The sequence below is a fragment of the Actinacidiphila sp. bgisy145 genome (assembly GCF_057708125.1).
The window spans coordinates 114,734-200,636 of sequence record NZ_JBYIRL010000012.1; the positions used below are offsets into that span (position 1 = coordinate 114,734).

Genomic DNA, 85,903 nt, shown 5'->3' on the forward strand with positions numbered 1-85,903 from the left:
GCGTGAAGGACTCCGGCGTGCCGAAGCGGTCGGCGATCACCGAGTGGTCGATGACGAGCTCGGCGGGGGCGAGCGGGTTGATCTTCGCCGGGTCGCCGCCCAGCTCCTTGACCGCCTCGCGCATGGTCGCCAGGTCCACCACGCACGGCACGCCGGTGAAGTCCTGCATGATCACACGGGCCGGGGTGAACTGGATCTCCTGGCTGGGCTGGGCCTGCGAGTCCCAGCCGCCGACCGCCCGGATGTGGTCGGCGGTGATGTTCGCGCCGTCCTCGGTACGCAGCAGGTTCTCCAGCAGGACCTTCAGGCTGTACGGCAGCCGGGCCGAACCCTCGACCTTGTCCAGCCGGAAGATCTCATACGATTCGTCGCCCACCTGCAGGGTGCTGCGGGCGTCGAAGCTGTTCGCCGACACGACAGTCTCCTTCATGCATGTTCTCGCGCGTACCACCGCATTGCTGGCGTCCTGACGGCACGCCTCGGCAGATATCTCGATGTCGAGATAACTCTAGTACACCTGCCGCAATCGGGTACCCCCGGCCCGCCGGGTGATGCGCCGGCACCCGGGGAACCAGGACCGGACGGGCGCCGTCTGTGCGGGTGGACGCCCCCGGCCGCCGGGCGGCGGCCCAGGTCCGCGCGGGTGAGTGTCCACCGCCTGGCCGCGCCCCGGATGGCAGGCGGCCCCTGCGGCGTTACGGTGAAGACGGCGACCCGCCCACGGACGGCCCAACCGATGCGACGCTATCTCACATATGAGATAAGGTCGTTGATATGACCGACGACTACCTGGCACGCATCGGCCGGCTCATCCGAGACGCCCGGCAACATCGCGGCTGGACACAGGCGCAACTCGCGGAGGCGCTCGGCACCAGCCAGAGCGCCGTCAACCGGATCGAACGTGGCAACCAGAACATCAGCCTTGAGATGATCGCCAGAATCGGCGAAGCGCTGGACAGCGAGATCGTGGCACTGGGCTACGCCGGGCCGATGCACCTGAGAGTGGTCGGGGGGCGGCGGCTGTCCGGCGCCATAGACGTCAAGACGAGCAAGAACGCGTGCGTCGCGCTGCTGTGCGCCACACTGCTGAACGCGGGCCGCACCACGCTGCGCCGGGTGGCGCGGATCGAGGAGGTCTACCGCATCCTGGAGGTGCTGGGCAGCATCGGGGTGCGCACCCGCTGGATCAACGACGGCAACGACCTGGAGGTCGTACCGCCGGCCGAGCTGGACCTGGCCTCGATGGACACCGACGCCGCCCGCCGCACCCGCAGCGTCATCATGTTCCTCGGCCCGCTGCTGCACCGCACCGACCGCTTCCGCATCCCGTACGCGGGCGGCTGCGACCTGGGCACCCGCACCGTGCAGCCGCACATGAACGCGCTGCGCCACTTCGGCCTGGACATCACCGCCACCGACGGCTTCTACCACGCGGAGGTGGAGCGCGGCATCGCCCCGAAGCGGGCGATCGTGCTGACCGAGCGCGGCGACACCGTGACCGAGAACGCGCTGCTGGCCGCCGCCCGTTACGACGGCGCGACCGTCATCCGCAACGCCAGCTCCAACTACATGGTCCAGGACCTGTGCTTCTTCCTGGAGGAACTCGGTGTGAAGGTGGAGGGCATCGGCACCACCACCCTCACCGTGCACGGCGTCGCCGAGATCGACCGCGACGTGGACTACGCCCCCTCGGAGGACCCGGTCGAGGCGATGAGCCTGCTGGCCGCCGCGGTGGTGACCGAGTCCGAACTGACCATCCGCCGGGTGCCGATCGAGTTCATGGAGATCGAGCTCGCCGTCCTGGACGAGATGGGGCTCGACCACGAACTCACCCCCGAGTACCGCGCGGACAACGGCCGCACCCGGCTGGTGGACCTCACCGTCCGCCCGTCGAAGCTGAGTTCGCCGATCGACAAGATCCACCCGATGCCCTTCCCCGGGCTCAACATCGACAACGTGCCCTTCTTCGCGGCCATCGCGGCGACCGCCCAGGGCTCCACGCTCATCCACGACTGGGTCTACGACAACCGCGCGATCTACCTCACCGAGCTGACCCGGCTGGGCGCCCAGGTCAAACTGCTCGACCCGCACCGGGTGCTGGTCGAGGGCCCGACCCGGTGGCGCGCCGCGGAGATGATGTGCCCGCCCGCGCTGCGCCCCGCGGTGGTGGTGCTGCTGGCGATGATGGCCGCCGAGGGCACGTCGGTGCTGCGCAACGTCTATGTCATCAACCGGGGTTACGAGGACCTGGCGGAACGACTCAACACGATCGGCGCGCAGATCGAGATCTTCCGCGACATCTGATCCCCTTCGCCGAGGGCCCCGCCGCACCCTGCCCGCCCCCTCCTCCTACGGCCGGCCGGCGAGAAGGCGGTCGAGGAAGGAGTGGCGGGCCTGGCGGGCCGCGACGCTGATCCGGGCGTCGGGGACGATCACCTCGAAGACGTGGAAGCCTCCCGACCACACGTGCAGTTCGGCTTCACCGCCGGCCCGCCAGATGCGGTAGGCGTAGTCGACGGCTTCGTCGCGGAGGGACTCGGCGGAGCCCACCTCGATGTGGGCGGGAGGCAGCCCCGACAGGTCGGTGGCGCGCGCGGGAGCGGCGTAGGCCGGCACGTCCGGGCCACCCCGGGCGGAGCCGAGCAGGGCGCTCCAGCCGAATCCGTTCCAGCCGCGGTCCCAGAAGTCGTGGCCGTCCATCTGCCGCATCGAGGCGCTCTCGCCGCGGTCGTCGAGCATCGGGCACATCAGCAGCTGCCCCAGCGGCCGGGGGCCGCCCTTGTCGCGTACGGTCAGCGCGAGCGCGGCGGTGAGGCCGCCGCCGGCGCTCGCGCCGACGATGACGATCCGTGCCGGGTCGAGGCCGAGTTCGACCGCGTGAGCGGCGGTCCACAACAGCCCCGCGTAGACGTCGTCGATCGGAGCGGGGTGCGGATGCTCGGGGGCGAGGCGGTAACCGACCGAGACGAGCACGGCGCCGAACTGCTCGGCCATGTCGAGCATCGGGTCGAGGCCGAGGCGGTGGTCGCCGCTGAACATTCCGCCGCCGTGCGTGTAGTAGATCACCGGCCGCGGTCCGGCCGCGCCGGCGGGCTCGCAGATGAGCAGCGCGACCTCGGGGTTGCCGGCCGGCCCCGGGACCGAGCGCTCGCCGACGGCGAACCGGCCGCCGCGCCGCAACTCGTCGAGGTCCGGGACCTCGGCGGCGTCCTCCGCGCGGACGTCCGCGAGGCGGTCGAGGCTCATCACCCCCATCTCGTCCCTGAGGGCGGTGGAGAGGGTGCGCAGTTCGCTGTCGAACGGTACGGGCATGGTCATCCTCGCTGTGCATCGCCCGAGGGCGCGGTGGCCGGAAGGAGCGGTGGGCGCGGGCCCCGAGGGGCAGAGGGCCACCGTACGGGGTGGGCCGTCGTCAGGTCCGGATGGGTGGTGTCCACCGGGCCGGTGTCCGCTCCGTCCAGGCGGGCCTCGTGTCGGGCAGCGGGTCTGCGGCGGTGGGGTTGACCGCTTCGCCCAGTCCCTCGATCGCGGTGACAAGCCGCCGGCCGGGTTCGAGGGTGGCGCCGGCCGCGGTCGTCCTTCCCGGTGTGCCGGTCAGGACGACGTCGCCGGGTTCGAGGGTGAGGAAGGTGCTGCAGTAGGAGAGGAGTTCGGCGGGGGTGAACAGCAGGTCACCGGTGTATCCGCGCTGCCACTCGACGCCGTCGACGGTGAAGGTGACACCGAGGTCGCGGGCGTCGTCGACCTCGTCGGGGGTGGCCAGCAGCGGCCCGAGGGGCGTAGAGCGGTCGAAGACCTTGCCCTGGAGCGCCTCGGTCGTGCGGTGCTGCCAGTCGCGCATCGACATGTCGTTGGCGACGGCGTAGCCGGCGATGCCGTCTGCCGCCTCCCGCACGTCGGCGCGGGAGAGCCGGCGTCCGACGACCACCGCCAGTTCGGCCTCGCCGTCGACCTGGTCGCTGACGCGGGGCAGGGTGACGGTTTCCCGCGGGCCGGTCAGGGTGGAGGCGAACTTGGCGAAGAACGTCGGGTACTCGGGCATCGGACGTCCCAGTTCCTCGATGTGGGCGCGGTAGTTGAGCCCGATGCACAGGATGTGCGCCGGAGCGGGCGAGACGCAGTCGTAGGGGGCGGTCCGGGCGTCCGTCTCGCCGATGTCCCGCAGGCGGTCTCGGCGCAGGTAGGCGTCGACGGCGTCGGTGGCGTCGACCAGCACGGCGCGGTCGCCCTCGATCCGGGCGGCGGTGCGGGTGTCGCCGGTGCGGATGGTCGCGAAGCGCATGGCGCTCCTTCTTCGGGAGTCGGGAAGGGTGCTCAGAGCGGGAAGGGTGCTCAGAGCTGGAGGGCTGTGCCGGGGGCGGGACGCCGGACGGCGATGCCGGTCAGTCCGTTCTCACCCAGCAGGTTGGCGACGGAGTGCTGCCCGAGGTCGCTGAGCATCAGTTCGTGGATCTGGACGATCTGCTCGGGCTTGACCGCGCGGACGTAGTCGGCGGCCTCGCCGAGCTTGGTCCACGGTCCGCTGGTCGGGAGCAGCAGGGTCCCCACGGGGGCGTCGGGCACGAAGTCCCCGAGGAGCGCGCCACGCTCTCAGCCGCGCTCCCCCTGCTGGCCCGGCTGACGCAACGCCTGCGGAACCGGTAGCGGGACGCCACCGGCCCCATCGCGCCCACGGGCCGGCTACATCGAGCAGCCGGAGCTCTTGGCGGCCCCCGCGCCGGGGCCGAGGGACAGGTGCAGCACCAGGCCCCGCGTGCCTGCCGACGCGGAGGTGAGCACCGCGCCGGCTGCAAGCCGGTCCAGCTTGACCGTGCGCGGCTTCAGCTTGTCCGCCAGGCCGGCGGCCATCGGCGCGCTGCCCAACTGGCCCACCGGAATGTCGCGGCCCAGGACCCCCACGCTCGTCGGGGTGATGGTGAGACTGTTCGCGGCGGTGGTGAGCGAGGTCTCCACCGTGACGGGGAGACCCAGTTGGCCCGCGCTCCCGGTGAGGGTGAGCGCGGAGCCGTCCGAACCGACCGTCATTCCGCCCAGTCCCGCGCTCCCGGCGCCGCTTCCGGAGGCGAGGCGCTTCTGCAACTCGCTGTAGGGCACGGTGACGGCGGCGCTTCCCCCGCCCGTGCCGCCTTGCCTGGTGACGTCCTTCAGAACCGCCCGCACGTCCACCGAGGCGCCCTGGCGCTTGACGCCGTCGGCATCCACCCGGACGGTCCCGAGATCGCCGGTCAGCGCGTGGAAGCCGGCGAAGGAGCCCTCCAGGTCGGCGCTCACCGAACCCGTGGGCTTCAGCTTGCAGGTCGCGGCTTTGACGACGCGCTGCTCGGCGACGTGTTCGACGACGAGGTCGGTCGCACCGGCGGCGCCGGCGATCACAGCGGCGGAGACGGCGGAGACGAGGGCGATCCCACGATTGTTCACAGTGATGGAGTTCCGATCCGGGGTCGGGTGCCGGTGGCGTGCCCAACCACCTTCAGCCAGAATGTCACTTGTGTCAATTGTCAGATGTGACATTTTCTGGCTAGGGTGCGGAGCGTACGAGAGACCCTTCCTGGAGGTGCCGTGTCATCCACCGAGTCGGAAACCCCGACATCCGAGGTGACGTCGACCGCGACGAAACCGCCCGCTCCCCTGCCACTGCTGGGACGGCTCGGGGCGTTCTGTGCCCGGCACCCCGTGTGGGTCGTTGCTTCGTGGCTCGTCGTGCTGCTGGCCGGCCTGGCCGGGCGAAACGTGGTCGGGGCCGTGTACAGCGACCAGGTGAGCCTTCCCGGCACCCAGTCGGCCCGCGGGGCCGATCTGCTCAAGGCGTCCGACCCGACGGCCGGCGATCCCAGCGGCCGGGTCGTCTTCCATGTCGGCTCCGGCACCGTCTCCGGCCATGGCAGCGGCATGGCGGACTCCGTCAGCCGCCTGGCGAAGATGCCCCATGTCACCGCCGCCTCGTCACCCGTGACCAGCAGTGACGGACGCACGGCATACACCACGGTCTCCTTCGACCAGCAGATCAAGGACCTCGGGCACGGCTACAAGGGCACGCTCGACGAAGCCACCGCGCCCGCCGAGGCCGACGGCGTCCAGGTCGCCTACGGCGGCGACCTCGACAGCATCGTGCGCACCCCGCAGAAGGACGCCGTCAGCGAAGGGGCGGGGGTCGCCGCGGCCCTGGTCGTGCTCCTGCTCGCCTTCGGAAGCGTCGCCGCCGCTGTGATGCCGCTGGTCACGGCACTGGTCAGTGTGGGCGTCGGGATGGGCGTGGTCGGCATTGTCGCCGGCAGCGTCACCTTCGCCACGTCCGCACCCACCTTGGCCATCATGATGGGCCTGGGTGTCGGAATCGACTACGCGCTCTTCCTGACCACACGCTTCCGCCAGGACCTCATGGACGGACACGACCCGGAACAGGCCGCGGGACGAACAGCCGCGACCAGCGGACACGCCGTCCTGGTCGCCGCCGTCACCGTCGCGATCGCCCTGCTCAGCCTGTACGCCTGCGGGCTCAGCCTGATCGGCAAGCTCGGCCTGGCGGCCACCGTCGCGGTCCTCGTCACCGCGACCGCGGCGCTCACTCTCGTGCCGGCCGCCCTCGGTCTCGTCGGCCGCCGCATCGACCGGCTCCACGTGCGCCGCCCCACCGCGGAGACCGGCGGCGACCACGACGGCTGGCACCGCTACGCCGCCCTCGTCTCCCGCCACCCCTGGCGTTTCCTGACCGCCGGTGTGGTCCTGCTCGCCGTCTGCGCCGTCCCACTGTTCTCCATGCGCCTCGGTCACGTGGACGACGGCGCCGACCCGGCCGGCAGCACCACCCGCGACGCCTACCACTGGATCGCCGACGCCCCAGGACCCGGCTTCGGCCCTGGCGCCAACGGGCCCATGGTCGTCGTGGTCGACGTCCAGCACGCGAGCGGGTCCAGCGCCGAGGTCGCAACGGACGTCTCCGACGCGTTGCGGAAGACCAGTGGCGTGGCCCACGTCACCCCGCTGCGGCCGAGCCGGGACAGCCGCGTGCTCGTCGGCACGCTCACACCGTCCAGCGGGCCGCAGGACGCCCTGACCAGCGGCCTCTACACCGAACTCACCGGCCGCACCCTGCCCATGGCGGTCAGGGGCACCGGCGCCAAGGCGTACCTGACCGGCAGCACCGCCGGCCAGCTCGACTTCCGCGACCTGGTCACCGCGCGGCTGCCGATCATCATCGGCATCGTCCTGGCCGCCGCCTTCCTGCTGCTCATGACCGTCTTCCGCAGCCTGCTCATCCCCCTCAAGGCCGTCCTGCTCAACCTCCTGACCACCGGCGCGTCCTACGGCGTCCTGGTCGCGGCCTTCCAGTGGGGATGGGGCGACAAGATCCTCGGGCTCACCGAACCAGTGCCCATCGAGTCCTACGTGCCGATGATGATGTTCGCCATCGTCTTCGGGCTCTCCATGGACTACGAGATCTTCCTGCTCTCCCGCGTCGCGGAAACGTGGCAGGAAAGCAAGGACAACGCCCGGGCCGTCGCGGTCGGCCTCTCGCTCACCGGGCGGGTCATCTCCAGCGCGGCTCTCATCATGACCGTGGTGTTCCTCTCCTTCACCGCCTCGCCCACCGTCGTGATCAAGATGCTCGCCCTCGGACTGGCCGTCAGCGTCATCCTCGACGCCACAGTGGTCCGGCTCGTCCTGGTCCCGTCAGCGATGCTCCTGGTGGGCAAGGCCAACTGGTGGCTGCCCCGCCGCCTGGACCGGGTCCTGCCCCACCTGCACGCCTGAAGCCCGCGCCGCGGCCCTGCGCCCGCGCTCCCTCCGCATGGAAGAATTCCGGCCATGGCCGAACCCTCACGCCGAGGCCGCAAGCGCGCGGCGACCCAGGAGGCGCTGCACAGGGCCGCGATGCGGCTCTTCGCGGAGCGAGGCTTCGCGGAGACCACGGTCGTGGACATCACCGAGGCCGTCGACGTCTCCGCACGCACGTTCTTCCGCTACTTCGCCAGCAAGGAGGACGTGTTGTCGCACGAGCTGCGGCAGCTGGGTCCCGCTCTGGCCGCAGAAGTCGTCGACCGGCCGGCGGACGAGGCTCCGCTCGAGGCCGTGCTGAACGCCTTGCTGTCGTTCGGAGCCGGTGGACGCGATGTGCTGGTCAGCCTCACGGCCCTGCTCCCCCACTCGACCGTGGACACCGGAGGGCCGGTGCCACCCACCCTTCCCTCGGCACGCGTACTGGCGGTGTTCGCGGAGTGGGAGGCCGACCTGGTCAAGGCGCTGCTCCAGCGGAACGGCGTCGACGACCCCGACGACCGCCAACTGCTGCGCGCCGAAGTCACCGCGCGAGCGGCACTCGCCGGAATGCGCACGGCCTTCAGCCGCTTCCGCGATGTCACAGCGCGGGGAGAGGCTGCCGAAGGAACGTTCAAGGACCTCGTCACCGAGGCGTTCGCCATCCTGCGTGACGGATGCGGCTTCCCGCCGGCCTGACCTTCGCACGGCGCCCGGCCGGCCCTGAAGGTGACCAGGAGGTCCTCCGCGCCCGCGCTCGGGCTCACCCGCGGACCGGACCGCTCCCCCAGTCCGGCCGCTACCGGTCGGACGGACCCAGCCAGAGGTGGGCGTTTTCGTAGAGCCGGGCGACCTCGTCGGGGCGGTCGTCGCCGAAGAGGTCGTCGCCGATCGTGTAGCCCCGGTGCCCCAGCACATAGGCGAGGAAACGGTAGGGGACCCGGTAGTGCCGGAGAACCTCCATGTCGACGCTGAGGCCGGTTCCGGGGATCGCCGGCGTGAGGGTGTCCCTCTCGTAGACCGGGTCGAGAGACCTGATCCTCCACCGCCCCTCGGCCCGCGCCGCGCGGTACAGGAGCCGGGCGTGGGAAACGAGGACCGCCTCGACGCCGTCCACCTCCGCGGTCACCTCGATCGCGGCGGGCAGTTCCACCAGGGCCCGCTCACCTCGTACGTCGACGACCGGCGGACCGAGCCGGTGGATCGCCCGGTCCCCCCGCCCCGCCATGTGCCGAGACTGCTCCACGAACTCGGCACCGCTGCCACGGAACCAGCTGAGCCGCACCACCGAGTCGGTCGCGTAGCCCTCCTGCATCGTGTCCCACCACCCGCGGTCTCGGGCCTGCCGTTCGTGCAGGACGAGCTGGGCGACAGCCGTGACGTCGTGTGGCATCGGGAACTCCTCCGTTGTCGGTCGACTGCCCCGGCGCTGCGGCTCCTCGCCGGCAGCGCCCGGCCCCGGCATCTGGTCGATGCGCGTGCGTGCCCTTGTAGCCGGGGACAACGTACAGGCCGTGCGCGCACGCGCCTCGGTTCGCGCTCGTGCCCGAACGGCGGGTCCGCCCCCCGCCGACCCGGTCGTGCCCCGGCCCGTCTGGCGGTAGGCGCCTGATCCGGGTGGTCGCACGTGCCGTACCCGCTGGATGGCACGTCGATCCGCACGGTGGAGGAGGGGGCCGCGCGCGCGACTTGCCCGGGCGGGGTTACAGACGGCCCCCGGTGGCGCGGGTGAGAGGACCCATGCCGCGGGCGGCCGCGTGCCGGCCGGCCGCGTAGCAGGCCCCCGCCACCGCTGCCGAGACGCCGGCGCCCGCCACGACGGCACCGCGTGCGCGGATCAGCCGCCATGTGGTCCGCGCGGTCGCCACGGTGCCGCGGGAGACGGTGCCCACCGTGCGCCGGCCGGTCTCGAGGGGCTGAGCGGCCAGCCGGCCGGCCCGTTCCGCCACGGCGGACAGCCCTCCGGACGTCGCCGTGTCGGCCGTGGCCCGCACCGCACCGGCCGCGCTGCCGGCGGCCTTCGAGACGGACTTGGCGGTCCCGGTTGCCTGGTCGGCCTGGCCGGTCCTGGTGCCGCCGTCGGTGCCGGATGCGGCGCCCGCGTCCTGCCGCTGCCGGGCGGGGCGGCGTTCGGAGGGTGCCTTGCCGCGGGAGGACGCCGCCGTCTTCGAGGCCGTCCGCCGGGACTTCGGTGCCGCGGTCTTCCTGCTGTCGGTCGCTTTCGGCGACTTCGCCTGCCTGTTCGTGTCAGTCATGGAGGTCGTCTCACCGCTCGGCCGGGACCGAAACACCGCACGGGCCCGCCGGGCCCCGCCCGCGGCCTCACTCCAGGCGCTCCCGCTCCTCCTCGCTCCACTCCTCGGTGTCCCGCGGGGTCACGTACGGCTCGCGGTCGGGCGGGAGACCGCCGGCGACGGCCCGGGCACGCGCCAGTTCCGCGTCGAACTCCAGGCCCAGGAGGACGGCGAGGTTGGTGATCCACAGCCACACCAGGAAGACGATGACGCCTCCGAGGGCGCCGTACGTCTTGTTGTAGGAGCCGAAGTTGGAGACGTAGGCGGCGAACCCGCCGGCGGCGGCCATCCACAGCAGCAGGGCGAGTACCCCGCCGGAGGTGATCCACAGGACGCCGCTGCGCTTGGCGTTGGGCGCCGCCCAGTACAGCACGGCGATCGTCAGGACCGCCAGCAGCGCGAGGACGGGCCACTTGGCGTAGGACCACACCGTCAGCGCCGAGTCGCCGATGCCGAAGGCGGCGCCGGTCTGGCGGGCGAGGGCACCGGAGAACACCACGGTGACGGCGCTGGCGTAGGCGAGGACCATGAGCAGCACCGTGAGCCCGAGGCGCAGCGGTAGGACCTTCCACAGCGGGCGGCCCTCGGGCACGTCGTAGACCGCGTTGGCCGCGCGGATGAAGGCGCCCATGTAGCCCGAGGCGGTCCACAGCGCGGCCAGGAGGCCCACGACGGCGAGCGCGGAGCCGGTACCCGCGCTGTCCTGGAGCTGCTGGACGGCCTGGGTGAGGAGTTCACGGGTCGAGCCGGGCGCCAGGCGGGTCAGGTCGGCCAGCACCTTCTCGGTCGCCGACCTGCCGGAGACCCCCAGCACCGAGACCATGACGAGCAGCGCGGGAAACAGCGACAGCACGCTGTAGTACGTCAAGGCGGCGGCACGGTCCTGGAGTTCGTCGGCCTGGAACTCCTTGAAGGTCCGTTTCAGCACGACCCACCACGAGGCCCTCGGCAACTCCGTCGGCTGGTCCGGTGCCTGGTGCCCGACCGCCGGCCCCGGGCCGGCGTCCGCAGGTCTTTGGTCCTTCTGTTCTCTTCGGATGTTTCCTCCCATGTCTCCTCCGTTGCCACGCGACGGAGCCCCGGGGCCGAACGCCCGGCCGGGCGCCCGCGCACGCCGCGTCCATGCCATCTGTCCTGGATTCCCCTGGGGAAACGCGGAGCCGGCCGGCCATGGAGCGGCCGGGACAGGCAGCGGCAATCGGCATCTTTCGCGCGTACGTTCCCCCGGGCAGGGGCAGGCGACCCGCAACCGCGGAACAACCGCGGCCGACCGCTCAACCCCTAGGCGACTGGACCGGAGCATGACGACGAAGGACGGCAGGAACCGTGCGGACGGCGAGGACGACAGCGACAGCGGGAACGGCAGCAACGCCGGCAACGCCGGCGGCGCGGACGAACGGCCTGCGATGGCCGAGGTCATGCGTGCGGTGACGAGCGAGCTGTCCGAGCTGCTCCAGAGCGAGCCCGCCGGCGTCTCCGCGCTCAAGGGCACGGACCAGGGATGGACCGCGCAGGTGGAGGTCGTGGAGATCCCGCGGATTCCCGACACCACCAGCGTGATGGCCTCCTACCGCGTCGATCTCGACCGCAAGGGCCGCATCGTCGGCTACGAGCGCACCGGACGGTACGCCCGAGGCCGGGTTGAGCGCTGACCACCGGGTCCCCGGGAGGGCTCAGCGGCGCACCACGGCCCGGCCTCCGCCCCGCGACCCGCACTCGGCGGCCTGTGCGAACAGGCCGGAACGGAAAGGATGATCCAGCGTGACTGTTGCCACGCAGAGCAGCGCCACCGTCTCCGGTGGCGCCAACTCCGGCACCCTCTACGACGTCCTGGAACTGATCCTGGACCGCGGCCTCGTCATCGACGCCTTCGTCCGGGTGTCCCTGGTGGGCATCGAGATCCTCAAGATCGACGCACGGGTGGTCGTCGCCAGCGTCGACACGTACCTGCGCTTCGCCGAAGCGTGCAACCGCCTCGACCTCGAGTCGGGCCGCAAGGCGCCCTCCCAGCTCACCGATCTGGTCGGGGAGGCGACCGAGTCCGGCGCCAAGGGCAAGTCCAAGGGCGCGCTCGCCGGGGCGGTCGAGGCCATCGGCGAGGGGCTGCGCGGCGGAGACTCCGGGTCCGACGCGGACTCCGAGGACGACAAGAGCACGCGCAAGTCCGCGTCCGGCAGCAGCCGTCGTCCCGCGGCCCGCCGCAGCAGGGAGGACTGACCGGTGGCCACGTACATCTACGCGATCGTCGGCGCCGAGCACCCGCTGCGCCTGGACGGCACCGCCGGGGTCGGCGAACCCGCGCAGGAGATACGGGTGCTGCGCGCCGACCGGCTGGCGGCCGTCGCCAGTGACGTGCCCGAGGGCCTGCGGGCCAAGCGGCGCGACATGCTGGCCCACCAGCGGGTGCTCGACCGCCTGCTCCAGGACGGCGCCGTCCTGCCGATGCGCTTCGGCCTGGTCGCCCCGGACGACGAGCAGGCCGTCGCCGCGATCGCCGCGGACACCGACCGGTACACCGAGCGGCTGGCCGAACTCGACGGCTGCCGGGAGTACAACCTGAAGGTCACCAGGGACGAGGACGACCTGCTGCGGCAGATCGTCGCCGAGGTGCCCGAGGCGCGCCGGCTCAACGAGCTCACGCGCGCCGAACCCGGCGACCCCGGGCGGAAGGTGGCCCTCGGCGAACTCCTCGCCGTCGAGACCCGCAACCGGCAGGAGCACGACGCGGTGGGCATCATCGCGGGGCTGGAGCCCCGCGCGGCCGGCCGCAGCGACGCGAAGCCGACCGCCGCGTGCTTTCTCAACACGTCCTTCCTGGTGAGCGAGGACCGGGCCGAGGAGTTCGTCCGCGCGGTGGAGGACGAGGCCGACCGGCGGGGCACCGGCTACGCGTTCACGTTGAACGGCCCGCTGCCGCCCTACAGCTTCGTCTGACCATCCGTCAACTCTTGCTGACCACACGTCAGTTGCGTCCGACCAAGCCGTCCGATCCCCGCCGGCCCGGCCCGAGCGGCCGGTTCTGGCACCGTGCGAAGGAGTTCCGCCATGGGGCTGATCACCGGTCTGCTCACGTTTCCGCTCGCGCCGCTGCGCGGGAGCAGGTGGGTCCTCGACCAGGTGATCGCCCAGGCGGAGCGCGAGACCTATGACCCCGCGCCCGTACGCGCGGAGCTGGCCGCACTGGAGAGGGCGCTGCTGGAAGGCCGGATCGACGAGGCGGAGTTCGACGCGCGGGAGGACGAACTGCTCGACCGGCTGGAGTGGCTGGAGGCCCGGCGGCGGGAGCTGCCCGACCCCGGCTGATCGCGCGGGTCCCGCTGATCGCACAGATCACACAGATCGCAAGGAACCGAGGTACGCAGACGATGATGACGAACGCGAAGATCGGCACGGCCCTGGTGGGGGGATACCTCCTGGGGCGCACCAAGAAGGCCAGACTGGCCATCGGCCTGGGCACGTTCCTGGTCGGCCGGAAGTTCCGGCTGGACCCGGACGCGCTCCGGCAGACGCTGATGAAGTCGCCGGTGCTCGGCGAACTCGGCGGCCAGGCGCGTGAGCAGGTCGTCCAGGCCACCGCCACGGCCGCGAAGGACGCCCTGGCCAAGCGGGTCACCGGCCTCGCCGACTCCTTGCACGAGCGCACCGCCGGTCTGCGGAGCGGCGCGAGCGGGGAGGACGACGCCGAGGACCGCGACGAGGACGAGGAGGAGCCGCGGGAGGACGGCGGTTCGGCCCGCCGTACCGTCCGCCGTACGGGGTCCGCGGCCGGCAAGGCCGGTAAGAAGGGCGCCGCTCCGGCCCGCAAGGCGGCAACTCGGGGCAAGCCGGCGGCCCGGGCCGCGGGCAAGGCGCCGGGGACCGCCCGCAGGACGGCCGCCAAGGCGAAATCCGCCAAGTCCTCAGGATCTTCGGGGTCTTCGGGATCTTCGGGGTCCGCCGGGGCAGCCCGCCGGGGCAGCCGGGAAGGGGGCGACGATGCCTGAGTCCGCGACGCGTACGCTGCGCGAGTCCGTCACCGGCAACCCCGAGGTCGAACGGCTGCGCACGGAGGTGCGGGACTACCTTCAGGCCCGTGCGGTCAAGGCGGTGGAGGGTCTGGGCGCCAGACTCGGTGAAGGCATCGGCCGGCTCGGCGAGGGCGGCGGCGGCCTGGCCGGCCCGCTGGCCAAGGGCGGCAAGGCCATCAGCGAGGGCAAGTCCCCCGCCCAGGCGCTGACCGCCGCTGGCACCGCCCACCTGAAGGACACCGTGAAGGAGAAGGTCAAGGGCCTGTTCAGCGGGTCGGGGAAGGGCCGGGGCGGCGGCGGGAAGTCCAAGAGCGTCACCATCGTGGAGGACATCGACGTCGGGGTGCCGGTCCGCCAGGCGTACGACCAGTGGACGCGGTTCCAGGAGTTCAGCACGTTCGCCAAGGGCGTGGTCAGCGTCGAGAAGGCCGACGACACCACCACCAACTGGAAGGTGAAGGTCGCGAAGTCCACCCGGAGCTGGCGGGCGAACGTCACCGAGCAGATCCCGGACGAGCGGATCGCGTGGACCACGGAAGGCGCCAAGGGCACCGTCAAGGGTGTGGTGACCTTCCACCCGATCACCGAGGACCTGACCCGGGTGCTGCTGGTCCTGGAGTACTTCCCCAAGGGGTTTGTCGAGAAGACGGGCAACATATGGCGGGCCCAGGGCCGTCGGGCCCGCCTGGACCTCAAGCTCTACCGCAAGTTCGTCATGATGCGCGGTGAGGACGCCGACGGCTGGCGCGGGGAGATCCACGACGGCAAGGTGACCGTCGGCCACGAGCAGGCGGTCGAGGACGAGGACGGCGGGCAGGACGCCCGGGACCGCGACGACGAGCGTGACCCGGACGCGGACGAAGCCGAGTTCACCGACGGCGCCGACGACGAGCTTCCCGACGACGAACTGCCGGAGCAGGACCTCGCCGACGACGAGATCGGGGAGGACGCGGACCTGCCCGAGGACGAGGACGACGCCGAGGACGCGGACCTGCCCGAGGAGGAGGACGCGGACCTGCCCGAGGACGACGCCGAGGATTACGGGCCGGACGACGCCGAGGACGCCGAGGACGCCGAACCGGAGGAACTGGAGGAACCGGAGGAAGAGCCGGCGCGGCGACCGCGCCGCCGTCCCGCCACGGCCCGCCGCTGACGGGTCCCGACCGAGACAGGGTTGAGGCATATGTCCGATTCATTGGCCGGCCGTCTGGGGTCGCCCGCCACGGCCTCCCCGTACGGCCAGAGCCCCTCGACCGCGAACCTGGCCGACATCCTGGAGAGGGTGCTGGACAAGGGCGTGGTCATCGCGGGGGACATCCAGATCAATCTGCTCGACATCGAACTGCTGACCATCAAGCTCCGGCTGCTCGTCGCCTCGGTCGACAAGGCGAAGGAGATGGGCATCGACTGGTGGGAGCACGACCCGTCGCTCTCCTCCGGGGCAGGCCGAAGGGACGCGGGCGCCGAGGCGGACCGGGGCGTTTCCCCGTCCTCCCGGGCTTCCCACCACGACCCGCTCGCCGCGGAGAACGACCGCCTGCGCGCGGAGATCGCCCGCCTGAGGGAGACCTCCGCCAGCGCCGCCGACGGCGCCCCGCGGCCGGCCGACCGTGAGGAGGGTGAGCGGTGAACGGACAGCGGACCGACGTCTCCTACGTCTACGCGGTCGGCCGGGACACCCCCGCGCTCGGCGAAGCCGTCGGACGGATCGGCACCGCCGGGGTGGCGGGCGCCCCCGTCCACGTCGTGCGGGAGGCGGGTCTCGGGGCGCTGGTCGCCGATGTCCCGGCGGACCGGTACGGCGAGGAGGGCTTCCGCGCCCAACTGGAGGACCTGGCAGCCCTGGAGGACACCGCCCGGGCCCACCATGACGTGGTGGCCGCGGCGTTCGCCACCGCGGTCGTCCTGCCGATGCGCCTGGCCACGGTCCACCGCGACGACGAGAGCGTGGCGCGCATGCTGGCGGAGCGAGCCGCCTGGTTCGAGGACCGGTTGGCCCGGGTGGACGGCACGCTGGAGTGGGGTGTCAAGGTCTTCACGGATGCCGGGCGGGCCCGGCGCTCGGCCTCGGCAGAGGCCGCCGCTCCCCCGGCCCCCGCGGCGGCCGAGAGCCCCGGGCGGGCCTACCTGCGCCGCCGCCGGGCGCAGCGCGACGACCGGGACACCGCGCACCGGTGCGCCCAGGCGCTGACCGAGAGGGTGCTGGGGACGGCGGGCGAGTTCGCGGTGGCCGGCGTCAGCCACCGTCCGCACCAGGGGCACTTCGCTCCCGACTCCGGGGAGAACGTGGCGAACCTGGCCTTCCTCGTCCCCTCCGCCCGGGGGGACGCCTTCTGCGCCGCGGTCCGCCGCCTCGACGCCATGGCGCGTGAGGGTGAGGCGCCGGGCGCGCGGGTGGAGGTCACCGGGCCGTGGGCGCCGTACTCGTTCGCGGCGGCCGAACCCGCCGGTCCCGGGCCGAAGGACGCGCATGGCCGGTGACGCGGCGGGCTCCGCCCGCGCCGGAGCGCCGCCCGCCCCGGCCGCGGACCGGCAGGTCGCGCTGATCGACCTGCTGGACCGCCTGCTGACCGGTGGCGCGGTGGTCACCGGCGACCTGGTCCTGTCGATCGCCGACGTGGACCTTGTGCACATCAACCTGCGCGCGGTGATCCGTTCCCTCGGACCGGACGCGCCGCCGCCCTGGACGCCGACCGTGCGGTGACGGCGGTCCGGGGCGGGACCCCGACGGGAGGAGGAACGATGAGCGAAGACACCCGGTGGAACGAGGTGGCGCAGGCGGCGGCGAGAGCCTTCGACCTCGCGCCCGCCAGGCCCGGGGATGCCGCCGTGTCCGACGTGGGCGACCGGCTCGCCACGCGGCTCGCGACGGACCCCGACACGGTGGAACGCGACCTGGTCAAGCTGGTGCTGACCATCGTGGAGTTGCTCCGGCAGCTGATGGAACGCACCGCCCTGCACCGGGTCGACCAGGGCGGCCTCAGCGAGGACCAGGAGGAGCGGATCGGCCTGACGCTGATGGTTCTCCAGGACCGCATGGCGGAGCTCTGCGAGCGCTACGGGCTGTCCATGAGCGATCTGAACCTCGACCTGGGTCCGCTGGGGTCCCTGCTGCCCCGCGAGGAACCGTGAGGTTCGGCGGCGGCGGCGATGGCCCGGTGAGCCGTCGTACGGCGGCGGTTGCGTGACGGCGGTGTGACGTTCGTCCGACTGCGGGCAGACAGTCCCGTGCGGAAGCGATCAGTCCGGTAGAGAACCAGGACCCCACGAATCAACTCCCTGGTACCGCGCGGACAACGGCCGCACTCGGCCGGTGGCCCCTCACCGTTCGCCCGTCGAAGCTGAGCCCGCCCATCGAAGTACCGGGGACTCCGCTGGAATCAGGCTCGGGCCGGATCATCGGACAGTGAGGACCAGCTTGCCGGAGACCCCGCCAGTGTCACCGAGCTCATGGGCTTTCGCAGCCCGCTCCAGAGGGAAGGCCGCTTCGATGACGGGACGGAGTGAGCCAGCCTCCACCAGCTCCGCCACCGCGAGCATGCCCGCCTGGTCCGACTCGACCAACATCAGTTGGTGACGTACGCCCAACTCAGCGGCAGTCTCCGTCAGTGCGCGGGTATTCGAGAGCACGAGGGAAACAACTACGCCCCCTTTGCGAAGCGTCCGTAGGGAACGGGCCGCGTAGTCGCCGCCAATGAGGTCGATCACCACGTCGACCCCACTGACCGCGGCCTCGAAGTCCTCGGTGCGATAGTCCACGAGTTCGTCGGCACCGAGCGCTCGCAGTGCGTCGTGCTTGGCCGCGCTGGCGGTGCCGATCACGTGGGCACCCAACGATTTGGCAATCTGCACCGCGATATGGCCGACTCCGCCGGCAGCCGCGTGGATCAGGACTCGTTGACCAGGCTGGATGTCGGCCGTGTCGACCAGCGCCTGGCGGGCGGTCAGAGCGGCGAGGGGGATCGCAGCGGCCCGGGTGTGGTCCAGCCCGGCGGGCTTCCGCACCAGAGCACGGGCGGGAGCAACGACGTACTCGGCGAAAGCACCGTGGCCGTGGGGGTAGGGCAGCATGCCGAAGACCTCCTCACCGACCCTGTGCAAGGACACCCCGACGCCGACGGACTCGACGACACCAGACACATCCCAGCCGAGGACCAAAGGAAGCCGTCCGAGGAAGCCGGGAGATTTCCGGTGCTTCCAGTCGCTCGAATTCATGCCGGCCGCATGGACCCTCACCAGGACTTCGGACGGCCCCGGGACAGGCCGGTCGATCCGCACCTCCTTCAGCAGCTCGGGGCCGCCCAGTTCGTCCTGGCTCATCGCCCTCATCGTCGCCATCGCCATACGCCCGCCTCTCCGCTCCGTCGCCGGTCCGGCAGTGGCCCGGCGGTCTCCATGTGAAGGGCTCACGACGCCCTCCTATGGTCATTCCCGGCAGTTCCACACCACCGGTTAGGGCTTCGCCGCCGGCCCTATCGTCAGCGTCTCGTGGCCCAGTTGGCGCATCAGGTCTGCCATGTCGAACCACGCCGAGCGTTCGATCACCTTCTCTTCACGGAACCGGTCGATTCCTATGGCGGCAAAGGTGGCTGCGCGGCCGCTGGGCGGCAGTCCGCGGAACGGGCCGAGCTGGGTACCCTCGCATACGACTCGGGTCACCACGACGTCACCTTCCGAGATCTGTTCCCGCACCATGTCTTTGATGTCCGGAAATGCCGAACGGAAGGCGCGCACCCAGGTCCGGACACCGTCCGGACCATGCAGGTCGAACTGCGGCCAGTGAAAATCCTCGTCGAACACTTCGTCAGCAAGATGCAGCTCGCCGCGCGTGATGATGTTCTCAAAGAGCATCGCGATGCGCTGCTTCCTGGATTCCGCAGATACTCCAGAAGGGACTGCCATGCTGCGACTCCTCTCGGTCGGCGGTGGCACCAGTCATAGAACAATCCGCACCGTGCGACCAAGAGTCTCCAATGCAGAGGACTGCGAGTTGGGCAAGTCCGACAACTAGCCGGCACCCACCAGAGAGGCGTTGCGAACCCCCGGCGCGCCAGGCAGCATTGACTCCAGGCCGCACCCCGGAAAAGGGAGACCACGAATGACCGGTAGTCACTTGAGAAATATTGACCGGTTCATGGACGGATTGCGTTCCTTCGATTCGAGCGAAGCTCTGATATCCGAGAACGGCAGCTTCCTGTACGGGGAACTCCTGGAGGCCGTCCAGGACTGGGAGCGCTATCTGGACTCCCAGGCGGTCGGCCCCGGGACCGTGGTCAGCCTGGAAGGCGGGTACTCTGTCGGCGCCTGCGCCGCCCTGCTCGCCCTGATCAGACGCCGCGCTGTCGTCGTCCCGCTCGGGCACCTTCCGGCAGCCAAGCGCACGGATTTCCTCGACACCGCACAGGTGCAAGTCACGCTCGAAGCACACGCCGACGGCGGACGCCGAACCTCATCGACGGGGCGTACAGGTGATCACGAGTTGTACCGCCGACTACGACTGGACGGCCTTCCAGGACTCGTGCTGTTCAGCTCCGGCACCACCGGGCGCAGCAAGGCGTCCGTGCTGGATTTCGCCAAGGTACTGGGCCGCTATCAGTCGGTGCGGAAACCGCTGCGTATCCTTTCGTTCCTCAGTCTCGACCACATCGGCGGGATCAACACCCTGCTGCACACCCTGAGCCAGGGCGGCACCGTGATCACCGTGTCGGAGCGAACTCCTGACATGATCTTCGCCGCGATCGCCCGACACCGCGTCCAAGTGCTGCCGACCACCCCGACCTTCCTCGGGATGGCTCTTGTCTCCGGCGCGACGACACGCCACGACACATCGTCTCTGGAACTCGTCACATACGGCACCGAGCCAATGCCCGAAAGGACGCTGCAGCGCCTTGGGGAGGAGCTGCCAACAGTCCGGTTCAAGCAGACGTACGGTCTTTCCGAACTGGGCATCCTACCCACCCGGTCTAAGAGCAATGACACCGTCTGGCTCAGAATCGGTGGCGATGGATTCCATTACAAAATCGTCAACGAAACCCTCTGGATACGCTCCGAGATGGCGATGATCGGTTATCTCAACGCGCCAGCGCCGTTCGACGACGAGGGATATTTCGACACGCAGGACATCGTTCAAGTAGAAGGCGACTACATCCGGATACTTGGGCGCCGTTCGGAAATCATCAATGTAGGCGGTGAGAAAGTCTATCCAGCCGAGGTCGAAGGCGTCCTACTGGATCTCGAAAATGTTGCCGACGCCACAGTTTATGGAATTTCCAGCCCAGTCACCGGAATGGCGGTGAAGGCAGTCGTGAGGCTGGTCACGGAAGAGCCTGGCGAAAGCGTGGAACGCAGGCTGCGGAAGGCATGCCGGCAGCGCTTAGAGCCCTTCAAGGTTCCGTCGGTCGTGGAGGTTTCGGAAGATCCTCAGCACAACGAGCGCTTCAAGAAGATGCGCAGGCTGTCGTGAGCCCCGCAGTCGCGCAACCGCGCACGGCGGTCGTCAGCGGCGGTAGCCGCGGCCTCGGCAGGAAGCTGGTGGAGCGGCTCCTGACCGATGGTTGGCGTGTCGCGACTTTCAGCCGTGACGCGAACGAATTCATCGAGAAACAGCGCGAGTCCCACCCCGACACATTCTTATGGCAGTCCACGGACATGCTGGAGCCCGGTGCGACACGCACCTTCGTCGAGACCGTCGACGCCCAGTTCGGCCGGATTGATCTGCTGATCAACAACGCGGGCGTGCTGCACCAGGGGCTCTTCCTGACCATGGCCTCGGCCGAGGTCAGGGAGTTGCTGACGGCCAACCTGCTGGCCCCGGTCGAGCTGACCCAGGCATGCGCGCGGTCGATGACCAGGGCCGGCGAGGGCGTGGTCGTGACCGTGTCGTCCATCAACGCGATCCGCGGCTACCGCGGAGTCGCCGCCTACGCCGCCGCCAAGGCCGGGATGGAGGGGTTGAGCAGGAGCTTGGCCCGGGAGCTCGGTCCGGCAGGTATCCGGGTCTGCACCGTCACTCCGGGTTTTTTCGACTCGGAGATGACCGCCGGTGTCACCGGCCAGAACCGCCAGCGCATCCAACGGCGCACTCCGCTGGGCCGACTCGGCACGACCGAGGAAGTGGTGGAGGCGGTCGTTTTCCTTGCTTCTCCGGCTGCCGCGTTCATCACCGGGCAGTCCCTTGTCATTGACGGAGGCATCTCATGCTGACACGTGAAGAGCTGACAAGCACCGTACGCAGGAGGATCGGCATGATCCTCCTGGACGACCTCGACGAGCTCGACCCGCAGGACAATCTCGACGACGCCTGGGGGAGCGTTTCCTACCGTGGCACCGACAGCCTCATCGACATCGGCCTGAACTCCCTCATGCTGGCGCGGCTGGTCATACAGCTCGCCTCGGAGCTCGGCATCGATCCGTTCTCCGAAGGGACCGCCACGCTGGCGGACTCGCGCACGGTGGACGAGCTGGTCACCGTCTACGAACGCGCGCTGCACAGCCGCGCGGAGCAGGCGGCATGAGTGCGGTCGGCCCCCGTCTCCGCCTGCGTTCGATCGACGAGTACCTCGGCCCGGCGGAGCAGCGCTTCTTCGGCTCGGGGTACCGCCGCGCGTCACATCAGGTCGGTGACGTGCGCGTCTTCCCGGCAACCGAGGCAGACCAGGTCGTCACGGCGCGGATCACCATCGGATATCCCGGCGACTGGTCCAGAAAAAAGGACGAGATCGACGTGCCTCCGCACGTCAGTAGCATCGACGCTCTCGTCCTGGGCGTCCAACTGGCCGAGGCCCATCTGGCATACGGCTACGGCCTCGGCCCGGAGCAGCGACGTACCGCCCAGCTCCGTCGGATCACGCTCATCGCCGGAACGGCCCCGCAAGAGGAACTCACCGACCTGTCGGCGGGCGCCTGGCTCCGTGGCACCGCACCGCTGCCAGAGGCACCGGGCATGTGTGTGTCGGTGTACGAATGCCGTATCGGGGTGATGCGGGCGCGATACGAGATCATCCATGCGGCCCCGGCGGGTACCGCCCGACCGGCGGAGTTCCGATGGCTCGAGGACGCGCTCGGTCCCGCCGAAACACGCTATTACGGCGCCGGGTTCGCCTTAGGTGGCCAGCGATTGGCCGATGTCACGGCAGATACCGAAGGACTTTCCGCGCACGCCTCGGTGCTGATGGAACCAGCGAAGGCGATGCCGGACGGGATCGAGGGCTCGACATCTCCGGCCTTCTCCCCCGTCGACTGCTTCGTCGCCTGCCTGCAGCTCGCGCAAGTGCTGATGTACGAGATGGACAACATCCGGCGGAGCGACAGCAACACCCTCTGGATGCTGCGAACTTCCCTGGACGCCGCCCGTCCGCGAGTCGCCGCTAGTCCCGGATCGCCGCATCAGGTGATGGCAAAGGTGACCGGTTCCCATCTCCTGCCGTTGCACGGCAGGTCCTGGCGGAACACCGAGATATCCGGCGAGTCGGCCGGCATCCGCCTGCGCTGCTCGCTGGCCCATGAACTGCCCGAGAAGACCGCAGCGACCGACGCCGCGGGAACGCCGTAAGGAGCCGAAACCTTGAAACTGGCAGTCTCCGGTACGTACTCGTCCGGTAAGACCCTGACCGTCATGACGCTGGCGCATTACACCGGCATCCCCCGCACCCTCGCCGCGACGATCCGGGAGATCATGCCCGCAGCTGTTCCGGGGAAGACGCTCTCCCAGGTCACCCCGGCCGAGTACCTTCAGCTCGCCATGCGCCGGCACGTCGGTCGCGCGGTCGCAGAAACCGAGTTCGACGAGTTCATCTCCGACGGCTCGTCGCTACAGGAGTGGATCTACGCGGCCACACGCCTCACGTATGGCATGGACCCGTCCTCCACGGACCACCTCGAGCGGATACCGGAGGAGGAGCTGACTCCGGAGATGCGCTTCTTCGAGGCGGTGGTCGCCCAATACGGGCACGCCTTCAAGCAGCATGTGAAAGCGACGTTCGACTGCTATGTCCACCTGGCCAACGAATTGCCGCTGCGCGCAGACGGCCACCGGCCGATGAACTCCGCCTTCCGGGACGACTGCGACGCGAGACTGCTCGGCACGCTCGACGAATTGCAGATTCCGTACCACGTGGTCAGTGGGTCCTTCACCGAACGACTCGACAGGATCGTCGACTTGTTCGACTTTCCCGTGGTGATGCCGCTCGACAAGGCCATCGCTCTCGGCCGGCAGGAGTACGCCGGTATCGACAAGCGGATGGAGACCGACCGCGCGGCGGCCGTCGTCTGACGAACCCTGCTTCGTATCTCATCAGCCCTGGTCGCGGCAAGCAACCGCCCCACGACAACACAAGGAGAACCGATACCGTGTACGCCAACACCGGACTTCAGCATTCCGGCGAGTTCACCCGCGTGGACTCGGCGAAGGACTCGAACTGGTTCATCCGCTTCATGGACCTGGCCAACTCGCTGCCCGAGTACGGTGAGGTGAGGCGTGCCCTCGCCGAGGGACTTGGACCGCTCACCGGCAAGCACGTCCTCGACATCGGGTGCGGCACGGGAGACGACGCCCGGGAACTTGCTGCGCTGGTGGGTCCCGAGGGTCGGGTGACCGGTATCGACCTGAGCGAGGCCATGGTCGACGAGGCACGCAGGCGAAGCATCGGCTCACCGCTGCCGGTCGAGTTCGCAGTCGGGGACGTACGGCGGCTCGGATTCGCGGATGAGTCGTTCGACCGGGTGCGGGTCAAACTCGTCCGGCAGCACTGCCCCGACCTGGACGACGCAGACAGCGAAGCGCTGCGGGTGACCCGTAAGGGGGGACGCATCGCAATCTTCGACTACGACTTCGACACCTTGGCCGTGAATCACCCGGACCGAGCGGCGACTCGCGCCGCGGTCCACGCTTTCTGCGACAACCATCGGCACGGCTGGAACGCCCGCTCCCTGGAGAGCCGGTTCCTTGACCTCGGTGTGGCCGGGGTGTCCCTGAAACCGCACACCGTGCGGATGTCCTTCGCCTTCTTCCAGGCCTCGCTGGGCGAGTTCGTGAATACGGCAGTGGCCCATGGCGGGCTCGACTGGACACGGGAGGAACTGGCTTCCTGGTGGCGGCCCCTGGAAGAGGCCGAGAAGCGCAGCAGGTTCTTCGCTTCGATCAGCGGCTTCTCGCTATCGGGCACCCGCTGAGTCGCCAGCATCCCGTCTCTCGCAGGGAGGCGCTGCCTACGATGCCTCCGCTGCCAGGATCAGCCCACGCAGCGCTGAACTCAGCTGGTCCCGCTGCTCGGACGAGATTCCTTCGAAGAGATCGGCCGTCGCCTTCGCGTGCGCCCGCACACCTTGCTCGGCCAGTTCCCTGCCCTCGCCGGTCAGGGCGACCAGCAGGGAGCGGCGGTCGTTCGGGTCCAGCCGACGGCTGATCAGTCTGCGCTCCTCGAGGCGCCCGAGACGCTTGGTGAGGCCAGGGCCGGAGATGAGCAGCCAGCGGGTCAGCTCCGTCGGCGTCGTCTCACCGGCTGGTCCGCTGCGCAGCAAGGTGGCCAACACGTCGAACTCTCCTCGGTCCATGCCGAGCGGGCCAAGGCACGCAGTGGCCAGGTCCTCCAGGACGCGCGCCATCCGCGTGATGCGCTTGGATACGGCCATCTGCTCCAGCGGCAAGTCATGGGTCCTCCATGACCACTGCCCCAGCATCCTGTCGATGGAGTCCTCTCCGTCCATCGCACCACTGTATCTGACAGAAGAGCCAGGAAATAATTCTCCGGCAAGTACATATCCAGCTAAGTAAAATGCTAGGGTTGCGCATATGACAAGCCCGGACTTAAAGCCACCTGCGTCCGCGACGCCTCAGCCGACGCCGGCGCCTGAGGGCCGCCGCAGCCTCGCGGTCGCCTTCGTCACCCTTCTCGTCATCGGTACCGATCTGTTCGTCGTCTCACCCCTGCTACCGGAGATCGCACACCAGTACCACGTCTCCGCCTCCGTGGCCGGAGTCACGGTCACCACGTTCTCGCTCGCGTACATGATCGGAGCTCCGATCATCGGCTCCCTCGCCGATCGGGTCGGCCGCCGGACCGTCCTCATCGGAGGCTTGACCCTCTTCGGCCTTGCGAACGCCCTGACCGGTCTGTCGCCATGGTTCGGTCTGCTGCTGGCCGCTCGGGTTCTCGCCGGCCTTTCGGCTGCCGCCGTCACGCCATCCGTGCAGACCCTGGTCGGGCTGGCCGCTCCGCCCGAACGCCGCGCGGGATGGCTTGCCGTCGCTGCGTCGGGCTTCCTGATCTCGCTCGCCACCGGCGCACCCACCGGCACCGCCGTCGCTTCACTGCTGAGTTGGCGGGAGACCTTCTTCGGGATCGGCGGGGTCGCGCTCGTCCTCGTCGTGGTCAACCTGTTCTCCTGGCGCAGCGTGGGAGCAGTCGGCGCCCCGGGCTCCACCCCGGCTACCACGGCGACTGCGCGCAGCAGTTCCCTCCGCAAGGCCCGAGCGGTGTCCGTCACCGGACTGTGGGCCTTCTCCGTCTACAGCCTCTATACCTATATCGGCACCGCGCTGACCGACAACGCCCACCTGTCAACCGGCATGGTCGCCGCGGCGCTGATCATCTACGGAGTCGGCGCCGTCGCGGGGAGTTTGAGCGGGGGCCGGCTGGCCGATCGCTACGGCGCGACGAGGGTCGTCGCAGGCAGCCTCGTATCTCTGTCGGTCCTCGAAGTGCTCCTGGTCCTGGCCTTCCACACACCGACTGCGCTGCTGCTGCTCGTCCTCGGGCTGTTCGCCCTCAGCGCCTTCCCCTGCCTTCCGGCATTCCAGTCCCAACTGATGCATGCCTTCGGGCGCGAGATCGGCTCGGTCATGGCATGGAACAGCAGCTTCATGTACCTGGGCACGTCGCTGGGGTCCGCGGCAGGCGGTGTTCTGCTCTCGTCCGCCGGATTCTCCTGGATCGCCCCCGCGGCGGCTGCCGCGGGCCTGCTGGGCGCACTTGTCCACGCGCGTTGGGCTCTGCCCGTCGGCCAGCAGGTATAGCCCGGCCCAACCGTCGAAACCGAAGGAGGCAGCACCATGGCACCCGGCCCCTCCCCGGAAGAGGCAGAGGTGGTTCTGGAGGTGAACGGGACAACACGTCGGTTGTCGGCACCCGCCGGGATGACCCTTCTGGACCTTCTGCGCGACCGCCTCGGACTGACCGGCACCAAGAAGGGCTGCGACCGCGGCGAGTGCGGTGCGTGCACCGTGCACGTCGACGGGCTGCGCATCAACTCCTGCCTCGCTCTGGCCGCGCAGCACCACGGACGGTCCGTCACCACCATCGAGGGGCTGGGCGGCCCGGACGGCGAGCATCCTGTGCAGCAGGCGTTCGTCGCCCACGACGCCCTGCAGTGCGGTTTCTGCACCCCCGGCCAGATCATGTCGGCCACCGCCTGCATCCGTGAGGGCCATGCCGACTCGGAGGACGAGATCCGGGAGTGGATGAGCGGCAACATCTGCCGCTGCGCCGCCTATCCGCAGATCGTGTCAGCGATAGCCGCCGCACGTACCCGGACGGAGTGCACCAGTGCCTGAGCCCGGTTACCTGCGGGTGGCGGACACCTCCACCGCGCTTGCCGCACTGACCCAGTACGGCCGCTCTGCCCGGCTCATCGCCGGCGGCACTGACCTGGTCAACTTGATCAAGGAGGGGATCGAACGTCCGGCTGTCCTCGTCGACATCGGCCGGCTACCGCTGGACACTGTCCAGGCCGACGGCAACGGTCTGCGGATAGGCGCCCTCACCACCATGTCCGCCGCGGCGGGAGATCCGGCTCTGCGCTCCGGGTATCCCGCCGTCGTCGAAGCCTTGGAGTTGTCCGCATCCCCGCAGATCCGCAACGCGGCGACGATCGGCGGAAACCTGCTCCAGCGCACGCGCTGCCCGTACTACCGGGCGGAGACGAAGCTTCCGTGCAACAAGCGGCAGCCGGGCTCAGGCTGCGCGGCACGCTCCGGCTATGACCGGACTCTGGCGGTGATCGGTTGGAGCGATGCCTGCCGGGCCTGCCATCCCTCCGACCTTGCCGTCGCGCTGGTAGCCCTGAACGCGGAACTAACCATCCATTCACCGCGAGGCAGCCGGACCGTACCGCTGGCTGCCTTCTATCGCCTGCCGGGCGAGACCCCTGAGCGGGACTCCGTGCTGGAACCGGACGAGATCGTCATCGCGGTCCGGGTACCGCCTTCTCCCGCCGCTGCGTGCTCGGGCTACCTGAAGGTACGGGAACGCGCGCCCTACGAGTTCGGCCTCGTGTCAGCGGCCGTCGCCGTGGAGGCGGACGGGACGATGATCCGCGACGTCCGGATCTGCCTAGGCGGAGTAGCCGCCCGGCCCTGGCGGTTGTACGAAGTCGAGCGGTACCTGGTGGGCAGGCAACTGACCGAGTCGGTGGTGCGGGAAGCACTGGCGCTGGCCCTGGCCGACGCCCGCCCGCTGAAGAGCAACGGTTTCAAGATCGAGCTGGCCCGGCGCGCGGCATGCCGGGCGCTGCTGGAGCTTAGAGGCAGAGGGGCGGTCAGCAAGTGAGCAGCAGCAAGGTCACCCGCACGGACGCCGTGGCGAAGGTGACCGGCCGGGCAAAGTTCGCAGCCGACCAGACGGTTGATCCGCTGCGGCACGCGTTCCTCGTCACCGCCACCGTGCCGAGCGGAAGGATCTCGGTGCTCGAGACGGGTCCCGCTGAATGCTCACCGGGCGTAGTGGCTGTGCTGACCCACCTCAACGCGCCTCGGTTGTCACCGGCGCAAGGGCTGTATATGCATCGGCTGCTTCCGCTGCAGAACGACCATGTGCACTACGAGGGCCAACCAGTGGCTGTCGTGGTCGCCGAGCACCTCGAGCAGGCTAAGGCGGCAGCGAAGGAGCTGCGCATCGCCTATGACCGCGAGCCCGTCCCTACGGTGCTCGATGACGCTCTCGGCGACGCATGGCGGCCCACTCCCATACCGCGTTGAGGTCCTGCGGACACCTCCGTGGGGGACGTCGACGCCGGCTTACTCGCGGCCGATGTCGTCCTCGAACGCCGTTACCGGACCGCCAACCGGCACCACAACGCCCTGGAGCCAGCTGCGACAACCGCCCACTGGGACGACAAGGCCGGGCTCACCCTCTACGACGCCACACAGGGAGTAGCCAATGTCCGCGCGGTTGTAGCCAGCGCCCTCGGCCTCGCACCGGAACTGGTGCGTGTGCTGTCCCCCTGGACCGGCGGCGGTTTCGGCAGCAAGGGCCACGTCTGGCCCCATCAGATCATCGCCGCCATGGCCGCCCGGGCAGTGGGCGGAGGTGTCCGACTTATCCTGACCCGTGCGCAGAGTTTCACCTCGCACGGCTATCAGCCGGCCACTCTCCAGGCCGTCACCCTGGGGGCGGCGACAGACGGACAGCTGCTGGCGATCCGCCACGCATCGGTCAACCAGACCGCGCGCTACGCCGAGTACCCTGAACTTGCTGCCACTGGCACCCGGACTGCGTATGCGTGTCCAGCGATCGAGACAACCCATCGGGTGGCACCGGTCGCCACTATCGTGCCGACCCCGATGCGGGCCCCGCACGAGGGCCCGGGAATGTTCGCCCTGGAATCCGCGATGGACGAACTCGCAGACGAACTCGATCTGGATCCGGTCGAGTTACGGCTGCGAAACTACGCAGAGACCGATCCGACCACGGGCAGACCCTTCAGCTCCAAGGAACTACGCGCCTGCTACCTGACAGGTGCCCGTATCTTCGGCTGGAAGGAGCGTCCCCCACAGCCGCGTGCCCGGCGCGAGGGCCACGAGTACATCGGCTGGGGCATGGCGACGGCTCTGATGAACCAGTATGCCTTCCCGGCCTCGGCGCGGGTGGGTGTCGACCAGTCCGGGGCGGTGCGGGTGGAAACGGGCAGCCAGGAGATAGGAACAGGCACTTACACCGTACTGGGCCAGATCGCTGCAGAGACCCTCGGATGCCCTCCGCAGCAGGTCACTGTACGCCTAGGCGACAGCCGCCTGCCGGCCTCGGGGATGTCCGCCGGGTCGTCCACCACGCTCAGCGTGGGATCAGCAGTACGCACGGCGGCCGCCGACCTTCTGAACCGCCTGGCCGCGATCAGCGGCAGTACGGCCGATCCCCCCGACCCGTCGTCCGCCAGGTCGCCCGATGCCCGTTGGGAGCAGATGATCCGCTGCCTGGCAGAGAACGGCACGGAGCAGCTTTGGGGAAAGGGCGAGTGGAGCCCCGAAGACAACGGCTCGTCGATGCACACGTTCGGAGCAGTCTTCGCCGAGGTAGCGGTCGACGCCGAGCTCGGGCTTACGCGAGTACGCCGCATGGTCGGTGCGTACAGCGCCGGACGGATCATCAATCCGCTCACCGCCCGTAGCCAGATCATCGGCGGAATGGTGTGGGGTATAGGGCAGGCGCTGCTGGAGCAGTCACACACAGATGCGGAACTCGGTCGGTTCGTGTCGAAGAACCTGGCCGGCTACCTCCTGCCGGTCCAAGCCGACGTGCCCGGCGTGGAGGTGGAGTTCGTGGAGGAGTACGACCCCCTCAGCGGCACCATCGGGGCACGCGGCGTCGGTGAGCTCGGAGCCGTCGGCGTGGCAGCAGCCATTGCCAACGCGGTCCACCACGCGATTGGCATCCGGGTCCGGCAACTACCGATCGCACCGGAGAGGCTCCTGTTTCCGAACGCATGATCACGGTCGCCCTACTGGTGCTGCCAGGGCACGGCCACCATGTCTGGGACACGGCAAGCGGTCGTCGGCCGCCGCTCGGTTCTGGCCTGGTACCCGCGGGCGCCCGCCTCACGGTGCACCGTCCGAGGTTCTGGCCTCTCCAGGACCCAGAACGCGAAGGCTGCCGACACCAGAGCCAGGTGCCGGTGCCAGCCGCCGAAGGAGCGCCCCCCGAAGTCGTGAACGCCGAAGTCGGTTTCCAGCCGCTCAATGTCCCGGCTGTGCCGACGCAGCACCAGCTGCGCCTGACCGAGGATGCGCATGTCCCACGGCTCGATGTTCGTCACCCAGTGGCGCGCAGGGCCGCCACGCTGAATCATCTGCTGCGTCACGATCCTCATCGCCGAGGACGTGGCGCTGCGATCGGCCGACTGGACGACGGTGCTGGTCACCATCCCTGGACTTGCGGCAGTCTGTCCTTCCCCCGGGAGCGCGGACGGGTCAACGCGTATGAGGAACTCGACTTCCCTCTTGGCCAGTTCGCGGATCAACCGTCCCGCTCCGGGCCATCCGGTGCAGTCCGCGACCACCGGGCGCCGGGGCAGCCCACCGATGCGGATCGCCCGGTCCACCAGATCGGCGCCCGCTTCCCATCCGTGCTCCAGACGGTACTCCTCCGGCACGCCAGCACTTTCGCGCAGCCCTCGATCGACCATCCATCGCCCGCGCAGCAGTATCCGCCAGTCAACCGGAACACTCGACTCCTGCGAGGAGAGAAAAGAGTCCGACACTCATCTGGCCGTTGATCGTCCGGCCGAGCCGCCGGACGAACCAACGGCCGGCGCCCACCGACGCCTCACCGCGCTTCCTAATGAACACGCTGTCCAGTACCCACAGTTCCGGAGACATCCTGCTCGAGACCACCGGGGTACAGCGTCGCGCAACGGACTCCCACGACCAAGTGCTCTGGTTGATGAACTGACGGAGCGACTGCGCATCGGAGAGCGAGGCGCGCGGCCCCGCGATGTTGCGGATCGTCTTCTTTCCGGAAGCAGAAAGGATGCCTCGAAGATAGATATGAGCCCAACGCCGCTGATCGGCTCTCGCCAGGTCGAGGAAGATTTCTCTGGAGAAGGACGACAACCTCTCTCCATCGACGAAGAGAACAGATGGACCCGCTGAATTCAGGCTCATTTTTGCGATCCTCTCGGCGCTTCGGAAAATCGTACGGATTCCGGCGCCCTCGTGGAACCTCGGCCAATCCGAGCATTCCGACCATCGCGGCACAAGCTGTCCGGAGCGACGAATTCCGCATATTCCATCATCGCCGAGTCAGTACCGTCTCCCGCCGCCCCCGACTGCACTCGTGAATCAAGCCTCACGCACTTGGCGGGGACATATCAATAGGACTTTGGTCCCATGGCGATAGTGGATGCTATTTCAGCCACCACATGGCGAGAAAACAACAAGCCAGGCATGCACCGAAAAACTACGTTGACGCACGCGCGATCATACTGAAAAAATGTGATCCGCTCATCGCGCCTCCTATGGATCGGATTTCTACTGATACAGACAACGAGGGGCATGAAAGCATGGAGCAGCAGGCGACCGATGGTTCAACATCCCACGTCGACTCCCCGGCACCAAGAATTGGCGCGGCAAACCTCTCTCCCCGGCAAACGGAGGTGCTGCGCCTCGTAGGCGGCGGGCTCAGCAACAGGCACATATCCAGAAAGCTGAACATCTCAGAGAAAACGGTCAAGAACCACCTCACGGCAATATTCCTCAAGACAGGGCTCGGCGACCGCACCCAGGCCGCGATCTACGCCCTCCGCACATGACAAGGAGCGTGAACAGCCGTGCACGACATCGCGGAGGAACTCGCCGCGTGGTACACGAGCGGCCAGGCATTCGCAGTGGCAACGGTGGTCGGAGCGCGCGGCAGTGCCCCGCGAGAACCGGGCGCGGCACTGGCGGTGAACGCCAACGGCGAGGTCATCGGCAGCGTCTCCGGCGGATGCGTGGAAGGCGCGGTGTACGAACTGTGTCTTGAGAGTATCGCCTCAAACCGCCCGATACTGGAGTCCTACGGCTACAGCGACGACGATGCCTTCGCCGTGGGCCTGAGTTGCGGCGGCACCCTCGAGATATTCGTCCACCCAGTACCGCCTCTTGCCGCTTGCGGCCTCATCACGGCCTTGACCTGTATCGCCGGCGGCGTGCCGGTGGCGGTGGCACGCGTCATCCGGGCTCCTGCGGTGCGGTCGGACCTCGTGGGCAGAACAGTCGTTGTCAGTGCCGGGCCGGACAGCGGGACGGGGCCTATGATCCCGTCGGGTCACGACACGCTGGAATCCGCCGTCGCCGCCCAGGCCCTGGCGATGCTTCACGCCGGGCGCACCGGCAGCCTGGTGCTGGCACCCGACGGCGACCCGTGCGAGCCTCATGACGAGGCGGCCGGTATCACGTTGTTCGTCGAGTCATACGCGCCGGCGCCACGCATGCTCGTCTTCGGGGCCATCGACTTCGCCGCGTCAGTAGCCGGAATCGGGGCGTTTCTCGGCTTCCACGTCACGGTGTGCGATGCGCGCCCGGTCTTCGCCACCACCCGGCGTTTCCCCCAGGCACACCAGGTCGTCTCCGACTGGCCGCACCGCTATCTCGACACGGAGTACCGTGCGGGGCGCCTGGACAGCCGCACCGTTGTCTGCGTCCTGACGCACGACGAGAAGTTCGATGTCCCACTGCTGACACGGGCGTTGCGCCTTCCGCTGGGCTACGTGGGGGCGATCGGCTCTCGCCGTACACACCGCCACCGCCTCAGGCGCCTACGGGAAGCGGGCCTGAGTGACAACGAACTCGCGCAGCTGCACTCGCCGATCGGACTCGACCTGGGCGCTCGCGGTCCGGAGGAAACCGCCGTCGCCGTCGCTGCCGAGATCGTGGCCCACCGCCGAGGTGGCGGTTGCCTCCCGCTGAGCGCCACCACCACCCCGATTCACCACGCGCCCCGCGGCACTCCCCTTCGCCTCGGCCTGGACGGCTCTCCGAGCGACGGCGGGAACGGTCACCTCGGACGGTCGCCAGCGATAACGACACGTTCCATCAAACGGTGATGGGGGTAGTAGTCGTTGACCCCGTAGTGAACGGTCGTCCGATTGTCCCAGAAGGCCACCGAGCCTGCCTCCCAGTGGAAGCGCACTTGGTACTCCGGGTAGTACAGCTGGTGCAGCAGACGGCCAAGGAGTTCTTCGCTCTCGCCTTCGGAGAGGCCGACGATATACGAAGTGAAGGCGGCATTCACGTACAAGGACCTGCGGCCCGTCTCCGGGTGCGTCCGCACCACCGGATGTTCGACCGGACGACGTCCGCTCCGTGCGTTGATGCTCTTGAGCAGAACAGCGATGCCGCCGTTCGCCGCGGGGAGTTCGTGCACCGCCCGGAGCTCCTCAATGCGTTTCTTGATGTCCTGCGGAAGTCCGTCGTAGGCAGCCGCCGTGTCAGCCCACAAGGTGTCCCCGCCGAGCGGCGGTAGATCGACGGCACGCAGGACAGCGCCGAGCGGAGGCGCCTCATGGAATGACGCGTCGCTGTGCCAGATGTTTTCGCTTCCAGGGTTGGCCTCGTCGTGTTCCAAGCGCGCCACCTCGTTGATCTCTGCTCTCCGCTGAGGGTGGGATTCCTGAAGTTCCCCCCAGTTCCGGGCGAACGCAGCCTGCTGACGGCCCGTGAGGTTCTGACCGCGGAAGAACAGGACCTTCCAATCGAGGAAGGCCCGTTTCAGTTCATCCAGGGTGTCGACGTCCATCGGTCGGGACAGGTCGACTCCGCGTATCTCTGCCCCGATGAGAGGAGAGAGCGCATTGACTTCGAAGGCTGTGTACTGTTTTCCGGCTCCGCCCGACTCCAGCCTGCGGGGCTCCAACTCCTTGGACACGATATGCAGCCGCCCCATGTCTGCGGCGACCGACCGTGATGCGTTCATGGTAATTCCTCCGGAGAAGGAAGGGGCAGATCAATGGCGTACCGGCCTGCGGACGCCGGCCCGGATGATCAGCTCAGGCGATTACGCTGTTCAGAATGGAGTTCCTGGCAACGTCACGGCTGCGCGCAGACTCGGGTTGAAACTTCTGGTTCAGGTACGCGAAGCCGGTCAACGAACACCTCCGGTTCTCGCCGGCGGTCTGGTCCACCCTCCGAATAGTGTGCAGGGTGTCCGACTGGACCATCACCAGACGGTTGGGGCGCGGAAGGACAGCGACCGGGCTCACCTCGCATGTCCGCAGGATCCTGTTCACCAGGCCCGCGGATTCGCTCGTGGCCGTTTCCCCCCGTTGCGGTCCACTGTCGGCTGCCGACAGGAGCGTGCGCGGTTCACGGTCGAGCAGCATCAGTTCACCACCCCATGAGATGTCCCACTCACGGTGCAGATAGACGATGTACTCTCCACAGCGGCCGCGCCCGGCGTCGTTGTGCCAACCCAGTCGGCTGTTGGCGGGGTACTGCCAGAATGTGAAGGTGAGCCTGTCCCAGTCATGACCAGCTGTGCCGAACACCCCGGTTTCGGCGCGTACGGCCTGGGTGACGCGGGTGAAAACAGCTGGTCGTCCACTCGCGGTCTCGCCGATGGAGGCGGGGAAGTGCATGCCGCGCGTCCGGTGCGCCGGGCCGTCCAGTTCGGCGGAGATCACGCTTCCGGTCTCGCTCAGCGCCGAGCGTTCCATCAGCTCCACTGCCTGGTCGAAGATCTCGGACGGAAGGAAGTCGTCGTACACCACGTAGCGCTCGCCTCGCTCTGTCATTCGCATGGATCGTCCTTCCTCCCGCACGCATCGGTGTCGATGCCGTGCTCCGGTTCGATGCGGAGGGCCGTCTGCGGCCGGATCAACTGGTGTACGTGCTCGCTCCATCCCGCGACGGACCGGTGGGCCCCGTCCAGGAGCGCCGCGTCAGGGAGTTCGATCTCGAAGGCGTCCTCCACCTCGCTTGCCAGGCCCATCCAGTCGACGGAGTTCAGTCCCAGCGCGGCGAAGTCGACCCGGCCCAGCCGCATGTCATCCGACAAGGCGTCAGCCAGGACTCCGCGGACACCGCTGCGCTCCAGGCGGACGGAGACGATCTGGGCCATCGCGTACCTGATGCGCCGCATCTGCTCCCGGTCGGGTGAATTCGCGGTCATCGCCCAGGCCATTCAGCGTCGATAATCTTGATCATGTGGGCCCGGTCGACCTTGCCGCTGACCGTCGTCGGCAACATGTCGCAGTAGACCAGCCGGACGGAGCCCGTACCCGCGGGGAACGCCGAACGGCTCTGCTCCACCTGCGACCGGTTGACTCCCGTACCCTGCACGACGGCGTAGAGATCCTCGGTCTCACTGGCAGAGCGGGCCAGAACAACGGGAAAGACATCCACGACACCGGGTACGTGGCGTATCGCGCGGCACAAGCCATCGAGGTCCACCGTCCTGTCGTTGAGCCTCGCAGAAGAGTGCAGCCGGGCCAGGAACGTCACCACGCCGTCCTGTCCCCTCCTCACCAAGTCGCCGGTGGCCCACTGCGTCACGGGCTTATCGCACGCACCCAGAAACCCCTCGGCAGGAGCGTCGAGGAGCAGGCGCAGCTCGCCTTCCGCTCCTGGTTCCGGTGCCAGGACCGCCACTCCCGGCATGGGCGTGCCGACGGCGTTCTCCGGCAGTCCGGCCGCGCCGATGAAGGTCGGCCCCGTCTCCGAACATCCGTAGTTCCGGGTGAGTCGGACGCCGAACCTGACAGCGAACCGTTCGTCCAGGTCGCGGCTGACACGGCTGGCGCCGACCATCACGATCCGCGGCCCCGCGGACGGAGTTGTCGGCGTGGAGGCGAGCAGGTCAGCCATCGGAGCCGTGAGCGCAACGACACTCGCGGCTTCGACTCGGGCCGCCGCCCGTCGGGCATGTACAAGGCGGCGCGCGTCGAGCCGGGCGCCGGCCATGAGGGCAGCGAACGCCACGCCCCAACCGTAGGAGTGGGTCAACGGTATCGGCACGTACACGGTGTCGTCAGGGCTGAGCAGGAGCCGTGCGCGGTACCCGGCCGCCTCGTTCAGGACACTGGCGCAGCTCCGCCTGGCGATCCGGGGCCGACCGGTGGAACCCGACGTCATATGGAGCACGGCGGTCGAGTCCCCGTCCACAACGGCGTCGGAACCCGCCGGCCGGCACACACGTGCTGTGGGCGACAGTTCGGCTCCGAGCCGGCCGTGCGGCGCATCAGTCAGGCTCGCGCACAGCAACGGGACGGAGTCGGTCAGCCAAGCGGCGAGGACGACCGCGAAGAAGTCCTCCGCACTTTCCTGCGTCAGAGCGATCACAGCACGTTCGCCCGCACAAGCGGAGTTCAGGCGCCGAACGTAGTCGTCAACGCGCGGCTGGAGTTCTGCCAAGCCCACATCATCAAGGCGACCGCCGGCCTCCCTGAGGACCAAGGCCAGTTCGCGACGCGTGGCCGGCGCTCGGTGGGCGGTCATCGAGTAGCCTCCACCACGTCGCGGCTCGCTTCCGTACCGCTGTGGCCTTTCTGCATGCCTCTGCCCGCGATCGAACGCAGGAGCAGTGCACAGGCGGCGAAGAGCCCTGCCATCACGAGCCATGCGGCAGTGTGCCGGGACGAGGCCAGCCAGCCGAACAACGCGGGTGCGACCAGCATGCTCACGTCCAGCCCCATGTTGTAGACGCCCTGGTACTCTCCCACCGACTCGGGCGGCGCAAGTGTGTACACGAGTTCCCAGGACGCGGCTGAGTACAGCACCTCTCCGCCGGCCACCAGGAGACTCAGCAGAACGATCGCCGCTACCTTGGGACCGGTGCCGTGCACGGATCCGGCAACCGCGAACATGGCGAGGCCGCCGCCCAGCAGGATGCCGCCGCGTCGGCCGGCCCGTACTGCGGCCACCGCACCGCTCAGGTTCCTGGAGACCGGAACCTGTAGCAGGAGGACCACACCGATGTTGAGGGCTGAGACCACCGAGACAAGCCACAGCAGGGACGACGCCTGGGCCGAGATCCACAGGGGCAGAGCGACGGAGAACACGGACGAGTAGAGCAGGAGGAAGGCATTGAGTGCTGCCAGTACAAGGAAACGGCCGTCTCGGTACACCGTGCGGCGCCCAGTCTGGCTCGGTGCTCCTGCGATGTCCGCAGTTTCCGCGGCTGTGCTCTGGTCGGCCGGATCATCGGCAATCAGTGTCTGCGGAGATCCGCTGGGTGCGGTGGCGACGAGGAAAGCCGCCGTGCACAGTGTCACGGCCTCGACGACGAAGGACGTACGAAACAGCGCGAACGAGTTGACCGACAGGACCACTCCCCCAAGGCTCAGACCGATGAGCATCGCAGCGTTGCTCACGGTCTTCACCATGGCCCGATAACGAACCCGGCGGTCGGCGGAGATCTCACGCCGCACGAGCGCGCCCATGACAGCGCCGCTGCCCCGACCGCAGATGAAGAGGAGGCAGATCAGACCGAACGCCGTCCAGGCGTTCACCACCGCGAGGAGTCCGGTGGCGGCTGCCATCGTGCAGACCAGACGGGCGTAGGTACGCCGGGCACTGCCGCTGTCGGCAAGACGCCCCGCCAGCGGGCCGGACACCATGCCGCATAAGGCCGCCAGGCTCATCGTCACACCGAAGGCACCCGCGCTCGCATGGAGCTGCCGCACCAGGTAGACCGCCAGTACCGAGGTGGACATCCCCGTACCCAGCGACAGGATCCCGAAGGACAGGATCAGCCGCCGTTCCAGGGGAGGGCGCCGTTCGTTCCGGGACATCATCATGCTCCTTCAGGCAGGAAAGCGGACCCGCGAGTGGCCAGTCCCATGCCGTCTATCACGGTCCGTACGTGATCCAGGCCGACCACGAACCGTTCCTTCCCATAGATGAGGTACCGCCCCGCATTCACGTCGCCGGTAAAATTGCTGGTCATGACGTTCGCTCCAGCGGCAAGGCCGAGAGACTGCCCGCCCGCACCGGTCTTCTCCAGGGCACTGACGGACGGTATGAGAAGGTCCGGGTAGCAGACACGGAGCGTCGCGATGATGTTGAGGGCCAGTTGGAGGTCTCCCGTGGGAGAGAGTACCAACGGGGTGTCCGGCGCCGGGACGAACGGGCTCACGCTGCACATCTGCACGCCCAGCTCGCCGACAAGTTCGATGTCGTCGATCACGCTCTCCAGGCTCTGCCCGGGAAGGCTGGAGATGAGACCGGTTCCCACCTTGAATCCCAGGTCGAGCAGGGTCGTGATTCGTGACAGCCGCGTGTCCAGCTTCTCGTGGCGCAGCCGTTCGAAGAGCCGTGGATCGCTTGTCTCATGTTTGATGATGTAGCTGTTGGCCCCCAACTCCCGCAGTTCCTCATACTGTTCGCGCGAGAAGTTGCCGAGGTTGAGCAGGATCTCCACCTGGCCGTCCCACATGCGCCGGAGAGCCGGAATGACCTCGCGCAAGGTGGGGAACAGGCTCGGCGTCTCCCCGCCCTGCAACATGACGATGTCGATACCCGCGGCCCGGATGTACTCCGCCCGTTCCAGGATCTGCTGCGGGCTCATGAAGAAGCGATCCAGATGGGCAAGGTTGTCCCGCCGCATGGGACAGTAGTCGCAGTTCACTCGGCACACGTTGGTGATCTCGACGACGCCGCGGAGGAGCACCGACCGGTCGAAATGCTCATCTCTGAGCCGGCTCGCCTCGGCGAACAACGCCTCTTGGTCCGTGCCGGTCGATTGGAGCGCCTGTCGGACTTCAGATCGTGTCAGCATCGCTGGTGCTTTCTTCCTCCGGTTCGTCACGGGGACGTGGCGGCGCGCCGGGCACGTCCAGGGTCACAACCGCCTCTGCGGTCAGTGCGGGGTCCCAGTGCCGGCGATGGGTATGGAACACCGTGTCGACGTCGGGCTGGAAGCGGACCGTCGAGGTTTCCCCGTTCACTGCGACCCGGACCAGTTGCCCGGCATCGAGGCGCTCGCTCGTCAGATAGAGCCGGACCTGTCTTGCGCCTTCGGCCCTTACCTCATAGGCGTCATCTCCAGTGCGCTCGGCAACCACCTCGGCTCCCGCCGGGTGGACGCCCGAAAGGGCAACCCAATGAGCCCTGCCGTGTTGGTCGTCCAGGGTCCGGTGGCGCACGTACGCCGGGTCCGGTTTTCTCCTGCGATCCCTCAACCAGGAGGAGAGACGCGCGACCAACGCACCGTCGTCTTCGAAGTGCAGGGAACCGAGCGGATGATCGCCGTCCGGTACCTCGACGTAGGTCAGTTCCTGGTGGCCGGCGTCGCTCAGCTGCGCCACGGAGGTGCGGTCGAACTGCGGTGGTATCCGTTTGTCCCGAGCGCCATGGATGACGAACAACGGTAGGGGCAGCACATTGTGGAGCAGGAAGCGGGTACGCCGGTCGCTGCCGAATGCCTCCCACATCGACAGGGCGCCGTTGATCGGCACCGCTGCCGCCAACCGGGGCCACACCCGCATGGCGAGATTCCAGCATGCCATCCCGCCCATCGAGACGCCGGCCAGCACGATGCGGTCCGGATCTGCGGCGAGGTGTTCCAAAGCCCAGCGCAGGGCAGCCATCGGGAAGTCATCGTCGCGGACACTCCACCTGGGGTGGTGGAAGTGCTTGGCGAAGACACCGCTCACGTCCAGCTTCCCAACGACGCCGTCGAGCAGTTGGGCGTTCGGGCACAGCACCGGCATTCCCAGCCGTTCACTGATTCCGACGAACGACGGCAGCATTCTCGCCCCGGTGTTCGCCGCGCCGTGGAGGACGATCAGTACGGGCGGCCGGGGGCCGGCGGACTCGGGGACATGCACCGCCATGGTGGTGGTCCGCGTACCGAGGCCGAGTTCGACCGTCGAAGTGCCTGCCGCGGGCACCCGGCCCGTGTCGGCCCGGTGAAGGGCCCTCCGGAGGCCGGGGGCGCCAAGGTGCACGCCCTCCTCGTAGGACGGCAGCGGCCCGCACACCGACGCCACCGAGTCCGACCACGCGCTGCTGGAACTCACCGGATCGTTCCGAGCCGCCTGAGCCGGGCGATCTCGGTGTCGACCGCCGGGTCAAGCCGTTCTCTGGTCAGGGCGAACACCACCTTCGCCCGCTGCAGGATGTCGACCGCGCTACCCACCAGCGGCGCCGAGCAGAGCTCTCGCGGCAGCGCGATGGGCTTCACCAGAGGCTCCGCTGTCGGTTTTACAGCATCGAATGTCTCAACTGCCAAGCGGCGCAGGACATCAGCGCAGACGCGCTTGGCCACCGCGCAGGAGTACCGGTCGAGCTTGGTGAGACTGCCGGTGGCCTGGATGTTGCGCGACGGGCACCCACTGTCGCAGATGTCGCGTGCATAGCAGGTCTGGCAGGACTGATGCTGGGACGGCAGGGCCGAGTGCCCGATCTCGTCCTTGCGCACCAGATCCACGAACACCACGTTGCGGTCGGTCGCCCGGCCTACGTTGTGGCCGTACTGCTTGTTGCGAGCGGGGTCCTGCATTTCGGGGCACATAATCAACTCGCCCGTGGCGTTGAGGACATGGTAGGAATCCCCGCCGCTCATCGGTCCGCAGTAGGAGCGGGGCGGACTGGACAGCAGATGCTGGAAGGCATAGCTGAAAACGCTGACGTCGATCCCCCGGGCGACGTCCATGGCGTGCAGCAGGTTCTCCGCGTAGTCTTCGGCTGACGGTTCAGAGTAGCGGGACAACCGCCCCGGTGTCGTGGTACCGACCGGTCCGACCGGCTCGAAATGGATGAAGTCGGCCCCCAGTCCGGCAAAGAACTCCACCGTTTCCCCCATGTGGTGCACGGTTTCCCCCGTGACCGTCGACCGGACGCGGTAGGGGACTCCGGCGTCCGCGAGGAATCTGATGGTGTCGATGGTCTGGTCGACGTTGTGCCGCTTACCGTAGATCCGCTGGCCGCCCTGGCGTTCCGGGGCGGCGTCCATCGACACGGTCAAGGTGAATCGATGGTCGACCAAGTACTGGAGCGCTTCACGCGGCGCGGTGCCATTGGTGACCATGGTGAAGTAGGGAGCGACCTTCTTCGCCGCGCACATCCGTTCGGTGTGCGCGACGACCTTCTCGATGTCACTCATGGCCAGGGTGGGTTCTCCGCCGAAGAAGTTGACCCCGAACAGCTTGTTCTGTGCGCTGGGCCGACGCTCCAGGGTGTGGTCGACGACGGCCATCATGCGGTCTGCTTCCAGGGTAGCCGTGCTGTGCCCCACCTCGCTGAAGCAGTACACGCAGCTCAGGTTGCACCGGTGGCCCACCACCAGGGTGACACCCCAGGGATCGGCTTCAGGCCTGGACAGCCGCGCGTCCCGCAAAGAGGGGTAGCCGGCCAGGACACTACGCCATGGGGCACCAGCCTCCTGGTCGAGCGGAACACGTACGGCATGCATGGATCTCGGTAGGACGAGGTACAGCCACTGGCCGTCGCGCACAGCGGGATGGCCGTCCAGCAGTTCGGCGACCGCCGTCGATCCGTCACGGGCGTCCCGCCTATGGGCTTCGGGAGCTTGCGTTCCCATCGCTTGTCCCTTCTGAGGTCAGAAATCGTATCGGCCGACGTGCACCGGCCGACCACTCACCCTGCGAGCCTTACGACCGCTCAGCCACAACATCAATGCGATTTCCGAAATCGGCACCGGGATCTCGATCTCCGGGATTCCCAGTGCGACCGCGAACGGCGCGATTTCGTCCAGGAGGGCTGCGACCTCGCTTATGCCCGCGCACGGGAGCCCGCTGAGGAGCAGGCGGTCCCGGTCGAGAACTGCTCTGCGGCCGGCGGCCAGCGAATGACTAGACGACGGCCGGACGGACAGCAGGTCCGGCACCAAGGCCCGCCCGGGGTTCTTGACGCGATCGGGGTCGAGAAGGTCCTCGAACCGCCCGAAAGCGACGGCTCGTGAGGGTGGGTCACCTCCTGTCCGTTCGGCTCCGGGCAAGGCCGAAAAGGGCAGTGCGAACAGGTGGAGCGGGTCCCCTGCCGGCTGGAGTCTCAACCGTCCGGCAAGCGCGAGTTGGGCCGGGCTGCCAGCTGAGACCCAGGCGGCGGCCCCGCGCAGTCCCGCTCGCCGTGCCATCCGGCGCAGCGCGAACGCAAGACGGAGAGCATGGTCGCCACCGCGGGCCTCGGGCTGGACGAAGACCCCCTTGAGAAACAGGTAATCGCCCCAGCGCAACGAACGGTGGACTGCGGCAAGAGTGCCGTCGGGTCGGCGTCGCCCCACCCACCAGTAGCGGTCGCGGTCGGCCAGTTCCGCTTCGAGAACCCCATCGGTGAAGCGGTGCCCGGCCACCAGGGAGGCAATCTCGCCAACGTCACCGGGACCGAGGAGTTGCTCGTCTTCCACTTCCCGGGGAAGTGCGGACCCGGATGAAATATCAAACATCCGAGGGACCCCGGGTCAGCGCCAGGTAGGGGAATCCGGTCGGTGCGATCCCAGCCGATCCCTCGGGATAGGGAACCTTGGTCATCTTCTTGCTGGCGATATTTCCGATCATGATGTGCAGAAGCCGTTCGTTGGGCAGAAACTGACCATCGAAGTACTTGATGACCCAGCCGAACAGTTCGGGATTCAGCGGATAGAAAGTCGGCTCGACGAGATCGTCGTCCGGAATTCCGACCTGGCGGGCAAGCGCGGTGGCCGGTAGGACCCGAAAACCTATATTGAGCACGGGCTCACCGGTGCGGAGGTGCTCGTTCACGTACTCAGCCGATGCGCGGACCGTTTCTTCGGTCTCACCCGGGCCGCCAAATACCAGGTTGACCCGGGTCTTGAGCTCATGTGCGCGACAACGCTCGATGAAACGGGTGACATGCCGGGTGTCGAAGCGCTTTCCCAATCGCCCCATCATGGCAACATCCAGGCTGTCCGGCGAGATCAGGACGGATTCGACGTTACTGCGGGACACGAGTTCGGCAAATTCATCGTCAAACGGACGTGGTGCGAAGTATCCGGTCCAGGTGAGGCCGGGCAGCTTGAGATCGGCAAGCAGTGAAACCACTTGCTTGGCGAACCGGATTTCGCTGTTGAATATCGCGTCGGTGAAGAAGATCCGACGTACTCCCGCCTCGTATATTCCACGGATTTCATGCTCGATCAGCGAGATGGGCTTAAGGTCACCGAGGTTGTCACCGCTGATGTGCGCGTACGGACAGTACACGCATTCCTGGTAGCAGGTCTTTCGTTTTGTCTCGATCCCGATCATGGCGGCGGGCAGACTCGCATAGGCTTGGAGCAAGGAAGTCGGATGAGAGAGGCGTTCGGTCAGAAATCCTTCGTAACGGCCACCCTTGAGGTTCTCTCCGCTTCCCCGGTATTTCTCCGGGTCGGCGGCGATTTCCAGTATCGCCGACTCGCCTGGGCCCACCACGCCGGCATCCAGCTGGAGCCTCTTGAGCAGAGCACTGCCGAACAGGCTGTAGCCCGGGCCGCCCGCGACCATCACAGGGGGCTGCGGACCCGCCGCCGTACGAATCCTCTCGATAAACTGCTGATAATAGCGGACAAATCCTTCGCGCGCCAGGTCGATCGGATCGATGTTCCGGATCGAAAATCCGATGACATCCCATTCCCGGGAGACCCAGGAAAGATCTTCGAAATCCTTCGGATTCTCCACGAAGTCTACCAGCAGCGTTTCATGCCCGGCTTGCTCAAGAGCAGCCTGCAAACAACGCGAACCAATAGGAAAGATCGGCTCGTTCCCGGGCATCGGCATACTTGCAAGATTCACCAGAGCAATACGCGCCACGATGACTTTCTCCTCAAGGAAACTCGCCGGATCGGTGGGAATCGGACAACCAGTCTCGAAGGACCCGAACAACCGAACGCGCCCGGCCAAATCAGATTCGGCCGGGCGCCCGAGCGATCAGCCGCAGGTCGGCGCCGACACCGCAACGATCACATCGGGGTGGACCAGTTCTGCCAGCCGGTCACAGATGAGGTCGAAGCGCTTCGGGTCGCTCTTGATGAAGAGCTCGACGCTCTCCTTGTCGAGGTGCAGACCGGCGAGATCCAGCATGTCACCGGGGTTCGCGGTGAGCGCGTTTGCGAACTCCTCGTCGTAGCTGAGACGCCCGATTATCGCGTCGAAGACGATACCTGCGGAAGTTGTCTGAGTTCCCTCAGCAACAGGAGCTACCATAGTTTCAACCTTTCCCGTGCGACAGATTATCGGCCAATTTGGCGAGGGAATCTGCGCGGCGATTTGAACGGTCGACTGCCGGCAAGCCACGCCTCTTACAGGTTGTTGGTTGAACGGTCGGCTGTCAAGGCCACCGGCGTGCGCTGTACGTCGGGTACGTGGCATGGCAAACGATGCGGCGATCTGAACTGCGGTTTTTGCGATTCCTTGAAATTCCAGGCAGTCGCCGACAGAAGATCAGGTCATGCGGATGCAATTGCAGATGGAATTTTTAATTCCGCTTCCATACGACCTGGTGCTGATCGAAGGACGTGACGCGGGCGAAACATCAGCGGTCGCCGGGAGAGCCGAGGCCGGCGACAGGCGGCCCCTTCGGCACCGAGGTGCCGAGCGTCCGCACGGCAGCGGCGTCTGGCGGGTCCGGCCCCGCCAGACGCGGGTGTCGGCTTCGTGCCCTAGTGCGCTGTCCACGAACGTTCGCCGGGTTGGTCAGGCCGCGTTCGGGCGTGGGTGTCCCCATCGCTGCTGGCGTTCGCTGCGGGCCTTGGCGTGTTCGCGGCGCTGGGCGGCCAGGACGTCGGGGTGGCGCGCGTTGGCGTTGCTCCACCGCAGGTAGTCCTGGAGTCTGCGAGCGAGCACCGTGTGGTTGGGGTGGTTCGAGCCGCCCATGACGAAGGTGCGCAATGGTCCGAACCGGGCTTCGATCGGGTTGGCCCACGACGCGCTGGTCGGGGTCAGGCACAACTCGACCTTGTTCTTCTTGGCCCAGGCCCGGATGGCCGGGGTCCTGTTCGCCGAGTGGTTGTCCACGATCACGTAGATGGGGGCGCCGTCGGGACGGGCAGCGCGGATCGACTTCAGCGCCGCCAGACTGTGGTCGCCGCCCTCGCGCCGGCGGGTCACGCCCCATGACTGGTCCCTGCCCAGGGAGTAGCAGCCATGGAAGTACCGGATGCCGTGGGTGCGGTGATAGGTGGCCGGCAGCCGGTCCGGCTTCTTCTCCTGTGCGCAGCCGGAGCCGTGGCAGGGCCGGATGGACAGCGGGCCGAACTGGTCGAACGCGAAGCACCGGTCCAGGAAGTGGCTGGTTTCGTGCAGCACCTGCCGCAGCCGCTCGCGGCCTATGCGCACCCCGCGGCCGGCTTGCGGGCCAGGTAGTCGCACAGTTTGCGCAGACTCCAGTGCGTGAAAGGGCGTCCCAGCGCCGTGGGGCGGGCCGTGGCCGTCGCGATGATGACGTCGCGGTCGTCATCGCTGATCAGGCGGGGACGGCCTCCCGCCCACCGAGGGGCCAGCGCGGCCAGGCCTTTGTCGTTGAAGGCATGGATCACGTCCCGGACGGTGTCCTCGTGCCCGGCGACCAGACGGGCGATCGCTGTCACGGGGGTACCTGACGCCGAGGCCATGATGATCAGCGCCCGGCACACCCGCACCGATTCATGTCGGCCCCGCCGAACAATCTGCTGCAGCCGCTGCCCCTCCTGATCAGTCAACCGCCGTGCCCTGACCGGCTCCGCCATTCGCAACCTCACCCTCGACGGCGATCACGTCGCCAACCACGATGAGGCCACCGACCCCAGCACCCACCGGGCCCAGCCCCCCGGTGAACGGCGGTGTGACGTTCGTCCGACTGCGGGCAGACAGTCCCGTGCGGAAGCGATCAGTCCGGTAAAAATGTGATAATCATTCGCTCATCATCCGGCTACCGTGCCGGCGTTGTCGTCGCGCGGCCGTGGGCCTCGCCGCCAGGAAGAGGACCCTGCCCTGCTCACGGTCGATCCAGCGCCGCGGCGCCACCGCATCCGCTGGCGCGCTGACATGCCCCTGCTCGGCGGTATACGACCGCCGATCGCCATCCTGCTGTGCCTGCTCCTCGCGGTGGCCGGAACCACCGTACTCAGCATCGCGCTGACCGGCCGGCACGACGTCCCGCAGGCCGCACGCGACGCCGAGGGCGCGATCGCCGCCGACACCGCCGAGTCGCTGCGCACCTCGGTGCAGACCGAGGCCGACGCACTGCGGCACACGGTCCGCACCTACAAGACAGCCGACGGCGGCAGCACGACGGCGGCGGTCAAGGCGATGCTGGCCGCCCGGCCGGACGCGCGGGGCGCGGCCCTGTTCGACCCGGTCACCGGCCGTGAGGCGGCCGCCGGCGGCGAGACGCTGCCGCTGGCCGGGGTCGACGTGGTGGCGCAGGACCGCGACCACCGCGGCGGCGGCATCCCGGCGCGGCTGACCCGCGCCACCGGCACCACGCCCCGGCTGCTGTTCTTCAGCCGGATCAGCCTGCCCGACACCAGGAAGAGCGCGACCGCCTCCTCGCGCCGGACCTGGCTGCTGGTGCTCTCCGAGCCGCTGACGCTGCCGACCGTGCACGGCGACGGGCGCACCGCCCGACTGGTCGACGTCGACGGCAACATCCTCAACACCGGTGCCGCGGGCACCGCGACGCCCACCGCGGCCGACCGCGCGCTCGCCGAGAGCGCCGCCGACACCGCGCACCACGCGCCGCACACCGGCGACGCCGACGACGGCACCTCCGGAAACCTGCTCGGCGCCGTGTCCGGCGGCCACCGCACCCTGGCCGGCTGGGCCGCCGTCGCCCCCGCCGGGACCTCCGACGACACCAGTGACCTCGGTCTGACCGTGCTCACCTCCCGCCAGGTCACCTCCTCCAGCGCCGGCGCGGACCATGTGCGGTTCGCCGCCGAGGCCGCCGCCGCGCTCGCGGCGATCGCCCTGCTGATCACCCTGGTGCTGACGGTCACCCTGCAACGCCCGCTGCTGCGGCTGCACCTGTCGGCCGCCCGGCTGGTCCGCGGCGCGCAGAACCTGCCGGGCACCGGCGTCGAGGAGGACGACCTGACCCGGCCGGTCCCCGTGCCGCGGTTCGGCGAACCCGCCCGCGTCGGGCGCGCGCTGGAGGCGATCCGCCGCCAACTCGCCGACGGCACGGGCCCGATGCGGCCGCCCCGGCGCCGCCGCCCCGGGGCCCGCAGCGTGCTGGCGCTGTGCGCGGTGCTGGTCGCCGCCTGGTCGCTGCCGATGCTGTTCCTGGTCAACCGGGCGCACGCCAGCACCACCATCCCCTCGATCGTGGTCGCCGACCAGCAGGCCCGTACCCAGGCCGCCGCCGACCGGGTCCGGCAGTCGCTCGGCCAGCGCTACACCGACCTGACCGCGCTGGCCGGCACCCTCGCGGGCCGCAGCGCCGCGGGCGACCGCACCCCGATGCGGCAGGTGCTGGACGCGCACCCGCAGTACCGGTCGCTGTACGTGCTCGACCGCAGCGGGGCGATCCTGGAGCGGGTCGGCGCGAAGCCGCTGCGCACCATCACCCACACCCCGACCGGCAGCGGCATCACCACCGTCAACACCTCCGGCCGTATCCCCTCGATCGCCGCCTACGTGCAGATCCCGCCGGCCGCGGCGGGCGCCGTGGTGACCGCGCACGAACCGGTGGTGCTCTTCGGCGAGATCGACGTGCACGCGCTGGACCGCACCCTGTCCCGGCCCAGCCTCGGCCATGTCTGGCTCACCGACCAGCGGCACCGGGTACTCGCCGCGAACGTCGGGTTCCGCGCGTTCCAGTCGCTGCCCGACGACCGGCTGACCAAGCTCGCCGCCCGCACCGAGGGCGCGGCCGGCACCGCGGGCAGCCCCCGGTCGCAGGTGCTCGACTCCGGCGCCGCGCCGATCGGCAAGCCGTCGGTGGCCGCCGCGACACCGCTGGCGCAGTCGGGGCCGGCCGCCGGGCTGGACTGGCGGGTGGTCTCCTCGCGGCCGGCCGCCTCGCTGCGGCTGACCGCCTACCAGGTGCAGTGGCGCACCATGCTCGCCGGGCTGCTCGCGCTGAGCGTCGGCGTCGCCTGCCTGGGCTGGCTGCACATCGTCACGGTCCGGCCGCTGCGGTCGCTGGCCACGCTCGCCGAGCTGCTGGCCGGCGGCGACCGGCGCACCGTCCTCTACCCTGTCAACCACGACGAGACCGGCTCGGTGACCCGCAGCCTCGAACTGCTCCGGCAGGCGCTGGCGGCGAGCGACCGCCCGTCCGGCCCGGGTGCCCGCGTCCCCGTACCGTCGGCCGCCCGCGACACCGCGCCACGGTCTTAGCAGAAACGAAACGACGTGCTGTTCCTCTATCTCGTGCTGCTGACGTGCTGCACCGTGCTGCTGGTCGCCGGTGTGGTCGAACAGCGCCGCCACAATGCCTCGCTGGACCAGATACCCACCCGGGTGCTGGTCAACGGCATCCGCGGCAAGAGCTCGATCACCCGGCTGTGCGCGGGCGCGCTGCGCGGCGGCGGCCTGGTCACCGTGGCCAAGACCACCGGTACCGCGGCCCGGTTCATCCACCCGGACGCCACCGAGGAGCCGGTGTACCGCAAGTTCGGCCTGGCCAACGTGGTCGAGCAGATCGGCATCGTCCGGCGGGCGGCGACCTACCAGCCGGACGCGCTGGTGATCGAGTGCATGGCGGTGATGCCGGCGCTCCAGGAGATCAACCAGGAGAAGCTGATCCGCTCCACCATCGGCGTGCTGTGCAACGTCCGCGAGGACCACCTCGCCGAGATGGGGCCGACCCTGGACGACGTCGCCCGCTCGCTGTCGCGGTCCATGCCGGTCGGCGGCATCTGCGTCACCGCCGAACGCGACCGGCTGCACATCCTCAAGGAGGAGGCCGCCAAGCGCGACTGCCGGCTGATCGCGGTCGATCCGGAGACGGTGACCGACGCGGAGCTGCGCGGCTTCAGCTGGTTCACCTTCAAGGAGAACGTCGCGATCGCGCTGGCCGTCGCCGACCTGCTGGGCGTGGACCGGCAGACCGCGCTGCGCGGCATGTGGGACGCGCCGCCGGACCCGGGTGTGCTCTCCGTCGAGCGGTATGTCACCGCCGAGGGCAAGCGGGTGCGGTTCGCCAACGTCTTCGCCGCCAACGACCCCGAGTCCACGCTGATGAACGTCCGCCAGCTCGAGGACCTCGGCGCGATCCGCCGCCCGCTGAACGTGGTGATCAACTGCCGCCCGGACCGGGTGGAGCGCAACGCCCAGATGGGCGCGATCATCCCCGACCTCGCCCCGGACGCGGTCTTCCTCATCGGCAACCCGGTCAAGAGCGCCCGCGACGGCATCCCCGCCGAGTGGACCGGCCGCGTCGTCGACCTGGGCGGCGACCGCCGCGACCCGCACCTGCTGACCCGGGACATGCTCGCCGAACTCGCCCCGAACTCCTCCCTGGTGGCGATCGGCAACATCCACGGGCAGGGCGAGCTGTTCCTGGAGTGCCTGGCGGAACTGCCGCTGGACGACACCGACGAGCCGGTGATGTACGTCCCCGAGGGCAACCCCGAGGACACCCTCCAGATCGCGGTGGCCCGCCCGCCGGAGCCGGAGCCCTTCCAGTGGGTGGCCGCGCTGGACAACCACACGCCGCACAGCCCCTACCCCGCCCTGCCCGCACCCGTGCCGCAGGCGCGTCCGGACCAGGCGTACCCCTACGACTCCGACGACCGCGCCCCCATGATGAGGAAGCCGCTGTGATCCCCGCCGACGTCACCCCGCAGATCGCCGCCCTGGGCATCGGTCTCGGCCTGGTCTTCTCACTGGTCTGCTACCTCACCACCAACCTGTCGCCGGGCGGGATGATCACCCCGGGCTGGCTGGCGCTGACGCTGATCACCGACGCCGGCCGGGCCGGACTGATGGTCGGCGTGACGGTCCTGACCTTCGGCGTGACCAAGCTGCTCCAGCGCAACGTGATCCTCTACGGCAAGCGGCTGTTCGCGGCCGTGGTGCTGGTGGCGGTGCTGCTCCAGGCCACGGTGATGCTCAGCCTCCAGCACGAGTACCCGCTGCTGTACACCACGCAGACGCTCGGCTTCATCGTGCCGGGGCTGATCGCCTACCAGATGGTGCGCCAGCCGATGGCGGCCACCGCGATCTCCACCACCGCGGTGACACTGGCCGCGTACGTCGTGCTGGCCGCCGGGCTGCTGCTCGGTGTGCTGCCCACCACCTGATCCCACCTCCCACCCGACCGCAACCGCCGCCGAAACCCCGAGGAGACCGTGTCATGAGTCCCGATCCGTCGCAGCACGGCGCCCCGGCGCGGAAGTTCGGCCGCCGGGGTGTCCTGGGTGCCATCGCGGGGGTGGCCGCGGCCGGCGCGGTCGGCGGGTACGCCGCCTCCCGCGGCGGCAGCGGTGGCGGCGACGGCGCACAGGCCGCCGCCCCGGCGAAGGACGGCGCGTCGCCGACGGCCGTGCCCACCGGCGGGTACCGGTACGAGCGGCTGTCCAAGCCCGCCCGCACCGTGGTGCGCGCCGCCGACGGCGGGGTGCTGGCCACCTTCACCGACGGCGCCCGCACCGCGGTGCTCACCGGCCCCACCCGCACCTGGAGCGAGCCGCGCACCACCACCGCGGTGGTGCGCAGCGACGCCTGGGTGCGGCTGATGGACAAGGAGTGGAGCCACGGCCGGGAGAAGACCGCCTGGTTCCGGAAGTGGTTCCCGAAGACCCTCGCCGACCGCGGCGCCGACGTCATCGCCACCGCCTTCGAGTACGGCGACGGAGCGCCGGTCCGCCACAACGCGGACGGCCTGCGCTACGCCGGGGACGCGGCCTTCGGCCCCAAGGTGCCCGGCGAGTCGCAGACGTCCTTCCACTACCGTGACGAGAAGTCCGACTTCTACGACTACCTCGGCATCCCGTGGACCTTCCCCGACGGCACCCGGATGACCCCGGAGAAGGCGCGCTACGGCGACGTGGACTGCTCCGGCTTCATGCGCCTGGTGTGGGGCTACCGCAGCGGCTACCCGCTGCACACCACCAACACCCCGGGCATCGGCCTGCCCCGCCGCGCCTACGCGATCGCCGCCTACGCGCCGGGGGTGCTGCTCATCCCGGACACCAAGCAGCAGCCCACCGACCTGAGCATGCTGCAACCCGGCGACCTGGTGTTCTTCGCGATCAACATCGGCAAGCCGCTGGCCATCGACCACTGCGGGCTCTACCTGGGCCTGGACGACCAGGGCCACCCGCGGTTCTACTCCAGCCGCTCCCAGGCCAACGGCCCCACGATGGGCGATCTGGCCGGCGTCGCCCGGCTGGACGGCAGCGGCTTCTACGCCGAGGGGCTGCGGGTCGCCCGCCGGCTGTGACCGCCCGGGGCCGCCGGGCCGCCGGGCCGCCGGCAGCCTGCACCCGGCGGCGGCCCGGCCTCAGTCGGACAGCCGCCGGGTGCCGTCGGCGGTGAAGACGTGCCGGCGGGCGCCGGTGATGTCCACGCCGACCTCCTGGCCGGGCCGGACGTCGAGGAAGCCCGGGGCGCGGGCGAGCAGTTCGACGCCGGCGACGGTCACCGCCACGTCGGTGGCGTGCCCGAGCGGCTGGATGAGCTTGACGCTCGCGCGCACGTCGCCGTCCGCCGGCTGCTGGTGCACGACCAGCTCGTCCGGCCGCAGCCCCAGCCGTACCGAGGGCTCGGTGATGCCGTCGCCGGGGACGGTGATCCCGGTGCCGGGTACGGCCAGCCGGCCGCCGTCGAGCACGGCGTCGAACAGGTTGATGGACGGCTTGCCGACGAAGACGGCCACGAACTCCGTCGCGGGGCTGTGGTAGATCTCCTCGGGGGTGCCGTACTGCTCCAGCCGGCCGCGGCTCATCACGGCGATCTTGTCGGACAGGGTGAGGGCTTCCTCCTGGTCGTGGGTGACGTAGACGCTGGTGGCGCCGAGTTCCTGGTGCAGCTGCTTGAGTTCGGTGCGGGTGCGGTCGCGCAGCAGCGCGTCGAGGTTGGACAGCGGCTCGTCGAAGAGGAACACCGCGGGGCGGCGGGCGATGGCCCGGCCGAGCGCGACGCGCTGGCGCTGGCCGCCGGACAGGTCCTTGGGCTTGCGGTCCAGGAACGGTTCGAGGGACAGCCGCTCGGCCGCGTCCCGGACCCGCTGGTCGATGTCCGCCTTCGGGGTCTTGCGCATGCGCAGGCCGAACGCCATGTTCTCGTAGACGGTCATGTGCGGGTACAGCGCGTAGTCCTGGAAGACGAACGCCAGGTCCCGCTTGTCCGGCGGGAGTTCGTCGACCCGGCTGCCGTCGATGGTGATGGTGCCGCCGGAGATGTCCTCCAGGCCGGCGATCATGTTGAGCGTGGTGGACTTGCCGCAGCCCGACGGTCCCAGCAGCGTCACGAAGTGGCCGCGCTCGACGGTGTAGGAGATCTCCTCCACCGCGGAGGTCTTTCCGTCGTAGGACTTGTGGACCCGGTCCAGAACGATTTCTCCCATCAGCCCTTCACAGCTCCTTCGGTAAGGCCGCGCACGATCCAGCGTTGTGCGGCGAGCGCCAGCAACATGACCGGCAGTGTGGTGATCACGCCGGCGGTGGCCGCCGAGGTGTAGTCGTTGGCGAACAGCCCCTGGAACGACGCCGTCTTGACCGGGAGCGTCGTGGCGTTGCTCGCGGTGAGGATCTTCGCGAGGAAGAAGTCGCTCCAGGCGGTGATGAAGGCGAAGACGCCGGTGGCCGCCAGGCCCGGGGCGGCCAGCGGCGCCGCGATCCGCCACAGGATCTGCCACCGGTTGCAGCCGTCGATCCGCGCGGCCTTCTCCAGGCTGAGCGGGATGTCCTCGAAGAAGCCCACCATCATCCAGATCACCAGCGGCAGGATGAACGCGGTGTAGGTGATGACCAGGGCGGCCGGGGTGTCGAACAGCCCGAGCATCCGGACGACGATGAACAGCGGCACCGCGAGCACGATCACCGGGATCGCCTGGGTCGACATCATCGCCAGCAGCAGGACCTGCTTGCCGCGGAAGCGCAGCCGGGCCAGTCCGTAGGCGGCCACCGAGCCCAGCGCCAGGCAGATCAGGGTGGTGAGCAGGCCCACCACCGCCGAGTTGAGCATCGGCTGGAGGAAGCTGCTCTGGCTGAGCAGGCGGGAGTAGGAGGAGAAGGTGAGGTCGCCAGGGCGCAGCCTCGGGTTCTCCCGTTGCAGGTCGGCCGCCGGGAAGACGCTGTACACCAGCATCCACAGGAAGGGCGCGACGAAGTACAGCAGGGCGACGACGAGCAGGAAGCGGTGCAGCACCGTGACGGCCCGCTTCTTCGCCCGCCGGGACAGGCCGCGGCGGGTACGGGGCGCGGGTGCGGGCGCCGACGGGGCCGGGGCGGTGCCGGGCGCGGCACCGGGTGCGGGGGCGGTGCGGGAGGTGTTCACGCGGTCTTCCTCCTCATGCCCCGGGCGACGAACCACGACGGCGCGCGGAAGAGCAGCATCCAGAAGACGGCGATCAGCAGCACCAGCGCCATGATGCTGATGGCGATGGCCGCGCCGTAGCCGCGGTCGAGGTTGCTGAAGGTCGTCAGGTAGGCGAAGAAGTTGATGGTGGTGGTGCCGCCGGCCGGTCCGCCGGAGCCGCCGGTCAGCACGTAGATCGTGTCGAACACCTTCAGCGACCACATGCTCTGCACGATCAGCGCGAACAGGATCGTGGTGCGGATGCTGGGCAGGGTGATGAAGGCGAACCGGCGGATCGCGCCGGCGCCGTCGATGCTGGCCGCGCGGTAGAGGTTGGCCGGCACGCCCTGCAGCGCCGCGATGAACAGCAGGGTCAGGAACGGCAGGAGCTTCCACATCTCGGCGAAGATCAGCACGTTCATCGCCGAGGTCGGCGAGGAGAGCCACTGCTTGTTGGTGTCGATGACGCCCAGGTGCCGCAGGACCGTGTTGGCGATGCCGGTGTCCCCGTCGAAGATGAGGTGCCACATGATCCCGTTGACCACGGGCGGCACCGCCCAGGGGACGAGGAGCAGCACCCGTGCCAGGGCCCGGAAGCGGAACTGCTGGGTGAGCAGCACCGCCAGGCCGATCGCGAGCGCGACGCCGGCCAGCACGGTGATCACCGAGAAGTACACGGTGCGGTTCAGCGCCTCGTGGTAGGCGGGGTCGGAGAACAGCTGGTGGTAGTTGTCCACCCCGACGTACGGGTGCACGGGGCTGATCTTGTCGTTCCACTGGTGCAGCGACAGCCAGCCGGCGTAGCCGATCGGGTAGGCGAAGAGCGCGAGGACGACCAGCACGGCGGGCGCCATCAGCAGGAGGTTGAACCGCCGGTTGCCGCGTTCGGCGCGGCCCGCGCCGGGGCGGGGCGCGGCGTGCGGTCGGCTGGGCGGGGTCAGCGTGGTTGCCGGCATGGGTGACCTACTTGTACTTGGCGATGATCGTCGACGCCTGGTCGGCCGCCGTGTCGAGGGCCTTCTTGGGGGTGGTCTGGCCGAGCATCGCCTTGGTGATGCTGGTGGAGAGCTGCTGGACCACGTCGCTGTACCAGGGCGCCCCGAAGCGCTTGATCTGGTAGCGCGACTCCTTCAGGTAGGTGCTGACGATCGGCAGTTCGGCGGTGACCGCCTTCTCCTGGAGCAGCGAGGAGGTGACCGGGAACCAGCCCTCCTTCTGCACCATCTCCCGCTGCACCGCCGGGGTCGTGACGTACTGGAGCCACTTCAGCGCGGCGGCCTTGTTCTTGGAGTAGTTGTTGATCGCGAAGCCCTCGGAGCCGTCGATCGAGGCGGATCTGACCGAGATGCCGGGGAGTATCCCGCTGCCGACGGCGGCGGCGCCGAGTGCGGTCTTCGCGGCGGCGACCGGGTACTGCGAGGGCCAGTTGAAGACGATCGCGGCCTTGCCGTTGGCGAACAGGGTGTTCAGGTCGCTGGAGTTGGTGATCTGGAGGCTGGAGGGGCTCATCACCTTGTCGGTGCGCAGCAGGCGGACCAGCCGGTCGAGGGCGTCGACGCCCTTGTCGCTGTTGAAGGCCGGCTTGTCGTCCGTGCCGTACATCGTGCCGCCGTTCAGCAGCAGCACCCGCAGGAAGTTCTGGTAGGCGCCGTCGGTGTTGCCCATGTCGGCCGCGTAGCCGTAGACGCCGCCGCCGGTCAGCTCCTTGGCGGCCGAGACGAAGTCGGCCCAGTTCGCGGGGGCGGTGTCCGGTGCGAGGCCGGCCTTGTCGAAGAGGTCCTTGTTCCAGAACATCGTCTGGGCGCTGGCGAACTTCGGCAGGCCGTAGACGGTGCCGCCGTAGGAGACGGCGTCCAGCGCGGCCGGCAGCACGCCCGAGGGGACGGCGGACTTCGCCAGCGGCTGGAGCCAGCCGGCCCGGCCGAACTCGGCCGACCAGGCGGCCCAGGTCATCACCACGTCGTAGGAGGAGTCCTGCGCGGAGAAGAGGGTGGCGAGCCGGTCGTGCAGGTCGTTGAAGTTGGCCTGCTCGTACTTCTCGACCTTGATCCCGGTGTCCTTCTCGAACTGCGCGACGACGCCCGAGCCGAAGATCTTGTTGGTGTTGTCGTCGAGAATGCGGATGCTGCCGCCGGCGGTGGAGCCGGGGGCCAGCGGGCTCGCGGAGGCGCTGCTCACGGTGCTGCCGCTCCCCGAGCAGGCCGTGAGTCCGGCGGCGGCGATCAGGCCGCCGCCGAGGGCGAGCGCCGAGCGGCGGCTCGGCAGCGAGTGCGAGGACTGCGGGTGCTGCGAGGGGTGGGCCATGGTGGCTGCTCCATAGGGGTGGCGCTCAGGACGGCGCTGGGGGCTGGGAGGTACCCGACGGATTGGGGTTGAGTCTCCACCGATCGGACGGATACGGGCGACAAATGGTGATGTGAGCCATCTCTCCATCGGACCGGGTCCGAGGGGCGTCAGTCGGTGGACGGCGCGGCGAGGGGCACGGCCTCGCCGGTCCGCAGGGACGCGAGGACGGCCAGGACGACGTCGGTGACCAGACTGCCCTGGTCGAGGCCGGGGCCGACCGGCCGGCCCGCGGCGAGGTTGGCGACGAAGGACTGCACCATCCATGTGGGCGGGCCCTGGAGGCGCCCGTCGATCTCGCCGCCGAGCATGCCCGGCCAGGTGTAGGCGCTGCTCGCGTGGCGGAAGCTCTGGTCCTGGAGGTCGACGTCGACCGCGGACCTGCTGCCGACGACCTTGTACTGGAAGTCCACGATCGAGGGCGTGGAGTCCGGCAGCACCCAGGTGGAGGTCAGGTTGGCGGTGGTGCCGTCGGCGAAGGTCAGCAGGGCGTGCACGACGTCCCAGGTGTCCACGCCGAGCTCGGCGAGCCGGCCGCGCGAGCCGCGGGCGAAGACCGAGGTCACCGGCTGGTCCGCGACCCACAGGGCGGCGTCGACGGTGTGGCTCATCAGGAACCACGCCGGCGAGGACTTCGCCGCCCACGGCAGCATCCGGGTCGGCACGTAGTAGGTGTTGCTGAGCAGGATGTTCTGGGTCAGCACCTGCCCCAGCTCGCCGGCGGCCGACAGGTCGTGGATGCGGCGGACGGCCGGGTTCCAGCGGTTCTCGAACCCGACCATGCACTGCACCCCCGCCTCGCGCACCGCGTCGCCGATCGCGCGGCAGTCCTCGGCGGTCATGGCCAGCGGCTTCTCCAGCAGCAGGTGGGCGCCGCTGCGGGCGGCGTCGACGGCGACCTCGCGGTGGGCGAAGTCGGGCGTCGCGACGATCACCGCGTCGAGCCCGCCGGCCGCCAGCATGGCCCGGTGGTCGGTGAAGGCCGCGAGGGAGAACTCGTCCGCCACCTTTCCGGCCGCTTTCGGGTCCAGGTCGCAGACCGCCTTCACCCGGGCGTCCGGGAAGCCGTCGAGCGACTGCGCGTACATCCGCCCGCGGATTCCGGCGCCGACTATGCCGACGTTCACCATCAAGACTCCTGACACGACTGTTCGGGGAGCGGAGGCTCCGTGGGTGCGCCCGCCCCGCACGAGGGGGCGGCTTCGTCTCGTCACCGCCGAGGCGAGGGTTTGTAAGTTATCCATGCGAACATAGGAGGTCAAGGGTTTGCGTTCACCCGTGATCTGCACTCTCCACCGCAGGTGACGTGCCTCATTTCGGGCAAGTCTCCCCCGTGTAACCGTCGCTCGATGTATGACTCACGCAGTTGATCACCTGGGTTTGTATGATGCGTAGCCCATTGCTGTACTGGAACGGCTACTCACACCAACCGATGGAGCCGCCTTGAGGTCCGACCACGACCGCCGGGACGCCCGCACCCCGGCAGGGCCGCCGCCCGGCCGCCCCCAGGTGGGGCCGCAGCCCGCCCGCGCCGCCACCCCGCTGATCTCCCCGAGCCTGGCCAACCAGGTCAACCGCGCCCGGGTGCTCCAGTCGCTCTACGACATCGGTCCGCTCTCCCGCTCGGACCTGGCCCGGCTCACCGGCACCACCCGGGCCGCGATCGGCACGATCGTCCAGCCGATGATCGACAGCGGCATCCTCGCCGAGGGCGACCCGCGCTCCAGCGGCGCGGCCGGCGGCAAACCGGCCCGGCCGCTGTGGTTCTCCCCCGCCGGGCCGTCCATCGCCGCGGTGCACCTGCTGCCCGGACTGGTCGACGTCGCGCTGGTCAGTGCCGCCGGCGAGATCCTGGCCACCGCGAACGGCCGCTTCCGCCCGGACGGCCCCGACCCCGACGAGGTGATCGAGACCCTGCTGGGCTGCCTCGCGCGGGTGCTGCCCACCGGCGGCACGCCCCCGATGGGGGTGGGCATCGCGGTCGGCGGCATCGTGGACACCGACACCGGCACGGTGATGAAGGTCAACCTCGCACCCGTGCTGGACGGGCTGCCGCTGGGCCGGCTGCTCTCACGCCGCCTCGACCTGCCCGTCTACCTCGACCACCACCCGCGCGTCCAGGCGCTGGGCGACCGGTGGTTCGGCCAGGCGCGCGGCGTCCAGTCGTTCGCCTCGCTCTACCTCGCCGACGCGCTGGGCGTCGGCCTCGTCATCGACGGCGCGGTGCAGCGCGGCCAGGCCGGGGCGGGCGGCGAGATCGGCCACACCGTCGTGGAGTTGGACGGCCGGGTGTGCGAGTGCGGCCAGCGCGGCTGCTGGGAGACGATCGCCACCGACCGGTGGCTGCGCGACGAGGCCGTGCGCCTGGGACTGCCCGCCGCCCCGAGCATGACGACCGGTTCGCTCGCGCGACTGGCCGCCCGCAACCACCCCGGGGCCGCCGACCTGCTCGACCGGTTCGCCCGCAACATCTCGGTGGGCATCATCAACCTCCAGCAGATCCTGGCGCCCGGCCTGTTCATCCTGCACGGCAACGCCATCGCCGGCGGCGACACCTTCCGCCGCCGGATCGAGGCCCATGTGCAGTCCCGCATCCTCCAGCCCGCGGCGGGCCCGCCGCAGATCGTCTTCGCCGAGGCCGGCGACCACGTCACGGAGCTCGGCGCCGCCGGGCTCGTGCTCTCCCACACCCTGCGGCTGATCGCCTGACGGGCGTACGGGTGTACGGGCGTACGGGCGTACGGGCGTACGACGCCGGCGGCGTACGGGGGCGGGCGGCGTACGGGGCGGCCGGCGTACGGGGCGGCCGGCGTACGGGGGCGGGCGCGGGTCCTACAGGCCCGTCACGGCGCTGGACGCGGTGAGTTCGTGGACGAGGGTGATCTCGCGGTGCTCGCCGGGGCCGAGGGCGAGGGTGTAGCGGACGATGCCCTCGGCGTCGACCTCGTCGGGCGCCGGGGACGAGGCGTCGGTGCGGACCCTCACCTCGACCGCGGAGACCTCCGAGACCGGGACCCGCTCGCGGATCACCAACTCCTGTGCGGGAGCGCCCGCTTGGGCGTCGAGCCGGGAGACGAACAGCCGCACCCGGCGGGTGATGACGGTGCGCTGGTTGATGGCGGTCAGGCCCGCGGTGTCGCGGCTCTCCTCGACCTGGCGGACCACGCGGAAGGTGTCCTCGCTGCCGAACGCGAGCCGGACCTGCGCCCCCACGCCGGTGAAGGCCAGCTCGCCGCGCCCGACGAAGCCGCTGCCCCGCACCAGGTCCACCGGTCCGGCCAGCAGGACGTGCCCGGCGGTGTTGGCGAAGTGCGCGGTGGTCACCGGCAGCGGCGACAGTTCGGGGGCGCAACTGCGCTCCGCGCGGCAGGGGGCGGTGAAAGCGGACAGGTGCACGCGGTGCGGGCGCCCGTCGGAGGGGATGTCGACCGGGTGCGGGGCGGCCAGGGTGCGCACCGCGCCGCCGTCGTCGAGCCCCGGCACCCGGGCGGTACCGCCGGCCGCTCCCCCGCCGTCCGTACCGTCCGCGGTGTCGGCGCCGACGCTGCGGATCTCCTCCTCCCGCAGGTTCACCTCCACGGTGCGCCGCTCCTCGGCCGACCGCTCGCGCAGGGTGAGGAGGTCCTCGGTGAGCGCGGGCGGATTCGCGGCCAGGGTGGGGCGGGCGGTGGAGAGCGACAGCGCGACGCCGTGCCAGTCCTCGCCGGTGGCCTGCCAGACGAACGCGTCGGTCTCCAGCCGGACCGTGCCGCGGTCCGAAGTCCCCTCGCCGGAGCCCAGGGTGGCGCGGTAGGCGGGCCGCCACAGCGCGCAGGGCACCAGGTGGGCGACCTTCAGCCCGGCCGGTCCGGCCTCCTCGGCCTCCACGACGAGTTCGAGATGCGCGGTCAGCACCTGCGGTTCGTACTCGGTGGCCGCCAGTGCCGCGCGGGCCTCGCGCAGTTCCTCGTCGATGTCGTGCAACCGGCGCCGCAGCCGGTGCAGTTCGCCGATCCGGGTCTCGGCCTCCTGGTCGACGCGGTCCAGCCGGTCGGCCCAGCGCTCCGGGTCGGCGGCACCCGCGCCCGCGCCCTGCACGATGTCGCGGTGCAGGTCGGTCCTGGCCTGGTCGACCACCGCGAGGGCGTTCTCCTGCCGCTGCTGCACCTGCCGCGCGTCGTACAGCTCCCGCTCCAGGTCGTGGACGTCGCGGCGCAACTGCGAGGCGTCGCGGCCCGGTTCGCCGGGCGGGGCGGGGGTGTAGGAGCGGATCACGCGGGCGTCGAGGACGCGGGCGGCGAGGCCGGCGAGCTTACCGGTCCCGGCGGGCGGGTGGGTGCCGTCGGAGCGGAGGGCGGAGACCTCGGCGCGCAGCGAGCGGTCGACGGCCAGCGGGGTGACCGGGCCGATCCGCAGCCGCTGCGTGCCCGCGGCGAGGGTGACGGTGCCGGTGCGTTCGACCTGGGCGCGGTCCTCCAGGCAGGTCACCGCGGTGATCGGCAGCCGGGTGGCGGCCTGCTGCGGGTCGGGGGCGGGGGTCCGCGGATCGGGGGTGGTCGTTCGCGGGTCGGGGGCGGCAGTCATGGGTCAGTTCCTCCGGTTTCCGCCGACGACCGACTTGCCCACCGGCAGCCGGATCTCGAACCCGCCGGTCAGCGTCGCGGTCCGGCCCGGTTCCAGCGTGACGCGCCACACCCGCGCCCCGGGCACGTAGGTCTCCTCCTGGCCGTCCAGCGGCGCGCCGGGGTCGCTCCAGCGGGGCTCTGCGCGGTGCTCCTCGATCCGTACGTCCTTGTCGGCCGAGGTCGGTATCCGCTCGCGCACCTCCACCAGCGCCGGGTACGGCAACCGGTTGGCGACCTCCACCTCCACGGTGTGGTCGAGCACCGTGGTGCCGCCGCGCAGCCCCGCGGTGGACTCGCGCATGTGGGCGCGGCGGGCGACCTGGACGCTCTCGGCCACCCCGAGGCCGACCGCCTGCCGCTGCCCGGGGGCGAGGGTGGGCAGCGCGGCGGTGCGCACGAAGTCGCCGTCGACCATGACGTCGGCGGGGCCGGCGAGCAGCGGGTGCGCGGAGGTGTTGGTGACCAGGACCGTGCCGAACACGGCGGTGTCCTGCGCGGGCACGCAGACGTACTCGAACGCGGTGCGGACCGGGATCTCGCCGACCGGCACGGTGTGCCGGCGGCCGTCCGCCGCCACGTCCACGGGCGCCGCGGTGTCGAAGCGGTAGTCGAACGAGCCGGCCGAGCGGCGGACGTCCACCGCGTGGGCAGGCAGCGGGAGTTCGGCGGCGGCCTCGGCGCGGCCGCGGTACTCCGCGACGACCGCGTCCGTGTCCTCGTCGGCGGCGCGCAGGGTGCCGCGGCCGTCGTGCTCCTGCGGGCCCGCGAGCACCAGGCGGGCGTAGTCGAGGAGTTCGGGGGCGGGCGCGGGGCGGGCCGCTTCGGCGCCGGCGGTATCGGCCATGGCGGCGGTCACCGAGCGGCGGGCGGCGTGCCGGGGCGCGGCAGGCGCGGGCAGCGCGGCCGCGGGTGCCGGCAAGGGCGGGGCGCCGGGCGCGGGGGGCGCGCCGAACCCGGCGATGTGCTCGGCGAGTTCGGGCGCGGCGCCGTAGCCGACGGCGGCGGTCGCCTCAGCCGCGGCGCCGTAACCCCCGGCGCCCGGTGAGCCGCGCGGAGTCGTACCCGGTGAACAACTCGTCGAGCCCGGGCGGGGGTTCGCGCCAGCCCGGGCCCGCGGGCGCCGGCTGGCTGCGGCCGATCCGCAGGCTGCGCAGTTCGGGCAGGCTCGTGCGGCGCAGCAGGTCGGCGGTGGACAGGCCGAGTCGTACGCCGGTCCAGTCCTCGCCGGTGCGCTGGACGACGCCGGCGCGCAGCACCAGGGTGGCGGCGCCGCTGCGGCCGTCGAGGCGCAGCTGGTAGGAGGGGGTCCAGGTCGCGCCGGGTACGTGGTACTCCAGCTCCAGTTCGGCTTCCGCCGGGCCTTGTTCGGGCCAGGCCGGCTCCTGGCCTCCAGGGGCGTTCGGGACTTCGGCGCCGGGTGCGGCGCCGTCGGCGACCAGCGTCACCACCGCGTGCGCCGACGGCTCCACCCGGTGGGTGGGCAGCGCGCCGGACGCCTCGTCGATACGGTGCCGCAGCACGTCGGCGTCGTGTTCGGCCTGCGCCAGCTCGTCCTCGGTGGTGCGCAGGCGGGTGTGCAGCGCGGCCAGCCGGGTGTCCACGAACCCGGCGAGCGCGAGGATGGACTCCACCGGGGCCCAGCGGGGCGGGTCGCCGCGCCGCTGCGGGGGCGGTTCGGCGCGGAAGCCGGCCACCTCGCCGATCTCGGCCGCCAGCCGGTCGCGGCGGTCCCGCAGCCGGGCGAGGCGGTCCTCCGCGTCCTCCAGGTCCAGCCGCAGGCCGGGGGCCTGTTCGCCGCGCCGCAGGGTGGCGGTGACGTCGACACGGACGTCCGCGACCCGCAGCCCGGGCGGGCCGGAACGGACGCTGCCGCGCAGTGAACCGGTGTTCAGCGTCGGCGGGAGCCCGCCGACACGGACCTGGACCGTACCGCCGGCGGACGGCCTTCCGGAGACGTGGCCGGAAGGGTCGCCGGGCGCGTCGCCGGGCGCTCCGCCGGGTACGGGCAGGGCGACCGTGGCGCGGCGGGTGCACACCGCGCCCCGCGCGTACACCACGACCGCCGTCAGTTCCGAACGCACCGGGTCCGGCGCGCGCTCCGCCGCGCCGGTGGTCGGCGCGCTCTCGCCGTTCGCCATGCCTTCCCGCCTCCCCCTGCCGGCCGGCCCGCTTCCGGCCGCGGCGCGACCGGAACTCGTCCGTACCCTAGCCGAGTTCGCCCGCTCGCCCGCAGGCCGGAGCCGGTCCGGCCGGGGGCGGTTCGGCCGGGGCCGGGTCGACCGGGGCCGGGTCGAGGGGTTCAGCCGAGGGTGGAGACGAGGATCGCCTTGATGGTGTGCATCCGGTTCTCGGCCTGGTCGAAGACGACGGACTGCGCGGACTCGAAGACCTCGTCGGAGACCTCGAGGTGATCCAGGCCGTACCGGGCGTGGATCTCGCGGCCGACGGCGGTGCCCAGGTCGTGGAAGGCAGGCAGGCAGTGCAGGAAGGTGGCGGCCGGGTTGCCGGTGGCGCGCATCACGTCGGCGGTGACGGCGTACGGGGAGAGCAGGTGGATGCGCTCGTCCCAGACCTCCTTGGGCTCGCCCATCGACACCCACACGTCGGTGTGCACGTGGTCGACACCGCGCACGCCCTCCTCGACGCTCTCGGTGAGGGTGATCCGCGCCCCGGTCCGGTCGGCCAGCGCGCGGGCCTGCGCGACGATCTCGGTGTGCGGCCACATCGACACGGGCGCGGCGATCCGCACGTCCATGCCGAGCAGCGCGCCGGTGACCAGCAGCGAGTTGCCCATGTTGTAGCGGGCGTCGCCGAGGTAGGCGTAGGAGATCTCCGGCAGCGGCTTGGGGTTGTGCTCGGTCATGGTGAGCACGTCGGCGAGCATCTGGGTGGGGTGCCACTCGTCGGTGAGGCCGTTCCACACCGGCACCCCGGCGTACGCGGCCAGTTCCTCGACGGCGGCCTGGCCGTGCCCGCGGTACTGGATGCCGTCGAACATCCGGCCCAGCACCCGGGCGGTGTCCTTGATCGACTCCTTGTGGCCGATCTGCGAGCCGGTCGGGTCGAGGTAGGTGGTGGAGGCGCCCTGATCGGCGGCCGCCACCTCGAAGGCGCTGCGGGTGCGGGTGGAGGTCTTCTCGAAGACGAGCGCGATGTTCCGGCCGCGCAGCCGCTGCTGCTCGGCGCCCGCCTTCTTGGCGGCCTTCAGCTCCGCGGCCAGAGCGACGAGGTGGCGGAACTCCTCAGGAGTGAAGTCCAGTTCCTTGAGGAAGTGCCGGCCCTTGAGGTCGACGGGCATGCGGAACTCCTAGCGTGCGGTGTCATCGAGCAATGGAACCCTATACGATGATCGGCATTCTTATACAGTCCTGGGGAGTGGGCCGCTCGTCACACCGCGTCGCGCTCGATCGGGCAGCTCATGCAGCGCGGCCCGCCCCGGCCCCGGCCCAGCTCGCTGCCGGGGATCTCGATCACCTCGATGCCACGCTTGCGCAGGAACGTGTTGGTGGTCGCGTTCCGCTCGTACGCCACCACGACGCGCGGCTCCACCGCGAGCACGTTGCAGCCGTCGTCCCACTGCTCGCGCTCGGCCGCGTGCACGTCCTGGGTGGCGGTGAGCACGGTGATCGCGTCGAGGCCGAGCGCGGCGGCGATCGCACGGTGCATGTGCTCCGGCGCGTGGTCGGTGACCTTCAGCTCGCCCTCCTCCCCGCCCGGCTCGATGGTGTACGAGCGCAGCATCCCCAGGCCCGCGTACTGCGTGAAGGTGTCGCCGTCGACCATGGTCATCACGGTGTCCAGGTGCATGAACGCGCGGCCCTTGGGCATGTCGAGCGCCACGATGGTGCGGGCCGAGCCGGCCGCGAACAGTCCGCGCGCCAGCATCTCGACGGCCTGCGGGGTGGTGCGCTCGCTCATCCCGATCAGCACCGCGCCGCGGCCGATCACCAGCACGTCGCCGCCCTCGATCGTCGACGGGTAGGCGTGCTGGCCCTCGGACCAGACGTGGAAACCGCCCTGGGCGAAGAGCGGGTGGTGCCGGTAGATCGCCTCGAAGTGCACGGTCTCGCGCTGCCGGGCCGGCCAGCGCATCGCGTTGATGCTCACCCCGTCGTAGACCCAGGCGGAGGTGTCGCGGGTGAAGAGGTGGTTGGGGAGCGGGCTGAGCAGGAAGTCGTCCAGGTCCATGGCGTGGAACCGGACCGAGACCGGCTCGGCGAAGCGCTCCAGGAACTCGCGTTTGGTCATGCCCCCGACCAGCGCCTCGGTCAGGTCCGGGGTGGGCAGCTCGTCGAACGCCGCCCGCAGGTGCCCGGTGGCCAGCGGGCCGTACTCCTTCTCGTCGAAGACCCGGTCCAGCACGAGCCGCTTGGCCGCGGGCACCTCCAGCGACTCCTGGAGCAGGTCGCCGAAGAGGTGCACCTCGACGCCGCGGTCCCGCAGCACGTCGGCGAACCCGTCGTGCTCGGCGCGGGCCCGGCGCACCCACAGCAGGTCGTCGAAGAGCAGCGCGTCCTTGTTGGTCGGGGTCAGCCGCTTCAGTTCGAGGTCGGGGCGGTGCAGGATGACGCGGCGCAGCCGGCCGGTCTCGGAGTCGACGTGGAAGCCGTTGTCCGCCATGGAAGCCATGGAAGAAGAGCTTCCCATGTGCGGGACGGCTCAACACGGCACCGCGCCCGTGGGTGGGGCGCGGTGCCGTGTTGGTCCTGCCGTACGGGGGTGGGCCCAGCCGTACGGGGGGCCGTGCCGTACGGGGCCGGCGGGGCGGGCCTCGCCGTGCGGGGCCAGGTCAGAGCCGGGGGTCGACCGGCTCGGACTCCAGCGCGAGCACCGCGAAGACCGCCTCGTGCACCCGCCACAGCGGCTCACCGGCGGCGAGCCGGTCCAGGGCCTCCAGGCCGAGGGCGTACTCGCGCAGCGCGAGGGACCGCTTGTGGCCGAGGGCGCGGCCGCGCAGCCGGGCGAGGTGCTCGGGGCGGGTGTACTCCGGACCGTAGATGATCCGCAGATACTCCCGGCCGCGGCACTTCACGCCGGGCTGGACCAGCCGCCCGGACTCGGTGCGCACCAGCGCGGCCAGCGGCTTGACCACCATGCCCTCGCCGCCCGCCCCGGTCAGCTCCAGCCACCAGCGCACCCCGGCGGCCACCGACTCCTCGTCGCCGGTGTCGACGTACAGCCGGCGGGTGGCCTGGAGCAGGCCGCCGGTGTCGGCTTCGACGAGGCGGTCGATGAGGGCGAGCTGCCGGTCGTGCGGCAGGTCGGCGAGGCTGCGGCCCCGCACGGCCAGCAGCTGGAACGGTGCCAGCCGCACCCCCTGAAGCCCGTCGGTGCTCCAGCAGTAGCGGCGGTACGCCTCGGTGAACGCGGCCGCGTCCGCCGCCCGTTCCTCCTGCCGGGCCAGCAATGCGGCGACGTCGGTGCCGCGGGCGACGGCGGCTCCGAGCGCGGTCAGGGCGGCGGGGAACGCGGCACCGGACGCGGCGCCCACCGCCGCGTACTGCTTGCGCAGCAGGCCGGACGCCTTCAGCGACCAGGGCAGCAACTCGGCGTCGAGCAGCAGCCAGTCGGTGTCCAGCTCCTCCCACAGTCCGGCGGCGGTGACGGCCGCGCGCAGCCGGGCGAGCACCTCCTCGGTGACGGCGGGGTCGTCGAAGAACGGCCGCCCGGTGCGGGTGTGCACGGCGCCGGTGACGCCGGGCGCGGTCGTGCCGAAGCGCTCGCGGGCGACCGCCTCGTCGCGGCAGACCAGGGCGACCGCGCGCGAGCCCATGTGCTTCTCCTCGCACACCACCCGGGCGACGCCGTCCTGCCGGTAGGCGTCGAACGCCTCGGCCGGGTGCTCCAGGTAGCCGTCCTGGGTGGAGGTGGCGCACGGCGCCATGGTCGGCGGCAGGTAGCCGAGCAGGCGCGGGTCGACCGCGAAGCGGCTCATCACCTCCAGGGCGGCGGCCGCGTTCTCCTCGCGCACGGCGAGCCGGCCCATCCGGGAGGTCTCCACGGTGCGGCGGCCCACGACGTCGGCGAGGTCCAGGGGCCGGCCGTCCTTCGCGCCGGGCGTGGGCGCGGCGAGCGGCTTGGCCGGCTCGTACCAGACCCGCTCGGCCGGCACGTCGACGATCTCCCGTTCCGGCCAGCGCAGCGCGGTCATCCGGCCGCCGAAGACGGCGCCGGTGTCGAGGCAGAGCGTGTTGTTGACCCAGGACGTGGCCGGCACGGGGGTGTGGCCGTAGACCACGGCGGCGCGGCCGCGGTAGTCCTCGGCCCACGGGTAGCGCACGGGCAGGCCGAACTCGTCCGTCTCGCCGGTGGTGTCGCCGTACAGGGCGTGCGAGCGGACCCGGCCGGAGGTGCGGCCGTGGTACTTCTCGGGCAGCCCGGCGTGGCAGACCACGAGCTTGCCGCCGTCCAGGACGTAGTGGCTGACCAGGCCCTCGACGAAGGTCCGGACCCGGGCGCGGAAGTCCGGGTCGCGGGCGTCCTCCCGCTCGAACTGCTCGATGGTCTCGGCGAGGCCGTGGGTGTGCTGGACCTTGCGGCCCTTGAGGTAGCGGCCGAGCTTGTTCTCGTGGTTGCCCGGCACGCACAGGGCGGTGCCCGCCTCGACCATGCCCATCACGCGGCGCAGTACGCCCGGGCTGTCGGGGCCGCGGTCGACCAGGTCGCCGACGAACACGCGGTGCGGCCCTCGGGGTGGGTGCCGTCCCGGTAGCCGAGCCGGGCCAGCAGCGTCTCCAGCTCCGAACTGCATCCGTGCACGTCGCCGATGATGTCGAACGGGCCGGTGAGGTGGGTCAGGTCGTTGTACCGGCGCTCGGTGACGACCCGCGCGCCCTCCACCTCCTCGGTCCCGCGCAGCACGTGCACCTTGCGGAAGCCCTCACGCTCCAGGCCGCGCAGCGAGCGGCGCAGCTCGCGCTGGTGGCGCTGGATGACGTGGCGGGGCATGCCGGCCCGGTCGGGGCGGGCGGCGTTGCGGTCGGCGCACACCCGCTCCGGCACGTCCAGCACGATCGCGATCGGCAGGACGTCGTGCTCGCGGGCGAGCCGGATCAGCGGCTGGCGTGCCTCGCGCTGCACGTTCGTGGCGTCGATGACGGTGCGGCGCCCGGCGGCGAGCCGCTTGCCGGCGATGTAGTGCAGGACGTCGAACGCGTCGCGCGTCACGCTCTGGTCGTTCTCGTCGTCGCCGACCAGACCGCGGCAGAAGTCCGAGGAGATCACCTCGGTCGGCTTGAAGTGGCGTGCGGCGAAGGTGGACTTGCCCGCGCCGGTCGCCCCGATCAGCACGACCAGCGACAGGTCGGTGACGGCCAGCGCGCCCGGGCCGGGCGCGGTCTCGGGGGCCGCCGCCTCGGGGTGCTCCTGGACTTCCGGGGCCTTCGGGGTGCCCGCGTCCATGCTGCTGCGGTGCTCGGTCATGCGACTGCCTCCTTCGCGCTCTTCTCGCCGCTCTCGTCCATCTCGCCCTGCTCGCTCTTCCCGTCCTGCTGGTCCTGCTCGGCCTGCTGGTCCTGCTCGTCCGCTGCGTGGCCGAAGACGGCCATCTGCGTGGGCGGCCCCACCTCGGGGTCGTCCGGCCCCACGCCGGCGAACCGCACCCGGTAGCCGTACTGCTCGGCCACCCCGGCCGCCCACCGGCCGAACTCCGCCCGGCTCCACTCGAACCGGTGGTCCGCGTGCCGCACATGCCCGGCGGGCAGCGACTCCCACCGCACGTTGTACTCGGCGTTCGGCGTCGTCACGACCACCGTCCGCGGGCGGGCGGCCCCGAACACGGCGTACTCCAGCGCCGGGAGCCTGGGCAGGTCCAGGTGCTCGACCACCTCGCTGAGCACCGCCGCGTCGTACCCCGCCAGCCGCTTGTCGGTGTACGCCAGCGAACCCTGGAGCAGCGCGACCCGTCCCGCCTGCCGCTCCCCCATCCGATCCAGCCGCAGCCGCCGCGCGGCGATGTCCAGGGCCCGCGCCGACACGTCGACGCCGACGACCTCGGTGAACCGGGCCTCCTTCAGCATCGCCGCCACCAACTGGCCCTGGCCGCAGCCCAGGTCCAGCACCCGCGCCGCACCCGCCGCGCGCAGTTCGCCGAGGATCGACTCCCTGCGCTGCACCGCCAGCGGCGCCGGCCGCTCCGCCACCTCCTCGGGCACCTCCGGCTCCACCGCGTTGTCGATCGCCTCGACCTCGATGTCGTCCGCGTCGGCCAGCCGGACCAGCTCCATCCGCTCCAGCGCCTGCCGCGTCAGCGACCAGCGCCGGGACAGGTAGCGGCTGGTGATCAGCTTCTGCTCCGGGTGCCGCGGCAGCCACCCCTCGCCGAACCTCAGCAGCTTGTCCACCTCGTCGGCCGACACCCAGTAGTGCTTGGCATCGTCCAGCACCGGCAACAGCACGTACAGGTGCCGCAATGCCTCCGCCAGTCGCATCTCCCCTTCCAACGTCAGTGCCACATACCGCGACTCGCCCCACTCCGGGAACCGCGGGTCCAACGCGATCGGCTCCGCCGCCACCCGCCACCCCAGCGGCTCGAACAGCTTCGCCACCAACTCCGGGCCGCCCCGCGCGGGCAGCACCGGCACCTCCACCCGCAACGGCATCGGCGCCGCCGCCCGCTCCGGAAGCGTCCGGCACTCCCCGCGCAGCGCGGTGGCGAACACCGTCCGCAGCGCCACCGCCAGCAGCGACGACGCAGCGTACGGCCGGTCGTTCACGTACTGCGCCAGCGCGGCATCGGGCGCGCCCCAGCGACCCCGACCCTTCCCGCGTCGCACCAGCGCGGGCGCATCCACCTCCAGCAGCAGCGCGGCCGTGGTCGACTCGGCGGTCGCCTCGGGGTAGAACACATGCGCCTGGCCGTAGGCCGTCGAGAACGCCTGCGCCCGATCCGGGTGCTTGTGGAGCAGGAACCCCAGGTCGGTAGCCGGAACTTCGGTGCTGCCGGTGGCAGTGATCGTCATGAACACGTACGCGAGTATTCGGCAACGGAGCCCCGGCCGACACCGGATTTACGCCGCCCCCGAAGCCGGACCCGGGACCGAATCCGGAGCCCGACCCGAACCCGGACCCGGGACCGGACCCGAACCCAGACCCGGACCCGAACCCGGAACTCACCCCCGCAACTCACCAGCCGACCACCCGAGCCACTCAGCCGCACAAGCAACTCAGCCGCTCAGCCACTCAGCCGCTCAAGCCGCCCGACCGCCGCCCCGCAGCGCCGCCGCGATCCCGGCGATCCCCGGCGGCCCCACCCGGCAGCAACCACCCACCAGCCGCGCGCCCTCCTGGCACCACCCGGTGACCAGCGCCGGGTCGAACTCCGTCTCGCCCGCCCAGCGCCGCCCCTCGGCGTCCCAGTGCTCACCGCTGTTGGGATAGGCCACCACCGGCTTCCCCGAGACCTCCGCGGCCAGCCGCACCGCGTCGGCCACCTCGCCCGGAGCGCAGCAGTTCACGCCCACCGCGACCACCTCGTCCCGGCCCGCCACCAGCGAGAACGCCTCCGCCAGCCGCTGCCCGGCCCGCGTCCGGCCGCCCTCGACCGTGTATGACAGCCACACCGGCACCCCGGTACCCTCAACCGCCTTCAGCATCGCCTCCGCTTCGTCCACATCCGGCACAGTCTCCAACGCGAGGACATCCGGCCCCGCCGCTGCCAGTACCTCGATCCGCGGTCGGTGGAACTTCGCCAGCTCCCGCACACTCAGCCCGTACCGTCCCCGGTACTCGCTGCCGTCCGCCAGCATCGCCCCGTACGGCCCGACCGACGCCGCCACCCGCACCCTGGTCCGGCCCGCCGCCGCCCGCCGGGCCAACTCGACACTGCGCTCCAGCAGCCGCGCAGCTTCCGCACGGCCGACCCCGCGCCGCGCGAACCCCTCGAACGTCGCCTGATAACTGGCCGTGGTGACCACCTGCGCACCCGCCTCCAGGTACGCGGTGTGCGCCGCGAAGACCTGCTCGGGCTCCTCCGCCAGCAACCGCGCCGTCCACAGCGGGTCCGTCAAGTCGCAGCCTTGGTCGACGAGTTGGTTGGACAGCCCGCCGTCGAGCACCAGCGCCCCTTCGTCCGGCAGCATCCGCCCGGCCGGCGTGCCGGGCGTACCGGGCGCGGCCCGCCTGACCGGCTTCGTTCCGATCGCCTCACCTCCCTTCTCTTCCTCTCGCGTCTTCTCGTGCGTCTCGCGAGACTCGTGCGTCTCGCGCATGGCCGGTCCTGCGGGCTCTTCCGCGGCGGGCGGTCCGCCCGGCCCGCGGGCGGGGCCGGGCTCCGCCGCGGGCACGGGCGGGGTCACCGCGCCCTCATCCGAGCTGCGACTGGACCTGCGCGGAGATCAGCTCCAGGTGGTCCAGATCCTTCAGGTCCAGGACCTGGAGGTAGAACCGGGTGGCGCCCAGCTCCGCGTACCGCCCGATCTTGTCGACGACCTCCGCGGGCGACCCGGCGAGCCCGTTGGCCTTCAGCTCGTCGACCTCCCGGCCGATCGCCGCCGCGCGCCGGCCGACCTCGGCGTCGTCCTTGCCGACCGCGACGACCAGCGCGTTGGACAGGACGATGTCGTCCGCCGCCCGGCCGGCCGACCGCAGCGCCTCCCGAACCCGCTCGAACTGCCGCCCGCTGTCCTCGACCGAGGCGAAGGGGATGTTGAACTCCGCCGCGTAGCGCGCCGCCAGCTCAGGGGTCCGCTTGGCGCCCATGCCGCCGATGATCACCGGAAGCGACGACTGCGCGGGCTTCGCCAGCGCCGGCGAGTCCTTGAGCTGGTAGAACGTGCCGTCGTAGTCGAAGGTCTGGCCGACCGGCGTCCCCCACAGTCCGGTGATGACGGCCAGCTGCTCCTCCAGCCGGCCGAACTTCTCCTTCGGGAAGGGGATGCCGTACGCGGTGTGCTCCGCCTCGTACCAGCCCGCGCCGAGCCCGAACTCGACGCGGCCGCCCGACATCTGGTCGACCTGGGCCACCTGGATGGCCAGGACGCCGGGCAGCCGGAAGGTGCCCGCGGTCATCAGCGTGCCGAGCTTGATCCGGCTGGTCTCCCGCGCGAGACCGGCCAGCGTGATCCAGGCGTCCGTCGGTCCCGGCAGCCCGTCCCCACCCATGGTCAGGTAGTGGTCCGAGCGGAAAAAGGCGTCGAAGCCGAGTTCCTCGGTTGCCTTGGCGACCGACAGCAGCGTGTCGTAGCTCGCCCCCTGCTGGGGCTCAGTGAAGATGCGTAGATCCATTCCCCCATCCTGCATCAGGTCCGCGGCCGTCCACGTCACCCCGAGTCGGCACGCGCGAGCACATGGACCCGGTCCTTCGCCTCGTCGACCGCGTCAAGCGCTTCGACGCACTCCCAGTAGGTCTCCTCGTCGCACGCCGAGGAGATCAGCGCGACCAGGGCGAGCCCGATCTCGCCGAGGAGGGTGCGCAGCGCCCGCAGGGTGTCGGCCGGTTCGCGGATCGTGCTCAACCGCGCGGCTCTGGGCGGGCCGACCCGCGTGGCCGAGACGACCGGCACGGGCCCGGCCCGCGAGACCGTACGCCCTGGGTCGCGCGTCGCCCCGCGCTCCCCGGGCCGCATGGGCCCGGTCGCGCCCTCGGCCGCGCGTCCCCACATCTCCGCGAGCAGCCGTCCGATAGCCTCGGTCAACTCGTACGCCTGCCATGCCTCGGCGATGACGTCCTCAGGCTGTGGATCGCGGCTCATCGCCCGCTCCGCCTCCGCCACGAGCCGTGCAGCGTCCATGTCCTCTTCCCTTCTCACGCACTCGCACGACGACTCCGTGCCGCCGTCTCATGTCACTCAGAGTGACACGGCGCAAGTGCCTGGAAAGAGGAAAATTCGGAACTGTGGAAAGCTTCTGGCTTGTGGATAACTCGGTCACTCGTCCGAGGGATCAGCGGGCTTCTGTCCACCGCTCTCGGCCGGCGCCGGTTTCGGTACCTGCTCCGGCACCAGCTCCGGCACCGGAAAGCGCAGCTCGTTGCGGTCGATCTTCGCGGAGAGCGCGGCCAGCACGTCGATGTCGAGCACCGCGCAGAACTGCAGCAGATACGCCAGGACATCCGCGACCTCGTCCAGTACGCGGGCCGCCGACGCTCCACCGCCGCCTCCGTCCCCCTCCCCGGACATCACCGCCGCCGACTGCTCGGGGGTCAGCCACTGGAAGATCTCCAGCAGTTCGGCGGCTTCGACGCTCAGCGCGGCGGCGAGGTTCTTCGGCGTGTGGAAGGGCTCCCAGCGGCGCCTGGCCGCGAAGTCCACCAGGCGCTGCTGGAGTTCGGCGAGATCGTGTCGGTCGGTCACACGGACCGGTCTACCTCATCGTCACCGCGCCCGTCGCCTTCCCCCTCGTACCGCGCCGCCGATCCGCTGTCCGCGCCGTTCTCCCGTCCGGCGCCGATCGCGGCGGGAAGTTGCCCAACCGGAAGTTGCTCAATGGGGAGTTGTCCAGCGGGAAGTTGTCCAGCGGGGGCGGGGACGAACGCCGTGTCGAGCCATCCCGGTTCCGCGTGGCCGGGCACGTCGTCGACGGTTTCGGTGTGGACGTAGTCGCCGGGTTCGAAGCCGCGGTCGTCGGGCCCTTCGTACCCGGCGTCGCCGTACCCGGAGTCGTCGTAGCCGGCATCGCCGTAGCCGCAGGACTCGTCGCTCCCGAAACCGGAGTACCCGAAGTCGTCGTGCCCGACCCGGTCGAACGGCGGCCCGCCGTAAGGAGAAGGAGAGGGCTCCGCCGGCGGCCTCACGGTGGGCGCGCCCGCCGACGACGTCCGCCGGTCCGGACCGGCTTGCGCGGGCACCCGCTCCTCCCTGACGGTTCCCGCGGGCGCGGGCCCCTTCCGATCAGCGCCGCCCGCGGAACCGGTGGACCCCGCAACCGCCTCCCCGGCCTCCCCGACCGCCCCTACGTTCCCGGCACCCCCGGCATCCCCGACATCCGTCGGCCCGGCCGCTCCCGCCTCCCCCGCACCGTCCGTTCGCCCCGGTCCGCCTCCGCACGGCGCCTCTTCACGCGGCCCGCCATCCCCCGCCCCAGGCCCACCGCCCGGCCCTAGACCACCGAGATCCGCGGCCCCCTCCACGGCCGTGTCAGCGCCCTCCTCCCCGCACGCTGCTTCCTCCTCCACCGCCCTCTTCCTCTTCCGCGTCATCCGCGCCACCTCCGACCCTGCCCCCAGCTCCACGAGCAGGGCCCTGTCGATGGTTTCGGCGTCCTCCAGGTGAGAGGGGTCCTGCACGGTGCCCAGCAGCCGGATGTGGCCGCGGGCGGAGGCGAGCCCGGCCAGCCGGAGCAGTTCCCGGGCCTGTCGCCGGTCGACGCCGACGTCCAGCCCGTCGGCCACCACCGTCAGCACCTGACCGGCCGGCAGATGCTCGGTGCTGGTGTCCACGTCGAGCACGCCGGGCCCGGTCAGCAGCACCAGCGCCAGCGCCAGGAAACGCAGTTCGCCGTCGCCGAGCCGGTCGACCGGAACCATGCCGAGCCCGCCGCGGTCCACCGCGGCGATCACCGCCTCGACCAGCGGTTCACGGGCGCCCCCGGTCATCAGCGCGGGCAGCGCGGTCAGGCCGTGCACCGGCCCACTGCACACCTCGCGCACCGCACCCACCAGCAGCCCGTGCCGGATGCTGCACTCGTGCTCGGTCCTGGCCAGCACCGCGGACAGGTTGTCGCACGAACCGCGCAGCCGCCCGTCACCCACCCGCACCGGACCGCGCATCACCTCCGGACGCGGCACGACCGGGAAGACGCCGCGCAGCGCGACGACCATCTGCTCGGCCGCCGCCAGCACCTTCTGCTGCCCCTCGGTGCTGCCGGACACGCGCAGCGGCAGCATCGGCGTGGCGAGCCGGTCGTCGGGGAGAGGCGCGCGGATGACCGCGACGGCGTCGCCGGTGTGCCAGGCCGCCTGGACAGTGGGGCGGGCGGGGTTGCGCAGCGCCGTGGTCAGAAGGGTCTCGCCGAGGCCGCTCAGCCGTTCGCCGACGATCCGCAAGGTCGGCTCGACCTGCACGGCCAGGTCGAGCCGGACCGGTCCGAGCACACCGTCGGCGGTGCAGCCGATACGGAAGCCGCGCCGCCCCTGCGCGTCGGGGCTCGCGTCCTGCGGCACACAGGCCGCCGCTCCCCCGCGGATGAACGACCTGCCGGTGCGCGACACCTCGAACACCCCTTGCAGATCGGCCCCCGAGGCGAGGCGGCCGAGTACGGCCAGACCTTCGAGGACGCTCGACTTGCCCGTGCCGCTCGGCCCGGAAAGAAGCGTGACCGGGTCGAGCGGGAAAGTGGCACCGCGGTGCGATTTGAAGGCCGACAGCCGGAGTTCGGTGATCATCGGGCGCTGGGGGCTGCTGCTCATGGCCGCGAAGCTAACGACCGCCGGCCGCGCCGAACCGTTCCGGCGTACGTGCCCTACCTCGAAAGAGGGACATCCGGCATAGTCCGCATGGATTCAGGAAAAACAGACCTACAGCGGATCGGATCGCGGTGGTGCCCGAATCACCCCCGCCCCCGGGCCGCACCCCCACACGCGCAGCACTCCTCTGTACGCGCACCCGCGCGCCCGGGCGCACCCGCATCCGCGCACCGGCCCGCGCTCCCCTCCGCGCACCCGCAACGCCCTTGCGCAGCGCGGAACACCACCGCCACGCACCCTCACGACTACCTTTACGGAGGTGACGAAACCCAGGACGCCGCTCTCACCGAAGACCGCGGACCCCGCGGACCCCGCGAGCACCGCAGACCTCGCGAGCACCGCGGACCCGTCCGCCACGCGCTACGTCGCGCTGCTGCGCGGCATCAACGTCGGGGGCCACGGACGCGTCCCCATGGAGACACTGCGCGGCCGGCTCACCGACATGGGCGGCACCGCGGTGCGCACTTACCTGCAAAGCGGCAATGCCGTCTTCACCCACGGAAAGGAGGAGGAACCGCGGCGTCTGGAAGCGGAGTTGGAGCAGCGCATCGCGAACGAGCTGGGGCTCACCATCACGTGCATGGTCCGGGCGGCGACGGACCTGCGCCGCGTGGTGGACGCCAACCCGTTCCCGATGGAGGGTGTGAACGGTTCGCGGTTCCTGGTGATCTTCCTGTCCGGGCCGCCGCCCCAGGACAAGCTGGCCACCCTGGACCTGGCCGTCTACGCCCCCGACGAGTTCCGGGCCGGTGAGCGCGAGATCTACGCCCACTTCCCGGACTCGATCCGCAACTCCAAGCTGGCCGCCCGCTTCTCGGACCGCTGGCTCGGCCTGGCCGCGACCGCGCGCAACTGGAACACGGTGCTCAAACTCGTCGAGTTGAGCGGCGAGTAGGCAGGCGTCCCCGTCCCCACCCGCACACTTCGCCTATCCGGCGGGCCGCCCCATCCCCTCGGCGAACCAGCGGGTGAGGCTGGTCGGGTGGGTGATGGCCGTGCCCACGACCACCGCGAAGGCACCCGCGTCCAGGGCGGCGCGGGCCTGCGCGGGAGTGTGGATGCGGCCCTCGGCCACGACCGGGACGGACAGCACCGCCGCCAACCGGGCGACGAGTTCGAGGTCGGGCCCCTCCGGGTGGGGCGCGTCACCGACGTGCCCGGAAAGAGTGGTGCCGACCAGGTCGGCCCCGAGTTCAGCAGCCCGCACGCCCTCCTCATAACTGGAGACGTCCGCCATGAACAGGCGGTCGTCCTGGTGGACGGCGGCGACGGTCTGCTCCAGCCTCTCGCCACCGGGCCGCGGGCGGAAGGTCGCGTCGGCGGCCACGATGTCCGCACCGGTCGCCGCGACCTCGCGGGCGTGCCGCACGGTCGGGGTGATGTAGACGCCCGAAGTGCCGTCCTTCCAGAGGCCGATGAGCGGGACATCGGTCACCGCGCGGATGGCGCGCAGGTCGTCCAGGCCCTGAGCGCGCAGGCCGGCCGCGCCGCCGGTCAGTACGGCGAGCGACATCTGACGCATGATCAGCGGGTCGCGCAGCGGCTCCCCCGGGTACGCCTGGCAGGAGACGATCAGCTGCCCGCGCAGGCGTTCCAGGACGCCGTCACGTGACCGGTGCCCTCCACCCGTGCTTCCGGGGCCCGGCAGGAGGCCGTCGGTGCCGCTCACACCAGCACCTCCCGTCCGAGGTAAGCGGCACCGTAGAGCGCCGCGTCGTCGCCGAGGGCGCCGGCGAGCACCGGGGTGGCGGCCACCGCGGGGAGGAGGTGGGCGGCCACGGTCGTCCGCAGCGGGTCCCACCAGAAGGGGCCGGAGCGGCTGACGCCGCCGCCGAGGATGACGAGGTCGGGGGCGAGGAGGTTGACCAGGCCGCCGATGGCCTCGCCGAGCGCGGTGGCACCGGTGCGCAGGACGGTGCGGGCGACCGGATCGCCCTCCTCAGCAAGGGAGTTGACGTCCGGAAGGGTCGCGCCCGAGGCCCCGGCGAGTTCCCGGTAGGCGGCGGTCATCGCCGGTCCGGAGGCTGCGGCCTCCGCGTGGCCGCGGCCGCCGCAGGGGCAGGGCAGTCCGGCCGCGGCCGGCACCGGCAGGTGGCCCGCCTCGCCGGCCGCGCCGCCGGCCCCGTGGTGGACGCGGCCGCCGATCAGGACGCACCCGCCCACCCCGGTACCGACGGTGAGGAGCAGGACGCAGGTGTGGCCGGCGGCGCGGCCGAGCCAGTGTTCGCCGAGCGCGTGGGCGTTGACGTCGTTGTCCACGGCGACCGGGACCTGGAGCCGGGCGGCGAGCTGCCCGCGCAGGTCGGTACCGCCCCAGCCGGGCAGCGCGGAGGTGGCCGAGCGGACGCGGCCGGTGTGCGGGTCGATGACGCCCGCGCTGCCGACGCCGACGGCGGCCACCGGTCGGCCGAGCCGGGCCACCGCCCGGGCCGCCGCGTCGAGGACGGCGGCAGGCCCCTGGGCGGCGGGGGTGGCGAGCGAGGTGCGGTCGAGCAGCGTGCCGTCGGGCGTGATCAGGGCGGCGGCCGTCTTGGTGCCGCCGATGTCGACACCGGCGAGCAGGGTCACCGCAGCCCCGTCTCTTCGAGGATGGCGGCGATGCGGCCGGTCTCCTCCGCGGTCAGCGGGCGCATCGGCGGGCTGACGGTGTTGGCGGCGATCACCCCGAGGACGGCGAGTGCGGTCTTGAAGGCGCCCAGTCCGGCAGCGGTCCCGGAGGCGTCCGCCGGGTCGGCCGCCTCGACGATGCGGAAGAGCCGGGCCAGCCGGTCCTGTTCGGCGCGGGCGGCGTCCCAGTCGCCGCGCGCGGCCGCGTCGTGCAGCCGCCGGTACCCGCGCGGGTCGACGTTGCCCAGGCCCGGCACCGAGCCGTCGGCGCCGCCCAGCAGCATCGCGTCGACGACGACCTCGTGCCCCGTCAGCAGCGCGAACCCGGACTGCCCGCGCAGGTCGAGGGCGAGTTGGCGGAAGGACACGTCGTCGCCGCTGGAGTCCTTCACACCCGCCAGGACGCCGTCGGCGGCCAGCGCCAGCACCAGCTCGCGGGAGAGCTTGCTGTGCACGCACACCGGTATGTCGTAGGCGAGCAGCGGCAGTTCGCAGGCCGCGGCGATCTGCCGGAAGTGCCGGTCGATCTCCGTGGGGTGGGTGCGGGTGTAGAAGGGGGCCGTCGCCACGATCGCCTCGACGCCCTTCGCGGCCGCCGACCGGGCGCGCTCGATCACCTTGTTGGTGGTGGTCTCGATGGCGCCCGCCAGCACCGGCACCTGGCCCGCCGCGGTCTTGACCACCACGTCGAGGACCGTGTCCTGCTGGTCGTCGGTCAGGTAGGCGACCTCGCCGGAGCTGCCCAGCGCGAAGAGGGCGTCGACACCGCCGTCGACGAGGTGCCGGACCACCCGCTCCAACGACACGGTGTCGACGGTGCCGTCGGCGGTGAGCGGTGTGACGACGGGCGGGATGACTCCCGAGAAGGGGGCGGTGCGGGGCTTCACGAACTGCTCCTTGTGGCGGGCCGCGTGGCGGGGTCGGTGTCCGCCGACGCGGGACGGGATGCGGGGTGGGATACGGGACGGGATGCGGGATGGGCGGAGGGACTCGGCGCGGCATCAGGTGCGTCGACCGGCGCGGCGGCCGGCGCGACGGCCGGCGCGGAGTTCTGCGGGTGGACGCAGTGCCAGCGGTGCGCGCCGTCCTCGGTCGGCGCCGGGAAGACGTCGGCGCACGCGTCGTCCGCCTTCCAGCAGCGGGTACGGAACGGGCAGCCGCTCGGCGGGCGGATGGCGGACGGGACCGGCCCGTTGAGCACGATCCGATCGACGGTCTCCAGCAGGCTGGGCGTCGCGGAGAAGAGCGACTCGGTGTAGGGGTGGGCGGGTGTCCTGGAGACCTCCGCCGCCGGGCCCTCCTCCACGATCCGGCCGAGGTAGAGCACCGCGAGCCGGTCGGAGAGGTGCCGGACGGTCTGGATGTCGTGCGAGATGAAGACCATGCCCAGGCCCAGTTCGGCGCGCAGGTCCATCAGCAGGTTGAGCACCTGGGCGCGGACCGACACGTCCAGCGCGCTGGTGGGCTCGTCGGCGACGATCAGCTCCGGCCCCAGCGCCAGTGCCCGGGCGATGGCGACCCGCTGGCGCTGCCCGCCCGAGAGCCGACCGGGCAGCGCCTGCACCGTGTGGGCGGGCAGCCCGACCAGGTCGAGGAGTTCGACGACCCGGCGCTCCCGGTCGCGGACCGTGCCGCGCCGGTGCACGTCCAGCGGGTCGCGCAGGATACGGCCCACCGGCATGCGCGGGTTCAGCGCGGTCGAGGCGTCCTGGAAGACCACCCCGACCGACGCGCCGAACTCGGTACGGCGCCGGGCGGCGGGCAGACTCCACAGGTCCTCACCGCGGAAGAGCACCCTGCCCTCCGTGGGCCGCTGCAAGCCCGTCAGGACCCGGGCCAGCGTGGACTTGCCGCACCCGGACTCCCCGACCAGTCCGACGATCTCACCGCGGTCCACGGTCAGTTCGGCCCCGGTCAGGGCGTGGACGTGGTCGTGCCCGAACAGGCCGCCGCCCCGGGCCCGGTGCCGGACATGGACGTTTTCGAGCCGGATCATCGTCCGCTCCTTTGCAGCAGTACGGGTTCGGCCGGGTGGTGGCAGGCGAAGCCGTGCGGGCCCGCCGGGGCCGGTGCCGACGCCGGTTCCCCGGCCGCGCGGCCGCCCAGCACCGGCGCCGCCGTGCGGCACAGCTCCGTCGCCGCGTCACACCTGGACGCGAACCGGCAGCCGGCGCCGAAGTGCTGGGGCGCCGGCACCACACCGCGCACCTGGTGCAGCCGGGCCGCCCCCGACTCCAGCGAGGTGACGGAGCCGAGCAGCCCGCGCGTGTAGTGGTGGGCGGGGTCGGTGAGCAGCGCGCGGGTGTCGCCGGTCTCGGCGACCTGCCCGGCGTACATCACCGCGACCCGGTGGGCGAGCCCGCTGACCAGCGCGAGGTCGTGGGAGACCAGGATCATCGCGAAGCCCAGCTCGTCCCGCAGCCGGACCAGCAGTTCGACGATCTGGGCCTGCACGGTGACGTCGAGCGCGGTGGTCGGTTCGTCGGCGATGAGCAGCCGCGGGCTGCGGGACAGCGCCATCGCGATCAGCACCCGCTGGCGCTGGCCGCCGGACAGCTCGTGCGGGTAGCTGCGCAGGGTGCGGTCCGGCGACAGGCCGACCAGTTCGAGGAGTTCGGCCGGGGTGCGCGTGCCGCCGCGTGCGGTGAGCTGGCGCAGTTGGCGCCCGACCAGCACGGACGGGTTGAGCGAGGACATCGCGTCCTGGTAGACCATCGCGATCTCGCTGCCGGCCAGAGCGCGGCGCTGCCGGGGAGCCATGCCGAGCAGTTCCCGGCCGCGGTACGCGATGGAGCCGCTCGCCTCGGCGTTGCGGGCCAGCAGGCCCATCACGGCGAGGCTGGTGATGCTCTTGCCGCAGCCGGACTCCCCCACCAGACCGAGCGTCTCGCCCTCGCGGACGGTCAGCGAGATGCCGTCGACCACCGGCACGTCGCCGTACCGGTCGGGGAAGCGGATCGCCAGGTCGCGGATGGCCAGCAGGTCCGGCGCGTCGGCCGCGACCGGGCGGATCGCCGGCGGGCGCTCGGTCATCCGCTCGGCGAGCAGGACGAGACTGCGCTCGACGGCCGCGCGGGCGTCGCCGCCTTCCACCGCGGTGGCCTCGGCAGCGCCGCCCTTCGCGGAACCGCCCCCGGAGGCGGCCTGCACGCTGCCGCCCCCCGCAGCGGCGCCCGCCTCGGCCCCGGCCCCCGGCGACGCCGACGCGTCCGTCAGCCCCTCCGACAGCACGTTCAGCGCCAGCACCGTGACCAGCAGCACCAGCCCGGGGAAGAAGGTCGCCCACCAGCCGCCCGACAGCAGGATCTGCCGGCCGTACGACAGGACGTTGCCCCAGCTCGGCTCGGGGTCCTGCACCCCGGCGCCGATGAACGACAGGCTCGCCTCGAAGATGATCGCCTCGGCGACCAGCACCGTCGCGAACACCATGACGGGCGCGGCGCAGTTGACCGCCACGTGCCGCACCACGATGTACCCGCGCCGCGCGCCGATGACCTTCTCCGCGGCCACGTAGTCCTCGCCGTACTGCGCGAGCACGTTGGCGCGCACCACCCGGGCGAGCGAGGGCACGTACACGAAGGCGATGGTGAGGATGAGGACGGGCACGCTGGAGCCGAAGACGGTGACCAGGACGGCTGCCAGCGCGATCGGCGGGAAGGACATCACCACGTCCAGCACCCGCATGACCGTCTCGTCGCCCCACTTGGGCGAGGTCGCGGCGAGCGACCCGAGGAGCGCGCCCGCCAGGACGGCCACGGCCGTCGAACCCAGGCCGATCACCAGGGAGTAGCGCGCGCCGTAGACGACCCGGGCGAAGATGTCGCGGCCGAGCCGGTCGGTGCCGAACAGGTGGTGGACGCTCGGCGCGTCGACCGGCACACCGGTGGTCAGCGGGTTGTCCGCGATCAGGGGTGCGCAGATCGCGGCGAGCGCCACGACCACCAGCACGGCGAGCGCGATCCGCGAGGCCGTGGGCAGGGCGCGCAGGCGGATGCCCGGGCGCGAGAGTGTGGCCACGATGCGTCGCGGGCCAGTGAACAGGAACATCTCACACCGTCCTGATGCGCGGGTTGACCAGCAGGTAGAGCAGGTCGACGACGACGTTGACGACCAGGAAGGCGAGCGCGATCGTCAGGACGGTGCCCTGCACCAGGGCGACATCGCCGCCGGTGACGCCCTCCAGGATGAGCTTGCCCATGCCCGGCAGGTCGAAGATCGTCTCGATGACGACCGCGCCGCTGAGCAGGTAGCCGACCTTGACTCCCAGCACGGTCAGCGGCGTGACCAGCGCGTTGCGCAGCACGGAGCGTACGACCAGCAGCGGTGGCAGGCCGTTGCCGGTGGCGGTGCGGACGTAGTCGCGGTCGAGTTCGGTGACCATCGAGGTGCGGATCAGCCGGGCCAGCGAGGCCGCGACCGGTACCGCGAGCGAGATCGACGGCAGTGTCATGCACTTCAGCCAGCCGGTGAAGGAGTCGCCGGGGTTGACGTATCCCCCGGTCGGGAAGAGCGGGCTGTCCAGCGCGAACCGCTGGATCAGCAGCACGCCCAGCCAGAACGACGGCACCGCGACTCCGGCCATCGACAGCACCCGGATAACGTGGTCGGGCCAGCGGTCCCGGTACACCGCGCCGACGACGCCGAGCACGACGGCCAGCACGATCGCCAGCGCCAGCCCCAGCAGCGTCAGTTGCAAGGTGAGCGGGAAGGCGACGGCGATGCGGTGGGCGACCGGCTGGCTGGGCGGCACCGTCACACCGAGGTTGCCGTGCAGCAGTTGGACGATGAAGTGGTAGTAGCGGACGGGCAGCGGGTCATCGAGCCCGTTCGCCCTGGCGAACGCGGCGCGGGCGGCGGCGGTCGAGTTCTCCCCCAACGCGTTGTAGGCGGGGTCCGCGGGAGAGAACTGGAGCACGACGAAGACCAGCAGGGTGATGCCGAGGATCATCGCCGGCATGATCGCCACGCGGCGCAGCGCGAGCCGGAGGAATGCGAACATCGGGTGTTCCTAGCGGTAGGTCCTGGACGACGAACGGTGCGGGCCGGCGGCTGGTGCGGCAGGAGCCGGCCCCGCGGGTCAGGACGGGGACACACCGAGGAACGACAGCCCGGTCGTCGGCACCGGGCTGAACCCGGCCAGCGCGGACTTGTTCCAGGCGGTGGGCAGCTTGCGGTGCAGGATCGGGTAGAGCGGCACCTGGTCGGCGACGATGTCGTTGACCTGGGCCCACAGGGCGGTGCGCGCGGTGGTGTCGGCGCTGCGCGCGGCCTGGTCGAGCAGCGAGACGACCTGCTTGCCCTTGGCGGTGCCCGACCAGTGGTAGCGGGTCTGCGGCCAGGTACCGACGTAGAACCAGCGCATCAGCAGGTCCACGTCGTTGCCGAACACCGAAGGGTCGCCGGGTGCGACCAGCAGGTCGTAGTCGCCGGTGTCGACCTTCGCGTACTGGGCCGAGGACTGGCCGATGTCGAGCGTGGTCCTGACGCCGGCCGCGTCCCAGCTCTCCTTCACCAGCGGCGCGATGTCCTGCACCCAGGAGGTGTCGGTGGTCAGCGCGGTCACCTTCAGGGCGCTGACGCCGGCGGCCTTCAGCAGTTCCCTGGCCCTGGCGGGGTCGTGGCCGTAGACCGTGCTCGCCTTGACGTAGTCGGGGTGGCTGGGCTGGAGGTAGCCGCTGGCCGCGGTGGCCTGCCCGGACATCGCGGTGGCGATGATCTTCTCGGTGTCCAGCGCGTAGTGCAGGGCCTGGCGCACCCGGGGGTCGTCGAACGGCTTCTTGGCGCAGTTGAACATCAGGAAGAGGTTGCCGAAGGAGGCGGCCGACTCGACCGTGGAGGTGCGCTTCAGGCCGGCCATGTCGATGTACGGCACGTCCTCGATGGCCTCGACGCGGCCGGACTCCATCGCGCTGACCCGGGCGGAGGCGTCGGAGAGCAGGTTCCAGGTCATCGAGGCGGCCTTGGCCGGGTAACGTCCGTTGTACTTGGCGTACTTCCTGAAGACGATCTTGTCCTCACGGGTCGCCGACACCAGCGCGTACGGACCCGAGCCGACCGGTTCGGCGTCGAACGCCTTCTCGTCGGCCTGCACGATCTTCTTCGGGACGACCTTGACCACCGATATCCGCGACGGGAACAGCGCGAAGGGGTACTTCAGCGTGAACTCGACGGTGTGCGTGTCGACCGCGCGGGCGGCGTCGAGGAAGGGCAGGAACTGCGCCATCAGCGAGGCGTTCTTCGGGTCGAGGATGCGCTCGACGCTGAAGACGACGTCGTCGGCGGTGACCGCGGAGCCGTCGTGGAAGGTCGCGCCCTCGCGCAGCGTGGCGCGGTACGTCGTCGCGTTCACCTTGGCCGGCATCGCGGTGGCCAGCGCCGGGCGCGCCGACAGGTCGACCGGGTTGAGGTCCACCAGTCCCTCGAAGATGTGCCAGTTGGCCGCGACCGGGGTGGCGCCGGAGGAGGTCATCGGGTCGAAGCCGGTGGAGAGCGCGTACGAGATGCCCGCGGTGATCGTGTCGCCGCCCGCGCCGCCGTCGGTGGCGGCGCCGCTTCGCGTGGTCGAGGCGGGGCCGCCGCAGGCGGCGAGGGTGCCCGTGAAGGCGGCGGCCGCGCCGACCGCCCCGGAATACCGCAGGAATGCGCGGCGATCGACTCTGGCGGGCGTCCGTCGAGAAGACACAGGAACCTCCGGAACAGGAAGGGACGGCAAGGCGAAGCAGCAGGGGCGGGCGGTGGCCGGGCGGCCGGGCGGAGCCGCCGCACGGCCGCTGGGCGGCCGCCGGGTGGCTTTCCGGCGCGGGTGAGCCGAACATCGAGAACACCCTGCGCAACATAGGACATCAGATGTCTGATGCCTGGTAGGGTGGACCGTAGTCGTCAGGACGAGAGGGGTCAAGGGGTGGACGCAAGTCGCAACTCCGGCAGCGGGCGGGGGCGCCGTCTGCTGATGCACGAGGTCAGCGAAGGCATCAAACGTTACATCTTGGACAACGGGCTCCGTCCCGGCGACCCTCTGCCGACCGAGAACGAGCTGTGCGAGGCACTGGACGCGAGCCGCTCCAGCATTCGCGAGGCCGTCAAGACCCTGGATGTCCTCGACATCGTCGAGGTGCGCCGCGGCCACGGCACCTACGTGGGGCGGCTCGGGCTGTCGGCGCTGGTGGAGAACCTGACCTTCCGCGGCCTGCTGGACCGCGACGACGACATGCAGCTGATGCTGGACCTGGCGGACATGCGGGAGCTGTTCGAGCGCGGCATGGCCGACCGGATCGTCGCCGCGCTCGACACCGCGGACCTGGACACCCTCGACGGCCTGGTCAGCGACATGGAGGCATCCGGCAGCGGCGACGGGACCGGCTTCGTGGAGGCCGACCGCACCTTCCACGCGCTCCTGGTCGCCCCGCTCGGCAACGAACTGATCGGCCAGCTCTCGGCCGCGTTCTGGGACGTGTACATCATCGTCGCCCCGCACCTGAACGGGATCAGCCGGGCCGACGAGGTCGAGACCGTGCACCACCACCGCCGCATCGTCGAGGCCGCCCGCGCCCGGGACGCGGCGGCCTTCGCCACGGCCGTCTCCGACCACTACACGCCGGTCCGCCGCCGGATCGCGGACGCGCGGACGGCCGGTGCGCAGGACGGCGGAATGCGGGGCGGAACGCAGGACGGCGCAACCCGGGAGGCCGGGGCCGAACAGGCCGCACCGCAGGAGGGAACCCCACGCCGGAAGGCCCCCGCCTCCCGCGAGACGCCGCTCGTCGCGCCCCGGCGCACCAAGCACCGGCTTGACGCCGCCGAAGGCTCCGCCTAGATTCCCGCCGGACAGAGACATCAGACATCAGATGTCCCGCCATCTTCCTCGCGAGGAGCCGGCATGCCCCTGACCGACCTCACCCTGGCGGAGTGCCTGGACTACCGCGCCCGGCAACCCGCGCCCGCCGGATTCGACGCGTTCTGGGCCCGGACCCTCCAGGCGGCCGAACAGGCCGCCCGGCCACCGCGCTTCGACCCGGTGGACGCCGGGCTCGCCGCCGTACGCGTCCTGGACGTCACCTTCTCCGGGCACGGCGGCGAGCCGGTCCGCGGCTGGCTGCGGCTGCCCGCCGCCCCGGCCGGGGCGCTCGGCTGCGTGGTGGAGTACCTCGGCTACGGCCGCGGCCGCGGCCTGCCGCACGAGAACCTCACCTGGGCCGCGGCCGGCTACGCCCACCTGGTCATGGACACCCGCGGCCAGGGCTGGTCCGCGGCGCCGGGCGCGACCCCCGACAGCGGCGGCAGCGGCGACGGCCCGGTGCCGGGCTTCCTCACCCGCGGCACCGGCCGCCTCGACGACCACTACTACCGGCGGCTGCTCACCGACGCGGTGCGCTGCGTGGCCGCCGCCCGCAGCCATCCCGAGGTCGACCCCGACCGCGTCGTGGTCACCGGCTTCAGCCAGGGCGGCGGCATCGCGCTGGCGGTGGCGGGCCTGGTGCCGGGGCTCGCCGGCGCCATGCCGGACGTCCCGTTCCTGTGCCACATACGGCGCGGCGCCGAGCGCGCCGCGCTGCCGCCGTACACCGAGATCGCCGCCTACCTCGCGCTGCACCGGGAGCGCGCCGAAGCCCTGTTCGCCGAACTGGACCACTTCGACGGCCTGCACTTCGCGCCGCGCGCCACCGCCCCGGCGCTGTTCTCGGTGGCGATGATGGACCAGATCTGCCCGCCCTCCACCTGTTTCGCGGCCTACCACGAGTACGCCGGCCCCAAGGAGGTGGCGGTCTACCACTACAACGGCCACGAGGGCGGCGGCGAGTT

Annotated in this window: 79 protein-coding genes and 4 pseudogenes (1 of these 83 only partly in view); 34 read left to right on the forward strand and 49 right to left on the reverse strand. The window is 70.6% G+C overall.

Annotated features, from left to right (window positions below; all coding sequences use genetic code 11):
* Positions 1-415: the beginning of an aconitate hydratase AcnA gene (acnA, locus tag AC3ERT_RS13460; protein WP_435174168.1), read on the reverse strand. The gene continues 2,300 nt to the left of window position 1, outside the view; the window shows 415 of its 2,715 coding nt (coding positions 1-415); it begins with the start codon at positions 413-415; its stop codon lies beyond the left edge, outside the window.
* Positions 416-774: 359 nt separating this feature from the next.
* Here acnA and AC3ERT_RS13465 point away from each other — a divergent pair, with 359 nt between their 5' ends.
* Positions 775-2,304 carry a UDP-N-acetylglucosamine 1-carboxyvinyltransferase gene (locus tag AC3ERT_RS13465; RefSeq protein ID WP_335983446.1) on the forward strand — a complete coding sequence of 510 codons (1,530 nt, stop codon included), beginning with the start codon at positions 775-777 and terminating at the stop codon, positions 2,302-2,304.
* A gap of 45 nt (positions 2,305-2,349) precedes the next feature.
* Here AC3ERT_RS13465 and AC3ERT_RS13470 read toward each other — a convergent pair whose 3' ends face one another.
* From AC3ERT_RS13470 to AC3ERT_RS13485, 4 genes are all read right to left on the reverse strand, one after another.
* Positions 2,350-3,312, reverse strand: coding sequence for an alpha/beta hydrolase (locus tag AC3ERT_RS13470; protein WP_435174169.1), 963 nt, complete (start codon positions 3,310-3,312; stop codon positions 2,350-2,352).
* 100 nt (positions 3,313-3,412) lie between these two features.
* The gene (locus AC3ERT_RS13475) at positions 3,413-4,282 is read right to left on the reverse strand and encodes a fumarylacetoacetate hydrolase family protein (protein ID WP_435174171.1); all 870 of its coding nucleotides are present in this window, start codon (positions 4,280-4,282) and stop codon (positions 3,413-3,415) included.
* Positions 4,283-4,332: 50 nt separating this feature from the next.
* The gene (locus AC3ERT_RS13480; RefSeq protein WP_335983439.1) at positions 4,333-4,563 is read right to left on the reverse strand and encodes a hypothetical protein; all 231 of its coding nucleotides are present in this window, start codon (positions 4,561-4,563) and stop codon (positions 4,333-4,335) included.
* Between the two features lie 117 nt (positions 4,564-4,680).
* Positions 4,681-5,418 carry an LmeA family phospholipid-binding protein gene (locus AC3ERT_RS13485; protein WP_435130025.1) on the reverse strand — a complete coding sequence of 246 codons (738 nt, stop codon included), beginning with the start codon at positions 5,416-5,418 and terminating at the stop codon, positions 4,681-4,683.
* A 141-nt stretch (positions 5,419-5,559) separates the two neighbouring features.
* On the opposite strand from AC3ERT_RS13485, the gene AC3ERT_RS13490 reads away from it, so the two are divergent.
* Together AC3ERT_RS13490 and AC3ERT_RS13495 are read left to right on the forward strand one after the other, a co-directional pair.
* A complete protein-coding gene (locus AC3ERT_RS13490; protein ID WP_435174174.1) occupies positions 5,560-7,752 on the forward strand; it encodes an MMPL family transporter in 2,193 nt (730 codons plus the stop codon).
* A 54-nt stretch (positions 7,753-7,806) separates the two neighbouring features.
* Positions 7,807-8,454, forward strand: coding sequence for a TetR family transcriptional regulator (locus AC3ERT_RS13495; RefSeq protein ID WP_335983433.1), 648 nt, complete (start codon positions 7,807-7,809; stop codon positions 8,452-8,454).
* A 100-nt stretch (positions 8,455-8,554) separates the two neighbouring features.
* Here AC3ERT_RS13495 and AC3ERT_RS13500 read toward each other — a convergent pair whose 3' ends face one another.
* From AC3ERT_RS13500 to AC3ERT_RS13510, 3 genes are all read right to left on the reverse strand, one after another.
* Positions 8,555-9,148, reverse strand: coding sequence for a nuclear transport factor 2 family protein (locus AC3ERT_RS13500; protein ID WP_435174176.1), 594 nt, complete (start codon positions 9,146-9,148; stop codon positions 8,555-8,557).
* Positions 9,149-9,458: 310 nt separating this feature from the next.
* Positions 9,459-10,010 (reverse strand): hypothetical protein, encoded by a 552-nt coding sequence (locus AC3ERT_RS13505; RefSeq protein ID WP_435174177.1) that lies wholly within the window; start codon positions 10,008-10,010, stop codon positions 9,459-9,461.
* 67 nt (positions 10,011-10,077) lie between these two features.
* On the reverse strand, positions 10,078-11,178 hold the full coding sequence (locus AC3ERT_RS13510; RefSeq protein ID WP_435174178.1) for a YihY/virulence factor BrkB family protein: 1,101 nt from the start codon (positions 11,176-11,178) through the stop codon (positions 10,078-10,080).
* Positions 11,179-11,350: 172 nt separating this feature from the next.
* Between AC3ERT_RS13510 and AC3ERT_RS13515 the strand changes: the two genes are divergently transcribed.
* The 10 genes from AC3ERT_RS13515 (at position 11,351) to AC3ERT_RS13560 (ending at position 17,188) form a co-directional block, all read left to right on the forward strand.
* Complete coding sequence (locus tag AC3ERT_RS13515; protein WP_435174179.1) at positions 11,351-11,701, forward strand: gas vesicle protein GvpO; 351 nt, start codon at positions 11,351-11,353, stop codon at positions 11,699-11,701.
* Positions 11,702-11,810: 109 nt separating this feature from the next.
* Positions 11,811-12,266 (forward strand): gas vesicle structural protein GvpA, encoded by a 456-nt coding sequence (locus AC3ERT_RS13520; RefSeq protein ID WP_435174180.1) that lies wholly within the window; start codon positions 11,811-11,813, stop codon positions 12,264-12,266.
* Positions 12,267-12,269: 3 nt separating this feature from the next.
* Positions 12,270-12,983, forward strand: a complete 714-nt coding sequence (locus tag AC3ERT_RS13525) for a GvpL/GvpF family gas vesicle protein (protein ID WP_435174181.1) — start codon at positions 12,270-12,272, stop codon at positions 12,981-12,983.
* 111 nt (positions 12,984-13,094) lie between these two features.
* Positions 13,095-13,352, forward strand: a complete 258-nt coding sequence (locus AC3ERT_RS13530) for a gas vesicle protein GvpG (RefSeq protein ID WP_435130046.1) — start codon at positions 13,095-13,097, stop codon at positions 13,350-13,352.
* 62 nt (positions 13,353-13,414) lie between these two features.
* Entirely contained in the window at positions 13,415-14,032 is a 618-nt protein-coding gene (locus AC3ERT_RS13535; RefSeq protein ID WP_435174183.1) for a hypothetical protein, read from the forward strand.
* A complete protein-coding gene (locus tag AC3ERT_RS13540) occupies positions 14,025-15,209 on the forward strand; it encodes an SRPBCC family protein (RefSeq protein ID WP_435174185.1) in 1,185 nt (394 codons plus the stop codon). The genes AC3ERT_RS13535 and AC3ERT_RS13540 overlap by 8 nt, the downstream gene beginning before the upstream one ends.
* Positions 15,210-15,239: 30 nt before the next feature.
* The gene (locus AC3ERT_RS13545) at positions 15,240-15,686 is read left to right on the forward strand and encodes a gas vesicle protein (protein ID WP_435174186.1); all 447 of its coding nucleotides are present in this window, start codon (positions 15,240-15,242) and stop codon (positions 15,684-15,686) included.
* Positions 15,683-16,537, forward strand: a complete 855-nt coding sequence (locus AC3ERT_RS13550; RefSeq protein ID WP_335979086.1) for a GvpL/GvpF family gas vesicle protein — start codon at positions 15,683-15,685, stop codon at positions 16,535-16,537. The genes AC3ERT_RS13545 and AC3ERT_RS13550 overlap by 4 nt, the downstream gene beginning before the upstream one ends.
* Complete coding sequence (locus AC3ERT_RS13555) at positions 16,527-16,760, forward strand: gas vesicle protein (protein WP_335979085.1); 234 nt, start codon at positions 16,527-16,529, stop codon at positions 16,758-16,760. The genes AC3ERT_RS13550 and AC3ERT_RS13555 overlap by 11 nt, the downstream gene beginning before the upstream one ends.
* A gap of 38 nt (positions 16,761-16,798) precedes the next feature.
* Positions 16,799-17,188 (forward strand): gas vesicle protein K, encoded by a 390-nt coding sequence (locus AC3ERT_RS13560; protein ID WP_435174188.1) that lies wholly within the window; start codon positions 16,799-16,801, stop codon positions 17,186-17,188.
* Between the two features lie 264 nt (positions 17,189-17,452).
* Here AC3ERT_RS13560 and AC3ERT_RS13565 read toward each other — a convergent pair whose 3' ends face one another.
* On the reverse strand, positions 17,453-18,394 hold the full coding sequence (locus AC3ERT_RS13565) for an NADP-dependent oxidoreductase (RefSeq protein WP_435174257.1): 942 nt from the start codon (positions 18,392-18,394) through the stop codon (positions 17,453-17,455).
* 114 nt (positions 18,395-18,508) lie between these two features.
* A complete protein-coding gene (locus AC3ERT_RS13570; RefSeq protein ID WP_435174189.1) occupies positions 18,509-18,958 on the reverse strand; it encodes an ester cyclase in 450 nt (149 codons plus the stop codon).
* A gap of 196 nt (positions 18,959-19,154) precedes the next feature.
* On the opposite strand from AC3ERT_RS13570, the gene AC3ERT_RS13575 reads away from it, so the two are divergent.
* From AC3ERT_RS13575 to AC3ERT_RS13600, 6 genes are all read left to right on the forward strand, one after another.
* Positions 19,155-20,519 carry a class I adenylate-forming enzyme family protein gene (locus AC3ERT_RS13575; RefSeq protein WP_435174190.1) on the forward strand — a complete coding sequence of 455 codons (1,365 nt, stop codon included), beginning with the start codon at positions 19,155-19,157 and terminating at the stop codon, positions 20,517-20,519.
* Entirely contained in the window at positions 20,516-21,259 is a 744-nt protein-coding gene (locus tag AC3ERT_RS13580; protein ID WP_435174191.1) for an SDR family NAD(P)-dependent oxidoreductase, read from the forward strand. The genes AC3ERT_RS13575 and AC3ERT_RS13580 overlap by 4 nt, the downstream gene beginning before the upstream one ends.
* Positions 21,253-21,570, forward strand: coding sequence for a phosphopantetheine-binding protein (locus tag AC3ERT_RS13585; RefSeq protein WP_488180730.1), 318 nt, complete (start codon positions 21,253-21,255; stop codon positions 21,568-21,570). Before AC3ERT_RS13580 ends, AC3ERT_RS13585 begins: the two co-directional genes overlap by 7 nt.
* The gene (locus AC3ERT_RS13590; protein WP_435174195.1) at positions 21,567-22,607 is read left to right on the forward strand and encodes an AvrD family protein; all 1,041 of its coding nucleotides are present in this window, start codon (positions 21,567-21,569) and stop codon (positions 22,605-22,607) included. The genes AC3ERT_RS13585 and AC3ERT_RS13590 overlap by 4 nt, the downstream gene beginning before the upstream one ends.
* Before the next feature lie 12 nt (positions 22,608-22,619).
* A complete protein-coding gene (locus AC3ERT_RS13595) occupies positions 22,620-23,327 on the forward strand; it encodes an AAA family ATPase (protein ID WP_435174196.1) in 708 nt (235 codons plus the stop codon).
* Positions 23,328-23,404: 77 nt separating this feature from the next.
* On the forward strand, positions 23,405-24,226 hold the full coding sequence (locus AC3ERT_RS13600) for a methyltransferase domain-containing protein (RefSeq protein WP_435174198.1): 822 nt from the start codon (positions 23,405-23,407) through the stop codon (positions 24,224-24,226).
* A 36-nt stretch (positions 24,227-24,262) separates the two neighbouring features.
* Here AC3ERT_RS13600 and AC3ERT_RS13605 read toward each other — a convergent pair whose 3' ends face one another.
* A complete protein-coding gene (locus AC3ERT_RS13605) occupies positions 24,263-24,760 on the reverse strand; it encodes a MarR family winged helix-turn-helix transcriptional regulator (RefSeq protein ID WP_435174199.1) in 498 nt (165 codons plus the stop codon).
* An 85-nt stretch (positions 24,761-24,845) separates the two neighbouring features.
* Here AC3ERT_RS13605 and AC3ERT_RS13610 point away from each other — a divergent pair, with 85 nt between their 5' ends.
* From AC3ERT_RS13610 to AC3ERT_RS13630, 5 genes are read left to right on the forward strand one after another with little or no spacing between them, the layout of a single operon-like run.
* A complete protein-coding gene (locus AC3ERT_RS13610; RefSeq protein ID WP_435174200.1) occupies positions 24,846-26,069 on the forward strand; it encodes an MFS transporter in 1,224 nt (407 codons plus the stop codon).
* Between the two features lie 36 nt (positions 26,070-26,105).
* A complete protein-coding gene (locus tag AC3ERT_RS13615; RefSeq protein ID WP_435174202.1) occupies positions 26,106-26,606 on the forward strand; it encodes a (2Fe-2S)-binding protein in 501 nt (166 codons plus the stop codon).
* Positions 26,599-27,600 carry an FAD binding domain-containing protein gene (locus tag AC3ERT_RS13620; RefSeq protein ID WP_435174203.1) on the forward strand — a complete coding sequence of 334 codons (1,002 nt, stop codon included), beginning with the start codon at positions 26,599-26,601 and terminating at the stop codon, positions 27,598-27,600. The genes AC3ERT_RS13615 and AC3ERT_RS13620 overlap by 8 nt, the downstream gene beginning before the upstream one ends.
* Positions 27,597-28,028 carry a hypothetical protein gene (locus tag AC3ERT_RS13625; protein WP_435174204.1) on the forward strand — a complete coding sequence of 144 codons (432 nt, stop codon included), beginning with the start codon at positions 27,597-27,599 and terminating at the stop codon, positions 28,026-28,028. The genes AC3ERT_RS13620 and AC3ERT_RS13625 overlap by 4 nt, the downstream gene beginning before the upstream one ends.
* Before the next feature lie 18 nt (positions 28,029-28,046).
* A complete protein-coding gene (locus AC3ERT_RS13630) occupies positions 28,047-29,756 on the forward strand; it encodes a xanthine dehydrogenase family protein molybdopterin-binding subunit (RefSeq protein ID WP_435174205.1) in 1,710 nt (569 codons plus the stop codon).
* A gap of 11 nt (positions 29,757-29,767) precedes the next feature.
* On the opposite strand, the gene AC3ERT_RS13635 is transcribed toward AC3ERT_RS13630, so the two are convergent.
* Positions 29,768-30,451 carry a hypothetical protein gene (locus AC3ERT_RS13635; RefSeq protein ID WP_435174207.1) on the reverse strand — a complete coding sequence of 228 codons (684 nt, stop codon included), beginning with the start codon at positions 30,449-30,451 and terminating at the stop codon, positions 29,768-29,770.
* 28 nt (positions 30,452-30,479) lie between these two features.
* Positions 30,480-30,929 carry a transposase gene (locus tag AC3ERT_RS13640; protein WP_435174209.1) on the reverse strand — a complete coding sequence of 150 codons (450 nt, stop codon included), beginning with the start codon at positions 30,927-30,929 and terminating at the stop codon, positions 30,480-30,482.
* Between the two features lie 398 nt (positions 30,930-31,327).
* On the opposite strand from AC3ERT_RS13640, the gene AC3ERT_RS13645 reads away from it, so the two are divergent.
* Together AC3ERT_RS13645 and AC3ERT_RS13650 are read left to right on the forward strand one after the other, a co-directional pair.
* Positions 31,328-31,576, forward strand: a complete 249-nt coding sequence (locus tag AC3ERT_RS13645; RefSeq protein WP_435174211.1) for a response regulator transcription factor — start codon at positions 31,328-31,330, stop codon at positions 31,574-31,576.
* 18 nt (positions 31,577-31,594) lie between these two features.
* On the forward strand, positions 31,595-32,851 hold the full coding sequence (locus AC3ERT_RS13650; protein ID WP_435174212.1) for an XdhC family protein: 1,257 nt from the start codon (positions 31,595-31,597) through the stop codon (positions 32,849-32,851).
* Here AC3ERT_RS13650 and AC3ERT_RS13655 read toward each other — a convergent pair.
* From AC3ERT_RS13655 to AC3ERT_RS13710, 12 genes and pseudogenes are all read right to left on the reverse strand, one after another.
* Entirely contained in the window at positions 32,803-33,720 is a 918-nt protein-coding gene (locus tag AC3ERT_RS13655; RefSeq protein WP_435174213.1) for a TauD/TfdA dioxygenase family protein, read from the reverse strand. The two genes, AC3ERT_RS13650 and AC3ERT_RS13655, sit on opposite strands and share 49 nt — an antisense overlap.
* Positions 33,721-33,793: 73 nt before the next feature.
* A complete protein-coding gene (locus AC3ERT_RS13660; RefSeq protein WP_435174215.1) occupies positions 33,794-34,543 on the reverse strand; it encodes a 2OG-Fe(II) oxygenase in 750 nt (249 codons plus the stop codon).
* On the reverse strand, positions 34,534-34,914 hold the full coding sequence (locus AC3ERT_RS13665) for an acyl carrier protein (RefSeq protein ID WP_435174217.1): 381 nt from the start codon (positions 34,912-34,914) through the stop codon (positions 34,534-34,536). The genes AC3ERT_RS13660 and AC3ERT_RS13665 overlap by 10 nt, the downstream gene beginning before the upstream one ends.
* Complete coding sequence (locus AC3ERT_RS13670; protein ID WP_435174219.1) at positions 34,911-36,239, reverse strand: AMP-binding protein; 1,329 nt, start codon at positions 36,237-36,239, stop codon at positions 34,911-34,913. Before AC3ERT_RS13670 ends, AC3ERT_RS13665 begins: the two co-directional genes overlap by 4 nt.
* On the reverse strand, positions 36,236-37,534 hold the full coding sequence (locus tag AC3ERT_RS13675; RefSeq protein WP_435174221.1) for an MFS transporter: 1,299 nt from the start codon (positions 37,532-37,534) through the stop codon (positions 36,236-36,238). The genes AC3ERT_RS13670 and AC3ERT_RS13675 overlap by 4 nt, the downstream gene beginning before the upstream one ends.
* Positions 37,535-37,536: 2 nt before the next feature.
* Positions 37,537-38,520 carry a biotin synthase BioB gene (locus AC3ERT_RS13680; protein ID WP_435174222.1) on the reverse strand — a complete coding sequence of 328 codons (984 nt, stop codon included), beginning with the start codon at positions 38,518-38,520 and terminating at the stop codon, positions 37,537-37,539.
* Positions 38,504-39,763 (reverse strand): hypothetical protein, encoded by a 1,260-nt coding sequence (locus tag AC3ERT_RS13685; RefSeq protein WP_435174224.1) that lies wholly within the window; start codon positions 39,761-39,763, stop codon positions 38,504-38,506. Before AC3ERT_RS13685 ends, AC3ERT_RS13680 begins: the two co-directional genes overlap by 17 nt.
* Positions 39,760-41,286 (reverse strand): radical SAM protein, encoded by a 1,527-nt coding sequence (locus AC3ERT_RS13690; RefSeq protein WP_435174226.1) that lies wholly within the window; start codon positions 41,284-41,286, stop codon positions 39,760-39,762. The genes AC3ERT_RS13685 and AC3ERT_RS13690 overlap by 4 nt, the downstream gene beginning before the upstream one ends.
* 18 nt (positions 41,287-41,304) lie before the next feature.
* Positions 41,305-42,150 carry a GNAT family N-acetyltransferase gene (locus tag AC3ERT_RS13695; RefSeq protein ID WP_435174228.1) on the reverse strand — a complete coding sequence of 282 codons (846 nt, stop codon included), beginning with the start codon at positions 42,148-42,150 and terminating at the stop codon, positions 41,305-41,307.
* On the reverse strand, positions 42,143-43,513 hold the full coding sequence (locus tag AC3ERT_RS13700; RefSeq protein ID WP_435174230.1) for a B12-binding domain-containing radical SAM protein: 1,371 nt from the start codon (positions 43,511-43,513) through the stop codon (positions 42,143-42,145). The genes AC3ERT_RS13695 and AC3ERT_RS13700 overlap by 8 nt, the downstream gene beginning before the upstream one ends.
* A 117-nt stretch (positions 43,514-43,630) precedes the next feature.
* The gene (locus tag AC3ERT_RS13705; protein WP_435174232.1) at positions 43,631-43,906 is read right to left on the reverse strand and encodes a hypothetical protein; all 276 of its coding nucleotides are present in this window, start codon (positions 43,904-43,906) and stop codon (positions 43,631-43,633) included.
* Positions 43,907-44,395: 489 nt separating this feature from the next.
* Positions 44,396-45,426, reverse strand: a pseudogene (locus tag AC3ERT_RS13710) (helix-turn-helix domain-containing protein).
* 298 nt (positions 45,427-45,724) lie between these two features.
* Here AC3ERT_RS13710 and AC3ERT_RS13715 point away from each other — a divergent pair.
* From AC3ERT_RS13715 to AC3ERT_RS13730, 4 genes are read left to right on the forward strand one after another with little or no spacing between them, the layout of a single operon-like run.
* Positions 45,725-48,022, forward strand: a complete 2,298-nt coding sequence (locus AC3ERT_RS13715; protein ID WP_435174234.1) for a cache domain-containing protein — start codon at positions 45,725-45,727, stop codon at positions 48,020-48,022.
* Positions 48,023-48,037: 15 nt separating this feature from the next.
* A complete protein-coding gene (gene pgsB / locus AC3ERT_RS13720; RefSeq protein WP_435130066.1) occupies positions 48,038-49,450 on the forward strand; it encodes a poly-gamma-glutamate synthase PgsB in 1,413 nt (470 codons plus the stop codon).
* The gene (locus tag AC3ERT_RS13725) at positions 49,447-49,929 is read left to right on the forward strand and encodes a poly-gamma-glutamate biosynthesis protein PgsC/CapC (RefSeq protein WP_335979078.1); all 483 of its coding nucleotides are present in this window, start codon (positions 49,447-49,449) and stop codon (positions 49,927-49,929) included. The genes pgsB and AC3ERT_RS13725 overlap by 4 nt, the downstream gene beginning before the upstream one ends.
* 53 nt (positions 49,930-49,982) lie before the next feature.
* Entirely contained in the window at positions 49,983-51,071 is a 1,089-nt protein-coding gene (locus AC3ERT_RS13730) for an NlpC/P60 family protein (protein WP_435130069.1), read from the forward strand.
* A gap of 60 nt (positions 51,072-51,131) precedes the next feature.
* On the opposite strand, the gene AC3ERT_RS13735 is transcribed toward AC3ERT_RS13730, so the two are convergent.
* The 5 genes from AC3ERT_RS13735 to AC3ERT_RS13755 all read right to left on the reverse strand — a co-directional run bounded on the left by AC3ERT_RS13735 (position 51,132) and on the right by AC3ERT_RS13755 (position 56,622).
* Positions 51,132-52,196, reverse strand: coding sequence for an ABC transporter ATP-binding protein (locus AC3ERT_RS13735; RefSeq protein ID WP_435130072.1), 1,065 nt, complete (start codon positions 52,194-52,196; stop codon positions 51,132-51,134).
* Positions 52,196-53,128, reverse strand: a complete 933-nt coding sequence (locus AC3ERT_RS13740) for a carbohydrate ABC transporter permease (RefSeq protein ID WP_435130075.1) — start codon at positions 53,126-53,128, stop codon at positions 52,196-52,198. The genes AC3ERT_RS13735 and AC3ERT_RS13740 overlap by 1 nt, the downstream gene beginning before the upstream one ends.
* Complete coding sequence (locus AC3ERT_RS13745) at positions 53,125-54,105, reverse strand: carbohydrate ABC transporter permease (protein WP_435130078.1); 981 nt, start codon at positions 54,103-54,105, stop codon at positions 53,125-53,127. Before AC3ERT_RS13745 ends, AC3ERT_RS13740 begins: the two co-directional genes overlap by 4 nt.
* 7 nt (positions 54,106-54,112) lie before the next feature.
* Positions 54,113-55,453 (reverse strand): sugar ABC transporter substrate-binding protein, encoded by a 1,341-nt coding sequence (locus tag AC3ERT_RS13750; protein ID WP_435130081.1) that lies wholly within the window; start codon positions 55,451-55,453, stop codon positions 54,113-54,115.
* Between the two features lie 149 nt (positions 55,454-55,602).
* Complete coding sequence (locus tag AC3ERT_RS13755) at positions 55,603-56,622, reverse strand: Gfo/Idh/MocA family protein (RefSeq protein WP_435130084.1); 1,020 nt, start codon at positions 56,620-56,622, stop codon at positions 55,603-55,605.
* Between the two features lie 313 nt (positions 56,623-56,935).
* On the opposite strand from AC3ERT_RS13755, the gene AC3ERT_RS13760 reads away from it, so the two are divergent.
* Positions 56,936-58,201, forward strand: a complete 1,266-nt coding sequence (locus AC3ERT_RS13760; protein ID WP_335979065.1) for an ROK family protein — start codon at positions 56,936-56,938, stop codon at positions 58,199-58,201.
* Between the two features lie 123 nt (positions 58,202-58,324).
* On the opposite strand, the gene AC3ERT_RS13765 is transcribed toward AC3ERT_RS13760, so the two are convergent.
* From AC3ERT_RS13765 to AC3ERT_RS13820, 12 genes and pseudogenes are all read right to left on the reverse strand, one after another.
* Positions 58,325-60,055 carry a DUF4139 domain-containing protein gene (locus AC3ERT_RS13765; RefSeq protein WP_435174235.1) on the reverse strand — a complete coding sequence of 577 codons (1,731 nt, stop codon included), beginning with the start codon at positions 60,053-60,055 and terminating at the stop codon, positions 58,325-58,327.
* 3 nt (positions 60,056-60,058) lie between these two features.
* A complete protein-coding gene (locus AC3ERT_RS13770; protein ID WP_435174236.1) occupies positions 60,059-60,940 on the reverse strand; it encodes a DUF4139 domain-containing protein in 882 nt (293 codons plus the stop codon).
* Between the two features lie 166 nt (positions 60,941-61,106).
* Positions 61,107-62,234, reverse strand: coding sequence for a DUF4139 domain-containing protein (locus AC3ERT_RS13775; protein WP_435174237.1), 1,128 nt, complete (start codon positions 62,232-62,234; stop codon positions 61,107-61,109).
* 161 nt (positions 62,235-62,395) lie between these two features.
* On the reverse strand, positions 62,396-63,394 hold the full coding sequence (gene argF, locus AC3ERT_RS13780; protein ID WP_335979060.1) for an ornithine carbamoyltransferase: 999 nt from the start codon (positions 63,392-63,394) through the stop codon (positions 62,396-62,398).
* A gap of 89 nt (positions 63,395-63,483) precedes the next feature.
* Positions 63,484-64,725: an arginine deiminase gene (locus AC3ERT_RS13785; RefSeq protein ID WP_335979059.1), complete on the reverse strand. Its 1,242-nt coding sequence runs from the start codon at positions 64,723-64,725 to the stop codon at positions 63,484-63,486.
* Positions 64,726-64,885: 160 nt separating this feature from the next.
* Positions 64,886-67,497 (reverse strand): annotated as a pseudogene (locus tag AC3ERT_RS13790) (polynucleotide kinase-phosphatase).
* A gap of 17 nt (positions 67,498-67,514) precedes the next feature.
* On the reverse strand, positions 67,515-69,062 hold the full coding sequence (locus AC3ERT_RS13795; RefSeq protein WP_435174240.1) for a 3' terminal RNA ribose 2'-O-methyltransferase Hen1: 1,548 nt from the start codon (positions 69,060-69,062) through the stop codon (positions 67,515-67,517).
* A 222-nt stretch (positions 69,063-69,284) separates the two neighbouring features.
* Positions 69,285-70,175, reverse strand: a complete 891-nt coding sequence (gene mmuM / locus AC3ERT_RS13800) for a homocysteine S-methyltransferase (protein WP_435174259.1) — start codon at positions 70,173-70,175, stop codon at positions 69,285-69,287.
* A 223-nt stretch (positions 70,176-70,398) separates the two neighbouring features.
* Complete coding sequence (locus AC3ERT_RS13805) at positions 70,399-71,319, reverse strand: LLM class F420-dependent oxidoreductase (protein ID WP_435130101.1); 921 nt, start codon at positions 71,317-71,319, stop codon at positions 70,399-70,401.
* Between the two features lie 35 nt (positions 71,320-71,354).
* Positions 71,355-71,825: a DUF6099 family protein gene (locus AC3ERT_RS13810; protein ID WP_435130104.1), complete on the reverse strand. Its 471-nt coding sequence runs from the start codon at positions 71,823-71,825 to the stop codon at positions 71,355-71,357.
* Positions 71,826-71,960: 135 nt separating this feature from the next.
* Positions 71,961-72,386 (reverse strand): nucleotide pyrophosphohydrolase, encoded by a 426-nt coding sequence (locus AC3ERT_RS13815; protein ID WP_435174241.1) that lies wholly within the window; start codon positions 72,384-72,386, stop codon positions 71,961-71,963.
* Positions 72,387-73,276: 890 nt separating this feature from the next.
* Positions 73,277-74,440 (reverse strand): annotated as a pseudogene (locus AC3ERT_RS13820) (AAA family ATPase); the annotation flags it as partial.
* A 316-nt stretch (positions 74,441-74,756) separates the two neighbouring features.
* Here AC3ERT_RS13820 and AC3ERT_RS13825 point away from each other — a divergent pair.
* Positions 74,757-75,392 (forward strand): DUF1697 domain-containing protein, encoded by a 636-nt coding sequence (locus AC3ERT_RS13825; RefSeq protein WP_435174243.1) that lies wholly within the window; start codon positions 74,757-74,759, stop codon positions 75,390-75,392.
* Positions 75,393-75,425: 33 nt separating this feature from the next.
* Here the strand turns inward: AC3ERT_RS13825 and AC3ERT_RS13830 are convergent, their stop codons facing one another.
* From AC3ERT_RS13830 to AC3ERT_RS13860, 7 genes are all read right to left on the reverse strand, one after another.
* Complete coding sequence (locus AC3ERT_RS13830; RefSeq protein WP_435174245.1) at positions 75,426-76,166, reverse strand: N-acetylmannosamine-6-phosphate 2-epimerase; 741 nt, start codon at positions 76,164-76,166, stop codon at positions 75,426-75,428.
* Positions 76,163-77,065 carry an ROK family protein gene (locus tag AC3ERT_RS13835; RefSeq protein ID WP_435174247.1) on the reverse strand — a complete coding sequence of 301 codons (903 nt, stop codon included), beginning with the start codon at positions 77,063-77,065 and terminating at the stop codon, positions 76,163-76,165. The genes AC3ERT_RS13830 and AC3ERT_RS13835 overlap by 4 nt, the downstream gene beginning before the upstream one ends.
* A complete protein-coding gene (locus tag AC3ERT_RS13840; RefSeq protein ID WP_435130118.1) occupies positions 77,062-77,991 on the reverse strand; it encodes a dihydrodipicolinate synthase family protein in 930 nt (309 codons plus the stop codon). The genes AC3ERT_RS13835 and AC3ERT_RS13840 overlap by 4 nt, the downstream gene beginning before the upstream one ends.
* Positions 77,988-79,100 (reverse strand): oligopeptide/dipeptide ABC transporter ATP-binding protein, encoded by a 1,113-nt coding sequence (locus AC3ERT_RS13845; RefSeq protein WP_435174248.1) that lies wholly within the window; start codon positions 79,098-79,100, stop codon positions 77,988-77,990. Before AC3ERT_RS13845 ends, AC3ERT_RS13840 begins: the two co-directional genes overlap by 4 nt.
* Positions 79,097-81,151: a dipeptide/oligopeptide/nickel ABC transporter permease/ATP-binding protein gene (locus AC3ERT_RS13850; RefSeq protein ID WP_335979038.1), complete on the reverse strand. Its 2,055-nt coding sequence runs from the start codon at positions 81,149-81,151 to the stop codon at positions 79,097-79,099. The genes AC3ERT_RS13845 and AC3ERT_RS13850 overlap by 4 nt, the downstream gene beginning before the upstream one ends.
* Position 81,152: 1 nt before the next feature.
* Complete coding sequence (locus AC3ERT_RS13855) at positions 81,153-82,103, reverse strand: ABC transporter permease (RefSeq protein ID WP_335979036.1); 951 nt, start codon at positions 82,101-82,103, stop codon at positions 81,153-81,155.
* 78 nt (positions 82,104-82,181) lie between these two features.
* Positions 82,182-83,786 (reverse strand): ABC transporter substrate-binding protein, encoded by a 1,605-nt coding sequence (locus tag AC3ERT_RS13860; RefSeq protein ID WP_435174250.1) that lies wholly within the window; start codon positions 83,784-83,786, stop codon positions 82,182-82,184.
* Positions 83,787-84,053: 267 nt separating this feature from the next.
* Here AC3ERT_RS13860 and AC3ERT_RS13865 point away from each other — a divergent pair.
* Positions 84,054-84,740, forward strand: a pseudogene (locus tag AC3ERT_RS13865) (FadR/GntR family transcriptional regulator); the annotation flags it as partial.
* A gap of 240 nt (positions 84,741-84,980) precedes the next feature.
* Positions 84,981-85,903 (forward strand): acetylxylan esterase (locus AC3ERT_RS13870; RefSeq protein ID WP_435174252.1); only part of this gene is annotated, 923 nt, incomplete at its 3' end.

Coding starts and splice junctions, on each gene's coding strand:
- AC3ERT_RS13465 (WP_335983446.1), top strand. CDS start 775: ATGACCGACGACTACCTGGCACGCATCGGCCGGCTCATCCGAGACGCC.
- AC3ERT_RS13470 (WP_435174169.1), bottom strand. CDS start 3,312: ATGCCCGTACCGTTCGACAGCGAACTGCGCACCCTCTCCACCGCCCTC.
- AC3ERT_RS13475 (WP_435174171.1), bottom strand. CDS start 4,282: ATGCGCTTCGCGACCATCCGCACCGGCGACACCCGCACCGCCGCCCGG.
- AC3ERT_RS13495 (WP_335983433.1), top strand. CDS start 7,807: ATGGCCGAACCCTCACGCCGAGGCCGCAAGCGCGCGGCGACCCAGGAG.
- AC3ERT_RS13500 (WP_435174176.1), bottom strand. CDS start 9,148: ATGCCACACGACGTCACGGCTGTCGCCCAGCTCGTCCTGCACGAACGG.
- AC3ERT_RS13505 (WP_435174177.1), bottom strand. CDS start 10,010: ATGACTGACACGAACAGGCAGGCGAAGTCGCCGAAAGCGACCGACAGC.
- AC3ERT_RS13510 (WP_435174178.1), bottom strand. CDS start 11,178: ATGGCATGGACGCGGCGTGCGCGGGCGCCCGGCCGGGCGTTCGGCCCC.
- AC3ERT_RS13515 (WP_435174179.1), top strand. CDS start 11,351: ATGACGACGAAGGACGGCAGGAACCGTGCGGACGGCGAGGACGACAGC.
- AC3ERT_RS13530 (WP_435130046.1), top strand. CDS start 13,095: ATGGGGCTGATCACCGGTCTGCTCACGTTTCCGCTCGCGCCGCTGCGC.
- AC3ERT_RS13535 (WP_435174183.1), top strand. CDS start 13,415: ATGATGACGAACGCGAAGATCGGCACGGCCCTGGTGGGGGGATACCTC.
- AC3ERT_RS13540 (WP_435174185.1), top strand. CDS start 14,025: ATGCCTGAGTCCGCGACGCGTACGCTGCGCGAGTCCGTCACCGGCAAC.
- AC3ERT_RS13545 (WP_435174186.1), top strand. CDS start 15,240: ATGTCCGATTCATTGGCCGGCCGTCTGGGGTCGCCCGCCACGGCCTCC.
- AC3ERT_RS13555 (WP_335979085.1), top strand. CDS start 16,527: ATGGCCGGTGACGCGGCGGGCTCCGCCCGCGCCGGAGCGCCGCCCGCC.
- AC3ERT_RS13560 (WP_435174188.1), top strand. CDS start 16,799: ATGAGCGAAGACACCCGGTGGAACGAGGTGGCGCAGGCGGCGGCGAGA.
- AC3ERT_RS13565 (WP_435174257.1), bottom strand. CDS start 18,394: ATGGCGACGATGAGGGCGATGAGCCAGGACGAACTGGGCGGCCCCGAG.
- AC3ERT_RS13570 (WP_435174189.1), bottom strand. CDS start 18,958: ATGGCAGTCCCTTCTGGAGTATCTGCGGAATCCAGGAAGCAGCGCATC.
- AC3ERT_RS13575 (WP_435174190.1), top strand. CDS start 19,155: ATGACCGGTAGTCACTTGAGAAATATTGACCGGTTCATGGACGGATTG.
- AC3ERT_RS13585 (WP_488180730.1), top strand. CDS start 21,253: ATGCTGACACGTGAAGAGCTGACAAGCACCGTACGCAGGAGGATCGGC.
- AC3ERT_RS13590 (WP_435174195.1), top strand. CDS start 21,567: ATGAGTGCGGTCGGCCCCCGTCTCCGCCTGCGTTCGATCGACGAGTAC.
- AC3ERT_RS13605 (WP_435174199.1), bottom strand. CDS start 24,760: ATGGACGGAGAGGACTCCATCGACAGGATGCTGGGGCAGTGGTCATGG.
- AC3ERT_RS13610 (WP_435174200.1), top strand. CDS start 24,846: ATGACAAGCCCGGACTTAAAGCCACCTGCGTCCGCGACGCCTCAGCCG.
- AC3ERT_RS13615 (WP_435174202.1), top strand. CDS start 26,106: ATGGCACCCGGCCCCTCCCCGGAAGAGGCAGAGGTGGTTCTGGAGGTG.
- AC3ERT_RS13635 (WP_435174207.1), bottom strand. CDS start 30,451: ATGGTCGATCGAGGGCTGCGCGAAAGTGCTGGCGTGCCGGAGGAGTAC.
- AC3ERT_RS13640 (WP_435174209.1), bottom strand. CDS start 30,929: ATGAGCCTGAATTCAGCGGGTCCATCTGTTCTCTTCGTCGATGGAGAG.
- AC3ERT_RS13645 (WP_435174211.1), top strand. CDS start 31,328: ATGGAGCAGCAGGCGACCGATGGTTCAACATCCCACGTCGACTCCCCG.
- AC3ERT_RS13655 (WP_435174213.1), bottom strand. CDS start 33,720: ATGAACGCATCACGGTCGGTCGCCGCAGACATGGGGCGGCTGCATATC.
- AC3ERT_RS13660 (WP_435174215.1), bottom strand. CDS start 34,543: ATGCGAATGACAGAGCGAGGCGAGCGCTACGTGGTGTACGACGACTTC.
- AC3ERT_RS13665 (WP_435174217.1), bottom strand. CDS start 34,914: ATGACCGCGAATTCACCCGACCGGGAGCAGATGCGGCGCATCAGGTAC.
- AC3ERT_RS13670 (WP_435174219.1), bottom strand. CDS start 36,239: ATGACCGCCCACCGAGCGCCGGCCACGCGTCGCGAACTGGCCTTGGTC.
- AC3ERT_RS13675 (WP_435174221.1), bottom strand. CDS start 37,534: ATGTCCCGGAACGAACGGCGCCCTCCCCTGGAACGGCGGCTGATCCTG.
- AC3ERT_RS13680 (WP_435174222.1), bottom strand. CDS start 38,520: ATGCTGACACGATCTGAAGTCCGACAGGCGCTCCAATCGACCGGCACG.
- AC3ERT_RS13690 (WP_435174226.1), bottom strand. CDS start 41,286: ATGGGAACGCAAGCTCCCGAAGCCCATAGGCGGGACGCCCGTGACGGA.
- AC3ERT_RS13695 (WP_435174228.1), bottom strand. CDS start 42,150: ATGTTTGATATTTCATCCGGGTCCGCACTTCCCCGGGAAGTGGAAGAC.
- AC3ERT_RS13705 (WP_435174232.1), bottom strand. CDS start 43,906: ATGGTAGCTCCTGTTGCTGAGGGAACTCAGACAACTTCCGCAGGTATC.
- AC3ERT_RS13715 (WP_435174234.1), top strand. CDS start 45,725: ATGCCCCTGCTCGGCGGTATACGACCGCCGATCGCCATCCTGCTGTGC.
- AC3ERT_RS13730 (WP_435130069.1), top strand. CDS start 49,983: ATGAGTCCCGATCCGTCGCAGCACGGCGCCCCGGCGCGGAAGTTCGGC.
- AC3ERT_RS13735 (WP_435130072.1), bottom strand. CDS start 52,196: ATGGGAGAAATCGTTCTGGACCGGGTCCACAAGTCCTACGACGGAAAG.
- AC3ERT_RS13745 (WP_435130078.1), bottom strand. CDS start 54,105: ATGCCGGCAACCACGCTGACCCCGCCCAGCCGACCGCACGCCGCGCCC.
- AC3ERT_RS13750 (WP_435130081.1), bottom strand. CDS start 55,453: ATGGCCCACCCCTCGCAGCACCCGCAGTCCTCGCACTCGCTGCCGAGC.
- AC3ERT_RS13755 (WP_435130084.1), bottom strand. CDS start 56,622: ATGGTGAACGTCGGCATAGTCGGCGCCGGAATCCGCGGGCGGATGTAC.
- AC3ERT_RS13765 (WP_435174235.1), bottom strand. CDS start 60,055: ATGACTGCCGCCCCCGACCCGCGAACGACCACCCCCGATCCGCGGACC.
- AC3ERT_RS13770 (WP_435174236.1), bottom strand. CDS start 60,940: ATGGCCGATACCGCCGGCGCCGAAGCGGCCCGCCCCGCGCCCGCCCCC.
- AC3ERT_RS13775 (WP_435174237.1), bottom strand. CDS start 62,234: ATGGCGAACGGCGAGAGCGCGCCGACCACCGGCGCGGCGGAGCGCGCG.
- argF (WP_335979060.1), bottom strand. CDS start 63,394: ATGCCCGTCGACCTCAAGGGCCGGCACTTCCTCAAGGAACTGGACTTC.
- AC3ERT_RS13785 (WP_335979059.1), bottom strand. CDS start 64,725: ATGGCTTCCATGGCGGACAACGGCTTCCACGTCGACTCCGAGACCGGC.
- mmuM (WP_435174259.1), bottom strand. CDS start 70,175: ATGCTGCCGGACGAAGGGGCGCTGGTGCTCGACGGCGGGCTGTCCAAC.
- AC3ERT_RS13805 (WP_435130101.1), bottom strand. CDS start 71,319: ATGGATCTACGCATCTTCACTGAGCCCCAGCAGGGGGCGAGCTACGAC.
- AC3ERT_RS13810 (WP_435130104.1), bottom strand. CDS start 71,825: ATGGACGCTGCACGGCTCGTGGCGGAGGCGGAGCGGGCGATGAGCCGC.
- AC3ERT_RS13845 (WP_435174248.1), bottom strand. CDS start 79,100: ATGATCCGGCTCGAAAACGTCCATGTCCGGCACCGGGCCCGGGGCGGC.
- AC3ERT_RS13850 (WP_335979038.1), bottom strand. CDS start 81,151: ATGTTCCTGTTCACTGGCCCGCGACGCATCGTGGCCACACTCTCGCGC.
- AC3ERT_RS13855 (WP_335979036.1), bottom strand. CDS start 82,103: ATGTTCGCATTCCTCCGGCTCGCGCTGCGCCGCGTGGCGATCATGCCG.